Genomic DNA, 109,810 nt, shown 5'->3' on the forward strand with positions numbered 1-109,810 from the left:
TTGCGCTGACGTGGAACTACGTCTTCAACTGGCTCTTTGAGCGCTGGGAGTCGCGCCAAACCGTGCGTGGCCGCTCTTTTGTCAGACGGCTGGCCCACGGGGCCGGTTTTGAAGGCGGCTTGGTGATCATTCTTTTGCCCGTCATGTCGCTCTGGCTCGACATATCGCCCACCGCTGCCTTGGTGGCCAACCTGGGCCTGCTGGCCTTCTTTTTCTTCTATGCCATCGCGTTCACCTGGTGCTTTGACCGGGTCTTCGGCTTGCCCGCCTCAGCCCAGGCGGGCGATTGATACCGACAGCGGTTGAGTCCCTGTCCCCTCCCATTTCCATCTCTTTTGGCCGACCAAGACCCCACCTCCACTGTGCATCTTTCTGTTCAAGACGAGTTACGCCATGTGCGTGCACTCATGCAACTGGAGCAACAGGAAGACCATGCGCAATTCAAGCTCAAAAACGCCAGTGCCAGCATCAAAGAGCGCCGTCGGCGCGGCCTGACCTGGTACCCCGTCACCATCACCCAAGAAGACATTGGTTTTGGGGGCAAGGTGGTACTGGAGCTGGAGCGCCCGGCGCATCGGCAAGACCTGCATTTGTTTCAGGTGGGGGCGGCTGCGGCGCTGTTCAGCAGTGCGCCTGGCTATTCGGGCACAAATTCGGCATCAGATCGACCCGTGGTGAGTGGCGTGGTGACCCGCGTGCGGCGCAACAAGCTGCTGTTGGCCACCACCAAAGAAGCGCTGCCCGACTGGGTGCGGGACGGCAGCACCCTCAACGGCAGTACGTTGGGCATTGACCTGACGTTTGACGAGGTGAGCTACCGCGAGATGAACCAGGCCCTGAGCGCGGTCATGGCCGCTCACGGCAACCGCTTGGCCGAACTGCGCGACGTGTTGCTGGGCGCTCAGCCCGCCCGGTTTCGCGAGCCCCAAGCCGACGACCTGTTTTACCCCAGTGCGCTCAACGACTCGCAGCTGGCCGCTGTGCGCCATGTCGTCACGGCGCAAGACGTGGCCATCATCCACGGCCCGCCCGGCACGGGCAAAACCACCACGCTGGTGCAAGCCATTTTGGAAACCATCCGGCGCGAGCGACGCGTGCTGGTGTGCGCCCCCTCGAACACCGCCGTGGACCTGCTGACCGAAAAGCTGGCCGAGCGCGGTGTGAATGTGATCCGCTTGGGCAACCCCAGCCGCGTGTCGGAGCTGCTGCTCAAGCACACGCTGGATGCCGGGGTGATGGCCCACGCCAGCTACGCCAAGATGCACGCCATGCGCCAAACCGCCGAGCAGCACCGCCAGACGGCCAGCGAACGTGTGCGCAACTTTGGTTTTGTGGAGCGAGAGCGCCGCCAATGGTTGCGCGAAGAAGCCCGCACGCTGCGCCAAGCCGCCGACGATTTGGAGCGCTTCATGACCGAAGACGTGCTCGAATCGGTGCAGGTCATCACCTGCACGCTGGTGGGCGCCAGCCACCGCCACATTCGCCACCTGGACTTTGAGACCGTCTTCATCGACGAAGCCGCACAGGCCCTGGAGCCGGGTTGCTGGATTCCCATTGTCAAAGGCCAGCGCCTGGTGTTGGCGGGCGACCACCACCAGCTGCCGCCCACCGTGAAAAGCGAAAAAGCCGCCCGCGAAGGCCTGCGCGAAACCCTGTTTGAAAAGTGCATCCAGCGCCAACCGGGCACCGCCCGCATGCTGAAGGTGCAATACCGCATGCACGCGCACATCATGGGCTTCAGCTCACAGAAGTTTTATGGCGGCCAACTGGTGGCGCACCCCACCGTGCGCGACGCTGACCTGGCCGCTTACGACCCGCGCTTCAATGACCCGAGCTTTGCGCCCGACTTGCCCGTGGAATTCATCGACACGGCGGGCTGCGGTTTTCAAGAATTGGCCATCCCCGAAAGCCGTTCAACCGCCAACCCCGAAGAAGCCCACTTGCTGCTGGAGCGCCTGGCGCAGCTGCTGACGCTGGGCGAGCCCACCGCACCCGACCAACGCCCGCTGACCATTGGCGTGATTGCACCGTACCGCGCCCAAATCAACTATTTGAAAGACGCCATCGAAGACAGCGCCGTGCTGAACGACTTGCTGCTGCAACGCAGGCTCAGCGTGGGCACCGTCGATTCGTTTCAGGGCCAAGAGCGCGACATCATCGCCATCACCCTGACGCGCAGCAACCCCCAAGGCGAGATCGGCTTCCTGTCGGACATCCGCCGCATGAACGTGGGCATGACCCGCGCACGGCGCAAGCTGCTGTTGGTGGGCGACTCGTCCACGCTGTGCAGGCATCCGTTTTTTTGGGAGTTGTTGGCGTATGTGAAGGGCGTGGGGGGCTACCGGACGGCGCAAACAGCAGTTCGTTAGATGGCTGTATTGACTGTTTCACGTCATCCAGTCCTCAATTTTCAAGCCCGGCACCCGCTTGAAGTGCCGTGTGTTGTGGGTCACTAAGGGCAGGCCCAGCGCCAATGCGTGCGCGGCGATTTGGGTGTCCATCTCGCCAATGGGCTGCCCGGTTTGCTGCAGGTGGGCGGCAATTTCTCCATAGCGGTCTGCGGCCTCCAGCGTCCATGGCAAAACGGGCAACTCATTGAGCAGCAGATCAATGGTTCGGCGGCGTTTGTCTTCGGGTTGAAGCAGGGCCTGCCCAAAGCGAGTTTCGGCGCGGGTGATGGCGGAGATGGCGACCTCCTGCTTTTTGAGCGCCGCCAACATGCGCGTTTGCAGCGCGGCAGAACTGTTGCGTGCAAAGTAGCCCAAGATGTTGGTGTCCACCAAAAACTTGATCACTTGCGGACCTTGGTTTTGGCGGCGCGTTTAACGGAGGCTTTGGCCGTTGCTTTTACGGAGGCTTTTGGGGCTGTAGTCGCTCCCCAATCTGCAAACGGATTTTTGGGCGGATGGTTTTGCCGACTGGCATCCGACAAAAAGTCGTCGGGCAATGGGTTGTCCGCAATGGCGGCCACCAGCGCATCCAGTCGACGCTTGCGCAATGTTTCCGTGTCCTTGGGCTTGAGCGTGATCTCGCCCGTCACCTCGTTGCGGGCAATCCACATTTCATCCACATCCACACGAAATGCCTTGGGTAAGCGAATCGCTTGGCTGTGGCCGTTGGTAAAAACTTTGGCGGTAGCGAGCATGGCACCTTCCTTGAAATGTATGTATGGAAACGTACCTACTTTATCACCAGACGAGTCATTCAGTCAAAGTGAGCCGAGGTCGGCTTTCTGCCTGACACCCGCCGCATGAACGTGGGCATGACCCGCGCACGGCGCAAGCTGCTGCTGGTGGGCGATTCGTCCACGCTTTGCAGGCATCCGTTTTTTGGGGAGTTGCTGGCTTATGTGAAGGGGGTGGGGGGGCTACCGCACTGCGCATGTGATGGGCAAACAGGACTGAATCAGGGATTGCCATTGCGAAGGTTGTCACGCTAAGCTAACGCATAAAAAATGCCTACATGCTGACAAAGCATGGATAAAGCGAGACCTAGGGGAGCTGCATGAAAAAGCCAAAAGATAGCAAAAAGGCTATACTCAAACTCCATTGGAATGTGACCCTGCATCCACTGGCAGAGCGTGAATTGCAGACCATCCCCGCCGACATGCAAGCTCGGTTTTTGCACATCGGTGAAATGCTGGAAGAGCTAGGACCGCAGCGTGTGGGCTTGCCACACATCCGGCCGCTGGAAAGCAAGCTGTGGGAAATGCGCATGACGGGCCGCGATGGCATTGCCCGTGCCGTTTACGCCGCCGTTCAGGGGCGCACTTTGCTGGTGCTGCATGTGTTTGTGAAAAAGACGCAGACCACACCACGAAGCGCGATTGAAACCGCATTGAAACGCTTGGAGGAATCGACGTGAAAAGCCTGAAAGACGTAAAAGCCCAACTGCTGGCCAAACCCGCCGTTCGCCAAGCCTACGACGCACAAGCACCCGAGTTTGAGCTGGCCCGTGAACTGATTGCAGCGCGTATGAAAGCGGGCCTGACGCAAGGCGATGTGGCCGCACGCATGGGCACGACCCAAAGTGTGGTGGCACGCATCGAAAGTGGCAGGGGCACGCCATCCATGCGAACAGTCCAACGCTTTGCCAGCGCCGTGGGAGCGCGTGCCGTGGTGCGCATGGAGCCTTTGACGGCTGCATGACCCGCTGCTGCAACGCAGGCTCAGCGTGGGCACCGTCGATTCGTTTCAGGGCCAAGAGCGCGACATCATTGCCATCACCTTGACGCGCAGCAACCCCCAAGGCGAGATCGGCTTCCTGTCTGACATCCGCCGCATGAACGTGGGCATGACCCGCGCACAGCGCAAGCTGCTGCTGGTGGGCGATTCGTCCACGCTTTGCAGGCATCCGTTTTTTGGGGAGTTGTTGGCTGCGTATTCCACTCCTAATTGACCACCCGCGCCAATTCTTAGTGACCACCATTTCCAGTCGGAACTGACCACTCAGTCCAGCCACGTGACCAAAGTTTAAAAGTGTTGCGGTCTTGACCAGATAGACAGACTGACAAAGCCAGTCTGTCTATCCTTCAATTAACTAGATTGCATTTTTTTGCGAGCCATTGTTTTGCGCATGGACTCGCCCTTTGGAGACAGCCGATGGGATTGATGCACCACGCGGTCCAAGATGGCATCAGCCACAGTAGGGTCAGGGAAGAATCCGTGCCATTGGTCGGTTGGGTACTGCGTTGTGATGAGCAATGATCCAGTTCGCATTCGGCGATCAATCACATCTAACAAGAACTGCGACGCATGTTGGTTCATTTCTCCCAAACCCAGATCATCAAGTATCAGCAAACTTGGTTTGCTCAATGACAACTTCAGTGCAGGCAATGAACCATCTAACAGTGATTGGTTGATGGTTCCGTACAGATCGCTGGCTCGGTAAAACAGAACTGGCATTTTCAACCTGCATGCCTGTTGGCCAAAGGCACACGCAAGCCAAGTCTTGCCAACACCTGTTGCCCCTTGAATGATCAAGTTCTGTTGACGGCGTATCCAGTCACAGCTTGCTAGAGAAGCCAACTGTGCCTTGTCTAGGCCACGGTTGACTTTGTACTCAACATCCTCAAAAGACGCTGCTTCGGGCATACCTGCACCCCTAATTAGGCGTTTCAACTTTCGGGCCTCACGCTCGGACGCCTCATAGTCAACAAGCATGGCAAAGCGATCATCAAAACTGACATCATGCAATTTAGGTTGCTGAAGCTGCATGTCATAAGCATCGGCCATTGGAACGAGCTTGAGTTCACGAAGGCGGGTAATGGTTTGCTGTGTGCTGCTCATACTGATTCTCCAAAATAACTAGGACCGCGCAATTCACCGATGACTTTGACTTTTGGTGTTTGCGCGACATAAAAACGTTTGTCTGCATCCTCTTTGAGGATGGATGTGATGCTGCGGAGTGAGGTGATGTTCAAAGGCATGGCGTAGGCACAGACCTCTTCAAATCGAGCATCTCCGTAGTCCCTTGCAAGGTCGCGCATTCGCCGTGCGGCTTTGACGCCGTTCGTGATGTCGCTTCGGTTTTCAAGTTGATGCCGAATCATCAACTCCACGTTGTCGCCAACACTCATGGCCCACGCCAACAAAGCCCGAGGCTCGGCATCCAGTACGCGACTATGTATGACAGGGCGATGCTCGGGCATCGTGCTGGCGTCACCTTCAAGCGAAATCAATGGATGAAGCGCAATCCTTCGACCTCGATGGAATACCTCAATGACAGTAGCGGTGAACCTGAGGTCAACGCTTTCCCGTGCCAGCGTATGCGGGACTGAATAGAACCGCCGTTGGTGTTCGATGTGATAGTCGTCCTGCACTCTGACGCCATAGCGCCAATCACTCAATTCGAATGCCGTACCAGGCTGAATCGCCCCGGTTTTCGTGGAGGCCAGTTGGTTTAAGTTGAGACCTCGGTCTCGTTCTTGCCGGCTAGCTGCCGGTAGTAGTTCTCCTCAGCTTCAGCCGGTGGAATATACCCAATCGAGCTGAGCAGTCGGTGGTGGTTGAACCAAGCCACCCATTCCAGGGTCGCCAGTTCCAGTGCCTCCTTGGTTTTCCAGGGTGCACGGCGGTGGATCAATTCGGCCTTGTACAGCCCATTGATCGTCTCGGCCAGGGCGTTGTCGTAGCTGTCGCCACGGCTGCCCACCGAGGGCTCTATCCCAGCTTGGGCCAGGCGTTCGGTGTAGAGAATGGAAACGTATTGAGACCCCCTGTCCGAGTGATGTATCAAGGCATCCGAGCGCTCGGGTTGCCTGTCAAACAGCGCTTGCTCCAGCGCATCGAGCACAAAGTCCGTGCGCATGGAGCTGCTCACCCGCCAGCCCACGATGCGCCGGGCAAACACGTCAATCACAAAGGCCACATATTGCCAGCCCTGCCAGGTGCTGACGTAGGTGAAGTCTGACACCCACAGCTGGTTGGGCCGATCGGCTTTGAACTGGCGATTGACTCTGTCTAGGGGGCAAGGTGCTGCTTTGTCCGGGACCGTCGTGCGGATGACCTTGCCCCTGCGCACACCCTGCAATCCCATGCGTTTCATGAGCCGCTCGACCGTACAACGCGCCACCTCAGTTCCTTCACGATTCATCTGGTGCCAGACCTTGTCGGCCCCATAGACCTGCATATTGGCCTGCCAGACGGCTTGGATCTTTGGCATCAGGGCTTCATCGCGTTTGGCTCGGGCGCAAAGCAGTTCGGGTTTGCGTTGGCGGGCAGCATGGCATCTGTAACCAGAGGGGGCAATTTGCAGCACTTTGCAAATCGGCTCGACCCCGTAGGTGGCACGATGTTTATCTACAAAGGCTCTCAGGACTTGAGTCGGCGGTCGAGCTCCGCCTGGGCAAAAAAAGCGCTCGCCAGCTTGAGGATCTCGTTGGCTTTGCGCAGCTCTTTGACTTCACGCTCAAGGTCTTTGATGCGGGCTCGCTCGTCAGAGCTGAGGCCATCGCGCATGCCTGCATCAACTTCGTGCTGGCGAACCCAGTCGTTGAGGGTTTGCGGCACACACCCGATCTTGGGGGCAATTGATTCAATGGTGGCCCAAAGAGATGGGTACTCGCCGCGGTGTTCGAGCACCATGCGGACAGCGCGTTCGCGCATTTCGGGTGAAAAACGGTTTGATTTCTTGCTCATGGCTCCATCTTCTCAAAGTGTGGAGCCTCCTCAAAATCCGGGGCGATTCAGGAAACGATTCGGTATTACGAGCGAGAAGGGTTGCTACCTTCACCGCTGCGATCTGAAGGCAACTATCGAATTTATGGCCCCGAACATGCGGCTCGTCTGTCTTTTATCCGGAACTGCAGAAGTCTGGATATGACACTGAACGAAATTCGAACCTTACTGGCTTTCAAGGACGCACAGCAAGGTGACTGCGATGGTGTGAATGAACTGATCGATACACACATGGCGCACGTTGCGTCAAGGATAAAAGAGTTGCGAACACTTGAGCGCCAACTCAAAGAATTACGCGAAACTTGTATGGAAGCGCGGGCAACAAACCAATGCGGCATTCTTGCTGAGTTATCTGCACATCCACGCCAAGCAACTTTGAAATCAAAAAGCGTTTCAGGGCACATTGGTGGATTGCACTCAAAAAGCTTGTAATGTCTGAGATGGACATTAATTGGTCAATACAACTGGACGCGCTGGTCACGTTGCTGGACTGATTGGTCAACATCACTGGAATACGCATTGGCTTGTGTGAAGGGCGTGTGGGGCTACCGCACGGCGCATGAGATGGGCAAACAGACTTGATTCATTGACGAGCATCGCGGCGAAAAGGGCATGCACTGTTATTCAGGCAGCTTGTACATCGATGTGGACTTTCTTTTGACACCATATCTAAATGACAGGCGGCTTAAGGCTGGGTGCAGCCCGTCAGATTTGGGCGTTTAAAGTCAGTTGGAGCCAATACCTGACGTTGGGCATCATGAACCGCGGCAGGTCGTTGTGCTTCGGAAGCTAACAGTCACAGGCCGCCGAAGGATCGTCGGCGTAGGTCAAACTAGCCAGGGGCATCTGTTGGTCAAGTAACTGCGAAGGAACGCAGGTACGATAAAACGTAAGTTCCGTAAATTCCTGAAAATACAAAACCGTGTCATGCCATTACGCATCTACCTCGATAGCAGCGACTACTCCGTGCTCTCTGATCCTCACAAGGCGGCGAGGGAAGCTCCAGGGGTTCTCTCGACCACCCGGACATCGAAAGTCACTTTCAGCCAATTTCTGATGGCGTCGAAGATGGCGGCCAGGTTGTCCATGCTGGGGTTGCCTTTGGGTGAAAGCATGCGGTGCAGACTCTTGCTGGGTTTGTGGGTCAGTTCAGCCAAGCCTTCAAACCCGACGGTGGCGTTGACCAGATCGCGCAGGATCAATCGCGCCGAATCGGGCTCACCGCTCAGAAACAGCGTGGCCGCTTCGTCGAGCAACGCTTTGGCAAAAGCCGGATCACGCTGCACACGTTCAACCACGGTTTGCCTGAAATCACGCGTCAAGGTCATGTTGACTTTCCTTTTTTGTTGACTGCCAAGGCCTTCTTTCTGGCTTGGCTTGGGTCGCTGTTTCGTGATTTCATGGTAACACTTGTGTTACTTATTTTTGACATAGCGATCGGCCCGTATCAATGATTAGCCCATATCATGGGTTGCATAAATGGCGCGATTGTTTAAAATTGCGCCAATCATGTCAGATTTCAACGTCCAACTCTTGACCGCCATTGAGGCTCAGCCTGATGGCCTGTCGCTTGCGGAAGCTTCTGCAAAATGGCCCGGTATGCCGCGCCGCAGCTTGCAAAGAGCTTTGGCCAAGTGGGTTGCGCAAGGCAAAATCGCGCCAGTTGGCAAGGCGCGTGCTACCCGTTATATGGTCGATTCCGGAATCGCGCCAAAAGTGGCAGCTTACGCTTTGCCCACGTCAGTGGGTTTGTCAGAGTCGTCCACTTGGCGGGCCGAGGAAGAACTCTCCACCGGCCAGTGGCCCTTGTCGCCCGACAGCAAAGACATCCGCGCCTATCTGGCCCAGCCCTGGAGCACCCGCCAAGCCGTGGGTTACCAGTCCGAGTTTTTGCAGGCCTACCAGCCCAACGCTACGTTTTATCTGCCTCAGCCTGTGCGGGCGCAGTTGCACCGCATGGGCCGCACCGGGCCGGGGCCACAGCCTGCGGGCACTTATGGCCGCGCCGTGCTCGACCGTTTGTTGATCGACCTGTCTTGGGCGTCCAGCCACTTGGAAGGCAACACTTACACGCGCCTGGACACCCGCGCCCTGATCGCCCACGGCCAGCAGGCGCAAGGCCGTGGCGTGACCGAAACGCAGATGATCCTGAACCACAAGGCCGCCATCGAGTTGCTCATGGACAACGTGGACGCGCCGCAATTCAGCCGCTATCTGCTCATGAACCTGCACAGCGCCTTGTCCGAAAACCTGCTCGAAAGCCCCGAGGACGAAGGCCGCTTGCGGCTGCATCCAGTGCAAATCGGGCAAAGCAATTACCAGCCGCCGTCGGGCCAGTCGCTCATTGGCACTTTGCTGGATGAAGCGCTGGCCAAATTCAACGCCATCGAAGACCCGTTTGAGCAGTCGTTTTTTGCGATGGTGCACTTGCCGTATTTGCAGCCTTTTGCCGACTGCAACAAGCGCACGTCGCGCCTCCTGGCCAACTGGCCGCTGCTGCGGGCCAACCTGTGCCCGCTCACGTTTTTGGGTGTGTCGCAGGCTTGGTACACCGCTTCGGTGCTGGGCGTTTACGAGATGAGGCGCGTGGAGCTGCTGCGCGACTTGTTCATGTGGGCCTACGAGCGCTCGACCAAGGAATACCTGACGGCCAAGTCCAGCGTGATCGAGCCCGATGTGCTGCGCCTGACTTACCGCGACGCCATTCGCCACATCGTCAAGGCCGTGGTGCAAAACCCCGAGCAAGACCCGCTGGCGCTGGTGGCCACCCAAGTGGCCCTGGCCGCGCCTGGCCCAGATCGTGAAAATGTGCGGGCCTTGGTCATGCAAGAGCTGCGCCGTTTGCACGAAGGCGTGCTGGCCCGCTATGGCCTGCGCCCGATTGAGCTGGAGCGCTGGCGCAGCATTCAGGGTTGATCAGCCGCGCAGCCCTTCCAGCACATTCACCGTGTTCACCCCCACCTCGGCCACAGCATACCCGCCTTCAAAGGTCAGCACCGTCGGCAAGCCCAATTGCGCAATCGCTCGGCCGACCTGCAGGTAATCCGAACTGCGCAGCTTGAAGCCCGAGATCGGGTCGCCCTCGAACGTGTCCAGCCCCAGCGGCACGACCAGCGCCTGCGGTGCAAAGTCGCTCACTGCTTGCATGGCGGTTTGCAGCGTGGCCCACCAGACTTCAAACCCGGTGCTGCGTGGCAAAGGCAGATTGAGGTTAAAGCCCTCTCCAGCTCCCGCACCGCGCTCGTCCGCATGCCCCAGAAAGAACGGGTACTCGGTGCGCGGATCGCCATGGATCGACGCGGTGAACACATCGCTGCGCTCATAAAAGATGGTTTGCGTGCCGTTGCCATGGTGGTAATCCACATCCAGAACGGCCACGCGCTGCAGCCCGCCGTCTCGCAGGGCTTGCGCGGCCACGGCGGCGTTGTTGATGAAGCAATAACCGCCCATGTAATTGGGGCCTGCATGGTGCCCTGGCGGGCGGGTCAGTGCCATGGCAAAGCGTTCGCCACGAAGGACCGCTTGCGCGGCCGCCAGTGCGCAGGCCGCGCCCTCGCGGGCGGCAGCCCAGCTGCCCGCCGTCAAGGGCGTGCCCGAGTCAAACGCGTATTGCCCCAGCCGCGCCGCAAAGTTGAGCGGCGGCACATCGGTGCGAAAGCCGTGCTTTGACGCCAGCGGCCAGACCGAGGGCAGGGCGTCTACTGCCGCATTGGCCGGATCCATCGCCACCCAGTCGCTCCACGCGTGCGCCAAAAAGTCCAGGTAGTCGGCGCTGTGCACCCGGCGCAAAGCCGCGTCCAGCGGCAGGTCGGCTGCGGGCTGCACCAAGGTGCCGACAGGGCGCTTGTTCAGTTCATCGAGCACATGCTGCAGTCGCATGGGCACTTCGTGGCAATCGACCAAGCGGCCCCGGAACATTTCCTGGCGGCCTGCGTGCTCGGCGTGGTGGGTGTTGTGGAAGATTTTCATGGGGGATGTTCAACCAAATTCCCTAAACCCCTTAAGCACAGGCAGCGGCGCAAAGTTGGCCTCACGTTTTTGCTGAAACGCGCTGATGGCCTCGCGCACGTTGGCGTTGCTCCAGATCGCGCCTTGCAGCCAGCCCATGTGGCGCAGGCTGTCTTCGGTGCTGTGGTCACGGGCGTAGTGCAGCACTTGCTTGGTGCCCCAGATCGCCACGGGCGGTTTGCTGGCGATCTCTTTGGCCGCTTGCAGGGCGGCGGCCACAGCCGCTTCGTGGGTGGGCAGCACGTCGTTGACCAGGCCGTAGGCCAGCGCTTTGTCGGCACTCAGGCGGCGGCCTGTGTAGGCCAGTTCTTTGACCAAGGCCATGGGCAGCAGCTTGGGCAGGCGCTGCAGCGTGCCCACGTCGGCCACCATGCCGATGTTGATTTCCTGGATGCAGAAGAACGCATCGGCCGAGGCGTAGCGCATGCAGCAGGCGGTGACCATGTCCACCGCGCCGCCAATGCAGCCGCCGTGGATGGCCGCGATGACCGGGATGCGCAGGTCTTCGAGCAAGGTGAAGGTGTGCTGCATGTCGGTCAGCAGGTCGTACACGGCCGAGCGGCCTTCGGCGCTGCTGTCGTCCATCTGGATGGCGCTGCCAAAGGTTTGCAGGTCCATGCCCGCGCTGAAGTGTTTGCCCGTGCTCGAGATCACCAGCGCCCGGGCGGTGCCTGCTTTGTGGATGTCGGTCAGCACCTCGTGCAGCTCGCGCCAAAACGTCGGGTGCATGGTGTTCATCGCCTCGGGGCGATTCATCACCAGGTGAGCAATGTGGCCTTCAGTCGTCAAAGAAAAGCAGTTGAGTTTGTCCATGGTCATTTGCTTGGGGTGGTGGGTTGGTAATGGCTTCACTGTAAGAGGCGCCGGGGGTAGGCGCTGTCCCCGCCTTGACCAGCGAGCCCATCCGCACCCCCAGCAGGCGCAGGCGTCGTGACAGGTCTACGCGTTTGAGGCATTGGCCAGCCACCTGCCGGATGCGTTTGGCGTCGGCTGTGTATTCCGTCAGACTCTGGTCGCGTGTCACGGCCTGGAAGTTGTCGTAGCGCAGCTTGATGCCGATGGTTTTGCCTTCGTAACCCTTGCGCTGCAAATCGGCCGCTACCTGTTCGCAGAGCCGGGTGAAAACGGCCCCGAGTTCTTCGCGGTCGCGCACGGCGTGCAGGTCGCGCTCAAACGTGGTTTCGCGGCTCATGCTGACGGGTTCGCTCTCGGTCTCGACCGGGCGGTCATCGCGGCCCCAGGCGGCTTCGTGCAGCCAGGCGCCGTAGCTTTTACCAAAGTTGTCCACCAGCCAGGGCAGCTCGCGTGCGGCCAGGTCGCCGATGGTGTGGATGCCAAAGCCCTTGAGCTTTTCATCGGCCTTGGGGCCCACGCCGTTGATCTTGCGGCAGGCCAGCGGCCAGATCAGGGTTTGCAGGTCGGCCTCGTGCACGATGGAGATACCGTTGGGCTTGTTGAACTCGCTGGCCATCTTGGCGATCAGCTTGTTGGGCGCCACGCCGATCGAGCAGGTCAGGCCCGTGGCGTCAAAAATGCTTTTCTGGATCAACCGGGCCAGCACGCGCCCGCCTTCACGCTGACCGCCGGGTACCTCGGTGAAGTCGATGTAGACCTCGTCCACGCCCCGGTCCTGCATGACGGGCGCGATGTCGGTGATGATGCTTTTGAAGGTGCGCGAGTAATGCCGGTAACGGTCAAAGTCCACAGGCAGCAGGATGGCTTGCGGGCAGAGCTTGGCGGCTTTCATCAGCCCCATGGCCGAGCCGATGCCAAACTGCCTGGCCGCATAGGTGGCGGTGGTGATCACGCCGCGCCCGGTGTAGCCTTCGATGCGCGGGAAAAAGTCGACCGGGATGCGGTCCAGCCGCTCGGCAAAGGTGTCTTCGGTCCATTCGCCCTCGGGGTAGGCCGTCCGCAGCTTGCCCAACAGGTCATCTTCTTTTCGGCGGCCACCGCCAATGACGACCGGTAAGCCCTTGAGCTGCGGGTAGCGCAGCAACTCGCATGACGCGTAAAACGCGTCCATGTCGAGGTGGGCAATGCGGCGGGTGGGCTGGGTCAAGGCTGAGAGCTTGTGCGTTTTGGGCGGTGCCTCATGAGGCTGGGTGGTGCCTCATGCACATGGCCCCCAGATTTTGTCATCCCCGGACTTGCTCCGAGGATACAGCTTGACCAAGATGGATTCCCGATCAAGTCGGGAATGACGAAGGGGGCGTTTGGATTCCATCAAGTCGCGCATGACAACACTGCTGTCATACCCGAGAATGCGGGTATCCATGCCTTTAAAAACACAGATTCCCGATCGAGTCGGGAATGACAGAGTTGATGGCGGTGCGATGAAGTCGGGAATGACAACTCAGCTGTCATACCCGCGAATGCGGGTATCCATGCCTTTAAAACCATGGATTCCCGATCAAGTCGGGAATGACGCGGTAGGCGTTTGGATTTCCGATCAAATCGGAAATGACCGAGAAGGCGTCAGGCCCTGGGGAAAGTGCCCGGCAACAGGATGTTCTGGTCCACATTCTGGATGTTGGTGTGACCGCAAAAGGCCATGGTCACGTCCAGCTCCTTGTGGATGATTTGCAGGGCCTTGGTCACGCCCGCTTCGCCCATGGCGCCCAGGCCATAGACCATGGCGCGGCCGATCATGGTGCCCTTGGCGCCCAGCGCCCAAGCTTTCAAAACGTCCTGGCCTGAGCGGATGCCGCCGTCCATCCAGACTTCAATTTGGTCGCCCACAGCCGCCACGATGGCGGGCAGCGCCTCGATGCTGCTGGGCGCGCCATCCAGCTGGCGGCCGCCGTGGTTGCTGACCACAATGGCGTCGGCACCGCTGGCCACGGCCAGTTTGGCGTCTTCCTCGTCCATGATGCCCTTCAAGATCAGCTTGCCGCCCCATTGCTTCTTGACCCAGGCGATGTCGTCCCAGTTGAGCGTCGGGTCAAATTGCTCGTTGGTCCACGAGGCCAGCGAGTTCATGTCGGTCACGGCTTTCACATGGCCCACCAGGTTGCCAAAGGTGCGGCGTTTGGTCCCCGCCATGCCTAGGCACCAGCGCGGCTTGGTCATCAGGTTGATGATGTTGGCAATGGTGGGGCGGGGTGGCGCGGTCAGGCCGTTTTTGAGGTCTTTGTGACGCTGGCCAATCACCTGCAAATCGAGAGTGAGCACCATGGCGCTCACCTTGGCGGCTTTGCAGCGGTCGATCATACGGGCCATGGCATCGCGGTCGCGCATCATGTACAGCTGAAACCAGAAGGGTGCTTGCGTGTGGGCGGCGATGTCTTCGATCGAGCAGATGCTCATGGTCGACAGCGTGAAGGGGATGCCGAACTTCTTGGCGGCCATGGCGGCGTGCATTTCGCCGTCGGCGTGCTGCATCCCCGTGAGGCCCACGGGGGCGATGCACACGGGCATTTTGGTGTCGATGCCGACCATTTTGGTGGCCGTGGTGCGGTTTTCCATGTTCACCGCCACGCGCTGGCGCAGCTTGATCTTGTGGAAGTCGCTTTCGTTGGCGCGGTAAGTGCCCTCGGTCCAGGAGCCGCTGTCGGCGTAGTCATAAAACATGCGCGGCACGCGCTTTTCGGCCAGAACGCGCAGGTCTTCGATGTTGGTGATCACGGGCATGGGTTGTCTCCTGCTGGGGTAGAGCGATTTCAGTAAGTCGCCCATCGTAGCCGCAGGCCTTGCCTAGCGCTGTGAAACTTGGGACAGTCCGTTTGAAATTTCTTGGGGACCCGAGGCAGGCCCAAATTTTCAGCTGCTGCAGCTGACGCTGCCGCAGCCCGACATGGTCACGTTTTGAATGACCGAGGGGTCGGCCAGGGTTTCGGTCACGCTGTCAAAACCCACTGACTTGAGGTGTGCGGCCAGGCCTGCGTCCATGCTGTTGGCGTGGCCCGGGAACCATTCGGCCAGCGCTTCGGCCATGCGGGTGATGATGGTCTTGTCGCTGTCCAGGTAGTGGGCTTCCACCACCCGCATCGTTTCGAGGATCGTGGCGTGGTGCTCGGCGTGGCAGTTGTCGGCCGAAAACCCGGTGGCCAGCATCCAGCGCTCTTCCTGCGCAAAGTGCTCGACCGTGTGGTTCAAAAAGGCCTTGTAAACCGGCAACTGTTCGTCTTCGGGCGTGGCCAGAATCTGGTTGATCATGTCCACAAACTCCTGGTGCGTTTCGTCCATGCGGGCATCGCCTGTTTGGAGCGAGGCGGTCCAGGCCATGGTGGATGGGGCGGAGTGGGCTGTGTGGGCGGTGGCAGACATGGCAAAAAACAGTGAAACGTGAGAATGGCTCACATTATCGCGCCATCCCTTGGCCTCAAGGCCAGGGCGTTGCTGGTTTCAGGGCTCGGTGATTTGCAGGTGCGCGACCCCGTACAGCGGGCCGCCCGTCCAGGGTGTCATGCACATCTCGGCCCAACAAACCGCCCAACCGTAGAGCTCCGCCACGGTGTGTTGGGCGATCAGTTCCATGCGGGGGTGCAAGTGCGCCACTTCCATGGCGTTGTGCGCACCCCAGAGAAACTCCGCCCCGGTCCCTGACACGCTGGGTGCCATGTGGGCGCGACCAATGCCCAAAGGGGTCATGAAGTCGCAGACCAGCTCGGAGCCTTCGGGCGCGTTGTGACCGATTTCACGAAAGACGGCTCGGACTTGTGTGGGTGTCAAGTACATCAGCACGCCTTCACAAAGAAGCAGCAAAGGCTCACGCGATGCGCGTTCGCTCAGTCGCAACTGCTGCCACCAGCCGGGTTGCGTCAGGTCCACGCAGATGTCCTGGGCTGTCGGGGAATGCACAGGCAGCAGCAAGTGTCGCAGCGACACCACCCCCTCCAGGTCCACGTCCAGCCAGCCGTTGTGACCGTTGTTCAGCCATTGAAAATAATCCGACAAACCAGCCCCCAGGTTGATGCCTTGCGAGTCGGGGTGGCGTTCGAAGAAAGCTTCTCCCAGACGCTTGAGCAACTGGGTTCGCCACAGCACATGCAGCATGGCAGAACGGTCTTGCAGCAAAGCGTCCAGGTCATGGCCGATTTTTGCCATCACGTGCTGGGCCTGTGTGTCACCCGGATCGAGCCATGGGTAGATCGAACCAGCGCGTGCCCGTGCCATCAGCGGTACGAGCAAGGTGCTGGATACGGCATCCAACATCCCGATGTCTTGGGGGGCTGAGGCTGGCTGCATGGCTGTCTCCTTCTGAGGAACTTTCCTTTTTAGAAGGTGGGCGCTGTGCAAACGCTGATCCAGATCAAACTGCGCGGGATGAAGTGGCGGTGTACACCCTATGCGACGCTTGCAAGCGAAACGGCTGTCACGGGCCTGAAACGGCCCGGGATGCCACGGGACATGTCAAAGTCGCTAATCTGTTGATCCGTATCAAGGCCCGACCGCTTTGGGGTCTGCCGAGTCAAACCACTGTTCTCAATTACCAAGCCAAGGCCATGGATTCCGTCACGCAAGTACTTTTGGGCGCCTCGATCGGCGTAGCTGTCATGGGGCGGCGCACCGCGCTGTGGAAGTCGGCCCTGTGGGGCGGTGTGGCCGGTTTGCTGCCCGATCTGGATGTGTTGCTGGACCACGGTGATCCGATCCTGAACATGATCCGACACCGCGCCGAGACGCACGCCTTGCTGTTGCTGACCCTCTTTGCGTTTCCCATGGCCTGGGGGGTGAGCCGCATCCACCGTCAACCGCAGCTCTACGGCCGTTGGTGGTGGGCGCTCATGCTGGCCCTCGTCACGCACCCCTTGCTGGACCTGATGACGATTTACGGCACCCAGGTGTTTCAGCCCTTCACCGACGAAGCCTATGGCCTGGGCAGCATGTTCATCATCGACCCGGTGTATTCGCTGCCCTTGCTGGCGGGCGTGGTGGCGGCCTTGCGCGTCAAAACCGTGGGCCGGGCTTTGGCCATCAACGGCTGGGCCTTGGTCTTCAGCACCGCTTACCTGGCCTGGAGTGCGCTGGCGCAATGGGGTGTGACGCAACACGCCCGGCAGTCGCTGCAGGCGCAAGGCCTGCCCAGTCAACAGTTGCTGGTCACGCCCGCCCCCTTGAGCACTTTGGTGTGGCGTGTGGTGGCCCTCGATGGTGAGCGCTTGCACGAAGGTTTTTACGCGCTCATGGATGGCGGTCGGCCCGTTCGCTTTGTGGCGCATGCGCGTGGCGCTGACTTGGCCGCCCAACACGCGGACCACCCGCAGCTGCAGCGTTTGGCCCGCTTCACCGATGGGTTTTTCAAGGTGCAGCAAGACGGCGCGCGCTTGGTCGTGACCGACCTGCGCATGGGCCAGGAGCCGGACTATGTGTTTTCTTTTGACATCGGGCCACCCCTGCAAGCGGGCCAGACCCACCCGGTGGCCGAGCAGCGCAGCCGCCGCATGAACATGGGCGAGGGCTTGCAATGGCTGGGGCAGCGCATGTTGGGGCGGGATGTGCCGCCCCCGGGCTCGACAGGCGGCTGATGCACGCTGCTGTGCAGCGCTTGGCGGTTCAGACCAGGCGAGCGCGGTGCCGTGCGATTTGCAAACGCACTTGCGCGGGCGCTGTGCCGCCCAAGGTGTTGCGGGCGTTCAGCGAGCCTTGCAAGCTGAGCGGGCCGAACACATCGGCTTCGATGCGGTTGTCGAACTTTTGCAGGGTTTCCAGCGACAGTTCCGACAAGTCCACGCCCAGGCCTTGCGCGGTCTTGACGGCGTGGGCCACCACCTCGTGCGCGTCGCGGAAGGGCAGGCCTTTCTTGACCAAGTAGTCGGCGAGGTCCGTCGCGGTGGCATAGCCCTTTTTCACAGCGGCTTCCATGGCCTCGGCGTTGACGGTGATGCCACCTTCTTTGACGCCCGTGGCGGGGTTGACCTGGCCGCCCACCATCTCGCAGAAGATGCGCAGCGTGTCTTTGAGCGTGTCCACCGTGTCAAACAGCGGCTCCTTGTCTTCCTGGTTGTCCTTGTTGTAGGCCAGGGGCTGGCCCTTCATCAGGGTGATCAGGCCCATCAGGTGGCCGACCACACGCCCGGTTTTGCCGCGTGCGAGTTCGGGCACATCGGGGTTTTTCTTCTGCGGCATGATCGAAGAGCCGGTGGTGAAGCGGTCGGCGATGCGCACAAAACCAAAGTTCTGGCTCATCCACAAAATCAGCTCTTCCGAGAAGCGGCTGATGTGCACCATGCACAGCGAAGCGGCGGCGGTGAATTCGATCGCAAAGTCGCGGTCGCTCACGCCGTCCAAGCTGTTTTGGCAGACCTGTGGCTGGCCGTGTTCATCGACCATGCCCAGCGTGCGGGCCACGCGCTCGCGGTCCAGCGGGTAAGTGGTGCCGGCCAAGGCGGCGCTGCCCAGGGGCAGGCGGTTGGTGCGGCGGCGCACGTCGCTCATGCGTTCGGCGTCGCGGGCAAACATTTCCACATAGGCCAGCAGGTGGTGCGCAAAGCTCACGGGCTGGGCCACTTGCAGGTGGGTAAAGCCGGGCAGGATCACGTCCACATTCTTCTCGGCCACATCGACCAGCGACTTTTGCAGGTCCACCAGCAAATCGATGATCAGGTCCATCTCGCCGCGCAACCACAGGCGCACATCGGTGGCCACTTGGTCGTTGCGGCTGCGTCCGGTGTGCAGGCGTTTGCCCGCGTCGCCCACCAACTGGGTCAGGCGCGCTTCGATGTTCAGGTGCACGTCTTCGAGGTCGAGCTTCCATTCAAAAGCGCCGGATTCAATCTCTTGCGTGATCTGCGCCATGCCGCGCTGGATGTCGGCCAGGTCGCTGGCGCCAATGATGTTTTGCGCAGCCAGCATCTCGGCATGGGCCAACGAGCCCTGGATGTCGGCTTGCCACAGGCGCTTGTCGAAGAACACGCTGGCGGTGTAGCGCTTGACCAACTCGCTCATGGGTTCAGAAAAGAGCGCGGACCAGGCCTGGGATTTTTTGTCGAGTTGGTTTGTCATAGCCCCCGATTTTATCGGGTGACTTCTGAGGACTTGGCTCAACGCGCTGCAGCGGCCCGGTAGACCGCATTGCGGTCGCGTTTGCCCACGGCGATCACCAGCACCAGAACCTGCTGGTCGCGCACCTCATAGACCAAGCGGTAGCCCACGCTGCGCAGTTTGATTTTGTAGCGGTCGGGGTGGCCGCTGAGTTTGGATGCGGGGACACGCGGCGCTTGCAGGCGTTCAGCCAGTTTCTTTTTCAGTTGTGTTCGAATGGCACCGTCGAGCCGCAGCCATTCGGCCAGAGCCTCTTCCAGAAAGGCCAGTTCAAAGCTCATCGAGCTTGACCTTCACCACTTTTTGATCTTTGCGGGCGTCGGCGATGGCGTTGAGCTCCATGTCTTCCAGCTGCGCCATCATGCTCTCAAACCATGTGGCGGGCACGCAATAAAAGGCAGGCTCGTTGCGGTTGAGGATAGCCACCGGGAAACCATCCCCAGCGGCCACTGTGCCCATGGGGTTGCGCTTGAGCTCCGAAATGCTGGCGGCCGTTTCGGACAGAATTTGATGTGCCATGAGCTGATCCGAGTGCTAATAAAGGTGCTAATGGTAGCACTCGAGTCCAGTCTCATCAAGACGATGCAATGCTCAACCCGTATTCCGCAGCCCCGCTGCAATCCCGTTGATGCTGATGTGAATGCCGCGCTGCACCCGCTCATCGGCCAGGCCAGCGCGGTAGCGGCGGATCAGCTCGACTTGCAGGTGGTGCAGCGGATCGATGTAGGGGAAGCGGTGGCGGATCGAGCGGTCGAGCGCGGGGTTGCTGGCCAGGCGGTTTTTCTCGCCCGTGATTTGCGTGAGCGCGTCGGCCGTGCGGTGCCATTCGGCCTCGATGGCGGTGAAGATTTTTTTGCGCAGGCGGGCGTCGCCCACCAGTTCGGCGTAGCGTGAGGCCAGGGCCAGGTCGCTCTTGGCCAGCACCATGTCCATGTTGGACAGCAGGGTGCGGAAAAACGGCCACTGGCGGTACATCTTTTGCAGCAGGGCCAGCGCGGCTTTGCGCTCGGCGGCGTCGGGCTTGTCCAAAAAAGCGGCCACCGCCGAGCCAAAGCCCAACCAGCCGGGCAAAGTCAGGCGGCATTGGCCCCAGCTGAAGCCCCAGGGGATGGCGCGCAGGTCCTCAATCTTTTCCAGCGCCTTGCGCGAGGCGGGGCGCGAGCCGATGTTCAGCTGGGTCAGTTCCTTGAGCGGGGTGGCCCCAAAAAAGTAGTCGGTGAAGCCGGGGGTGTCGTAGACCAGCGCGCGGTAAGCACCCATGCTGGCCTTGGAGAGCTCGGCCGCCGCATCCAGAAACGCCCGGGTCGCGGGTTTGGTCGGTTGCAGCAGCGTGGCTTCCAACGTGGCGGCGACCAGGGTTTCGAGGTTGCGGCGGCCAATCTCGGGGTTGGCGTATTTGGAGCCAATCACTTCGCCTTGTTCGGTCAGGCGGATTTGCCCGCGCACGGTGCCCGGCGGTTGGGCCAGGATGGCCTGGTAGCTCGGGCCGCCGCCCCGGCCCACGGTGCCGCCCCGGCCGTGGAACATGCGCAAGGTGATGCCGTGGCTGCCTTGCAGCTTGTCAAACAGCTCGACCAGCGCGATCTCGGCGCGGTACAGCTCCCAATTGCTGGTGAAGATGCCGCCGTCCTTGTTGCTGTCGGAGTAGCCCAGCATGATGTCCTGCTCGCCGCCCGAGCGTGCGACCAGCGCGGCCACGCCGGGCAGGGCGTAGAAGTCGCGCATGATGGGCGCGGCGTTGCGCAGGTCTTCAATGGTCTCGAACAGGGGCACCACGATCAGGTCGTTGTGCGCTTGCGCGTCCAGCGTGCCGCGCAGCAGACCCACTTCTTTTTGCAGCAGCAGCACTTCCAGCAGGTCGCTCACGCTTTCGGTGTGGCTGATGATGTAGTGGCGAATGGCCTGCCGACCGAAGCTGCGCAGCATGCGTTGGGCGGTCTCGAAGATGGCCAGCTCGGACACGGTGTGGGCGCTGTAGTTGGCCCCCGGCACACGCAGCGGGCGGGCGTCGTTCAACAAGCCCAGCAGCAGCGCTTGTTTGGCGTGTTCGTCGAGCTGGCGGTAGTTTTTCTCGATGCGGGCAGCCGTCAACAGCTCGGCCACCACGGCTTCGTGCTGGTCCGAGCTTTGGCGCAGGTCCACCGTGGCCAGATGGAAGCCAAACACCTCGACGGCGCGGATCAGCGGGTGCAGACGCTGGGCGGCCAGGGCTTCGGCGTGGTGGCTGCACAAAGACGCTTCGATCACCCGCAGATCGGCCAGAAATGCTTCGGCGCTGGCATAAGGGTTTTGCGGTGCCACCGCGTGGCGGGCGGCGTCGCCACCAGTCAGGTTTTTAAGTGTGGCCGCCAGCCGGGCGTAGATGCCCGTGAGCGCCCGGCGGTAGGGCTCGTCCTGGCGGTGTTCGTTGGTGTCGGGCGAGCGCTCGGCCAGGGCCAGCATCTCGGGGCCAAAGGGCACCAGCATGGCCGACAGCGACAACTCGCTGCCCAGGTAATGCACCTCGGTCAGGTAGTGGCGCAGGGCCACGTCGCTTTGGCGGGTCAGGGCGTGTTCCAGCGTCTGGGCGGTCACGTTGGGGTTGCCATCACGGTCACCGCCAATCCACTGGCCCATGCGCAAAAAGCTGGCAATCGGCTGGCCGGGCAGGGCGTGTTCGAGTTCGGCATAGAGCTTGGGGATCTCGCGCAGGAAAGTGGCTTCGTAGTAGCTCAGCGCGTTTTCGATCTCGTCGGCCACGGTGAGTTTGGTGAAGCGCAGCAGGCGGGTTTGCCACAGCTGCATCACCCGGGCGCGGATTTGCAACTCGTTGGCGGCCAGCTCTTTGGGGCTGAGCGCGTCCTTGGCGGCGTTCACGGCGGCGGCACGGGCCTTGATGGCGTCGCGCTCGGTCAGCAGGTGGGCGATGTCGCGCTCGGCGTCCAGGATGCTTTGGCGCTGCACTTCGGTCGGGTGGGCGGTGAGCACGGGCGAGACATAGCTGGTGGCCAGCATGTCGGAGATGCTGCGCGGCGTGATGCCCGCCCAGCGCAGGCGCTGCAGCGCCACGTCGATGCTGCCTTCCTGCGTGTGGCCTGCGCGCTCGTGGATGGCGCGGCGGCGGATGTGGTGGCGGTCTTCGGCCAGGTTGGCCAGGTGACTGAAGTAGGTGAAGGCACGGATCACGCTCACGGCGCGGTCACCGGGCAGGCCCTTGAGCAGTTTTTTCAGGGCCTTGTCGGCTTCGTGGTCGGCGTCGCGCCGGAAGGCCACCGAGAGTTTGCGGATCTGCTCGACCAGCTCGAAGGCTTCTGGGCCTTCCTGGGTGCGGATCACGTCGCCCAGGATGCGGCCCAGCAGGCGGATGTCCTCGACCAGGGGGCGTTCGCTGTCGCGTTTTTCTCGAGGGGTGCTGCTTGGAGCGGCTTTGGGGGGCAAGGCGTTGTCTGGTGCGGCCTGTTTCATCGTGTGCTCGGGTATTTGGAGGGGGGTGTATGGGGGTGTCAATTTCTCTTGACATCATGCTAGCATCGCCCGGAGAGACAAAATTACCAATTGATTTCATTTTGATGGGATCAAAAAATTTTTCAGAAAGCCCGTTGTGACCGAGACCCACCAGCCCGCCATCGTCATCGCCACCCGAGAAAGCCGCCTGGCTCTTTGGCAGGCCGAACATGTCAAGTCCCTGCTCGAGGCCCGTGGTTGCCAGGTTCGGCTGCTGGGCATGACCACCCAGGGCGACCAGATTCTGGACCGCAGCCTGTCTAAAGTCGGCGGCAAAGGCCTGTTCGTCAAGGAGCTGGAGGTAGCCCTGCAGGAAGGCCATGCCGACATCGCGGTGCATTCGCTCAAGGATGTGCCCATGGACATGCCCGAGGGCTTTGAGTTGGCCTGTGTGATGGAGCGCGAAGACCCGCGTGACGCCTGGGTCTCGCCGCAATATGCCCGGCTGGAAGACTTGCCGCCAGGTGCGGTGGTCGGCACATCGAGCCTGCGCCGCACCGTGTTGCTGCGCGCCTTGCGCCCCGATTTGAAGATCGAGCCCTTGCGCGGCAACCTGGACACGCGCCTGCGCAAACTCGACGAAGGCCAGTACGCGGGCATTGTGCTGGCGGCGGCGGGCCTCAAGCGTCTGGGCTTGTCCGAGCGGATTCGCCACATTTTTGAAACCGACCAGATGCTGCCCGCCGCAGGGCAGGGTGCTTTGGGCATTGAAATTCGCAGCGACCGGGCCGATTTGCGTGCCCTGTTGGCCCCCTTGGCCGATGCGCCGTCCTGGCGTCGCGTGGCGGCCGAGCGGGCGGTGAGCCGTGCCATGGGCGGCAGCTGCTCCATGCCTTTGGCCGCGCACGCCACCATCGAAGCGGGTGTGCTCAAGCTGCAAGCGGCCTGGGGCGACCCGGAAGGCGCGACCACCCTGGTCACGGCCGATGCGCAGGCCAGCGCCGAGGGCTTGCAAGCCGCAGAAGCGCTGGGCCTGAGTGTGGCGCAGGCTTTGCGCGACGGCGGAGCGCATTGAGGTCTGGCGCTGACATGGCGCTGGCGTCTGCCACTTCTGCTGCCGCAGCCCCTTGCCGGGTGATCGTGACGCGTCCTGCGCGTGAGGCCCAGACTTGGGCCGACGCCTTGCAGGCGCGGGGTGTGCCTTGCGAGACGTTTCCCCTGATCGAGATCGCTGCCTTGCCCGAGCCTTCGGCACTGGAGTCGGCCTGGCAGGCGGTGCCTGGCCATTTGGCGCTGATGTTTGTCAGCGCCAATGCGGTGCGTTTTTTCATGGCGGCCCGGCCTGCGGGCCTGCCGATGCCCAGCTGCCGCGCCTGGTCGACCGGCCCGGGCACCCGGGCTGCATTGCTCGCGGCGGGCTGGCCTGAGGGCCTGATCGATTCACCCGATGAGGACTCGCCCCAGTTCGATTCGGAAGCTTTGTGGGCCTTGGTGGCGCAGCGGGTGCAAGTGGCAGTGGCGGCTTCCCCATCCACGCCTACGGTGCTGATCGTGCGCGGCGCCGATGCCCATGGGCAGCTCGCGGGGCGCGATTGGCTGGCGCTGCAGCTCGAAAGCGCGGGCCTGCAGGTGTTGCAAGCCGTGGCCTATGTGCGCCAGGCCCCAGAGTTGACGCCTGTAGAGCAAAGCCGTGCCCGCCAGGCTGTGCGCGACGGCAGCGCGTGGCTGTTCAGCAGTTCCGAGGCGGCGCAACACCTCGCGCAGGCCTGTCCTGACTTGCCTTTGGCGCAGGCGCGGGCCTTGGCCACGCACCCGCGCATTGCCCAACGCTTGCAACAGGCGGGCTGGGGGCGGGTGGATCTGGTGCCCGCGGCTGTGGATGCGCAGGCCGACTCTATAAAATCGCTGGCATGACATCCACACCTGAGACCGACGCCATTTCTGCCCCACCCAGGTCGGTGCGGCGCGCCTGGCTGCGTTGGCTGCCTGTTGCGCTGGCGGGTCTGGCTTTGCTGGTGTCTGTGTTGCTGTGGCAGAAGTTGGCGCGCATTCAGGAACAACTGGCGCGCCAAAGTGCCGATGCGGGCCAGCAATCCCTGGAAGCCAAAGCGTGGGCCAAGCAGGCCCAAGAAACGGTGAAGGACAGCGCCGCCCGCTTGGCCTTGGTCGAGGCCCGTCTGGGCGAGGTGGCTTTGCAGCGGGGGCAGCTGGAAGAATTGATGCAAAGCCTGTCGCGTTCGCGCGACGAAAACCTGGTGGTGGACATTGAAGCGGCGCTGCGCATGGCCCAGCAACAGGCCCAACTGACGGGCAGTGCCGAACCGCTGATCGCTGCGCTCAAATCGGCGCAGGCGCGCGTGCAGCGGGCCGCTCAGCCGCGCCTGGCCCCGGTGCTGCGGGCGCTTGAAAAAGATCTGGAGCGTCTGAGCACGGTGCAGACCTTCGATTTGCCGGGTTTGTTGATCAAGCTGGACGAAGGCGTGGCGTTGGTCGACGGTTTGACGCTGGCCAACCAGGAGTTGCCGGCAGCGGCCATAAACCGTTCTTTGACGCCGGGGCAGACCCCGGCCCCTTCCTGGTGGATGGCGGGTTTGAACCAGTTTGCGGACCAGCTCAAGGGCTTGGTGCGGGTCAGCCGCATCGAGTCACCCGAGGCCGCCTTGCTGACTCCCGAGCAGGGTTTTTTCCTGCGTGAAAACCTGAAGCTGAAACTGCTCAACGCCCGCCTGGGTTTGCTCGCTCGGCAAAAAGATGCGGCGCGTGCCGATCTGGCCTCTGCGGCGGTGATCGTGCGCCGCTATGCCGACGGGTCTTCTCGCAAGACCACCCAGATGCTGCAGTTGCTGGACCAATCCGCGGTCCAGTTGAAAGCCAGTGAATCGCCACGCCTGGAGGGTTCCTTGACGGCCCTGGCCACGGCGGCGGCCGGAAGGTAAGCCCGCATGCGTGCAGCACTTTGGCTCATCAGCTTGTTCGCTTTGGCTGCGGCTGCGGCATGGCTGGCGGGGAACAACCAGGGCACCGTGACCTTGTTCCTGACGCCGTACCGGATTGATTTGTCGCTCAATCTGGTTTTGCTGGTTTTGGGCTTGGTCGTGCTGGTGGTGGTGCTGGCCCAGCAGGCTTTGTCGGCTTTGTTGTCTTTGCCTCAGCAAGCCAGACGCTGGCGCATGCAGCAAAAAGAACGGGCTGCCCATGCCGCCTTGCTGGAATCCATCAGCCAGTTCATGGCCGGGCGTTTTTTGCGGGCCCGCAAGGCCGCGCAAATGGCGCTGGAAAAAGAAGCGTTGCTGCGCGATGCGGGACTGGAGCTGGACCATGCGGTTTCTTTGCGCACCGTGGCGCACATCATGGTGGCCGAGTCGGCCCACGCTTTGCAGGACCGCGATCTGCGACAACGCCATGGGCAGTCGGCGCTGGAAGCCGCGCGCAGCGGGCCATCGGCCGAGCGCCAGACCTTGACCGAAGGCGCCCAACTTCGCGCCGCGCGCTGGCTGCTGGATGACCGTGATGCTGCCGGCAGTCTGGAACTTTTACAGTCCTTGCCCCCTGCGACAGCCCGCCGCATGGTGGCCATGCGGCTGCAGCTCAAGGCCGCCCGCCTGGCCGGGCAACCTGCGCAGGCGCTGGACACGGCACTTTTGCTGGCCAAGCACCGGGCCTTCACGCCAGCCACCGCCAACAGTCTGGTGCGCAGCTTGATCCTGGAGTGGCTGTCGCACACGCACGATGCTGATGGCGTGCAGCGTTTGTGGCTGGGTTTGAGTGCAGTCCAACGTGAAATGCCCGATCTGGCCGCCGAGGCCGCCTTGCGACTGCTGGCTGTGGGTGGCTCAGCGGTCATGGCCAGGCAGTGGTTGCAGCCTGTTTGGGGGGCTTTGCAGTCTCTTTCATCCAGCTGGACACCCGATCAGCTGGCGCGCATGGTGCAAGCCCTGGACGCGGCGTTGGCTGATGCGCAATCCAGCGATGCGCGCCAATGGTTGGCCCGGGTGGAGGCGGCCCAGCTAGCCCAGCCGCAGGATGCGCGCTGGCAGTATCTGGCCGGCATGCTGTGCTTGCGTCACCAGCTGTGGGGTAAGGCGCAAGGCCTGTTGTCGCAAGCTGTCAAGGGTTTGCAGGCGCCTGTACTCCAACGCAGCGCTTGGTGCGCCTTGGCCGAATTGGCCGAGCAGCGGCAGGAGCCCGCAGCGGCCACGGCCGCCTGGAAACAGGCCGCCCTGGTGGCTTAGCCCTGAGAGCCCACGCCCAAGCGGCCTGGCACAGTCCACCGGGCTTCTTGCTTTTCATGCCCGGCTTCTCGCTTTTGATGCCCGGTTTTTTGCTTTGTCATGCATGGCTTATTGCTGTGTCACACACGGTTTTTTGCTTTGTCATACCCGGCTTGACCGGGTATCCACCTGCGTGTTGCTGCAGTGCGATTGCTGGGCTGTGCGGTCAAGCCAACATGGATACCCGCCTTCGCGGGTATGACAAGTCTGAGTGAGGGCCCGTGCCCCCTGGCCCCGTGTGCGATGGATGCCCGCGTTCGCGGGCATGACACCAGAAGCTCATCCAGCCCGACTCGGTCACACCCGGCTTGACCGGGTGTCCATGTCTGTGAATCCCAAGCCTGCTGGGTACGGACGAAAAAAAACCGGGCGACTCGCCCGGTTTTTTGAGCCGTGGAACGGCTGGTCGATCAGAAAGGCAAGTTCATGTCTTTCAGGTCTTTGCGTGTTTCCACCAACACCAGCGGGCCCTCGTCCAGCACCACAGCGGGCGGACGCTCGCGTGGCACGCGAACCGGTTGGGGTTCAGCGGCAATGGCAGCCTGGACAGCGGCCACTTTGGCGGCGTCAGAGTTCACCCAAATCAAGCCAGAGCTTTGCGCCACTTGATGCAAGCTGTCGATTTCCAGGGTGTAGTTCGCCACGGAAGGCAGACCCGTGCGTGCAGCCGCTTGGGGTGCCGCAGCGGGTGCTGCGGGCGGCGTGACCACCACAGGAGCGGCTGCGGGGGCTGCTGGGGCCTCAACCGGAGCTGACACAGCCGAAGCTGTGACCACAGGGGCTGGGGGCGCTTCGGTGCTGGCGGCCGGGGCTTCGGCTGCGGCAGCAACGGGCGCTGCAGCAGTTTGCTGTGCACGTTCAAAGTAAGAGCGTGGCGCTGGCCGGTCTTCAGCCGTGGCTTCTGCGCTGGGTGCGGCAGCCGAGTCGGCGTTCAGGGTGCTTTGAGCTTCTTCGCCCTGGTTGTCCTGGCGCGGTTCACCAGCACGTTCGCGGCGGTCACGGCCGTAGCGGTCACGCGAGCGGCGTTCACGGCGTTCGCCGTTGTTCTCAGACGGCGCACCGCCTTCTTGCGTCACGTTGGCTTCTTGTCCTTCGGCGGCGATCACCTCGGTCTCAGGTGCCTGGGCATCGCTGGCCGCAGTGTCTGCTGGGCGGCGTTCACCACCGCGTTCGCCGCGCTCACGACGGCCTTCACCGTTGCGCTCGCCACGCTCGCGGCGTCCCTCACCACGGCCTTCGCCACGGGGTGCACGCTCGTTGCGCACTTCGGTGCCATCGGCGTTCAGCTCAGGTGTTGCATCGCTGCGGCCTTCGTTTCTGCCTTCATTGCGGTTTTCGCCACGCCCATCGCGGCGGCCTTCGCGCGGTGCGCGCTCGCCTGCAGGGCGTTCTGCGCGCTCACCCCGCTCAGCGCGTTCGCCGCGTGCGGGGCGGGCCTCGCCTTCACGCAATTCGTTGCGACCTTCGGCACGTGCCTCGCCGCGGCCTTCACCACGACGTCCACCTTCGCGGGGTGCGCGGACTTCGCCTGTGGCGTTTTCGCTGCGCTCGCCACGGCGGCCATCGCGTCCACCACGGCGGCCGTCACGACCGCCTTCTCGGCGTTCGCCATCGCGGCCACCTTCGCGGCCTTCAGTGCGGCGCTCGCCGTTGCGGCCTTCGCGTGCTTTGTCGTCTTTCTTGCCCACAGTTGCTGGGGCTGCTTCAGGGGCGCTGCCACCGAACAGGTTTTTCAACCAGCCAAAGAAACCGCCGGAAGCTGCTGGAGCGACCACGGGGGCTGCTGCGGCTTTGCGTGCAGGCTTGGCCGCAGCCACCGGGGCTTCGGGCTTGACCGGGGCAATCGGCGCAGGTGCATCGGGCAACACGCCCTTGATGACAGGCGTTTGCTTGTTGGTGGGCTCTTGCGAACGGCGCGTCACGGTGGTCGCGTCTTCGATCTCTTCGGCCATCTTGTAGCTGGCTTCGATGCGGTCCAGGCGCGGGTCGTCGTGCTTCAGGCGCTCGAGTTTGTAGTGCGGGGTTTCCAGCGACTTGTTGGGCACCAGCAGCACGTTGATGCGTTGCTGCAGTTCGATCTTGGCGATCTCGGAACGCTTTTCGTTGAGCAGGAAAGACGCGACTTCGACGGGCACTTGCGCGTGCACGGCGGCGCTGTTGTCCTTCATGGACTCTTCCTGGATGATGCGCAGGATCTGCAGTGCCGAGCTTTCGGTGTCACGGATGTGGCCCGCGCCGCCGCAACGAGGGCAGGGGATGGACGCACCTTCGGACAGGGCAGGCTTCAAGCGCTGGCGGCTCATTTCCATGAGGCCGAATTTGCTGATGGTGCCGAACTGCACGCGGGCGCGGTCTTGGCGCAGCGCATCGCGCAGGCGGTTTTCCACCTCGCGGCGGTTTTTCGACTCTTCCATGTCGATGAAGTCGATCACGATCAGGCCACCGAGGTCGCGCAGGCGCATCTGGCGGGCCACTTCGTCGGCAGCTTCCAGGTTGGTGCGGGTGGCGGTTTCCTCGATGTCACCGCCCTTGATGGCGCGGGCGGAGTTGACGTCGACCGACACCAAAGCTTCGGTGTGGTCGATCACGATGGCGCCACCCGATGGCAGTTGCACGGTGCGGGCATAGGCCGATTCGATCTGGTGCTCGATCTGGAAACGGCTGAACAGCGGCGCGTCGTCGCGGTAGCGTTTCACACGCGGCGCGAACTCGGGCATCACGTGGCTCATGAACTGCTGAGCCTGGTCGTAGATGTCGTCGGTGTCGATCAGGATGTCGCCGATGTCGTTGTTGAAATAGTCACGAATCGCGCGGATGACCAGCGAGGATTCCTGGTAAATCAGGAAGGCACCCTTGCCGCCTTTGGAGGCGCCATCGATGGCGCTCCAGAGCTTGAGCAAATAGTTCAGGTCCCACTGCAACTCGGGCGCGGAGCGGCCAATGCCTGCGGTGCGCGCAATGATGGACATGCCTTTGGGGTACTCCAGCTGGTCCATGGCTTCTTTGAGCTCTGCGCGGTCATCGCCCTCGATGCGGCGGCTGACGCCACCGCCACGGGGGTTGTTGGGCATGAGCACCACATAACGGCCAGCCAGGCTGACGAAGGTGGTGAGCGCTGCGCCTTTGTTGCCGCGCTCTTCTTTCTCGACCTGCACCAAGAGGGACTGGCCCTCCTTGATGACGTCCTGGATGCGGGCCTGGCTAACAGACACGCCTTCGGCAAAGTATTGGCGCGAGATTTCCTTGAAGGGCAAAAAGCCGTGGCGGTCTTCGCCGTAGTCCACAAAGCAGGCTTCGAGTGAGGGCTCGACGCGGGTCACCACCGCTTGGTAGATGTTGCCCTTGCGCTGTTCGCGGCCTTCGATTTCGATTTCGTAGTCGAGGAGTTTTTGTCCATCGACGATGGCCAGGCGGCGCTCTTCAGCTTGCGTGGCGTTGATCAGCATCCGTTTCATGATGCGTTCCTTCTCTTGTCAGCGTTGGCCCCAGTGCAGAAAAATGCCTGCTGTCTGGAACCTGTTTACACAACTGGCTCTGGATTCCTGGGAATCTCAAAGCCTCCGTTGCCGGAGCTGACGCCTGAAACGAAGGGAATTGCCGAAGGTGATCGCCATTCAGCTGTGCGTGAGCACAGGAATGGGGATCGTGGCGCGTGGATGGGGCGAGGGGAAAGGCGTGCAAGGATTCGTCCACTGCCGGGGGCTTCCCCCGGTGTCCAGGACCAACTGTCGGGCACGAGGCGTGACTGTGGAGAATGGCTTCGTGAGCCACTCCAAGCACATCAGCAAAGTTCCGAACAACACAACCATCTCGCTTTGATCCGTCCAACAGCCATGTTGGGGCTGCTGGACTTGGGGTATTCCGTATCTGGGTTTTCAGGGCGTCGGCCCAACCTCCGGGGCGATTGGCCACTGTCGGCGTTGGCCTTCAGTCTGCAAATCGTGCCGGGGGTGGCATCGACCATCTGGTTTGGCGCGGTGGTGGTGGACTAAACTCCAGTTCTTCAGGAATCCATTTCCATTTGAATCAACCACTTACAGCCAATTGCCAGTGAATCACATTATAGGGTCCAAGTCCGCTGCTGCGACGCCCGCCGTCAAATGGTTGTTGGTGGACGAGGAGTCGGCCGGGCAGCGATTGGACAACTTTTTGATGCGTCACTTGAAGGGTGTGCCCAAAACCCACGTCTACCGCATCATCCGCAGCGGCGAAGTGCGCATCAACAAAGGCCGTGCTTCGGCCGAGACCCGGGTTGAAAACGGCGACGAGGTGCGTTTGCCGCCCGTGCGCATTTCTGAAAAAGTCGCCGAAAAAGCCGAGCGCCCAGCGCCTGGGCGTGAATTTCCGGTGCTTTTGGAAGACGACAGCCTGATGGCGATCGACAAACCGGCCGGGGTGGCGGTGCATGGCGGCTCGGGGGTGAGTTTTGGCGTGATTGAGCAGCTGCGCCAAGCCCGACCCCAGGCCAAGCTGCTGGAATTGGTGCATCGGCTGGACCGCGACACCAGCGGGATTTTGCTGGTGGCCAAAAAACGCAGCGCCCTGAAGCACCTGCAAGACCAGTTCCGTGAGCGTGAAACGGGCAAGACCTATTTGGCGCTGGTCAAGGGCGACTGGCCCGCCAAACTCAAGGTGATCGACCAGCCGCTGCACAAGTTTTTGCTGCCCGACGGTGAGCGCCGGGTCAGGGTCACCACCCCTGAAGACCCGGACGGCATGCGTTCGATCACCTTGGTCAAGGTGGCGCAGCGCCTGCCTGGCGCCACTTTGCTGGAGGTCACCATCAAGACCGGGCGCACCCACCAGATCCGGGTGCACCTGGCATCGCAAGGGCACCCGATCGCGGGCGATGACAAGTACGGCGATTTCGAGTGGAATCGCCAACTCCAGAAACCGTCCGCCAGCCCAGGCCTCAAACGCATGTTTTTGCATGCCTGGCGCCTGCAGTTCAACCACCCGGTGACCGCCGAGCGTGTCGCCCTGCAGGCCGATTTACCCCCCGAATTGAAAGCGTATGTCGACCATGCCCAACGCCCGACCCCGCCAGTTTGACCTGATCGCTTTCGATTGGGATGGCACTTTGTTCGATTCCACCGCCATCATCACCCGCTGCATCCAGCGGGCGGTGGTGGATGTGGGCGGGCAGGAACCCTCGCGCGAGGCGGCCTCTTATGTGATTGGCATGTCGCTGTTGCCCGCGCTGGCCCACGCCGCGCCCGATGTGCCGAAAGACAAATACCCGGCCCTGGGCGAGCGTTACCGCCACCATTACCTGCAGCACCAGAACGACATCAGCTTGTTTGAGGGCGTGCTGGATTTGCTCGACGCCCTCAAAGCCCGGCACCACTGGCTGACGGTGGCCACCGGAAAAAGCCGCCATGGTTTGAATGAAGCCTTGCAGGCGGTGGAGCTGCGCGGTGTGTTCGACGGCTCGCGCACGGCCGACGAGACAGCGGGCAAGCCCAACCCTTTGATGCTGCACGAGTTGATGCGTGAATTTGGCGCAGAGCCCGAGCGCACCTTGATGATTGGCGACACCACGCACGACCTCCAGATGGCCCTGAATGCAGGTTGCGCCAGCGTGGGGGTGAGTTACGGGGCCCACGAGCCTGAGGCTTTTCATGTGCTGAAGCCGCGCCATGTGGCGCACAGCGTGCGTGAATTGCACGACTGGTTGTTGCAGCACGCTTGAAACGAGGTGCCCCATGGAGCAGATGATTCCCTTGTGCAACAGCGCCGATCTGGTCAACGGCGGACGGGCGGTGCCCTTTGACATCGTGTACGCCGGACAGACCTGCCGGGCTTTTGCCATCCGTTACCAGGGCCAGGTGCACGCCTACCTGAACCGCTGCACCCATGTGGCCATGGAAATGGACTACCAGCCAGACCGTTTTTTTGACGACACCGGGCGGTGGCTCATGTGCGCCACGCACGGCGCGACTTACCAGCCCGATACGGGCGCTTGTGCCGGTGGCCCCTGTCGTGGCGGCCTGGTCAAAATAGACCTTTCAGAGCGGGACGGCGTGGTTCACTGGCATACTGCCTACAACTTGAAACCCCTCGAATTTTGACCATGCAAGACCCTCAGGACCCCGTGTCCGCTTCGGCCGCCAGTGAACCCGTCCATGCCGTCATGGCCCCGGATGAAGGCTGGGCACGCCAGACCTTGGAGCAGCTGGCGTTTGCCAATTTGAACGAGCAGAAAACAGCCCGCCGCTGGAAAGTGGGTTTGCGCGTGGCTTGGTTGGTGTTTTTGGCGGTGGTGTTTTGGCAGCTCTTCAGTTACAGCGCACCGACCAGCAACCCCACCATGCCGCACACGGCCATGGTGTCCATCGTGGGTGAGATCGGCTCAGAGACCGAGGCCAGCGCGGAAAACGTCATGTCGTCCATGCGCCTGGCTTTGGAGGATTCGGGCTCGCAGGCTCTGGTGTTGCTGATCAACTCCCCCGGCGGCAGCCCGGTGCAGGCGGGCCTCATCAACGACGAAATTGTTCGCTTGCGGGCTTTGCACAACAAGCCCATTTATGCCGTGGTGGAAGAGTCCTGCGCGTCAGCCGCTTACTACATTGCGGCTGCGGCAGACAAGATTTATGTCGACAAGGCCAGCATCGTGGGCAGCATTGGCGTGCTGATGGACGGTTTTGGGTTCACCGAATTGATGGACAAACTGGGCGTGGAGCGCCGCTTGATGACCGCCGGGGCCAACAAGGGTTTTCTGGACCCGTTCAGCCCACAAACCGAGGCGCAGCGCAAGCACGCCCAGGCGATGCTGGACCAAATCCACACCCAATTCATCGAGGTGGTGAAAAAAGGGCGCGGCGATCGCCTGAAGGAAACCCCCGAGATGTTCAGCGGCTTGTTCTGGAGTGGGCAGCAGGCGGTGGATCTGGGCTTGGCCGACAGCCTGGGCAGTCTGGACGGCGTCGCACGTGAAGTGGTCAAGGCCCCGGATGTGATCGATTACACCCAGCGCGAAAACGTGGCCGAGCGTCTGGTCAAGCGCTTTGGCGCTGCCGTGGGCGAGGGCACGGTGCGTGCCTTGCGCGCCAGCACAGGCCTGCGCTGAGTCGCGAGGCCTCACCCCACATCAAGGCCCGATGGCATAAACCGCGGGCGTGTGACCATCCGGGCCTTGTCTGCCCTTTTTCCATTGCGCCACGGTGTGGCTCTGGATGCTGGCCGACGGCAGCGTCAAGCCGCTGGCGATGGCCAGGCGCGTGTTGCCGTTCAGGCTTTGCAACAAGCTGCCGAGCATGGCGGCATTGCGGTAGGGAGTTTCGATCCACAGCTGGGTCTGGCCGGTTTTGAGGGCCAGTGATTCCAGCTGTTTCAGGCGGGCTGTTCGCTCCCCTGCGTCTTGCGGCAGGTAGCCCACAAAGGCAAAGTTCTGGCCATTGAGGCCACTGGCGGCCAAGGCCAGCAGCAAAGACACCGGGCCGACCAGCGGCACCACGGCGATGCCCAGATCGTGCGCAGCCCGCACGACCGAACTGCCGGGGTCGGCCACAGCGGGCATGCCCGCTTCGCTGATCAGGCCCACATCGTGCCCCTGCAAAGCGGCTGCCAGCAGCGGTTTGCCATCAAAACCCGATTGGTGGTCGCCTTTTTTGTGCACATGGCGGGGCAATTCGGTGATGCTTTGCTCGGCCAGCGGGGCGATCAAGGGGTGGGTTTCGCCCACGCGCTTCAAAAAAGCGCGGGTGCTTTTGGCGTTTTCGCAGACCCAGTGCTGGATGCCGACAGCCGTGGCCAAGGTCTTGGTGGGCAAGACATCGGCGATGGGGGCTTGTTCGGTGCAAGCAAAGTCGAGTGGCGTGGGCACCAAAAACAGGCAGCCTTGGCGTGGTTGGGGGGCGTTCACAGCAGTTTCACTCCAGCCTGACGCAACAGGCGTGCGGTGCGGATGAGGGGCAGACCGACCAAGGCCGTGGGGTCATCGTTGTCAATCGACTCGAGTAAGGCAATGCCCAAGCCTTCGCTTTTGGCGCTGCCGGCACAGTCGTAAGGCTTTTCCGCCTGCAAATACGCCTCGATTTCAGCATCGCTCAGGTCACGAAAGACCACCCGGACTTCGGCCAGATCGACCGCTTCAAAGCCTGTGGCCCGGCACACCACCGCCAGCGCGGTCTGAAAAATCACCGTCTGTCCACGCATCTGGCGCAGTTGTTGCACCGCGCGCGCGTGCTCGCCCGGCTTGCCCAAGGGCTGCCCCGCCAAATCGGCCACCTGGTCCGAGCCAATCACCACCGCTTCCGGGTGCAAGGCGGCCACGGCCTGTGCTTTGGCCAAAGCCAGGCGCAAGGCCAGATTCCTGGGGCTTTCACCCGTCATGGGGGTTTCGTCTACTTCAGGCGCGGTCACGCTGAAAGGGATGCGCAAGCGCTCCAGCAATTCGCGCCGGTAGCGCGAGGTCGAGCCCAGCACCACAGGGCGGCTGAGGGCGGGTGTGGCAGCAGATGTCGGTGTCAAGGCGCAAATCCCCGTTGAAATTCGGATGGGTGATTCTCTTACACTGCAGCCATGGAAAAAAAATTGGACCCCCAACACTTGGACTTGCTGTCTTTTGCCCGTGACGCCATGCACCTGGAGGGCGAAGGGGCCTTGGCCGATTGGCCACGTTTGGCCGAGGAGCAATGGGGCCAAGCGCAGCTGGCCGCTGGCCGGGTGGTTTGGCGCTTGCAAGGCCACACGGTGCCTCAATCGGGCGGGGCAGACCAGATTTGGCTGGATTTGCATGCGACCGTGGATTTGCCCATGCAGTGCCAGCGGTGCCTGACCCCGGTGCTGGAAACGGTGGAGGCCGAGCGCTCATTTCGCTTTGTGGCCGACGAAGCCACCGCCGCGGCATTGGACGATGAGGCCGAAGAGGATATTTTGGTCATCAGCCGCGACTTCGATGCCCTGGCCTTGGTCGAAGATGAGCTGATTTTGTCCTTGCCACTGGTGCCTTTGCACGAAGTTTGCCCGCAGGCCGTGCCCATGTCGGCGGTGGATCCGGAGTTCGAAGTGGCCGCCGAGCGGCCGAACCCGTTTGGTGTTCTGGCGGGCTTGAAAACCGGCAAGCCCCAATGAGCCTGTCACAGCCCCCTTCCCGTGGGGCTTGTCTTAGGCTATAATCAATGGCTTCGCTCAGCAATCCTGGGTGACATTCTCATTAACCAGACGCTGCGTCTTCATTTGCGCGGCCTCCCAGCTTCCAAGGAGCCATCATGGCTGTTCAGCAAAACAAAAAGTCGCCTTCCAAGCGCGGTATGCACCGTTCGCACAACGCCCTGAACGTGCCCGGCATCGCAGTCGAGCCCACCACAGGCGAAACCCACCTGCGTCACCACATCAGCCCCAACGGTTTTTACCGTGGCCGCCAGGTGTTGAAAAACAAATCTGAAGCCTGATCGGCGTCAGCCCCAAGCCTCAAGAGGCCCGGCGCTACTTTGCAAGTAGCCTCGGGCTTTTGTTTTTATGGCTTGGGATTTTTAAAACGGTTTTGAGCTCTAGGAATCCATGACCTCGCCCATCCCGATCACCCTGGCTGTCGATTGCATGGGTGGCGACCACGGCCCTCGCGTCACGCTGGCAGCTTGCCGCCATTTTCTGGCCACCCACCCTGATGCACGTTTGTTGCTGGTGGGGCGTGCGGAGGCTCTGGCGTCCTTTGCCGATCCCCGCGCAGAGGTGGTGGCGGCCACCGAAGTGGTCGAAATGGACGATCCACTGGAGGTGGCGCTGCGCAAGAAGAAAGACTCTTCCATGCGTGTGGCCATCGAGCAGGTGCGTGACGGCAGGGCCGCTGCCGCGGTGTCGGCGGGCAACACCGGAGCCTTGATGGCCATCGCCCGTTATGTGCTCAAAACCATGGACGGCATTGACCGGCCGGCCATCGCGGGTCAGATGCCCAACTTCAAGGGTGGTGGTACCACCATGCTTGATCTGGGGGCCAATGTGGACTGCACGCCCGAGCATTTGTTGCAGTTTGCCGTCATGGGTTCGGCGCTGGTGTCGGTCCTGCAAGACAAGGATCAGCCTTCGGTAGGCTTGCTCAACATCGGTGAAGAAGCCATTAAAGGCAATGAAATCATCAAAAAAACCGGTGAATTGTTGCGATCTGCAGCCAACTCCGGAGATTTGAACTTCCATGGCAACGTCGAAGGCAACGATATTTTCAAAGGCACGGTGGACATCGTGGTCTGTGACGGCTTTGTCGGCAATGTGGCCTTGAAGGCCAGCGAAGGCCTGGCGACCATGGTCGGCGGCTTTTTGAAGGCTGAGTTTTCTCGCAACATTTTCACGAAAACAGTCGCTTTGTTGGCTTATCCGGTCTTAACTGCATTTAAAAACCGTGTAGACCACCGCCGTTACAACGGCGCTGCTTTGCTGGGCTTGCGTGGGCTGGTCTTCAAAAGCCACGGCTCAGCCGACGAGTTGGCTTTTGAGAATGCCCTGATCCGGGCTTATGATGCAGCCCGAAACCAATTGCTGGACCGCGTTCGAGACCGCATCGCCCATGCTGCACCTTTGCTGATGGGTGCGCAGGCCGAGCGATCTGAACCCGCGGTCACATCTGTATGAGAATTTATTCACGTATTTTGGGCACCGGCAGCTACCTGCCCGCCAGACGCCTGAGCAACGCCGACTTGGCCGCCGAATTGGCGCAGCAGGGGGTAGAAACCTCCGACGACTGGATTGTGGAGAGGACCGGCATCCGCGCCCGCCACTTTGCGGCCGACGATCAAGGCTGCAGCGATCTGGCCACCGAAGCCGCCCGCCATGCGCTGGTCGCATCGGGCCTGGCCGCGACAGACATCGATCTGATCATTGTGGCCACCTCGACCCCCGACATGGTGTTCCCGTCGGTGGCCACCATGGTGCAGCACAAACTGGGCGCAGCAGGCTGCCCGGCATTCGACGTCCAGGCCGTGTGCAGTGGTTTTGTTTATGCCCTGACCGTTGCCGATTCGATGATCCAGGCCGGCTCGGCCAAGCGTGCCTTAGTCATTGGTTCAGAGATTTTCAGCCGCATCCTCGACTTCAAGGACCGCACGACCTGCGTGTTGTTTGGCGATGGCGCAGGCGCGGTGGTGCTCGAAGCCTCGGACCAGCCCGGCATTTTGGCCACCGATTTGCACGCCGACGGCAAGTACAAGGACATCTTGTGCGTGCCCGGCCACGTCAACCGGGGCGGTATTCTGGGCGACCCCGTCCTGAAAATGGATGGCCAGGCCGTCTTCAAGCTGGCGGTGGGTGTGCTCGAAGACACCGCCCGCGCCAGCCTGACCAAGGCCAACCTGACCGATGCCGACATCGACTGGTTGATTCCGCACCAGGCCAACATCCGCATCATGCAAAGCACCGCCAAAAAGCTCAAGCTGGGCGCTGACAAGGTGGTGGTGACCGTCGACCAGCACGGCAACACTTCGGCCGCCTCGATCCCGCTGGCGCTGGACACCGCCGTGCGCGACGGGCGCATCCAGCGTGGCCAGACCCTGATGCTCGAAGGCGTGGGCGGGGGCTTCACTTGGGGCTCTGTGCTGTTGCGTTATTGACCCACTCTTGATTTGACAGGCCCGGGTCAGTGATGAGCGGCACGCCCCTCACGCTGCCTCGGATTCTTCCCAGACTCAGAATTTGCACATGACCACATTTGCTTTTGTTTTTCCCGGCCAAGGCTCCCAATCGGTGGGCATGCTGGACGCGTGGGGCGACCACCCCGCCGTGCTTGAAACCTTGAAGGAAGCCTCGGACGCTCTGGGCGAAGACGTGGCCCAACTGATCCACGAAGGCCCCAAGGAAGCGCTGGCCATGACCACCAACACCCAGCCCGTGATGCTGGTGTCGGCCGTGGCCGCCTACCGCGCCTGGCTGGCCGAAGGTGGTGCCAAGCCTTCGGTGGTGGCTGGTCACTCGCTGGGCGAGTACAGCGCTTTGGTGGCCTCGGGCGTTTTGACGCTCACACAAGCCGCGCCGCTGGTGCGCCTGCGCGCCGCCGCCATGCAAGAAGCTGTGCCTGTGGGCGTGGGGGCCATGGCCGCCATTTTGGGCTTGGCCTCGGACAAAGTCATCGAAGGCTGCAAAGCGGCGCAAGCCACTTTTGCAGCGGGCAGCGCCGAAGTGGTCGAAGCCGTGAACTTCAACGACGCCGCGCAAACCGTGATCGCGGGCAGCAAGGCGGCCGTGGACAAGGCCTGTGAAGTGCTCAAGGGCATGGGCGCCAAGCGCGCGCTGCTTTTGCCCGTGTCGGCCCCGTTCCATTCGAGCCTGATGAAGCCCGCCGCCGAAAAGCTGCGCGAAAAGCTGGCCACTCTGAATTTGGGCGCGCCGCAGATCCCGGTGCTGAACAACATCGACGTGGCCATCGAAACCGACGCAGACCGCATCCGCGATGCGTTGTACCGCCAGGCCTTTGGCCCGGTGCGCTGGGTCGAGTGCGTGCAGGCCATCAAGGCCCGTGGCGTCACCACCCTGGTCGAGTGCGGCCCCGGCAAAGTGCTGGCGGGCATGACCAAGCGCATTGACGCTGAATTGAACGGCGTGGCGCTGTACGACCCCGCCACCCTGGCTGAAGTGAAAGGACTCCTCGCATGAGCGAAGCACAAAAACAAGTGGCGCTGGTGACGGGCGCATCGCGGGGCATTGGTGCCGCCATTGCCTTGCATCTGGCCAAGTCCGGATTTGTTGTGATTGGCACCGCCACCAGCGACGACGGTGCCGCCAAGATCAGCCAGGCCTTGTCGGCCTTTCCCGGCAGCCGGGGTGCGAACCTGAACGTGAACGATGCCGCAGCAGGCGAAGCCCTGATCGACGCCATCGTCAAGGAACACGGTGGCCTGCAGGTGCTGGTCAACAACGCGGGCATCACCCGTGACACGCTGGCCATGCGCATGAAGGACGACGACTGGGACGCGGTGCTCGACACCAACCTCAAGGCAGTCTTCCGCATGAGCCGTGCCGTGATCCGCCCCATGATGAAGCAGCGCTATGGCCGGATCATCAGCATCACCAGCGTGGTGGGGGCCTCCGGCAACCCTGGCCAGGCCAACTACGCCGCCGCCAAGGCGGGTGTGGCGGGCATGACCCGTGCGCTGGCCCGTGAGTTGGGCAGCCGCGGCATCACGGTCAACTGCGTGGCCCCCGGTTTCATTGAGACCGACATGACCGCCAGCCTGCCTGAAGAGCAACAAAAAGCCCTGCTGGGCCAGATTCCTCTGGGCCATCTGGGCAAACCCGATGACATCGCCCATGCGGTGGCCTATCTGGCCGGGCCGCATGCCGGTTATGTCACCGGACAGGAATTGCATGTCAATGGTGGCATGTTCATGGCCTGATTTCCGGAAACCCCTTCCGGACAGGTAAAATCTTCATTTTTCACAACCCTCAGAGGGACCCCATGAGCGATATCGAAGCACGTGTCAAAAAAATCATTGCCGAACAACTCGGCGTTGAAGAGTCACAAGTCACCAACGAAAAAGCCTTCGTGGCCGATCTGGGTGCCGACTCCCTGGACACGGTGGAATTGGTGATGGCACTCGAAGACGAGTTCGGCATCGAGATTCCTGACGAAGACGCAGAAAAAATCACCACGGTGCAAGCTGCGATCGACTACGCCCAAAGCAAGAAGGCCTGATCGACGATGACCCGGCGCCGCGTTGTTGTCACGGGTTTGGGATGCGTCAGCCCCGTGGGCAACACGGTCGCCGACGCTTGGTCAAACCTTTTAGCCGGCCAGTCCGGCATTGGTCCCATCACCCGTTTCGACGCTTCGGCGATGTCGTGCCGCATCGCGGGTGAAATCAAGAATTTTGACCTCGAGTCCTACATCAGCGCCAAAGAGGCGCGGACCATGGACCGCTTCATCCACTACGGCATTGCTGCGGCTGCCCAAGCCATTCAGGATTCCGGGCTGGCCACAGGCGAAGCGCTGGGTGAAGAGGAAGCTTGCCGCATCGGTGTGGTGATTGGCTCGGGCATTGGCGGCTTGCCGCTGATCGAAGAAACCCATATCGAGTACACGGCGCGCGGCGCGCGTCGCATTTCCCCATTTTTTGTGCCGGCCTCGATCATCAACATGATCTCGGGCCATGTGTCGATGCGCAGCGGTTTCAAAGGCCCCAATCTGGCCGTTGTGACCGCGTGCACCACCGGTTTGCACAGCATTGGCGAGGCCGGTCGTTTGATCGAATACGGCGATGCCGACGTGATGATTGCCGGTGGCTCCGAAGGCACCGTGTCGCCACTGGGCGTGGGTGGCTTCGCCGCCATGCGCGCCTTGTCGACCCGCAACGACGACCCGACAGCGGCATCGCGCCCCTGGGACAAGGACCGCGACGGTTTTGTGCTGGGCGAGGGCGCAGGTGTGATGGTGCTCGAAGAGTACGAACACGCCAAGGCGCGTGGCGCCAAAATTTATGCGGAGCTCGGTGGTTATGGCATGAGCGCGGACGCGGGTCACATGACCGCGCCCAGCATGGACGGCCCCCGCCGCGCCATGCTCAACGCCATGCGCAATGCCGGTGTCAACGCCGACCAGATCGACTACCTCAACGCCCACGGTACCTCCACACCGCTGGGTGACATCAACGAAACCAATGCCATCAAGGCGGCCTTGGGCGACCACGCTTACAAAACCGTGGTCAGCTCCACCAAGTCCATGACCGGTCACCTCTTGGGTGGCGCGGGCGGCATTGAGAGCGTGTTCACCGTGCTGGCGCTGCACCACCAAAAAGTGCCGCCCACGATCAATCTGGTCAACCCCGACCCCGAGTGTGATCTGGACTACTGTGCCAACACGGCCCGCGATATGAAAATCGATGTGGCCCTGAAGAACAACTTCGGCTTTGGCGGCACCAACGGCTCGCTGGTGTTCAAACGCATCTGATTCGGGTTACCACCATGCACAACGCCCCACCTGTGGCTTTCCCGGTGGGGCGTTTTGTTTGGGGGCGTGCGTTCGGCGTGCTGATGGCCTTGTTGTCTGCCATCGGTTTGCTGGCTTGGCCCATGCAGGCGCAGACATCGACCGCAGAGGTGCTTGCCGCTTGGGCGTTCTGGTGCCTGTGTGTCGGCGGCGCTGCGGTGTGGGCGCCGCGGCAAACGCTGACAGCTGGGCGTTTGTTCTGGAGCGGACAGACCTGGTTTTGGCAGCCCGTGGATGGTGAACACCAAAGCCTGGACGTGTCGGTGGGTTGGGATGCGGGGGATGCACTGCTGCTTTTTGTCCATTTTCAGGACGCTCAAGGCGCGAGCCATGGCTCCTGGGCCTGCGCCTGGCTGAGCGCGGCCGCGATGCCCTCAAAGTGGCACGGATTTAGATGCGCTGTATATTCGCGCACCAAGACAGACACCCTGCCGTTACACCTTTGACGGGGCATGATGGGCACGGCTTGAATTGGTCACTTTTGGCCACATCTTCCAGACGGTCCATGGTCGTGATGGAACACCACAAGGAGATTTTTGTGCTGACGCAACATTGGATAAAAACGGCTGCATCGTTTGCCCTGGCCAGTGGCTTGGCGCTGGGGCTGGTCGGGGTGCCCACGGGCGCTGTGATGGCCCAGACCACCAGCGCAGGCGCACGTGGCTTGCCTGACTTCACCGACCTGGTGGAGCAGGTGGGCCCTTCCGTGGTCAATATTCGCACGCTCGAAAAAGTCCGCCAGAGCGCGCAGGGCGGTGCAACACCCGACGAGGAAATGCAGGAGCTCTTCAGGCGCTTTTTCGGGGTGCCTATGCCCAATGCACCCAGACAGGCACCGCGCCAACCAAGGTCCCAGGAAGAAGCGCAACCTCGGGGTGTGGGCTCAGGCTTCATCCTCAGCTCGGACGGCTTCATCATGACCAACGCCCATGTGGTGGAGGGTGCGGATGAAGTGATGGTCACGCTGACCGACAAGCGCGAATTCAAGGCCCGCATCGTGGGTGCCGACAAGCGCACCGATGTGGCGGTTGTCAAAATCCAGGCCACAGGCCTGCCTGCCGTGAAGGTGGGGGATGTCAGCCGCTTGCGCGTCGGGGAATGGGTCATGGCGATTGGTTCGCCTTTTGGCCTGGAGAACACCGTCACGGCAGGCATTGTCAGTGCCAAGCAGCGTGACACGGGCGATTATTTGTCCTTCATCCAGACCGATGTGGCGATCAACCCCGGCAACTCCGGCGGCCCCCTCATCAACATGCGCGGCGAAGTGGTGGGCATCAACAGCCAGATCTATTCCCGTTCGGGGGGCTTCATGGGCATTTCATTCGCGATCCCCATGGACGAGGCCATGCGGGTCAGTGAACAGCTGCGCACCAGTGGCCGTGTCAGCCGGGGGCGCATTGGGGTTCAGATTGCGCCTGTGACCAAGGACGTTGCCGAGTCGATTGGCTTGGGCAAGGCACAGGGTGTGCTGGTGCGCGGTGTTGAAGAAGGATCGCCTGCGGAAAAAGCGGGCCTTGAGGCGGGCGACATCATCACGCGCTTTGATGGGAAAGCCATCGACAAGCCTGCCGACTTGCCTCGGGCCGTGGGCAACACCAAGCCTGGCAGCAAAGTCGGCATCACGGTGTTCCGCCGCGGCGGTCACAAAGACCTGAGCATCACGGTGGCCGAGGTGGAAGCCGAAAAAGTGGCTGCAGCAAGCCCGGAAAAGAAAGCGCCAGCAGCCAGCGCACAGCATTGGGGATTGACGGTCAGTGACCTGACCGAAGCCCAGAAGCGGGAATTCCGGGTGCGTGGGGGTGTTCGGGTGGATGCGGTCGCCGATACAGCCGCACGGGCAGGCATCCGTGAAGGGGATTTGATTGTGGCGATTGCCAACACCGAGGTCACTTCGCTGCGGGAGTTTGAGCTGATCATGTCGCGTGTGGACAAAAATCGCCCCACCAGCGTTTTGATCCGACGCGGTGATGGCGCGCAATATGTGCTGATCCGCCCTGTCCAGTGAGGCTGGGGACTTGTCAAGAGTCCTCAGTGTCCTGCGGGGCTTTGGGGTCTCTGGCAAGGCTGTGAAGGGGTTTTTTTGAAAAATTCGAATCCAATGAAAAAGATTTTTAAAGTTTGTGCCAACTAACTTTATTCATCTCTCATAACGAATTTGGCTAAAATCAGCGGTCTTGACCCATGATTGATGGCATAAAGCGCAGGGCTGAGTTCACGATGCGAGATTCCTTGCAGGAGTCCACCGGTGATCCACAGATGGCCCACAAGTTGTTCAGCAAGATGTTCGTGATCTTGTGCATAAGTTGTGGATAAATTCCATGTTGCATAGCAGCAACGACCTGTCAAACGTGTTTTTGGGGCTGTGCGCGTGGGCCAATTTGCCTACAATGAAGTCCCAACTATCGCAGTTGCCAATGATTGTTGGTTCAGGGCGCGTCAACACCAGACGCGCCCTTTTTTCTTTTACGGATCCTTGATCCACAAATACTTGCAGACGTTGTTTGATGAATCACATCAGAAATTTTTCGATCATTGCCCACATTGACCATGGCAAATCCACGCTGGCCGATCGCTTGATTCAACGCTGTGGCGGTCTGGAAGCGCGAGACATGGAAGCCCAGGTGCTGGACTCGATGGACATCGAGAAAGAGCGCGGCATCACCATCAAGGCGCAGACCGCTGCGCTGCAATACAAAGCCCAGGACGGGCAGGTCTACAACCTCAACCTGATCGACACGCCCGGCCATGTGGACTTCTCTTACGAAGTCTCGCGTTCGCTGTCGGCTTGCGAGGGTGCGTTGCTGGTGGTCGATGCCAGCCAGGGTGTGGAAGCACAAACCGTGGCCAACTGCTACACCGCGCTCGACTTGGGTGTGGAAGTGGTGCCCGTGCTCAACAAGATGGATTTGCCCAACGCCGATCCGGACAACGCCCGCACCGAAATCGAAGACGTGATCGGCATTGACGCCACCGATGCGATTCCCTGTTCGGCCAAGACCGGTATGGGCATCGAAGAAATCCTCGAAGCCGTGGTGGCCCGCATTCCGCCGCCCAAAGGCAACCCCGATGCGCCACTGCGCGCCATGATCATCGACAGCTGGTTCGACACCTACGTGGGCGTGGTCATGTTGGTGCGCGTGGTCGATGGCCAGCTGATCAAAGGCGAGCGCATCCGCATGATGGCCAGCAACGCGGTGTACGAAGCAGGCAGCCTCGGGGTGTTCACGCCCGCCAACCAGCCGCGTGAGTCGCTCAAGGCGGGCGAGGTGGGTTACATCATCGCGGGCATCAAGGAATTGCAGGCGGCCAAGGTGGGCGACACCGTCACCCTGGAAAAAAAGCTGCCCAACAACCTGGGCCCCGCCACCGAGGCGCTGCCCGGCTTCAAGGAAATCCAGCCGCAGGTGTTTGCCGGTTTGTACCCGACCGAAGCGAATCAGTACGACGCGCTGCGCGACGCGCTGGAAAAGCTCAAGCTCAACGACGCGTCCCTGCACTACGAGCCCGAAGTCTCGCAGGCGCTGGGCTTTGGTTTCCGTTGCGGATTCCTGGGCTTGCTGCACATGGAAATAGTGCAGGAACGCCTGGAGCGCGAATTCGACCAGGACCTGATCACCACGGCGCCGAGCGTGGTCTACGAAGTGGTCAAGGGCGACGGTGAAGTCATCATGGTCGAGAACCCCTCCAAAATGCCCGACCAGGGCAAGCTGCAGGAGATCCGCGAGCCCATCGTCACGGTGCACCTGTACATGCCGCAGGACTATGTCGGCCCCGTGATGACGCTGGCCAACCAAAAGCGCGGTGTGCAGATCAACATGGCCTACCACGGCCGCCAGGTCATGCTGACCTACGAGATGCCGCTGGGCGAGATCGTGCTGGACTTCTTTGACAAGCTCAAATCCGTCAGCCGGGGCTATGCCTCGATGGACTACGAGTTCAAGGAATACCGCGCGTCCGACGTGGTCAAGGTTGACATCATGCTCAACGGCGAGAAGGTCGATGCGCTGTCCATCATCGTGCACCGCACCCAAGCCCAGTACCGCGGCCGCGCCGTCGCCGCCAAAATGCGCGAGATCATTTCCCGCCAGATGTTCGACGTGGCCATTCAAGCCGCCATCGGTGCCAACATCATTGCCCGTGAAACCATCAAGGCCTTGCGCAAGAACGTGCTGGCCAAGTGCTACGGTGGCGACATCACGCGCAAACGCAAGCTGCTGGAAAAGCAGAAAGCGGGTAAAAAGCGCATGAAACAGATTGGCTCGGTCGAGGTGCCCCAAGAGGCGTTCTTGGCCATTTTGCAGGTGGAAGATTGATGCAGTTCCTGACTTCTTTGGTGTTGGCCGCTTTTGTCGGCTATGCCGGTGCCTGGTATTTGGGGGGCATCGAGGGCAACTTTGCGCTGCTCTTGCTGCTGGCCACGGTGGTCACCGGCATTTACTGGCTGGCCGAACGCTTGGTGTTCTTGCCCCAGCGCCAAAATGCGGTGGCCCAGCTGGAAGCAGAAACCGCACAACGCCGGGCGGAACTCGCCAAAATGGGCATCGACAAAGTGGACACCGACATCGGTGAAGCCCGCGACAAGTTGCTGATGCAGCCCTGGTGGCTGGATTGGACGGCGGGGCTCTTCCCGGTCATTGTGGTGGTGTTTGTCCTGCGCTCGTTCTTGTTCGAGCCCTTCAAGATCCCCTCGGGCTCCATGATCCCGACGCTGCACATCGGCGACCTGATTCTGGTGAACAAATTCCACTACGGCATTCGCCTGCCCGTGGCCAACACCAAACTGACCGAGGGCACGCCCGTGCAACGCGGCGATGTGATGGTGTTCCGCTACCCGCCCAAACCCAGCGTGGACTACATCAAGCGGGTGGTCGGGGTGCCCGGCGACGAAGTGGCTTACCTGAACAAGAAACTCACCGTCAATGGTCAGCCTGTGCCGACGCAGTCCTTGCCCGACTTTTTTGACGAGTCGACCATGCGCTACTTCAAGCACCACCGCGAGAGCTTGGGCGCCAAGCCCCACCAGACCATCCAGGACGACGAGCGTCCGGCGTTCATCCCTGGTGCCGATCAGTTCACTGGGCGGGAAAACTGCAACTACACCGTCGAAGGCGTGACCTGCAAAGTGCCTGCGGGCCACTACTTCATGATGGGTGACAACCGCGACAATTCGCTGGACTCGCGTTACTGGGGTTTTGTGCCCGACGCCAACATCGTGGGCAAAGCCTTTTTTGTCTGGATGAACTTTGGCAACCTCCAGCGCATTGGCGCTTTTGACTGAGGTGAACGTGGCCACATCGCCTGCACTGTCTGAATTGCAAATTCGCTTGGGCTATGCCTTTCGCCAAGCGGGCTTGCTGCAGCAAGCCGTCACGCACCGCAGCTTCAGCGCCGACCACAACGAGCGCCTGGAGTTTCTGGGTGACTCTGTGCTCAACCTGTCGGTGGCCCACCTGCTGTATGCGCAGCTGACCAGTTTGCCCGAAGGCGACTTGTCGCGGGTGCGGGCCAACCTGGTCAAACAAGACACGCTGCACCAACTGGCCAAAAAACTGGATTTGCCCGCCGTGATGCGCTTGGGCGAGGGCGAGATGCGCTCGGGCGGGCAAAACCGTCCGTCGATCCTCGCCGATGCGCTCGAAGCCATCATTGGCGCGGTGTACCTGGACGGTGGCTACCAGAACGCACAAGCCTTGGTCGAGCGCTTGTTTGCCCAGGTCGACATCAAACCCGACATGCAGGCCGTGGGCAAAGATCCCAAGACCGAATTGCAAGAGTGGTTGCAAGGGCGCAAGCTCGCGCTGCCCAAATACACCGTGGTCGGCACCTCCGGCGCGGCGCACCGCCAGCAGTTCGAGGTCTCTTGCGAAGTGACCGAATTGCGCCAAACCCAACTGGGCTCGGGCGCATCGCGTCGCGCCGCCGAACAAGCAGCGGCCGCCGCCATGCTGCAGACCCTGAAATCCGAAAGCGCCGCATGAGCACCGACAAGAAAACGCCTGAAACTGAACGCACGCCGCAAGAGTCAACCCTGCGCCGCCCCGTGCAAATCGCGGGTGTGACCATCCAGCCACGCGATGCATCGGAAGATGCGGCCTTGCCCCCGGTCGCTGCCACCCCCGCGACTGTGCCTGTTGAAGGCCAGCGCTGCGGCCTGGTGGCCATTGTGGGCAAGCCCAACGTGGGCAAGTCCACCTTGCTCAACGCCTTGGTGGGTCAAAAAATCAGCATCACCTCGCGCAAAGCGCAAACCACGCGCCATCGCATCACCGGCATCCGCACCCAGGGTGCGGCGCAGTATGTGTTTGTGGACACGCCCGGTTTCCAGACCATCCACGGCACAGCCCTGAACAAGTCGCTGAACAAAACCGTGGTCGGTGCCGTGAGCGATGTGGACCTGGTGCTGTTTGTGGTTGAGGCGGGCAGCTTCACCACGGCCGACGCCAAGGTGCTGGCGCTGCTCAAGCCCGGCATTCCGGTCTTGTTGGTGGCCAACAAACTCGACAACGTGCACCGCCGTGGCGACATCGCGCCCTGGCTGCAAAGCATGCAAGAGCGCCACGCCTTTGCCGAGTTCGTGCCCATGTCGGCCAAGCAGTCCAAGGACATCGAGCGTTTGCTGGGCATTTGCGAAAAATACCTGCCCGAGCAGCCCTGGTGGCACGCCGAAGACGAACTCACCGACCGCAGCGAGAAGTTCCTGGCCAGCGAAATGGTGCGCGAAAAACTCTTCCGCCTGACGGGCGACGAACTGCCTTACACCTCCACCGTGGTGATCGACAAGTTCGAAGAAGAAGCCGGGCGCACTGCCAAGCGCATGCTGCGCATCGCGGCCACCATCGTGGTCGAGCGCGAGGGGCACAAGGCCATGGTGATCGGCGACAAGGGCGAAAAGCTCAAACGCATCGGCACCGAAACCCGCATGGAGCTGGAAAAGCTGCTGGACGCCAAGGTGTTCATCGAGCTGTGGGTGAAGGTGCGTTCGGGCTGGGCCGACGACGAAGCCCGTGTGCGCAGCTTCGGCTACGAGTAATCTCACCTTCAATGGCCACCAAGCGGATCGCAGACGAGCCAGCCTATGTGCTGCACCGCTACGACTGGAGCGAGACCAGCCTGATTCTGGAGGTCTTCACCCGCCACCATGGCCGGGTGGCTTTGGTGGCCAAAGGGGCCAAACGGCCGACATCGAGCTTTCGCCCGGTGCTCTTGCCGCTGCAGCCTCTGTCGCTGGCGTTTGGGGGCGACGGCGACATCCGCACCCTCAAATCGGCCGAATGGGTGGGCGGGCACGTCATGCCCACGGGTGAGGCGCTGTTGTCGGGCTATTACCTCAATGAATTGCTGATGCGCCTGACCGCGCGTGACGACCCGCATCCTGAGCTGTTCGAGGTCTATGCCGCCGCTGTGCGCCTGCTGGCCAGCGGCGACCCGGACGCCCTGCAATGGGCCTTGCGCGGCTTTGAGCTGCTGCTGCTCAAGGAAATGGGCCTGTTGCCCGCCCTGAACCTGCAAACCCTGACCCTCAAACCTTTGTTGCCCGACGACAGTTATGCCTTGGTGCCCGAGGCGGGGCTGCAGTGGGTGAACGATGACCCACGCCACGCCTTGCGCGGCGAACAGTGGCTGGCGCTGCACGCGGCGCTGGCTTCGCCCAGCCCCTTGGCGGCTTTGCTGCGCGAATGCGCCGACCTGCTGGTGCAGCTGCAGCGCCCCTTGCGCCTTTTGCTCAACTACCATTGCGGTGTGGGCGCTTTGCGCACCCGCCAAATGATGCTGGACTTGCAAACCTTATGAATACCTCTTCCGAACGCGTGGCCCTGTCGGTCAACGTCAACAAAGTGGCCTTGTTGCGCAATTCGCGCCACCTGGGTATTCCCAGCGTGACCCGCGCTGCCGAGCTGTGCCTGCAGGCGGGCGCGAACGGCATCACCATCCACCCCCGCCCGGACGAGCGCCACATCCGCGCCAGCGACGTGTCCGAGCTGCACGCCCTCATGCAAGCCTGGCCCGAGCGCGAGTTCAACATCGAAGGCAACCCTTTTCACAACCTCATGGACCATGTGCGCGCCGTGCGACCCCACCAGGTGACCTTTGTGCCCGACAGCGAAGGCCAGTTCACCAGCGACCACGGCTGGACGTTTCCGCAAGATGCCGAGCGTCTGAAACCCCTGATCGACGAGTGCAAGGCCCTGGGCGTGCGCGTGAGCCTGTTCATGGACCCGATCCCCGAACAAATGGCCGCCGCCTATGCAGTGGGTGCCGACCGCGTCGAGCTGTACACCGAGCCTTATGCTGCCGCTTTTGGCACGCCTGAGCAGGCCAGGCAGCTGCAGCGCTACGCCGAAGCCGCCGCAGCCGCCACGCAGGCGGGCCTGGGCCTGAACGCAGGCCACGACCTGAACCGTGACAACTTGCCTGCTTTTGTGGCGGCGGTGAAAGGCTTGCAGGAAGTCTCGATTGGCCACGCTTTCATGGCCGATGCGCTGGAGATGGGGTACGCCGCCACCGTGCAGGCGTATCTGGATTGCCTGAAGAAATGATTTACGGCATCGGTACCGACATCTGCGACATCCGCCGCATCCAAGCCAGCTTGGCGCGGCACGGCGAGCGCTTTGCCGCCAAGGTGTTGAGCGATGCCGAAATGGCCACCTGGAGGGCCCGCAGCGCCCGCTGGCCCGAGCGCGGGGTGCGTTATTTGGCCACGCGCTTTTCGGCCAAAGAGGCCTTCAGCAAAGCCATTGGCCTAGGCATGCGCATGCCCATGACCTGGCGGCTGTGCGAGATCGGCAAGCTGCCCAGCGGCCAGCCGGTCATCGTGTTGCACGGGGGGCTGAAAGCGTGGTTTGAGGCCAAGGGCCTGAGTGCCCACATCACCGTGACCGACGAGTCCGAGTACGCCGCCAGTTTTTGCGTGGTCGAGACCAAAACGCTGCAAGGCATGCCAGATCAGCCGCCAATCCAAGCCAGCCAAGTTGCCATGCCCGCACACGCAGGCATCCACTCGCCCATGACCCCCAAAGGATGACCATGCACGCCCCCCTGATCATTGACATTGCAGGCACGACGCTGACCGCCGTGGACCGCCGCCGCCTGGCGCATCCACTGGTGGGTGGGATGATCCTGTTTGGCCGCAATTGGCAAAGCCGTTCGCAGCTGAGCGCGCTGTGCGCTGACATCAAAAGCCTCCGCCCCGACCTCTTGATCGCCGTCGACCACGAAGGCGGTCGTGTGCAGCGCTTTCGAACCGACGGTTTCACCCATTTGCCACCCATGCGCGCCCTGGGCGCGCTGTGGGGGCAGGACGACAAAGGCCAGCCCGGCTCGGGCGTGCTCAAGGCCTGCGAGGCGGCCACCTCGGCGGGCTTTGTGCTGGCCAGCGAGCTGCGCGCTTGCGGCGTGGACTTCAGCTTCACGCCCGTGCTCGATTTGGACCATGGCGAGAGCGGCGTCATCGGCGACCGCGCTTTTGCCCGCGACCCGCGTGTGGTGAGTCTGCTGGCCCGCAGCCTGATGCAGGGCCTGCTGCAGGCGGGCATGGGCAACTGCGGCAAGCATTTTCCCGGGCACGGTGCCGTCAAGGCCGACTCGCATGTGGCGCTGCCCGTGGACAAGCGCAGCCTCAAAACCATCCTGGCCGACGATGCGCAGCCTTACCGTTGGTTGGGCAGCGTGCTCACCGCCGTCATGCCCGCCCATGTCATCTACAGCAAGGTGGACAGCCGCCCGGCCGGCTTTTCGTCGCGCTGGTTGCAGGACATCCTGCGCGCCCAGCTGGGCTTTCAAGGCGTGGTCTGCACCGACGACCTGTCGATGGCCGCAGCCCGCCAGTTGGACGGCCGCACGCTCAGCTATACCGAAGCCGTGATCACGGCGCTGCACGCAGGGTGTGATTTGGCCCTGCTGTGCAACCGTTCGGCGGTGAACGACGGCGCCGAGCTGGATGAAGTGCTTGACCAACTGGCCGAAGCCCAGCTCAAAGGCCGCTGGACACCCAGCGAGATCAGCGAAGAGCGGCGCTTGAGCCTTTTGCCCCGGTCTCCTGCACGCCCCTGGGATGAGTTGGTGCGCTCAAGTGACTACATGCAGGCGCTTGACCGCTTGGTCTGAGGCAGATTGAAGCCTTTTCCGATTCTGCGTCTTGTTATCCGGGGATTGGCCCCAAGGTTCCATGGATGGCCGATCCAGTCGGGCATGACCCGCACGAGGTGCCTTTCGTGCATTCAAAAGAAGGAAATCAACACAAGATGAACTGGATCGTCAAAATCTTCATGGCCTTGCTGGGGCTTGCATTTCTGGTGGTATTGCTCTTTGGTGTGGCTTGCTACACCGTTTATGCAACGGTCCGATGGCTCTTGACGGGCCGCAAGCCTCAGGTGGTGATGGTGTGGCAACAGTTCAGCGCCATGCGCCAGAGCTTCAGGCAAGGTGGTTTTCGCACGGGGCCAGGCTTTGAGGGGGCAGATGGACGAGGCGCGCCGTTCGCTCACGATGAGCAAGTGGTCGATGTCGAGGCCCGCGAAGTGGTGGAAGACGCCCCCCGCTTGCCGCGCCGCTAGGTTCATGCCCAATCAGGGCAGTTCACAACGCAGCCTGATGGGGGGTAGGACATCGTCGGTAAGTGAATTCTCGAGCGCTTCTTTTTTGTTTTCAATGTCTCTCAAAAGACTCTATTTGTCTTTTAATTAACTATTTAAGATACATTTAAGCTTTCTCATATTGCCGGAGCCTGTGTGAGTAAGCTTGAATCTGAACGAACTTGGTATAAATTTTCGCTAAAAACGATAAATACTTGTTTTCTGCTTGCGTGTTGTGTCTTCCAGGTTGCCGCGCAAGACACGCCCAGCCGTGAGCCGGCTGAGGCCCAGATGGCCCAGCCTCCAACGATCGAGCCCTTTGGTGCACGCTACGCCGCAGTGGCGGCAGCGCCCAGCCAGCAGGCCCGAATCGTTCTTTACCGGCCCGGTCCACGGGCCCAAGTTGAGCCGGTCAACATCTATCTGAACGGGCGCTACCACGCGTCTTTGCTGCAAGGCGGCTACTCCGAATTTTGTGCGTTGGCCGGGCCGGTTGTTCTGCATGCGGTGTTGGCAGATGCCCAGAAGCTGCACACGGGCAAGCAAGGCGCGGGGCAGAGTTGGACTTTCCAGTCCGGCAAGACCTTGTTCCTCAAGGTCCAGGAGGCAGGACGTTTGGCCGAAATGGCCGCTGAACAGGCGCAGCGCGAACTGGCTGACACCGCGCAACAAATCCACACCATCTCGCGCTCGCCTGTGGTGCAGGATTGTCAGGCGCCCGCACCCGTGCTGGCCCAAGCCCCTGCACCCGTTCCCGCCGCCAGACCTGTCGCAGCAAAGCCGCCAACGCCCAGGCCGCCCGTGCCGCGCCTGTATGCGCTCGAAACCGATGCCTTGTTCGAGTTCGGCAAGTCCGAGCTCCGGGCCAGCAGCTACAACGCCATCGAGATCATGGCGCAAAGACTCAAGCGCGACTTCAGCGGTGTGGAGCGCATCCGGGTGGTTGGTCACACCGATGCGATTGGCCAGCCCAAGGCAAATGCCAAGTTGTCGCTGGAACGCGCCAAAGTGGTGGCGCAGCAATTGCAGGAGCGGGGTCTGAAACCCAGCAAGGGTTTCAAGATCGAAGGCGAAGGGTCCACGCACCTGGTGAAACTGCGCTGCGGCAACAAGCCGACCCCTGAAAACAAGCTGTGCCATGCGCCCAATCGCCGTGTGGACATTGTGGTCACAGGCGCCAGCCGCTGATGGCCATTCAAGCAACACCACAGCCCAGACATTTGCCATGAAAAATTCCTACAAAGTCGTCGTCAAAACCAACCAAGGCAACGCCAAAACTGTTACCCACGATGTGCCAGCGCCCGGCTCATGGTGGGGGGCGCTGAAGATCAAGGCGGTGCCCGGCGCACGCTACCAACTCATCGACAACACCACCGGGCAAGGCCCTGACAACATCCGCGTCAAGCGCGTGGGCAACGACTTGCGCATCAGCTTTGACGGCAGAGAAGACGCGGATCTGGTGATCTCCGATTACTACGAATACACCGAGCCCGGCTTTGCCGCGCTGATCGGTGAAGCCGATCCCGGCGTCTTCCATGCCTATTTGCCCGAATCAGGCCAAACATCGGCCTTGGTGGGCAACTTGCCTGATGGCGCTTCTCACATCGGGATGGCCTTGGGCGGGGAACAAGTGGTTGCATCGGGGGCGGCGGTCGGAGCCTTGGTGGCTGTGGCAGGCTTCAACCCGCTGCTGGCTGCGCCGTTGGCTTTGTTGGGGGCTGGAGGTGGTGGGGGTGGGGGTGCTGATGGGGCAAGTGGCACAGGCGGTGGCGGTGTAACGGATACAACGCCGCCCGTTATCAGCGCAGCCCGATTGGCACCCGAAGACGATACCGGGGTTAGCAACAGCGATGGCATCACGTCTGACAACACACCGCGCTTGTTGATCACGGCCGACGCCGATGCCGTCAGTGCTACGGTGACGCTCATGAACGGAAAAAGCTACACCTCGACCACCAAAAATGCGCAAGGTCAATTTGTGGTTCAAATTCCCGACGCCGATGCATTGGGCAATGGACCGGTGACGTATTCCGTGGTGGTCAAAGATGCTGCGGGCAATGTATCTGAACCATTGTCTGGCACCTCCTTTTTGGTGGATACGTCATCGAGTAACAACTACACCCCCTCGGAAGAAACTGATGCAAACAAGGGTGTTGGCGTAGAAATTGTTTCGATCTCGGCGGATACCGGTGTGCTTGTGAACGATTTCAATACGGCTGATAACACCTTGACTTTCAACGGTACAGTTGCCAACGCATTTGTGAAAAATGGTGACTTTGTTGAACTCAATTTGTTGAATTCAGAAGGGACAGTGGTGGCTTCCCAATATGTCGAACCTGAATTCAAGGATGGACATTGGGCGTGGTCATGGGATAACTCGGCGCAGAAATTGGCTGATGGCACTTACACGCTAACAGCGCAAGTGGCGGACAAGGCGGGTAATGCAGTTGGCGCTGGACCAGTGGAACAGCTCGTGGTGATTGATACCAATGCCAATCCGGATGCAAATGCACAGTTTTCGATTTCAGTGAAGAGCCTTGAGCAAGATTCAGGCACATCTCATTCAGATTTTTTAACTAATCAAAGAGCGCTCACTTTCCATGGAAATATTGACTACAACGCAAGTTTCATGGGTAAAGTTTTGGTGCAGATTGTGGGTACCGATGGCTTGGTCAAATCTCAGTCCTATGTGAACGCGATCGATGGCAACTGGTCTTATTCTTATGACAATCCTGGCCAACCTTTGGGTGTTTCAGGTGCCAATATGCAGTATGTTCTGAAAGCCTCGATTGTCGATTTGGCGGGCAATATTTTGAAATCGACGGATCAGTCGTTTACAGTTGACTTGAAACTTCCTGCTTTTTCTGTTGATGGTGGTTCAATTACGGAAAATAAAATGATTTTCGCTGTCATGCAGTTGAAGCCAGGAAACACAGAAGTTCCTGCCGAAGCAGGCACATTTGTTCATACGACTTTATCTAATACCGGGGCAATCTCTGCATTCAATGCAGATGAATTTTCGATAACTTTTACCGATTTGGCGGGAAATTCTTCAACAATTTCAAATCCTCAAAGGTGGGAGTTCCTGCCTGGAGCTTCAATCAGTCAGACTACGACGACTCTCTCCCCTTCTACATTTGGCAACGGTGAGTTGGCAGGCTCAATAGGTACTTATATTCTTGGCCCCAACGAAGTGGCCCTTGATCTTTCAACGTTGCATTCGACCAGCCCTAAGGTTGGAGACCATGCAGCAATCAACCACATCAGTTTGTTGGGTGGAGGGGTTAACAATCTGGCCAATGCAGACCATGTATTGAGCTTGACAACCAGTGACGTGCTGGCTTTGGGTGTTAAAAATAGCTTTGTTTCCACAAATAGTTTCAAGAACCATCAGCAAATGCGCATCGATGGTGATGCTAGTGACAAGGTCTTTTTGGATGACCTGCTTGGTGGTTCAACGTTTGAGTGGGTGAAAGCGAAGGATATGGTTGAATTGAACACGACGGGATTGAATACGACACAAAACTACGTTGTTTACAGTAACGCTTCTTTGGGTCTGGATTTGTTCATTCAGCAGGGCATCCAGACTCCCCCCGTTCTCTGAGTGCACACCAACTCGAAAAAATGGCCCGCATCAGCGGGCCATTTTTATTGGAGCGCTAGCGCCGCTCATTCCTGCACGTGGCGCAGCGCCGGGAACAGGATCACGTCGCGGATGCTGGCGCTGTCGGTCAGCAGCATCATCAGGCGGTCGATGCCGATGCCGCAGCCGCCTGCAGGCGGCATGCCGTATTCGAGGGCGCGCACGAAGTCGTGGTCGTAGTACATGGCTTCGTCGTCACCGTCGTCTTTGGCGGCCACTTGGGCATGGAAGCGGGCGGCCTGGTCTTCGGCGTCGTTCAGTTCACTGAAGCCGTTGCCGAACTCGCGGCCCGTGATGTAGAGCTCAAAGCGCTCGGTCACTTCGGGGCGGCTGTCGTTGGCGCGGGCCAGTGGGCTGATCTCGGTCGGGTGCTCCATGATGAAGGTCGGCTCCCAGAGCTTGTCTTCCACGGTTTCCTCGAAATAGAACACCTGCAGGCTGGCCAGGCTGCGGGTGGACAGCTTGTCCTTGGCTTCGCTCATGCCCAGCTTTTTCAGGGCGTTGATCAGCCACTCGGCGTTGTCCACGTTGTCACCCGCTTCGGTGTACTTCACGATCGCTTCGCGGATGGTCATGCGGGCAAAGGGCTTGCTCAGGTCCACGGGCTTGCCGTTGTAGCTGAGGGCCAGCGTTCCCGCAGCCGTCATGGCCGCGTCGCGGATCAGGCTTTCGGTGAAACCCATCAGGTCCTGGTAGTTCCAGTAGGCCGCGTAGAACTCCATCATGGTGAACTCGGGGTTGTGGCGCACCGAGATGCCTTCGTTGCGGAAGTTGCGGTTGATCTCGAACACGCGCTCAAAGCCACCCACCAGCAGGCGCTTGAGGTACAGCTCGGGTGCGATGCGCAAGAACATTTCTTGCTCCAGCGCGTTGTGGTGCGTGATGAAGGGCTTGGCGTTGGCACCACCGGGGATGGGGTGCAGCATGGGCGTTTCGACCTCCAAAAAGCCGTGCTTGACCATGAACTCGCGGATGCCGCTGACGGCCTTGCTGCGGGCCACAAAGCGCTTGCGGGCGGCTTCGTCGGTCATCAGGTCCACATAGCGCTGGCGGTATTTGACTTCCTGGTCGGCCACCCCGTGGAATTTGTCGGGCATGGGACGCAGGCTCTTGGTGAGCATGCGGATGCGGGTCGCGTGGATTGACAACTCGCCCGTGCGGGTCTTGAACAAATGGCCTTCCACGCCGACGATGTCGCCCAGGTCCCAGTGTTTGAACAGGGCGTACAGGTCTTCGCCCACGTCGTCGCGGGTCACATACACCTGGATGCGGCCGGTGGCGTCTTGCAGCGTGGCAAAGCTGGCCTTGCCCATCACGCGCTTGAGCATCATGCGGCCCGCGACTTTGGCTGTGGTTTTGGCCACGCCTTCGCCGTTCAGTTCTTCGGCAGCTTTCTCGCCATGGGCCTGGTGCAGGTTGGCCGCGTGGTGCTCGGGCTTGAAGTCGTTGGGGAAGGCCACGCCCTTGCCATCGGCTTGCGCCTGGCGCATCGCTTTGAGCTTCTCGCGGCGCTCGGCGATCAGTTGGTTTTCATCTTGTGCGGGAGCGGCGGGGGCGGTCGTGTCAGACATGGCAAGGTGCGGTGGGGACCGTGGCGCATGGACGCCGCCCGATCCGGGGTTGTGGGGTGCGCGAGGGCGCAAAGCCCTCTATTTTAAGAGTTTGCGGGCGGCTTCTGGACAGGTTGTTGTTCCGTCGCTCCGGCAGGGGCCACCATGTCACCTACTAGCTCCAGCCGCATCAAGGGCTCTTGCAGGGCAAACAGCCGGTATTTCATCTGCAGGGGCAAGGGCAGCAGCTCACCCCAGCGGTTGGACAGCCAGCTGCAGTCCTGCAGCCGCCAGGCTTCGTTCCAGGGTGGCACCATGCTGGGCTGTTCGCTCAGCTGGGTCAGGGCCTTGTGCATCTGCGCCGACAGGTGCTGCAGGTCTTCAGGTACTTGCACGGCGGGCTCGGGCGGCAGCAGCTCCACCCGACCCAACCACAGGCCATCGCTGCGTTGTTGGGTGGCTTCGATGCGAAACTTCTCCACTCCCCGGCACCAGACCATCACCAGGCCCGGCTGGGGCCGTTCGATGCGCTCGATCTGCACCCGCGTGCCCATGGCCTCAAACTGTTCGGTCGCTGCGCCGGGTCGGTGCACTTCGCGGCCTTGGGTGAGCGTCACCACCCCAAAGCCCGTGCCTTGGCGCTCGCATTCGCCAATCATCTGCAGGTAGCGCAGCTCAAACAGCTGTAAGGGCAGCAAAGCGCCCGGAAACAGCACCGTGCCCAGAGGGAACAGGGGCAATTCGGTCGGGGCTTGCGGGGCGGGGGTGTCGCGATCGGGCATCTGGGTATCATCGCACGAGCAGGAGAAAAAACGATGTGGTTCCAGATGGTCAGTATGGTCTTGGACGTGGTGGCGGGCTTGGTCGCAGGCACTTGTTTGCTGCGGTTTTTGATGCAATGGCAGCGCATTTCCTTTCACCAGCCACTGGGCCGCTTCGTGTTTGCCATGACCGATTGGCTGGTTTTGCCCTTGCGCAAGATCATCCCCGCCTGGACCCAGTGGGATTTGTCGAGTTGGGTGGCCGCCTGGTTGGTCAAGTTGCTGCAGTTTTTGCTGCTTTGGCTGCTGGCGGGTGGGCAGGGGTCTTTGGGCTTGTTGCCCTTGGTCAGTCTGGTGGGCTTGGCACAGTTGGTGGTCTCGGCCCTGAGCGCCTTGGTGTTAGTTCTCGCCATCATGTCCTGGGTCAACCCGGGCTCACCCATGTACGCGCTGACCGTGCGTTTGTGTGACCCTTTCCTGCGCCCATTTCAGCGCGTGGTGCCCTTGATTGGTGGCATCGACCTCTCGCCCTTGGCCTTGTTGGTGCTGTTGCAGATCGTGGGCATGTTGTTGTCGGGCTTGCAGATGAGCTGGATGCACTGATCAGCCCTCTGTCATGCCCGCGCACGCGGGCATTCATGACTGCCGGAAGCCTAGACCCCCGATCTGGTCGGGGGTGACGAGGCGGGTAAGTCGAATGTGACCAGACAGGCAAGTCGGGGATGATGCCGCTTCTGTCATACCCGCGAATGCGGGTATCCATGCCGATCAGCTCACTGCGTCTGCCGGCTGGCGTTGCAGCATGGCCAGGGTGCTGGCGATGGTTTTGCGCAGTTCGCGGCGGTCGCAGATGAAGTCCACCGCGCCCTTGCTTTGCAAAAACTCTGCCCGCTGGAAGCCTTCGGGCAAGGTCACGCGCACGGTGCTTTCGATCACGCGGGGGCCAGCAAAGCCAATCAGGGCCTTGGGCTCGGCGATCACCACGTCACCCAAAAAGGCGAAACCGGCCGACACGCCACCCATGGTCGGGTCGGTCAGCACGCTGATGTAGGGCAGGCCTTTTTTCGCCAGTCGGGTCAGGGCGGCATTGGTTTTGGCCATTTGCATCAGCGAGAGCAGGCCTTCTTGCATGCGGGCACCGCCTGTGGCCGTGAAGCAAACAAAAGGTACTTTTTGCGCAATGGCGGTCTCCACGCCGCGTACAAATCGCTCACCCACGACCGAGCCCATCGAGCCGCCCATGAAATCGAACTCGAAGCAAGCAGCCACGACCTCGATGTTGTGCACGGCGCCGCCCATGACCACCAGGGCGTCTGTTTCGCCCGTGTTGTTCATGGCTTCTTTCAGGCGCTCGGGGTATTTGCGGCTGTCCTTGAACTTCAAGGCATCGACAGGGACCACTTCCTGGCCGATTTCGTAGCGGCCTTCGCCGTCCAGGAAGGCATTCAGACGGGCACGTGCGCCGATGCGCAGGTGGTGCGAGCAGCCGGGGCAGACGTTCTGGTTTTCTTCCAGGTCGGATTTGTACAGCACCGTCTCGCAGCTGGGGCACTTGACCCACAAGCCTTCAGGCACCTGGCGGCGATCTGCCGGGTCGGTGTGCTGAATCTTGGGGGGGAGCAGTTTTTCGAGCCAACTCATGAGGGGTTCTCCTTGTGCGGCGAATTATCGTTGAAACGTCGGCAGGCCTGTTCAGGCGTCCAGGGCCTGGCGGATGCCACGCAAAAAGTCCGATGCCACGGTGTTGATTTGGGCTTCCGGGGCCGCGTCGATCAGCTGGATCAGGCGTGAGCCGATCACCACCGCGTCGGCCACGCGGCTGATGGCTTTGGCGGTCGCTGCGTCGCGGATGCCAAAGCCCACGCCCACCGGCACGCTGACGTGCTGGCGGATGCGCGGCAGCATGGCCTCGACCGCGTCAGTGTCAAGCGCACCCGAGCCGGTCACACCTTTGAGGGACACGTAATACACATAGCCGCTGGCCACTTGGGCCACCTGCTGCATGCGCTCGTCGGTGCTGGTGGGGGCCAGCAAAAAGATCAGGTCCATGCTGTGGGCGCGCAACTTGGCGGCAAATTCCACGCATTCTTCGGGCGGGTAGTCCACGATCAGCACGCCGTCCACACCCGCGTTTGATGCGTCGCGGATGAAGCTGTCGGTGCCGTGTTTTTGGTCGTAGCGCTCCACCGGGTTGGCGTAACCCATCAGCACCACTGGGGTGGTGGTGTTGGTTTGGCGGAATTCGCGCACCATGGCCAGCACCTGCACGGTGCCGATGCCCAAGGCCAGGGCTTTGTCACCGGCCTTTTGGATGACCGGGCCGTCGGCCGAGGGGTCGGAAAACGGCACCCCCAGCTCGATGATGTCGGCCCCGGCCTCGGCCATGGCGTGCATCAGGGGCACGGTGGTGGTTTTTTGGGGAAAGCCTGCCGTGACATACGGGATCAGGGCTTTGCGGCCCTGGGATTTCAGGGCGGAGAGGGTGGCGTCGATGCGGCTCATGATCTGGCCTTCACTTCACAAAGTTCACAGGCTGCTCGCCACCTTTGACCGATTGGCCTTGGCAGCTGGGGCGGCAGTAGAAGTCGGCGTTCGACAAATCGGCCACGGTGCCGATGTCCTTGTCGCCACGGCCTGACAGGTTGACCAGAATGCTTTGGTCCGGGCGCATGGTTTTGGCCAGTTTCATGGCGTAGGCCACGGCGTGGCTCGATTCGAGGGCGGGGATGATGCCTTCGGTGCGGCACAGGTAGTGGAAGGCGTCGAGCGCTTCCTTGTCGGTGATGCCCACATACTCGGCGCGGCCGATGTCCTTCAAGAAGGCGTGCTCGGGGCCCACGCCAGGGTAGTCCAGACCAGCGCTCACGCTGTGCGTCTCGGTGATCTGGCCGTTTTCGTCTTGCAGGATGTAGGTGCGGTTGCCGTGCAGCACGCCGGGCGAGCCCAGTTGCAGCGAAGCGGAGTGTTTGTTCGTGTCCATGCCTTCGCCCGCGGCTTCTACGCCGATCAGGCGGGTTTTCTCGTAAGGAATGTAGGGGTAGAAGATGCCCATGGCGTTGCTGCCACCGCCCACGCAAGCGATCACGGCGTCGGGCTGCTCTTCGGCCATCTTGAGCGACTTGAACATCTCGGGCATTTGCGTGAGGCATTCTTCGCCGATCACGCTCTGGAAGTCGCGCACCATCATGGGGTAGGGGTGGGGTCCTGCCACGGTGCCGATGATGTAGAAGGTGTTGTCCACATTGGCCACCCAGTCGCGCATGGCTTCGTTCAGGGCGTCCTTGAGCGTCTTGCTGCCCGACTCGACGGGCACCACGGTCGCGCCCAGGAGCTTCATGCGGTAGACGTTGGGGCTTTGGCGTTTGACGTCTTCGGCGCCCATGTAAACCACGCATTCCAGGCCATAACGGGCGCAGATGGTGGCGGTGGCCACGCCGTGCTGGCCCGCGCCGGTCTCGGCAATGATGCGCGGCTTGCCCATGCGCTTGGCCAGCATGGCCTGGCCGATGGTGTTGTTGATCTTGTGGGCACCCGTGTGGTTCAGGTCTTCGCGCTTCAGGAAGATTTGTGCACCACCCATCTCGCGGCTCATGCGGGCCGCGTGGTAGACGGGCGAGGGGCGGCCCACAAAGTGGGCCAGCTCGGACTTGAATTCGGCGATGAAGGCCGGGTCGTGCTGGTACTGGGCGTAGGCGGCTTTGAGCTCGTTGATGGCGTGGGTCAGGGTTTCGCTGACGAAACTGCCGCCATACACGCCGAAATGGCCTTTGGCATCGGGTTGTTGGTACTCGTACATGGTGCTCAATCGGTTGGGGTCGTTTGGTGTTGGCCACGCAGGGGGTGTTGCGTGTGCGGCTCGAACAGACCCGGGGTTGAATTCAAAGGGGAGCGGCGTTGTCTGCAGTGCGCACAGCCTGGACAAACTGCCGCATCTTGTCGGCATCTTTGAGGCCTTTGCCTGCTTCGATGCCCGAGCTCACGTCAACGGCCAGAGACAGGCCATGCGTGCGCAGCGCACGAATGCCATCGCCCACGTTTGCAGGTGTGAGTCCACCAGACAAAACGAGGTGAGCATTGACGTTTGGTGGCAGGCGTGACCAATGGAATGTTTTGCCGCCGCCGCCGTATCCGTCGACATGGGCGTCGAGCAAGAGGGCTTGGGCTGCGTGATGAAGGTGTGCAAATTTTAGCAAGTCGAAGTCATGGACCTCGGACAGGGGGATTCGGGCGGCTTTGAGGTGGGGGCGGCCTGTGCGCTGGGTCATGGCCGCGCAAAATTCGGCCGATTCGTCGCCATGAAACTGCAGCAATGCGCCGGGCACGGCCGCGCAAGCCGACGCGATGCGTTCGGGCGTCTCGTTGACGAAGAGCAAAACGGGCTGGACAAAAGCGGGCAGCAGGCGGGCCAGCTCGGCTGCACGCTCGAGGCTCACGCTGCGCGGGCTCGGCGGATACAGCACAAAACCAATGGCGTCGGCCCCCACGGCGCAGGCGGCCAAGACATCGGCCTCGCGGGTGAAGCCGCACATCTTGATGCGCGTGCGTTGTTGCGGGGCGGGGCGTGTCGGCGCGTGGGTGGCTGTGTGGCTGGGGCTCATGGCAACCAATCAAAAGCGGGCGTGGTGTCGGGCAGGCCCCACTCGGGACTGTAGATGGGCCCGGCAAAGTACAAACCGTCGGGCGAAAACGTGGGCGCTGCGGCGTCGCGGCTTTTGGCCAGCAGCACCTCACGCATCCAGTCGGGCGACTGGTTACCCTGGCCGATCGTCACCAGGCAACCCATGATGTTGCGGATCATGTGGTGCAAAAAGGCGTTGCCCTCGAACTCGAAGCGCCAATAAGCGCCATGCCGGGTGATGCGGATGTGTCGCAGTGTTTTGACAGGCGACAGCGCCTGGCAGCTGCTGGCCCGAAACGATGAAAAATCGTGCTCGCCCAGCAGGTGCTGGCTGGCTTCGCGCATGGGTGCTTCGGCCAGAGGGCGGTACACCCAGCCCACGCGGCCCGCTTCCAGACTGGGGCGCACGATGGAGTCGAGCAGCACATAGATGTAGCGCCTGCCCGTGGCGCTGCCACGGCAATGGAAGGTCTCAGGCACCACCTGCGCCCATTGCACCGCGATGTCGGGGGGCAAATAGCGGTTGGTGCCACGCACCCAGGAGTGCGTGTCGCGCTCGATCTCGGTGTCAAAGTGCACCACTTGCATGAGGCCATGCACGCCCGCATCGGTGCGGCCTGCGCACAAGGTGCTGACGCGGGGCACATCGGCAAATTGCGCCAGGGCTTTTTCGAGCTTGTCCTGGATCGTCAGGCCCGTGGCCTGGCTTTGCCAGCCTTGGTAACGGGTGCCCGAATAGCAAATGCCCAGCGCGAGTCTCACGGCTTGGGGCCCTGTGGGGACGGCGCAGGTGGCGCGGCTTGGGCGTGCGGTGCGGGCGTCAGGTTCAAGTCCAGGTTGGCAAATTGCGGGGGCAAGCCGGAGGGCAGCGGCGGCAAGGTCGTGACCTTGTCCTGCGACTGCGTGGGTGTCCACGCAGCGCTCGGCGTTGGGTGCGTGCCAAACAAATCTTCTTCTTGGTTGGGGCGGCGTCTGGCCCACCACACCCAAGCCGCCATGCCCGCCAAAAGTGCCGCCGCCCACACGCCCATAGAGGGGCTGTGGCGGATCCGGTCCAGCCAGGAGGTGGCGGGTAATTCGGCAACTGCAGCGGGCAAGCTGGGCTTCAGGGGCGAGGTCTCCGTGGGCGAGGCCACTGCGGCATCGGTCGCGGCCGTCAAGGATTTGAGGGATTCCAGGTTCTTTTTCAGCGCAGCCAGTTGCTCGGTTTTGTCCTGGATTTCTCGCTCTATGGCCAGTTGTGCCTCTGCGCTGCGCACAGTGACATCGCGTTGGCTCAGGATCAGTTGATCGCGCTCAGGCGGCGAGGGCGCTGTGGCGGGCAGCGCTGGGCCGAGTTTGCCGGTCATCTCACGGCTGGGGCTGTCCTGGGCTTTCAGCGCGGATTGGGCCAAGCGGCGTGCATAGGCCGCAAAGTCCACCGTCTGCGCGATCACGGTTTGCCGGGCTTCTTCGGCCGAAATTTCAGCGGCCTCTTGCGCAAGGGGCAGGCGCACTTGCGCGCCTTCGCGCAACAGGTTCACATTGCCCTCGATGAAAGCCTCCGGGTTGGCCCGCACCATGGCCAACAGCATCTGCTCCAGCGAGACACCTTGGGACAGGCGAGGCAAGGCCAACTTCGAAGCCGTGTCGCCTGCTTGCACCGTGATGAAGTTTTTTGCTGCGCCGTTGTCGACCGCGGGCGGCACGCCGGAGGCCAAGGCTTGCGGAGAGACCACCGGGGCAGTGATGGGCGCATCACCCGGGGCTTTTTCGGGGGGGGTCTTGGCAGCGCCGACGGGTGAAACCAAGAGTGTGTAATTCATGGCCAGACGCCCAGAGGGCCACTGGGCCTCCACGATGACATCGATGAAATGCTCGTTGACGGGCGTTTGGCCGGACAAGGCGATGTAAGGCTTGCCGTCGCCGCGAAACTCCAGGCGAACCTGCAGACCGTTCAGGGCCGGATGAAACGCCATGCCCGCTTGTTCAAAGCGGGCGGGCTCGGCCAGTTGCACTTGAAGCCTGCGCAGGTCTTCGACCTTGTATTGCGTGATTTCAACGGCCGCCCGAAGGGGCTGGCCCAAGCCTGATTCCACGGCAAGCTGGCCCAGGCTCAGGGCTTGGGCAGACAAGCTGGCGCAGGCCAGCACCGAGGCCACTGCCCAAGACCTGAGCAGTGCAGGGGGGCGGGGCTTGGCGCGGCGCGTGCTGGACATGGCGTCAGGGGGCCGTGGGTCGGGCAAGCATCAAGCGTCGAGCAGGATGCGCAGCATGCGGCGCAGCGGCTCGGCCGCGCCCCACAGCAGCTGGTCACCGATGGTGAACGCGCCCACGTACTCGGGGCCCATGGCCAGCTTGCGCACACGGCCCACCGGGATGGTCATGGTGCCGGTCACGGCCACGGGGGTCAGGTCGCGGATGGTGGCTTCGCGGGTGTTGGGCACCACTTTGACCCATTCGTTGTCGGCGGCGATCATGGCTTCGATGTCGGCCACGGGCACGTCTTTTTTCAGCTTGAAAGTCAGGGCCTGGCTGTGGCAGCGCATGGCGCCCACGCGAACGCAGAAACCGTCCACGGGAACAGCGGAAGTGCCAAAAGCCTCGCCCATGCCCAGAATCTTGTTGGTCTCGGCCATGCCTTTCCACTCTTCTTTGGACATGCCGTTGCCGAGATCTTTGTCGATCCAGGGGATCAGCGAGCCGCCCAGCGGCACGCCAAAGTTGGCGGTCTCAGCACCGGTCAAGGCGCGCTGCTTGGCGATCACCTTGCGGTCGATTTCGAGGATGGCGCTCTTGGGGTCGTCCAGCAGGGCTTTGACTTCGGCATTCAATGTGCCGTATTGGGTCAGCAGCTCGCGCATGTGTTGTGCGCCGCCACCGGAGGCCGCTTGGTAGGTCTGGGTGCTCATCCACTCGACCAGACCCGCCTTGTACAGGGCACCCACACCCATCAGCATGCAAGACACGGTGCAGTTGCCGCCCACCCAGTTCTTGCCACCGTGGGCCAGGGCGTTTTGGATCACGGGCATGTTCACCGGGTCCAGGATGATGACCGCGTCTTTTTCCATGCGCAGGGTCGAAGCCGCGTCGATCCAGTGGCCAGTCCAGCCAGCCGCGCGCAGCTTGGGGAAGACTTCGGAGGTGTAGTCGCCGCCTTGGGCGGTGATGATGATTTCGCAGCGCTTGAGGGCGTCGATGTTGTGGGCGTCTTGCAGCGTGGTTTCGTTCTTGGCCATCGCGGGGGCTTTGCCGCCTGCGTTGGATGTGGAAAAGAAGACCGGTTCGATCAGGTCGAAGTCTTTTTCCTGAACCATGCGGTCCATCAATACCGAGCCGACCATGCCGCGCCAGCCGACCAAACCTACTAACTTGCTCATTTCAACGCCCTTTCAGTTTTTAAAACAGTGTTTGACCTGACTGTTTGCCCGGCTCGTCTGGCCGGGAGGGGCGCACGACGAACCAGGCCGGATCAGCCCTTAATGGTCGTGGTTTTGGTGGTGATTGCACGCGCACCGGCCGTCGCTGCAGCGGCAGTGATCGGGTTCAGGGAGAACAGGCAGGCGTGGAACATGGGGTGGCATTGTACCGGATTGCCTTGTGCGGGCCTGACGGGTGAGGTGGGCACCGGGTTGTCGCCGCGCAGGCACGCCTGCGCGTAAACCCTTTGTGGTCAGAGGTCTGGCGTTGTCTATACTTTTTGAAAGGACATACGAATGACTTCACAACAACTGGTTTTGAGCCTGGTGCTGGCCACCATGGTGTTTTCGGTGTCACTGGAGCTGCGGATCGAGGATTTCCGCCGCGTGGCCCAAACCCCCCGTGCGGTGGTGTGTGGGTTGATCCCCCAGTTCATCTTGTTGCCCGTGGGCACCTGGCTGGCCACGCTGGCGCTGGATTTGCCCGCCAACATCGAGGCGGCCATGATTTTGGTGGCCGCTTGTCCGGGCGGGAGCCTGAGCAATGTGGTGACCCACATGGGGCGGGGCAACACCGCGCTGTCGGTGAGCATCTCGGCTGTGGCCAGCGTGATCGCGCTCTTTGCCACGCCCTTCAACTTCAGCTGGATGATCGCGGCCAACCCTGAAACCGCGTCCTGGTTGCGCCAGTTGTCGATCGACCCGTCCGGCATCTGGCTGAGTCTGGTGGCGCTTTTGGGCATCCCCTTGGCGCTGGGTTTGGTTTTCTCACACCGACTGCCAGCTTTGACCGAACGTATCCGCAAGCCGCTGGGCCACTTTGCGGTGGGCGCTTTGATTTTGTTCATCGTGGCGGGGCTCATCAAGGAGCGGCAATTGCTGACCTTGGGCCTCTTGCCCACTTTGCTGCTGGTGGTGATGCACAACGCCAGCGGCCTGTTCTTGGGTTGGGCCACCAGCCTGGCCATGCGCGTGAGCGAGCGGGACCGCCGGGCCATCATGATCGAAGGCGGCATGCAGAACTCGGGCCTGGCGCTGGGCATCATCGCGGTGCAGTTTGGCAGCGATCTGGGCATGGTCACGCTGGCCAGCCTGTGGGGCATTTGGCACATCGTGAGCGGCATGGGCCTGGCCCTGTATTGGAGAAAAAAAGATGCTCGATTGGTTGATTAAAAACGGCACCGTGGTCGACGGCACGGGCGCGCCTGCGCGCGTGGCCGATGTGGGGGTGCGCGGCGGCCGCATTGTGGCGGTGGGCCAGGTGGAAGAGCCCGCCCGGCAAACCCTGGATGCGACGGGCTTGTGGATCACCCCGGGTTTTGTGGACATCCACACCCACTACGACGGGCAAGTGACCTGGGACGAATGCTTCACCCCCAGCATTTACCACGGTGTGACCACCCTGGTCATGGGCAACTGCGGCGTGGGTTTTGCCCCCAAACGCCCCGGCCATGAGGATGATTTGATCAAGCTGATGGAAGGTGTGGAGGACATCCCGGGCGCGGCTTTGCACGAAGGCATCCGCTGGAACTGGGAGACCTTTCCGCAGTACATGGACGCGCTGGCAGCCACGCCGCGCAGCCTGGACTACCTGGTGCAGGTGCCGCACGACCCCTTGCGCATGTATGTGATGGGCGAGCGGGCGCAGGCCCATGAGCAGGCCAATGCCGACGACATCCGGGCCATGCAGGCCCTGCTGCGCGAGGCCCTGCAGGCGGGCGCTGCAGGCTTCAGCACCGGGCGCAGCGACAACCACCGCACCTCCGAGGGCAAGGACACGCCTGCGGCCAATGCGGGCCACGACGAGTTGACCGGGCTGGCGCAGGCTTTTGACGGGCTGAACCACGGGGTGATCCAGGTGGTGAGCGATTACAACTTGCTCAGCGGTCCGGAGCAGTTTGATGCCGAGTTCGATTGTGTGGAGGCGCTCGCGCGTGCGAGCGGCAAGCATGTGTCGCTGACCTGGTTGCAGCGCGATCCGGGCGGCGAGCAGTACCTGAAGATCCAGCAGCGGGTCGAGGCGGCCGTGAAGGCGGGGCTGCCTTTGTTCCTGCAAACCGCTGTCCGCGGCATCGGCGTGATCAATGGGCTGGACGCGAGCTTTCACCCTTTCATGGGGTTCCCATCCTACAAAGAGGTGGCCCATCTGCCGCTGGCACAACGGGCCGAAGCCTTGCGCGATCCGGCCCGCAAGGCGCGCATCCTGTCTGAAAAGTCCGAGCGCCTGGCCGGGGATGGCAGTGCCATTCCGCCGCTGGTGGACATCCTGCTGGCCAAGATCGACCTCATCAGCGGGCGCATGTTTGCACTGGAGGACACGCTCAATTACGAGCCCTCGGTGATGCAGAGCTTCTTGGTGCGTGCCAAGCAGGCGGGCGTCTCGCCGCTGGCCGTGATTTACGACCACCTGTGCGCGGGCACTGGTGAGGGGCTGATTTATTTCCCGATCTTCAACTACAACGAAGGCTCGCTCGACACGGTACGCCGCATGCTGGACCATCCCCGGGCGCTCAGCAGCTTGAGCGATGCGGGCGCGCACGTGGGCACGGTGTGCGATGCCAGCTTTCCCACCTTCATGCTCACCCATTGGGTCCGGGACCGGGGGGGGGACGCGATCCCGCTCGAAACCGCGGTGGAAATGCTGACCCGCCGCAATGCGCGATACCTCGGCTTGACGGACCGGGGCGTGATTGCCGAAGGCATGCGGGCCGATCTGAATGCCATCGACCCGGCCCGCCTGAGCGTGGGCTTGCCCCGATTGGTGCGCGACTTGCCCGCAGGCGGCAAACGCTTTGTGCAAAAGGCCGAAGGCTATGTGGCCACCTGGGTCGCGGGTGAGGCGGTTCAGCAGGGCGGCGCGATCACCGAAGCCCGCCCCGGGCGGTTGGTGCGCATGGGGCAGCACTGACCCGCTGCACGGTGTTTTGAGCGAAAAAAAGCCCGGCCACCCTCGCAGGTGCCGGGTCTTTTTTGGAGTGGTCGGATCAGCCGAGGGCCTTGACAACCGCATCGCCCATTTGCGCGGTGCCCACCTTGGTGGTGCCTTCGCTCCAGATGTCGCCCGTGCGCAGGCCCTGGGCCAGTACTTTTTGCACAGCCGCTTCGATGCGCTGGGCGGCTTCGGGCTGGTTCAAGCTGAAGCGCAGCATCATGGCCGCGCTCAGGATGGTGGCCAGTGGGTTGGCCACGCCTTTGCCTGCGATGTCGGGGGCGCTGCCGTGGCTGGGCTCGTACAGGCCCTGATTTTTCGTGTTCAGACTGGCCGAGGGCAGCATGCCGATCGAGCCCGTGAGCATGGAGGCTTCGTCGCTCAGGATGTCGCCGAACATATTGCCCGTGACCACCACGTCAAAGCGCTTGGGTTCCTTGACCAGCTGCATGGCCGCGTTGTCCACATACATGTGGTCCAGCGCCACGTCGGGGTACTGCTGGCCGACTTCGGTGACCACGTCTTTCCAAAGCTGGAAGGTTTCGAGCACGTTGGCCTTGTCGACGCTGGTCAGGCGCTTGTTGCGCTTGCGGGCGGCCTGGAAGGCGACATGCGCGATGCGCTCGATCTCGGGCTTGGAGTAGCGCATGGTGTCAAACGCTTCTTCGGCGCCGGGGAAGTGACCGTCGGTGGCCACGCGGCGACCGCGTGGCTGGCCAAAATAGATGTCGCCGGTCAGCTCGCGGATGATCAGGATGTCCAGGCCCGCGATCAGCTCGGGCTTGAGGCTGGAGGCGCCCACCAGCTGCTCGTAGCAAATGGCGGGGCGGAAGTTGGCGAACAAGCCCATGTTCTTGCGCAGGCCCAGGATGGCTTGCTCGGGGCGCAGGGGGCGGTCGAGCTTGTCGTATTTCCAGTCGCCCACCGCGCCGAACAGCACGGCATCACTGTCCATGGCCAGCTTGAGCGTGGCCTCGGGCAGGGGGTGGCCATAGGCGTCGTAGGCGGCGCCGCCGACCAGGGCGGTTTCCATCTCGAACTTCAGGTCGAGTGTGTTCAGGACTTTGACGGCTTCGGCGACGATTTCGGTGCCGATGCCATCACCGGGGAGGACTGCGATTTTCATGATGTCGGGTCTGCAGGTAGGAGGCCGCCCCTGCGGCCGAAATGTGTGCGTGCATTCGGCTGCAGGGGCAGCCTCCCACAAGGGGTGCTTCGGTGTGGATATTCAGTGGGCGGTGTGGGCCAGCCAGGGTTTGGTGGCCAGGCGTTCGGCTTCAAACGCCTTGATCTTGTCGGCATGGCGCAGGGTCAGGCCGATGTCGTCCAGACCGTTGAGCAGGCAGTACTTGCGGAAGGCCTGCACCTCGAACGGGATTTCTTCGCCTTGCGGGCGCACGATGACCTGGCGCTCCAGGTCCACCGTCAGTTCGTAGCCGGGAAAGGCGGCCACTTCGTCAAACAGTTGGGCCACCACGGCTTCGGGCAACACGATGGGCAGCAGGCCGTTTTTGAAGCAGTTGTTGAAGAAGATGTCGGCAAAGCTGGGTGCGATCACGCAGCGAAAGCCGAACTGGTCGATGGCCCAGGGGGCGTGTTCACGCGATGAACCGCAGCCGAAGTTCTTGCGGGCCAGCAGGATGCTGGCGCCCTGGTAGCGCGGCTGGTTCAGCACGAAGTCCGGGTTGGGCTTGCGGCTGGCCGGGTCCTGGCCGGGGTAGCCCACGTCCAGGTAGCGCCATTCGTCGAACAGGTTGGGGCCAAAGCCGGTTTTGCGGATCGACTTGAGGAATTGCTTGGGGATGATGGCGTCGGTGTCCACGTTCGCGCGGTCCATCGGGGCCACCAGGCCTTTGAGTAAAGTGAATTTTTGCATGGCTTTATTTCTTGGCAGCGCCTTCGATGGTGGAGCCCAGTTTTTCGATGTCCTGGCCAATGCCGCGCACGGTGTTGCACGCGGCCAGGCTCAGCAGGCTGGCGATCAGGGTCAGGCGAATCAGTGTTTTCATGACCAGGCTCCTTGGATTCAGGCGAATTTGCGGATGTCGACAAAGTGGCCGTGCACAGCAGCGGCAGCGGCCATGGCGGGGCTGACGAGGTGGGTGCGGCCACCCGCGCCCTGACGGCCTTCGAAGTTGCGGTTGCTGGTCGAGGCGCAGCGCTCACCGGGCTCGAGGCGGTCGGCGTTCATGGCCAGGCACATGGAGCAGCCGGGCTCGCGCCATTCAAAGCCTGCGGCCTTGAAGATCTCGTGCAGGCCTTCGCGCTCGGCTTGTTCCTTGACCAGACCCGAACCGGGCACGACCATGGCCAGCTTGACGTTCTTGGCGACTTTCTGGCCGAGCTTTTTGACGATGGCCGCGGCTTCGCGCATGTCTTCGATGCGGCTGTTGGTGCACGAACCGATGAAGACCTTGTCGATGGTGATGTCAGACAGCGCCTTGCCGGGCTGCAGGCCCATGTAGGTCAGGGCGCGTTCGATGGCATCGCGCTTGACGTCGTCTTTTTCCTTGTCCGGGTCGGGCGTGTGGCCGTCGATGCCCAGCACCATCTCGGGCGAGGTGCCCCAGGTGACTTGGGGCACGATGGCGCTGGCGTCCAGCTCGACCACCGCGTCAAAGTGCGCACCGGGGTCGGACTGCAGGGTCTTCCAGTAGGCCACGGCCTGGTCCCACTCGACGCCCGTGGGCGAGAGCAAACGGCCTTTGACGTACTCGATGGTTTTCTCGTCGACCGCCACCAGACCTGCGCGTGCGCCTGCTTCGATGGCCATGTTGCAGACCGTCATGCGGCCTTCCATGCTGAGCGCGCGGATGGCTGAGCCTGCGAATTCGATGGTGTAACCGGTGCCGCCTGCGGTGCCGATCTTGCCGATGATGGCCAGCACGATGTCTTTGCCCGTGAGGCCTTTGGCCAGCGTGCCCTCGACCTTGACCAGCATGTTCTTGGCTTTTTTGGCCAGCAGGGTTTGGGTGGCCATGACGTGTTCGACTTCGGAGGTGCCGATGCCGTGGGCCAGTGCGCCAAACGCGCCGTGGGTGGAGGTGTGCGAGTCGCCGCAGACCACGGTCATGCCGGGCAGGGTGGCGCCGTTTTCTGGGCCAATGACGTGCACGATGCCCTGGCGCTTGGACAAGAACGGAAAGAAGGCGGCCGAGCCGTATTCCTTCATGTTGGCGTCGAGGGTGGTGATTTGTTCTTTGCTGATCGGGTCGGTGATGCCGTCGTAGCCCAGTTCCCAGCCGGTGGTGGGGGTGTTGTGGTCGGCAGTCGCCACGATGGAGCTGACGCGCCAGACTTTGCGGCCGGCTTGGCGCAGGCCTTCAAAGGCCTGGGGGCTGGTGACTTCGTGCACCAGATGGCGGTCGATGTAGAGGACGGAGGTGCCGTCTTCTTCGGTGTGGACGACGTGTTCGTCCCAGATCTTGTCGTAGAGCGTGCGTGCCATGGAGCTTCCTTGCTGTGCAGCCTGCCATTTTATGCGGTTAGAGCGCTGTATCCCTGCCATTCATTGAGGGTCTGAGGTCTCTGTGGGGACTTGCGTGACCGTGATGCTGCCGTCGCAGGGACTTGCGCGGTTGTGGCCCGGGGCTGCCAGGCCTCATCAGTCGCTTCGCGCCAGCAAATCGGCCTGACAGCTCCGGGCCACAGCCACTCAAGTTGTGCTGACTTGACGCATCAGTGGTGTTAACTCGGTTGACCAGCACGGGCTTGGTTGTGACCATGAAAAAAGCCCGCACAAGGCGGGCTTTCGGAGTTCGGTTGTAGAACCGATCAACGCTGCACGTCGCGGCGTGGGGAGCCGGTGAACAGCTGACGTGGGCGGCCGATTTTGTACTCGGGGTCGCTGATCATTTCGTTCAACTGGGCAATCCAGCCGACAGTACGGGCCAGGGCGAAAATGCCTGTGAACAGGTTCACGGGGATGCCGATGGCGCGTTGCACGATGCCGGAGTAGAAGTCCACGTTGGGGTAGAGCTTGCGGCTGACGAAGTATTCGTCTTCCAGAGCGATCTTTTCCAGCTCTTTGGCCAGTTTGAACAGGGGGTCGTTTTCCAGGCCCAGTTCGGCCAGCACCTCGTTGCAGGTTTCCTGCATCAGCTTGGCGCGGGGGTCGTAGTTTTTGTACACGCGGTGACCGAAGCCCATCAGCTTGACGCCGGAGTTCTTGTCTTTCACCTGGTTCATGAACTCGCCAACCTTGGAGACGCCACCCATTTTCTGGATGTCTTCCAGCATGTTCAGGCAAGCTTCGTTGGCACCGCCGTGGGCAGGGCCCCAGAGGCAAGCCACACCCGCTGCGATGGCGGCGAACGGGTTGGTGCCGGACGAACCACACAGACGCACGGTGGAAGTCGAGGCGTTTTGTTCGTGGTCGGCATGCAAAATGAAGATGCGGTCCATGGCGCGCTCGAGCACGGGGTTGACCTTGTACTCTTCGCAAGGTGTGCCGAACATCATGCGCAGGAAGTTACCTGCATAGGACAGGTCGTTGCGGGGGTACATGAAGGGCTGACCCACGCCGTATTTGTAAGCCATGGCTACCAAAGTGGGCATCTTGGCGATCAGGCGGATCGCGGCGATGTGGCGGTGCTCAGGGTTGTTGATGTCGGTGCTGTCATGGTAGAAGGCCGACAAAGCGCCGACCAGGCCAGTCAACACGGCCATGGGGTGTGCGTCACGGCGGAAGCCGCGCAGGAAGAACTGCATCTGCTCGTTGACCATGGTGTGCTGGTTCACGAGTTTGTGGAAGTCCTTGCTTTGCTGGCCCACGGGCAGTTCGCCGTTCAGCAGCAGGTAGCAGGTGTCCAGGTAGTCGGCTTTGTTGGCCAGTTGTTCGATGGGGTAGCCGCGGTACAGCAGCTCGCCCTTGTCGCCGTCGATGTAGGTGATGGCCGACTGGCAAGAAGCCGTGGACAGGAAACCCGGGTCGTAGGTGAACATGCCGCTTTGTGCGTACAGCTTGCGGATGTCGATCACGTCAGGACCGATGTTGCCGGAGTAGACGGGCATCTCGATGCTGGGGCTGCCGTTGGAGAACGACAGGGTGGCTTTGTTATCGGCGAGTTTCATGGTGGGTTTCCTCAATAAATCCGTGCTCGACCCGTGATGGGTCAACTTCTTAGCAGGTCCAGGACTTCACGCACCTCTTCGGTGCTGATCTCGGGCTGCAGCTCCTTGCGGCGCAACAACAAGTCCATGAGATCGTTGTCTGACAGGTCCATCAGCACGTACATGCCCCGAGCCTGGCCAACCGTCAGCGCAGTGGCGTAGCGGTTGAAGAAACGCTCGATGAACAGATCGTTTTCGAGCAGACCGCGTCGGCTGCGCCAGCGCAGCTTGCTCAGCGACCGCTCGCTCAAAGGAGCGAGGCGGTCGGCGCCGACCAGTGACGCGTCTTCCAGGATGGGGGTGACGGGCATCAGACAGCGCGGCGAACCATCATCTCTTTGATCTTGCCGATGGCCTTGGTGGGGTTCAGACCCTTGGGGCAGACATCGACGCAGTTCATGATGGTGTGGCAGCGGAACAAACGGTAAGGGTCTTCCAGGTTGTCCAGACGCTCGGTCGTTGCTTCGTCGCGGCTGTCGGCCAGAAAGCGGTAGGCCTGCAGCAAACCGGCAGGACCCACGAACTTGTCGGGGTTCCACCAGAAGCTGGGGCAGCTGGTCGAGCAGCTGGCGCACAGGATGCATTCGTACAAACCGTTCAGCTCTTCACGCTCTTCCGGGCTTTGCAGGCGCTCGGTTTCGGGCGGGATGGTGCTGTTGATCAAGTAGGGTTTGATCGAGTGGTACTGCTTGAAGAACTGGGTCATGTCCACGATCACGTCGCGGATCACGGGCAGGCCAGGCAGGGGCTTCAAAACGATGGTGCCGGGCAGGGTGTTCATGTTGGTCAGACACGCCAGGCCGTTTTTGCCGTTGATGTTCATCGCGTCAGAGCCACACACGCCTTCGCGGCAGGAGCGGCGGAAGGAAATGCTGGGGTCCACAGCCTTGAGCTTCATCAGGGCGTCGAGCAACATGCGTTCATTGCCGTCCAGTTCGACCTGGATGGTTTGCATGTAGGGCTTGGCGTCCTTGTCAGGGTCGTAGCGGTAGATCTGGAAAGTGCGTAGGGTCATGAATGAACTCCTGGTGTATTCGGGTGGTGGACCGCCACTTGGAGTGCGCGGTCCAGACAATCTTTAGAACGTGCGAACCTTGGGTGGCACCGAGTCCACAGTCAGGGGCTTGAGCTTCACAGGCTTGTAGGTCAGGCTGTTGGACGCGCTGTGCCACAGGGTGTGCTTCATCCAGTTGGCATCGTCGCGACCCAATGGGGCCACGGCGTCGTCCACTGGGCGCTCGTAGTCGCTCACGGTGTGGGCACCACGGCACTCGCGGCGGGCAGCGGCAGACACCATGGTGGCTTGCGCGGCTTCGATCAGGTTGTCCACTTCCAGGGCTTCAATGCGGGCGGTGTTGAACACTTTGGAGGTGTCCTTCAGACCGATCGCGTTGACGCGCTCGCGGATGGCGGCGATTTTCTGCACGCCTTCGTCCATGGAGGCTTGGGTGCGGAACACACCTGCGTGTTGCTGCATGGTGGCGCGCATGTCGTTGGCCACGTCCTGGGCGTATTCACCGCCACGGCCTTCGAGCTTGTTCAGGCGGCTCAGGGTGTAGTCTGCAGCGTCGGCGGGCAGAGGCTTGTGCGACTTGGTCTTGGAGGCGAAGTCGACGATGTGGTTGCCGGCAGCACGACCGAACACCAGCAAGTCGAGCAGCGAGTTGGTGCCCAGGCGGTTGGCTCCGTGCACCGACACGCAAGAGCATTCGCCCACGGCATACAAACCGTTGACCACGGCGTTGTGGTCGGTGGCGTTTTGCGTCACGACCTGGCCGTTGATGTTGGTGGGGATACCGCCCATCTGGTAGTGGATGGTGGGCACGACGGGAATCGGCTCTTTGGTGATGTCGACGTTGGCGAAGTTGACGCCGATTTCGTACACCGAGGGCAGGCGCTTGTGGATGGTGTCAGCACCCAGGTGGTCCAGCTTGAGCAGCACGTAGTCTTTGTTCGGGCCACAGCCACGGCCTTCCTTGATTTCCTGGTCCATGCAGCGGGACACAAAGTCGCGCGGGGCCAGGTCTTTCAGGGTGGGCGCATAGCGCTCCATGAAGCGCTCCCCATTGCTGTTGAGCAAGATCGCGCCTTCACCACGGCAGCCTTCGGTCAAGAGCACGCCAGCACCGGCCACGCCGGTGGGGTGGAATTGCCAGAACTCCATGTCTTCCAGGGGGATGCCAGCGCGTGCTGCCATGCCCAGGCCGTCGCCTGTGTTGATGAAGGCGTTGGTGGAAGCCGCATAAATGCGGCCAGCGCCACCGGTGGCCATCAGCACGGTCTTGGCGTGCAGGACGTGCAGGTCGCCAGTTTCCATTTCAAGGGCAGTCACGCCCACCACGTCGCCTTCGGCGTCGCGGATCAGGTCCAGCGCCATCCACTCCACAAAGAAGCTGGTTTTGGCTGCCACGTTTTGCTGGTACAGGGTGTGCAGCATGGCGTGGCCAGTACGGTCGGCCGCCGCGCAAGCGCGTTGCACCGGCTTTTCGCCGTAGTTGGCGGTATGGCCGCCAAATGGACGCTGGTAAATCGTGCCGTCGGGGTTGCGGTCAAAAGGCATGCCCATGTGCTCCAGGTCGTACACAACCTTGGGCGCTTCGCGGCACATGAACTCGATCGCATCCTGGTCGCCGAGCCAGTCGGAGCCTTTGATGGTGTCGTAGAAGTGGTAGTGCCAGTTGTCGTCGGACATGTTGCCCAGGCTGGCACCGATGCCGCCTTGGGCCGCCACGGTGTGCGAGCGGGTGGGGAACACTTTGGACAGCACGGCCACGTTCAGGCCGGCGCGGGCCAGCTGCAGCGAGGCACGCATGCCCGAACCACCGGCGCCGACGATCACGACGTCAAACTTGCGGGTGGTGATTTTGTCTTTGGTATAGCTCATGGTTTAACTTGGTTGGTGTGGTTTCAGCGCAATGACAGGCGAAGGGCTGACGCGTTACAGGCGCCACAGGGCCTGAACAGCCCAGCCGGCACAGCCGACCAGCCAGACGAGGGTGAAGACGTGCAAGACCAGACGCACGGCCAGTGGCTTGACGTAATCCATCCAGATGTCACGCATGCCCACCCAGACATGGTAAAGCAGGGAAAGGATGACGGAGAAGGTCAGGACCTTCATCCACTGGGAAGCAAAAATGCCAGCCCATTCTTCGTAGCCGATGGGGCCAGCGGTGAAGATCACCTGGGCCAGCAAGATCACGGTGAAAAGGGCCATCAGGGTGCCGGTCACGCGTTGCGCGAGCCAGTCACGGAAGCCATAGCCAGCACCGGTCACGATGCGTTTGGAGCCGTAGTTCACGGACATAGGTCAGTTTCCTTTGTGGTTATGGGGCAGGTCAGTACAAACCAAACATCTTGGCGCCGAGCACGGCGGTCAGGCCGATGCTGAGCACCAGGGTGACGATGGCAGAGGATTTGCCAAACTCTTTGGTGACCGCATGGCAGATGTCCATGTACAGGTGACGCAGACCGGCAATGAAGTGGTGCAGGTAGGCCCAGATCAGCGCCAGCGCCACCAGTTTCATGAACCAGCCGGGCACGAAACCGAGGCCGGCATTGAAGGCGGCCGACAGCTTGGCGAAGGAAATCTCCGAAGTGATCGAACTGTCAAACATCCAGATGATGAGTGGCATCAGCAAGAACATCAGGAAACCGCTGATGCGGTGCAAGATGGAGACAATACCGGCCGCTGGGAGGCGGTAAGTGGGCAAGTCTTTCAAAGCGTTGATGTTGCGGAATTCAGGCCGCTTTCGGGCGAGTTCAGTCATGTGGGTACTTTCTGGGTGTAACGCGTTCGTAATTTGGATGACAAACCGGTGGATTCTATTGCAACGCAACAAACTGACATGAGCATTGCACACGGGCTGCGCTGGGAGATCTTCTGCACATTTCGGGTGGCTCAGCTCAAGGCGTTGTGGTAGTGATGACTTTCGGTGCGGTAAAAGCCCCGGCGCAGCTCCATGGGGGTGTCGTTGTAGGTGAATGCCACCCTTTCCACGCTCAGCAAGGGGGTGCCGTGAGTCACTTTGAGCAGCTCGCTTTGGGTGGCATCGGGCAGGACGGCGCGAATTTTCTCGTCAGCGCGGACCATGCGCACGCCAAACTCGGTTTCGAACAGGGCGTACATCGGGCCGTGGTAGTCGGCCAGTCTTTCCGCGGTCAGGCCTTTGAAGGGCGCGGCAGGCAGCCACAAGTCTTCCAAAATGGTGGGAGTTCCTGCAAATGAAAGTACGCGGCGGACCTGCAAAACCGTGTCGCCGGTTCTCAAGGCCAGCGCCCGGGCAATGTCGGCTGTGGCCCGCAGCCGTTTGCAATCCACGATTTCGCGCTGGGCGGGGCCCTCGGTGTCCAGGTCGCCGCGGTCAGGGACCAGTTTCAGGAACCGGTATTGCACATGGTGTTCGGCATGGGTGGCCACAAAAGTGCCCTTGCCCTGGCGGCGGACCAGCAGGTTGTCGCTGGCCAGTTCGTCGATGGCTTTTCTTACAGTGCCCTGGCTGACCCGGTAACGGGCGGCGAGCTCCATTTCGCTGGGGATGGATTCGCCAGGCTTCCACTCGCCAGACTGCAGGTTCTGCAGAATCAGGCCTTTGATCTGCTGGTACAGCGGGCTGAATGCCGGCGTCGGCACAGACGTCTCGGTCGCGGTAGAGCTGTTGTCGGCCAATGGGGAAGTGTTGTTCATGGGTTGAATTCTGGCGTGCGGGTCAGTTGCGCGTCAGGTGGCACATCATATCTTATATAAGACATAAGACAAATTGACGATTCAGGGTTTTCGCGGGTACACTCCAAAGCTGTTTGCTTGCGTTTCGCGCTCATGAATCTGGGTGCGGCGCGCGGGTCCGGCGTGCCGGGCAGACCCCCTGGCCGATGGTTGGTCAGCGCCTGCAACCCTTGTTTTCAACCTTCTGGAGTTTTCCATCATGAGCAAAAAGCCCGTCCGCGTTGCCGTCACCGGTGCAGCAGGTCAAATTGGTTACGCATTGTTGTTCCGCATCGCCTCCGGCGAAATGCTGGGCAAAGACCAGCCCGTCATCTTGCAGCTGCTGGAGATCCCTGACGAGAAGGCCCAAAAAGCCCTCAAGGGCGTGATGATGGAGCTGGAAGACTGCGCGTTCCCGCTGTTGGTCGGCATGGAAGCCCACTCCGACCCCATGACCGCTTTCAAGGACACCGACTACGCCCTGCTGGTCGGCTCGCGTCCTCGTGGCCCAGGCATGGAGCGTGCCGAGCTGCTGGCCATCAACGGTGCCATCTTCACTGCCCAGGGCAAGGCCCTGAACGCCGTGGCTTCGCGCAACGTCAAGGTGCTGGTCGTGGGCAACCCCGCCAACACCAACGCCTACATCGCGATGAAGTCTGCGCCTGACCTCAAGCCCGGCAACTTCACCGCCATGTTGCGTCTGGACCACAACCGCGCTGCTTCGCAAATCGCCGCCAAGACCGGCAAGGCCGTGGCCGACATCGAAAAACTGTGCGTCTGGGGCAACCACTCGCCCACCATGTATGCCGACTACCGTTTCGCCACCATCAAGGGCGAATCCGTCAAGGCCATGATCAACGACCAGGTCTGGAACGAAACCGTGTTCCTGCCCACCGTGGGCAAGCGCGGCGCGGCCATCATCGAAGCCCGTGGCCTGTCCTCGGCCGCTTCGGCTGCCAACGCCGCCATCGACCACATGCGCGACTGGGCCCTGGGCACCAACGGCAAGTGGGTCACCATGGGTATCCCTTCGCAAGGCTGGTACGGTATCCCCAAGGATGTCATGTTTGGCTTCCCCGTCACCTGCGAAAACGGCGAGTACAAGGTCGTTGAAGGTCTGGAGATCGACGCCTTCAGCCAGGCTTGCATCGACAAGACCCTGAAAGAGCTGACCGACGAGCAAGCTGGCGTCGCTCACCTGATCTGATTGCCTCCCAGAGACATTCAGTGAGCCATCCTCGCGACGTCCTGTTGGGTGCGCAAGCCGGAAGCGTTCAGCTGCCGGTTTGTGACCATTACAGCGGTGTCGACGCGAGGATGCGCAAAAGCTTGCAGCTGCAAGCCGAAATGACGCAGGAGTTTGGAACTTGCGTCTTTGATGTGACCCTCGATTGCGAAGACGGCGCCCCTGTGGGCGGCGAGGCAGAGCATGCCGCGCTGGTCACCGAGCTGGCGCTGGGCGCGGCGCCCGGTGCCCGTGTGGGCGTGCGTGTGCACCCCGTGGACCACCCCAGTTTCCAAGCCGACATGGCCACCATTGCAGCCCAGGCGGCGAAGCGCTTGACGCACATCATGGTGCCCAAGGTCGAGTCGGTGGCCGATGTGCAGCTGGCCGAGCAGGCCTTGAATCAGGCCGGCGCCAACGATTTGCCTTTGCATGTGCTCATCGAGTCCCCCGCTGCTGTGCACCGCGCCTTTGACATTGCGGCGCACCCGCGTGTGCAATCGATCAGTTTTGGCCTGATGGACTTTGTTTCGGCCCATGGCGGGGCGATTCCCGCCGATGGCATGGGCATTCATGGGCAGTTCACCCACCCGCTGGTGCTGCGCGCCAAACTCGAGATTGCCAGCGCGTGCCACGCCCACGGGAAAGTGCCCTCGCATTGTGTGGTCACCGAGTTCAAAAACACCGAAGCGATCCGCATGGCCGCCCAAAAAGCGGCCCGTGAGCTGGGGTACACCCGAATGTGGAGCATCCACCCTGACCAGATCCGGCCGATCCTGCAGGCCATGGCGCCCAGCGAGGCGCAAATTGAACAAGCCAGTGAGATCATTCTGGCCGCGCAGGCGGCCCAGTGGGCGCCCATCAGCCACGCAGGTCAACTGCACGACCGGGCCAGCTACCGGTTTTTCTGGCAGTTGATCGAGCGAGCGCACCACACCGGTTGTCGTTTGCCTTCCGGGATTCAGTTTTTCTTTTCGGGTGACGGCAAGCCAGCCCGATCTGTTTCATGATGAAGAACATTCGTGCGAAGGAGATCGAGATGCGAAACATGATGGCGACACTGGTGTTCTCCCTGCTGGCGATGCCGGCATGGTCCCAAGCCCCGGCAGCTTCCTCCAAAGCAACGCCAAACAAACCCAAGACGTCCGCCGCCAAAGCGGCGCCCAAATCCAAACTGGCCGAGGCCCCCAAGCCCGAACCCGACACCCCGATGGGCCCCGAAGAGCTGGCCATTGCCGAGCGCGTGCACAAAGGCCAATTGCCTTGCGAGCTGGGTGCCACGGTGCGTCTGGAGGCTGACGCCTCGCAGCCTGGCTACTTCTATTTGCACGGCAAAGGCTTTCGCTACCGCATGCACCCCGTGGCCACGAGCACAGGCGCGATCCGTCTGGAAGACCGCAAAGCGGGCGCTGTCTGGTTGCAACTGGCCAACAAATCCATGTTGATGGATCAAAACAAAGGCCGCCGCTTGGCCGATGAATGCGCCAACGCCGAACAGGTGGCCTTTGCCGAGAACATGAAAACCAATCCCCCGCCTAGCCTGATCGATACGACAGGCATGGGTCGATAAAACTTGAAACTTTGACTGACAGGAGAAAAAACCATGTTGAAAGCTTACCGTGAACATGCAGCAGAACGCGCTGCCCTGGGCATCCCGCCATTGCCGCTGGATGCCAAGCAAGTGGCCGAGTTGATCGAACTGATCAAGAACCCACCCGCTGGTGAAGATGCCTTCCTGATGGATTTGTTGACCCACCGCGTGCCACCTGGCGTGGACGACGCCGCCAAGGTCAAGGCGTCTTTCCTGGCCGCTGTGGCCCATGGTGAAGTCCAAGTTGGCTTGATTTCCAAAGCCAAAGCCACGGAACTGCTGGGCACCATGGTGGGGGGCTACAACGTGCACCCCCTGATCGAGTTGCTCGACAGCGCCGAAGTCGCCGGGGTGGCCGCTGAAGCCCTGAAGAAAACCCTGTTGATGTTCGACTTCTTCAACGACGTCGCTGAAAAAGCCAAGGCCGGCAACGCCAAGGCCAAAGAGGTCATGCAAAGCTGGGCCGACGCCGAGTGGTTCACCAGCCGCCCCGAAGTCGAGAAAAAAATCACCGTCACCGTGTTCAAGGTGCCTGGCGAGACCAACACCGACGACCTGTCGCCCGCGCCCGACGCCTGGAGCCGCCCCGACATTCCGCTGCACTACCTGGCCATGCTCAAGAACACCCGCCCCGGCGCGGCGTTCAAGCCTGAAGAAGATGGCAAGCGCGGCCCCATGCAGTTCATTGAAGACCTGAAGAAAAAAGGCCATCTGGTGGCCTACGTGGGCGACGTGGTCGGCACCGGCTCCAGCCGCAAATCGGCCACCAACAGCGTGATCTGGGCCACCGGCCAGGACATCCCGTTTGTGCCCAACAAGCGTTTTGGTGGCGTGACCTTGGGCGGCAAGATCGCGCCCATCTTCTTCAACACCCAAGAAGACTCCGGCGCCTTGCCGATTGAAGTCGACGTGTCCAAGCTCGAAATGGGTGATGTCATCGACATCCTGCCCTACGACGGCAAGATCGTGAAGAACGGCGCTACCGTCACCGAGTTCAAACTCAAGAGCGATGTGCTGTTCGACGAAGTGCGCGCTGGTGGCCGCATCAACTTGATCATTGGCCGCAGCCTGACGGCCAAGGCCCGCGAGTTCCTGGGCTTGCCCGCTTCCACTGTGTTCCGTCTGCCCACGCCGCCAGCCGCCACCAAGGCCGGTTTCACATTGGCCCAGAAGATGGTTGGCCGCGCTGTGGGCCTGCCAGAAGGCCAGGGCGTGCGCCCCGGCACTTATTGCGAACCCAAGATGACCACCGTGGGCTCACAAGACACCACCGGCCCGATGACCCGTGACGAGCTGAAAGACCTGGCTTGCCTGGGTTTCAGCGCCGACATGGTGATGCAGTCGTTCTGCCACACCGCCGCTTACCCCAAGCCTGTGGATGTCAAAACCCACCGCGAACTGCCCGCCTTCATCAGCAACCGCGGTGGCGTGTCGCTGCGCCCCGGTGACGGCGTGATCCACAGCTGGCTCAACCGCCTGTTGTTGCCTGACACCGTCGGTACCGGTGGCGACTCGCACACCCGTTTCCCCATTGGTATCAGCTTCCCAGCGGGCTCCGGTTTGGTGGCCTTCGGCGCTGCCACTGGCGTGATGCCTCTGGACATGCCTGAATCGATCCTGGTCCGCTTCAAAGGCGAAATGCAGCCCGGCGTGACCCTGCGCGACTTGGTGCATGCCATTCCCTTGTTCGCCATCAAGAAGGGCCTGCTCACGGTGGCCAAGTCCGGCAAGATCAACGAGTTCTCGGGCCGTATCCTGGAAATCGAAGGCCTGCCCAACCTGAAGGTCGAGCAGGCGTTTGAGTTGTCCGACGCGTCTGCCGAGCGTTCGGCTGCGGGTTGCACGATCAAGCTCAACAAAGAGCCGGTCGAGGAGTACCTGAAGTCCAACGTCGTGCTCATGAAGAACATGATCGCCGACGGTTACGCCGACGCCCGCACCCTGGCCCGCCGCATCGAGAAGGTCGAAGCCTGGTTGGCCAATCCCCAGCTGCTCGAAGCCGACAAGGACGCCGAATACGCGCATGTCATCGAGATCGACATGAACGAGATCAAAGAGCCGATCCTGTGCTGCCCCAACGATCCGGACGATGCCAAGTTCCTGTCCGAAGTCGCTGGCACCAAGATCGACGAAGCGTTCATCGGTTCGTGCATGACCAACATCGGCCACTTCCGCGCCGCGGCCAAGCTGCTCGGCGGCAGCCGCGACATCCCCGTCAAGCTGTGGGTTGCCCCACCGACCAAGATGGACGAGAGCGAGCTGATCAAGGAAGGCCACTACGCCAACTTTGGCGCAGCCGGTGCCCGCACCGAGATGCCCGGCTGCTCGCTGTGCATGGGCAACCAGGCCCAGGTGCGCGAAGGCGCGACCGTGGTGTCCACTTCCACCCGCAACTTCCCCAACCGCTTGGGCAAAAACACCAACGTGTTCTTGGCCTCGGCCGAATTGGCAGCGATCGCGTCCAAGCTGGGGCACATCCCCACTGTCGCCGAATACCACGAGGCCATGGGCATTGTGAACAAGGACGGTGCCGCGATCTACAAGTACATGAACTTCAACCAGATTGAAGAGTACGTGGAGAACGCCAAGGGCGTGACCGCCTGATCGCCTTCGAAAGCGAGTCTTCAAGCCCCCGCGCTGAAAAGCCCGGGGGCTTTTTTGTCGTCTACACAGGTGACAGACGGGCTGACCCCTTGGCTTTAGGCTTTGCACTTCTACTTGTCACGCCAAGGACCCCGCCATGAAAACCACCACCCTGGGCAAAAGCCCTCTGAAAGTGTCCCGCCTGTGTCTGGGCACCATGATGTTCGGCGACCAGACGCCGCTGGAAGATGCCCGGCGCATTGTGGCCGATGCACAGGAAAAAGGCTGCAACTTCATCGACACCGCCGACATTTACAGCCTCGGCAAGTCTGAAGACATGGTGGGCCAGGTCCTTCAGGGGCATCGCCACCGTTGGGTGCTGGCCAGCAAGGTCGGCAATCCGATGTCGGACCAACTCAACTGCCAAGGCTACTCGCGCAGCTGGATGATGCGTGCCTGCGAGGACAGTTTGCGCCGCCTGGGCACCGACCACTTGGACATTTATTACCTGCACCGCGACTACAACGGCATGGACTTGGAGGAGCCCTTGCGGGCCATCGAGGCTTTGCTGCGCGACGGCAAGATCCGTTACTGGGGTGTGTCCAATTTCAGGGGCTGGCGCATTGCCGAGATGGTGAACATGGCCCGCCAGATGAACATGCCCGGCCCGGTGGTGTGCCAGCCTTATTACAACCTGCTCAACCGCTTGCCCGAGGTGGAAATTCTGGAAGCCTGCGGCCATTACGGTTTGGGTGTGGTGCCTTACAGCCCGATTGCGCGTGGCGTGTTGACGGGCAAATATGCACCCGGTCAGGCCCCCGCCCAGGGCAGCCGCGCAGCGCGTGGTGACAAGCGCATCATGGAAACCGAATTTCGCGAAGAGTCGCTGCAGATTGCCCAAACGCTGCGACAGCATTGCGAGGCCAAGGGCGTGTCGCTGGCGCACTTTGCCACCGCCTGGGTGCTGGCCAACCCCCATGTGAGCGCAGTCATCGCCGGGCCGCGCACGCTGGCGCAGTGGCAAGACTATGCGGGCGCTTTGGAGGTGACGATTACTGCCGAAGACGAAGCCTTGGTCAACAGCCTCGTGGCGCCCGGGCATCCGTCGACGCCCGGTTACAACGACCCTTCTTACCCTTTGAACGGGCGCTGAAATCCGCGTGTGTGTTGGCCTCTGACGGTTGCAGTGGGCATCGATGCGCCAAAGGGGTGATTGACAAACACCTCTTGATTTCTGTACAGTCTGTACGGAAATCAAGGAGTTCGCCATGTCAGACACCCCGCAATACGGCCTCGAACAAGCCCGGGCGCAGCTGCCGCTCATCGCCTCCGAGGCGGTGGCGGGCTACAGCAGTGTGATCACGCGCCACGGCAAGCCGGTGGCGGTGGTGGTGCCAGTGGCGCAGTGGCGTGAGGAGCAGATCCGCTCCAGGCAAGGGGGTGTTCTGGCTTTGCGTGGCTCGGGTCGAGGCCTGTGGCCCGAGGGCGCAGCCCCCGCAGTGGCCCAGCTGCGCGATGAGTGGGCTTGAGCGGTGGGAACCCGTGGCCGAGTCCGTGCTTCGGCATCGCTGTGGTGCGGCCTGAGCGAGGGCGCCACCGTGCTGGTGGACACCGCGCCCTGGATTTACCTGCTCGAAGACCATGCCGAATTCGCGCCCCGTTTTGTGGGTCTTTTCGAAGCCGCAGATCGCGGCCAGATTCAGCTGGCCTTGAGCACCGTGACCTTGGCCGAAGTGCTGACCGGTCCTTTCAAGGCGGGCCAAACGGCCTTGGCCAAACGCTACGAGACGGCGCTGGGCGCTTACCAGGTGGTGCCCTTGTCCGCAGCGGTGGCCAGCCTGGCGGCGCAGTTGCGGGTGCAGTACCGCCTCAAGCTGCCCGATGCGGTGCAGCTGGCTTCGGCGCTGCAGATCGGCGCGGCGGCCCTGGTCACACATGACCGCGACTTTTCTGCGGTGCAGGGCTTGCCGGTGTTGATGGGCGCATGACAGATGCGCCTGCGCCTCCATCCGCGCAGGGGCTCAGAACATCCGCGCGATCAAAGCACCCTCGGCCGGGCCGTCCAGCGGAATCCACACCTTGAGCGGATTGCCCGCAGCCACCTCGATGGCTTCGCCGGATTCGCTTTTCATGTGCGTCAGCGGCAGTTTGCGGTTGCCGCTGGGGTGAATGACCTCGATCGTGTCGCCCACCGCGAAACGGTTTTTGGTCTCGACCAGCGCCCAGCCATCACCCACCTCACGCACTTCGCCCACAAACTGGCTGCGGTGTCCCACCGAGTGGCCGGTTTCGTAGTTCTGGTAGTCCTGCGCGGGGCGGCGCTCCAGAAAGCCCGAGGTGTAGCCGCGTGAGGCCAGACCGTCGAGTTCACTGATGAGTTCGGGGTTGAAGGGGCGACCGGCCACGGCGTCGTCGATGGCGCGGCGGTACACCTGCGCGGTGCGGCTCACGTAATACAAACTCTTGGTGCGGCCTTCGATCTTGAGCGAGTCCACCCCGATCTTGACCAGGCGCTCGATCAGCTCCACCGCACGCAGGTCCTTGCTGTTCATGATGTAGGTGCCGTGCTCGTCTTCCATGATCGGCATGAGCTGACCAGGACGTCCAGCTTCTTCGATCAGGTACACCTTGTCGGCGGCGGGGTGGCGCTGGCCGTCGCCGCAGGCCGAGAAAGCTTTGTCGGCGTTTTCCTGTTCCTGCTCGAAGTTGAAGTCACCCGCCATGCGCACGGGCTGGACCTCGCCGGAGTCGGTCTCGTCGGTGGCTTCTTGGGTGCCGTAACTCCAGCGACAAGCGTTGGTGCAGGTGCCCTGGTTGGGGTCGCGCCGGTTGAAGTAGCCCGACAACAGGCAGCGGCCCGAATACGCGATGCACAACGCGCCGTGCACAAAGACTTCGAGCTCCATGTCGGGGCATTCCTGGCGGATTTTTTCGATCTCGTCCAGACTCAGTTCGCGGCTCAGGATGATGCGGGCCACGCCCACCTTCTGCCAGAACCTCACCGCCGCCCAGTTGACGGTGTTGGCCTGCACCGACAGGTGGATGGGCATTTCGGGCCATTTCTCGCGCACCATCATGATCAGGCCCGGGTCGGCCATGATCAGGGCGTCTGGCTTCATGGCGATCACCGGCTCGATGTCGCGCAAATAGGTGCGCACCTTGTCGTTGTGCGGCAGCAGGTTGCTGGTGACAAAAAACTTTTTCCCCCGGGCGTGCGCTTCGGCAATGCCGATGCCGATCTGCTCCAGCTTGAATTCGTTGTTGCGTGCCCGCAGGCTGTAGCGCGGCTGGCCCGCATAGATGGCGTCGGCACCAAAGTCGTAAGCGGCGCGCATTTTGTCGAGCGAGCCCGCTGGCAATAAAAGTTCGGGGGATTTGATCGTGGTCATGGTTTTCAATTTTCCAATTTTTTGAGTCCTTCAAGCCCGGGCACAATTGACCTATGACAAGAAATGAGCGCAATCCGGTGGTGATCGCAGGCGGCGGTATCGGCGGGCTGGCGGCGGCCCTGGCCTGTGCGAGGCAAAGGGTGCCAGTGCAATTGCTGGAGCGAGCCACCCAGCTCAGCGAGGTGGGCGCGGGCATCCAACTTGGGCCGAATGTGACGCGCATCTTGCAGGCCTGGGGTCTGGGTGCGGCGCTGGCGCAGGTGGCGGCTTTCCCCAAGCAGCTGCAAGCGCGCGACGCCCAAACCGGGCAAGTGCTGGGCACGCTGCGCCTAGGGGAAAGGGCGCAAGCGCTGTATGGCGCGCCTTACGCCACCATCCACCGGGCGGATTTGCAGGGCCTGCTGCAGCGGGCGGTGCAGGATGCAGGCGTGGCATTGCATTTGGGACAGACCGTGCAAGGCTGGTACGAAACCGAAGCGGCTTTGCAAGTGAACACGGCAGAAGGCCTGAGCCTGCAGGCCAGCGCCCTGATCGGGGCCGACGGTATGTGGAGCGCGGTGCGCCAGCAACTGCTGGGCGATGCCCCGGCGCGCTTTACCGGGCACCTGGCTTACCGGGCGCTGGTGGCGCAGGCCGATTGGCCTGCGCACTTGCGCAGCGACCAGGTCACCGTGTGGATGGGGCCGCGCCTGCATGTGGTGCATTACCCGGTGCGCAGCGGGCAGTGGCTCAATCTGGTGGCCATCGTGCACGGCGTCAAACCCGACCAAGCTCAAGACTGGGACCAGGCCGGGCACACCCAGGCGCTGATGCAGGCCATGGGCGCGGTGGGCCGTGATTTGCACGAGCGGTTGGCATCGGTGCCCGCTTGGCGGCAATGGGCGCTGCACGACCGCTCGCCAGTGAGTGCTGCCAGCCAGATGGCCCAAGGCCGCGTGGCCTTGCTGGGTGATGCGGCGCACCCCATGCGGCCTTATTTGGCACAGGGCGCGGGCATGGCCATTGAAGACGCGCAGGCTTTGGCGCAGTGCCTGAGTGTGGGCAACGCGATGGTGCCCGAGCAACTGCAGGCTTATGCCGAGCAACGCTGGGCGCGCAATGCTCGCGTGCAGGCCCGGGCGATTCGCAACGGCCGCATCTTCCACGCCCAGGGCGCTGTCGCGCTGGGGCGCAACCTGTCGATGCGGCTCATGGGTGAGCGGGTGATGGATGTGCCTTGGCTTTACGCAGGCGGATCAGAGGTTCATGGCTTCAACGGCAATGCCCTTTGACGCTTGCCAGTGAGGGCAAACAGCGCATTGCCCACCGCTGGGGCCAGCGGCGGCACGGCCGGTTCGCCCACGCCCGCCGGGTGGCGGGTGCTGGGCACGATGTGGGTTTCCACCGTTGGTGCCTGGCTGAGCGTGACCATGGGGTAGCTCGGAAAATTGCCTTGCTGCACCACGCCGCCCACGATGTCGATTTGCCCGTACAGTGCGGCGCTCAGCGCATAGACCACGCTGCTTTGCATTTGCTGGGCCACGGTGTCCGGGTTGACCACGGTGCCGCAGTCGATGGCGCACACCACGCGGTGCACGCGGATCTGGCCTTGCTCGACCGAGACCTCCGCCACTTGCGCCACGATAGAGCCAAAAGACTTGTGCAGCGCGATGCCTTGCGCGCGGCCTGCGGGCAAAGGCTTGCCCCAGCCTGCTTGGGTGGCTGCCAGCTGCAGCACCGCCGCATAACGCGGCGCGTCTTTCAACAGCTTCAGGCGAAAGGCCAGCGGGTCTTGTTTCGTGGCCACGGCCAGTTCGTCGATGAAGCTTTCCGAGAAGAAGGCGTTGTGCGAATGGCCCACCGAGCGCCAAAAACCCACGGGCACGCCCGACTTCGTGGCCACATGGCTCATGTGCTGGTTCAAAAAGCCGTAGGGCAGATCGAACAGACCCTCTGATGTGGTTTTGTCGGGCATGTCGATGGGGCCCGACAGGTGCGGTGCGGCGCGTGCCATCCAGCGCGGGGTGATGGCGTCGCCCGCCGACTTGATGCGCAAACTGCTGACTTCGCCTTGCGCGTCGATGGACGCCTGGAATTTGGCCAGGTGCATGGGGCGGTAAAAGTCGTGGGTCATGTCTTCTTCGCGCGACCAGACCAGTTGCACGGGCGCGCCCTTGCAGGCCATGGCCACTTGCACGGCTTGCCCGACAAAGTCGACCTCCAGCCTGCGGCCAAAACCGCCGCCCAACAGCGTCACATGCACGGTGACCTGGTCTTCTTTGACCCCGGCCACTTTGGCGGCCATGGCCCGCGCCATTTGTGGCACCTGCGTGGGCACCCAAACTTCGACTTTGCCGTCTTTCACCCGCGCGGTACAGTTCATCGGCTCCATGGTGGCGTGGGCCAGGTAGGGCGCTTGGTACAGCGCGTCGATGCGGCTGGCCGCCGTTTGCTCGGCCTTGAGTGGCAGGCCTTGCTCGTGGAAGGTGAAGCCGCTTTCGGTGTTCAGGGCCTTGAGCAGGTCAGCCTGGATGCGGGTGGTGTCCAAGGCTTGATGGCCCGATGAAGCCCCCGGTGTAGGCCACTGCACCTTCACCGCTTGTGCGCCTTGGCGCGCTTGCCAGGTGTTTGTAGCGACCACCGCAAAGCCACCCGTTCCGCCACCCCAGGCGTCCAGCGCCACCACCTGGCTCACACCCGGCAAGGCCAGCGCGGCTTGGGTGTCCATGGGGGCGGCTGCGCCACCCAGCACGGGGTTCATGCGCACGGCCGCAAACAGCAGGCCGGGCAAGCGCACGTCCATGCCGAACTGCGCTTGGCCTGTGACTTTGGCGGGGATGTCGCTGCGCGCGGCACTTTGGCCGATCAACTTCCAGTCCTCGCGGGTTTTGGGGGCGATGTTCGGCGGTGTGCTGCCCGCAGCGGCTGCACCCATTTGGCCGTAATGTGCCTTTTGGCCCGAGGTATGTTGCATCACGCCATCGCGCACGGTGATCTCGCTGGCGGGCACCTTCCACGCGGCAGCAGCGGCCTGCACCAGGCTGGCGCGTGCGGTGGCGGCGGCCATGCGCAGCGGCTCCCACAGGTCGGCCACCGAAGACGAGCCGCCCGTGGCGTTGATGCCCAGCTCGCGGGCGATCTTGCCCACCATCCACTCGGCCAGTTTGATCTTGGTGGGCTTGTGCTCGCCTTCGCTGTCCAGCGGGTGAAAGGGCAGGCTGGCCACCAGCATCGCCACGTTGCCGTAAATGCTGTCGGCTCCGGCTTGTTCCAGGCGCACGCGGTTCAGGGGCACATCGAGTTCTTCGGCCACCAGCATGGCCAGCGCGGTGTGCACGCCTTGGCCCATCTCGCTGCGCGGCATGGCCAGCACCACGGCACCATCGGCGGCGATCTTGATCCAGCCGTTCAGGGCCACATCGCCTTGTGTGGGCAGCATCAATTCGGGCGAGCCCAGGCGCGAGCGGGCGGGCATCGCGCCCCAACCCACCACCAGTGCGCCGGTAGCGCCCAGGGCGCTCAAAATCCAGGTGCGGCGTTTCATGCGGCACCACCTTTCTTCAGTTCAGCCGCAGCCCGGTGGATGGCCGCCCGCACACGCTGGTAAGTGCCGCAGCGGCACAGGTTGGTCATGGCCGCGTCAATGTCGGCATCGCTGGGCTGTGGGTTTTTGTCGAGCAAGGCGGTTGCAGCCATCAGCATGCCGCTTTGGCAGTAACCGCATTGCGGCACCTGCTCGGCGATCCACGCGCTTTGCAAGGGGTGGGGCTTTTCTGCCGAGCCCAAGGATTCGATGGTTTTGATGGGTTGATTGGCCACAGCAGACACAGGCATGACGCAAGAGCGCACGGGCTGGCCGTCCACATGCACCGTGCAGGCTCCGCAAGCGGCGATGCCGCAACCGAATTTGGTGCCCGTGAGATTCAGTTCATCGCGCAGCACCCACAGCAGGGGCGTGCTGGGGTCGGTGGTGACGGTTTGGCTTTGGCCGTTGATGTTCAGTTGCATGTGCTCTCCCCGTTGGTGCAAGCGGGCATGTTAGTGCAAATGAATGCACCTGTTGACCGCAGCTTGATCGTGAGGGGGCTGGGTCACAGCTGCGTGCGCAGCGTCCAGATTTCCGGAAAGAGCACAGTGTCCAGCATCTTGCGCAAATAGCTCACGCCGCCCGTGCCGCCCGTGCCGCGCTTGAAGCCGATCACGCGCTCCACGGTGGTCACATGGCGGAAGCGCCACAGGCGGAAGGCGTCTTCCAGATCGGTCAACTCTTCGCCCAGCTGGTACAGGTCCCAGTGCTGCTGCGGGTTGCGGTAGACCACCAGCCAGGCGTTCTCGATCGCCTCGCTGGCCGGGTAGGGCTGTCGCCAGTCTCGCTGGGTGTGGGTGTCCGGCACATCCAGACCTCGGCGCTGCAAAAGCCGCAGGCATTCGTCGTACAGCGAGGGTGCTTCGTAGGCGGCCTGTACGGTGGCCGACAGGTCGGGCCGGTGCGCGTGGGGCTGCAGCATGACCGCGTTCTTGTTGCCCATCGCAAACTCGATGCATCGGTACTGCCAGCTCTGGAAACCACTCGACTGTGCAAGATACGGGCGGATGGCGCTGTACTCGGGCGGGGTCATGGTGGCCAGCACGTCCCAAGCGTGTACCAGCTGCTCCATGATGCGGCTGACGCGGGCGAGTTTTTTGAAGGCGTCGGGCAACTGGTCTTGCGCGATGTCCGCCATGGCGGACTGAAGCTCGTGCAGCATCAGCTTCATCCACAACTCGCTCGTTTGGTGCTGCACGATGAACAGCATCTCGTTGTGGTCGGGCGAGAGCGGCTTTTGTGCGTTCAGGATGGCGTCGAGCTGCAGGTAGTCGCCGTAGCTCATGCGGCCATCAAAGTCGAGCTGGGCGTGTTCTTCTTGCACGATGCGCTCGCCTTGCGCTGTGTTGGCGCTGGCTGTGTGGGCGGTGGATGAGAAAGGGCAGGAACTCATGACAGGCCTTTCAGGTGACGGCGTTCTTTTGCGCAAAGCGGGCGTCTTGCCATTCGCCACTCTGCATGACCTGGTGCAGGTGTTCTGCGGCGTGCCACACGTCGGCATAGCCGACATAGAGCGGGGTAAAGCCAAAGCGCAGGATGTCCGGGTGCTGGCCACCATCGCCCGCCCTGAAGTCGCCGATCACGCCGCGCGCGATCAGGGCTTGCACAATGGCGTAAGCGCCTTCGGCCCGGGTCAGGCTCACTTGCGAGCCGCGCAGGGCTTCTTGTGCTGGGGTGGCGATGCCAAAGCCGTGGCCGTGCAGGCGCGTGCGCACCAGTTGCATGAACAAGCCCGTGAGCGCCAGCGACTTTTGGCGCAACGCGGTCATGCCGCCCAGCGCCTCGGCGGCCAAAAAGGCGTCCAGGCCGCAGTCGAGTGCTGTGAGGCTCAAGATGGGTTGGGTGCCGCATTGGTAGCGGGTGATGCCTGCGGCAGGTTGGTAATCCGGCGTGAAGGCAAAGGGCGCGGCATGACCCCACCAGCCGGCCAGTGGCTGCCAAAAGCGATCGGTGTGCTGGGGGTGCACCCACACAAATGCAGGCGCACCGGGGCCGCCGTTCAAGTATTTGTAGCCGCAGCCCACGGCAAAGTCGGCACCTGAGCCGTTCAGGTCAACGGGCACCGCGCCCGCGCTGTGCGCCAGGTCCCACACGGTGAGGATGCCTTTAGCGTGGGCTTGTGCGGTTACGGCCTGCATGTTGTGCATGGCGCCCGTGCGGTAGTTCACATGGGTGAGCATGAGCACGGCCACATCGGCTTGCAGCGCAGCCGCGATCTCATCGGCTTCGACCCGTTGCAGGGTGTAACCGCGCTCTTTGCACAAGGCTTCTGCAATGTACAGGTCAGTCGGGAAGTTGCTGCGCTCGCTGACGATTTTGGTTTTGTGGGGGTGGTCGGCTTTGGCGATGTGCAGCGCGGCGGCCAGCACTTTGAAGAGGTTGATCGAGGTGCTGTCCGCCGCGATCACTTCACCCGGCTGGGCACCGATAACCCGGGCAATCTTGTCGCCCACGCGCTGGGGTAGGGTGAACCAGCCCGCAGTGTTCCAGCTTTTGATCAGGTCGGTGCCCCATTCGTGCGTCACGGCATGGGCCACGCGGGCTGGGGCGGTTTTGGGTAGCACGCCCAGCGAGTTGCCGTCCAGGTAAATCACGCCGGGGGGCAAGTCGAATTGCTCGCGCAGGCTGCGCAAGGGGTCTTGTTGGTCCAGCAGTTCGCAGTCTTGCAGGGTGGGGGTGAGGTTCATCATGTTTGGGTCTTTCAAGCATTGTTCAAAGTTCGCGCAAGACCGCCCGCACGGGGCTGGCGTCGGCGCTTATGAGTTTCAGGGGCAGGGCGATCAGCTCGTAATCGCCTTCGGGCACGTCGTCGAGCAGCAGGTTTTCCAGCACGCGCAGGCCGCGCTGGCGGATGGCTTGGTGGCTGGGCAGCTGTTTGCTGTCGGCCGGGTCGATGCTGGCGCTGTCGGTGCCGATCAGCCGCACGCCCAGGTCGGCCAGGTGCTGCACGCAGGCGGGGTCAAAGGCGGTGAGCTGGGTGTCGAAGTGTTGGTGCGGAAACTGGCGGTAGGTACGCACCAGCAGCCGCTCGGGCACGTCGTTCAGGGCGTGCTGCAGGTGGTCCATGGTGATCAAACGGCCAGCGTCCAGCGCGTGGATGACGCGGCAGCGGCCCAGAAAGGGCAGCAGGTCCAAAGAGCCTACGGCCACGCCTTGCGGGTCGTAATGCAGCGGGGCATCGGCATGTGCGCCCACATGCGGCGACAGCGTGATGGCGCTCACGTTGACGGGACAGCACTCAGAGAGCGTGGCAGCCCATTGCTGGGTGTAGGGCGTGTCGCCCGGAAAGACCGGGCTTTGCGCATCCACAGGTGGAGAAATGTCCCAAAGTTTTTTCATGGTGTGCGAAGGTAGCACCCCACAAAAAACCGTGGTGTCGGTTATTTCCAACACCCGTGAAAAAGACTTCAGACGTTCAGCGCAGGCAGGCCATGGCGGCGGCGCGCTTGTTCGCAGGCCGGGCTGCCTTCTTCAAATTCACGGCAGGGCGATGGCCGCCATTCGTAAATGCCGCAAATGGCTTTTTCGCCGGTTTTGCCATAGAGCGCCGCGCAGCGCGGCGGGCTGTGGTCGGTGCCGCGCATGCGGCAGGTGTGCTCGGTGATGGGCGAGGCCAAGCCTGCAGGCACATGGCCGCCACCTTCTTCGTATTCGTACACGGAAAAGTCCACCCGAAAACTCACACAGCAAGCGCCGCAGGTGGTGCAGTGGGACATAGGGTGAAAAGCGGGGGATGGACCCCGGATCAAGTCCGGGGTGACAGATCAGGCGTTCACGCGACCCAACAGCAAAAACTCCATGAGTGCTTTTTGCACATGCATGCGGTTTTCGGCTTCGTCCCAGACCACCGATTGCGGGCCATCGATGACTTCGGCGCTGACTTCTTCGCCACGGTGGGCGGGCAGGCAGTGCATGAACAGGGCGTCGGGCTTGGCGACTTGCATCATGGCTTCGTCCACGCACCACTCGGCAAAGGCTTTCTTGCGGGCCTCGTTTTCAGCCTCAAAGCCCATGCTGGTCCACACGTCGGTGGTGACCAGGTCAGCGCCCCGGCAGGCATCTTCGGGGTCTTTGAAGATTTTGTAGCTGTCGGCACTGCGCAAACCGGCCACAGCCTGGTCCACTTCGTAACCGCTGGGTGTGCTCAGGTGCACCGTGAAACCCAGCAATTCGGCTGCTTGCAGCCAGGTGTTGGCCATGTTGTTGCCGTCGCCCACCCAGGCCACCACTTTGCCTTGAATCGAGCCGCGGTGCTCGATGTAGGTGAAGATGTCGGCCAGGATCTGGCAGGGGTGGAACTCGTTGGTCAGGCCGTTAATGACAGGCACGCGCGAGTGCGAGGCAAAGCGCTCGATCTTGTCCTGCCCGAAGGTGCGGATCATCACCAGATCGGTCATGCGGCTGATCACGCGGGCGCTGTCTTCGATGGGCTCGGAGCGGCCCAGCTGGCTGTCGCCCGTGGTCAGGTGCACCACCGAGCCGCCCAGCTGGTACATGCCCGCTTCAAAGCTCACACGCGTGCGGGTGCTGGCTTTTTCAAAAATCATGGCCAGCGTGCGGTCAGCCAGCGGGTGGTACTTTTCGTAGGCCTTGAACTTGCGCTTGATCTCGGCGGCGCGTGCAAACAGGTGTGCGTACTCGTCGGCCGTGAGGTCGGTGAACTGCAGGTAGTGCCGCACAGGCACGGGTGGGGTCTGGCTCATACTGGCTCCGCCAAAAAGGTCTTGATCAGGGGCGCCAGAATCGCCACCACTTCGTCGGCTTCGGCCTCGGTCATGATGAGCGGCGGCACCAGGCGGATCACGCTGTCGGCCGTCACGCTCAGCAGCAGGCCGGCTTCTGCCGCGCGGCTCCAGATCGGGCCGCAGGGGCGATCGAGTTCAATGCCCAGCATCAGGCCTTGGCCACGCACTTCTTTCACGCCTTGCACGCCAGCCAGAGCCTTCTCCAGCCCACCGCGCAAATGCGCACCGACTTTGGCCGCGTTGGCCATCAGGCCGTCTTTTTCCATGATGCGGATGGTTTCGACCCCCGCACGCATGGCCAGCGGGTTGCCGCCAAAAGTGGTGCCGTGGTTGCCGGGCTGGAAGATGTGGGCGGCCTTGGGGCCGGCCACCACCGCGCCAATCGGCACACCCGAGCCCAGGCCCTTGGCCAGCGGCATCACGTCGGGCACGATGCCTGCCCACTGGTGGGCGAACCATTTGCCGGTACGGCCCATGCCGCACTGCACCTCGTCGATCATCATCAGCCAGTCTTTTTGGTCGCACAGGGCGCGTACTTGCTTCAGGTACTCGATACGCATCGGGTTGACGCCGCCTTCGCCCTGAATGGTTTCCATGAACACCGCCACCACATTCGGGTTGCCTTCGGTGGCTTTTTTCAGGGCCTCGATGTCGTTGACCGGCACGCGCACAAAGCCCTCCAACATGGGACCAAAGCCTTTTTTCAGTTTTTCGTTGGCGGTGGCGCTCAGGGTGGCGATGCTGCGACCGTGAAAGGCTTTTTCGTAAACCACGATTTCGGGTTTGTCGATGCCCTTGTCGTGGCCGTATTTGCGCGCCAGCTTGATGGCGGCTTCGTTGGCTTCCAGACCTGTGCAGCAGAAGAACACGTTCGTCATGCCTGACAGTTCGACCAGCTTGGCCGCCAGCACTTCCGAGTTGGGTACATGGAAGTAGTTGCAGCTGTGGATCATTTTGCTGACCTGGTCTTGCAAGGCAGGCACCAGATCGGGGTGGTTGTGACCCAGGGTGTTCACGGCGATACCGGCCAAAGCATCCAGGTACTGCTTGCCATTGACGTCCCAGACTCGGCAACCCTGACCATGGCTGAGTGCGATTGGCAGTCGGCCATAGGTGTTCATGGTGTGCGGTGAGGCGGCTTCAATGTGAGCGGTCATGCGTGAACTCCTGAAATAAAAATCGGCCCAATGGTGGAGGGCCGTTGAGCGAATATTTTAGAGGCTTTGCGTGACGGTTCAACGGCTTTTGTCACAAGGCTAAAGTCTTATATAAGATACAATACTTGTCTAACGAAAGCACTGGCGATCCCGGTGCTTTTGGTGTCCACTTCACCCCCTCTATCCGATGGTCTCCAACACTGCCAAAGAAGTCTTCATCCAGGGAATCACCGAGGACGGAAAGACCTTCAGACCCAGCGACTGGGCTGAGCGCTTGGCAGGCGTGATGAGCCAGTTCCGTCCGGGCGGCGCTGTTCCGGGCAGCCACTTGAGTTATTCGCCTTGGTGCATTCCGACCACCATGGGCCATGTCAAGTGTGTCGTCGTACACCGCGACCTGCGCGACCACGACGTGATGGCCTGGGACTTTGTGATGAACTTCGCCCGAGACAATGGCTTGCAGGTGGTCGAAGCTTGCTTGCTGCCCGACCCACCCCCGAAAAAATAAAACCACACGACCAACCGCCTTCGGGCGGTTTTTTCATGTGTCCTGATTTGTTGATGGTGTGGATGCCCAGATGAAACCCGCTGAGTTGGGGCTGTCGTCGGATGACGATTTTTACGAGCGAAGCGAGTCATGAGGAGTCCGGCGACAGCTCCAACTCAGCTTCCGTCATGCCGGGAAAAGCATGAAAAAACCGCCAAGGTTTGCACCTGGGCGGTTCAGTTTTCGCGGACAGCGCACCCGTTTCAAACGGCAGCGAGGACAAAGCCTCGCCGGGCTGTTGATCTGGTGGAGCGGATCAGGCTGCGGCGAGAGCCAAAGACTTGACTTTGGCGCTCAGGCGGCTCTTGTCACGAGCAGCCTTGTTCTTGTGGAAGATGCCCTTGTCGGCAATGGTGTCCACCACGGTTTGCATTTTGGCAAACAACTCGGTGGCTTTGGTCTTGTCGCCTGCTGCAACGGCTTTCTCGACGTTCTTCACAGCAGTGCGGTATTTGGAACGCAGCGAAGAGTTCGCGGCGTTGATTTTGATGTCCTGGCGGACGCGTTTGCGGCCGGAGGCAAGACGGGGGTTCTTCTTTTTGGGTTTAGCGGATGCCATATATAAGTTCTTTCAGTGTCTGAGGATGATGTCCAGCGAACCCAACATTCTAGCAGAGCCGTTGACGGGCTCAGCCGGGGACAACAGGCGGACATCACTGGGGCGGGGTATGACTCCTCCTTGGGCCATCCAGCGGACCGCTACACTCGCCCACTGTGAGCCTTCTCAGATCTGCCTCTGTCGTGTCGATTTTTACCCTCGCCTCCCGGGTCACGGGTTTGGTGCGCGAGTTGCTCATCGCCTCCATGTTCGGGGCCAGTGCCTTGACCGACGCTTTCAATGTGGCCTTTCGCATTCCCAATTTGTTTCGGCGGTTGTTTGCCGAGGGGGCCTTCAGCCAGGCTTTTGTACCGGTGCTGGCGGCCAGCCGTGCCCAGCATGGGGAAGAAGCCACCCAGGAAGTGATCGACAGCGTGGCCACGGCCTTGGCCTGGTCGGTGCTGGCTTTGTCGGTGTTGGGGGTCTTGGCATCACCCTGGCTGGTCTGGGCGCTGGCCAGTGGCTTGCAGCAAGACGCCCGGGGTTACGGCGCGGCTGTGAACATGACGCGCTGGATGTTCCCCTACATCGCCTTCATGTCCATGGTGGCCTTGTCAGCCGGTATCTTGAACACCTGGAAGCGTTTTGCCTTGCCTGCGGCCACACCCGTGCTGCTCAATGTGAGCGTGATCGCAGCGGCCTGGCTGTTGTCGCCTTGGCTCGCCAAGCAAGGCGTGGAGGCCATTTACGCTTTGCCCGTGGGGGTGATGCTGGGGGGCTTTTTACAGCTGGTGGTGCAGATTCCAGCATTGCATCGTCTGGGCTTGCTGCCCCGCTTGGGCTTGAGGCCTACCGCCGTCAAAAAGGCCTGGACCAACCCGGCCACGCTGAACATTTTGCGTCTCATGGGGCCGGCCTTGCTGGGCGTGGGTGTGGCGCAGATTTCCTTGTTGATCAACACGCAAATTGCCTCGCACCTGGCCCCGGGCAGCGTCAGCTGGCTGACCTATGCCGACCGTTTGATGGAGTTCCCGACGGCCATTTTGGGCGTGGCACTGGGCGTGGTGCTGATGCCGCAGTTGGCAGCGGCCAAAGCCACAGGCGACAGCGAGCGTTACGCCGCCATGCTTGACTGGGGTTTGCGCCTGGTGTTGTTGCTGGCGTTGCCTTGTGCAGCGGCTTTGTTGGTGTTTTCGCAGCCCCTGGTGTCGGTGCTCTACCACTACGGGGCCTTCACCGACCGCGACGTGCAGCAAACCACTTTGGCCCTGACCGGCTACGGTGTGGGCTTGCTGGGTTTGGTCGCGATCAAGGTGCTGGCCCCGGGTTACTACGCCAGCCAGGACATCCGCACCCCGGTGCGCATCGCGGTGGCGGTGCTGGTGCTCACCCAAATTTTCAACCTGCTGCTGGTGCCTCATTTGGCCCACGCCGGGCTGGCCCTGTCCATCGGTTTGGGCGCTCTCGTTAATGCCTTGTGGTTGCTGCTGGGCTTGTTGCGCCGGGGCAGTTACAAGCCGCAGCCCGGCTGGTGGCGCTTTGCTGCGCAGGTGCTGCTGGCCACGGCCTTGTTGACAGGTTTGCTGTGGTTCGCCGCGAACCATTTGCCCTGGGTGGCCATGCGTCAAGAGGCCTGGTGGCGTATCGGCTGGATGCTCGCGACCTTGCTGTGCTCGGCCCTCCTTTATTTTGGCGTCTTGTGGGCCACAGGTTTGCGTCTCAAGGCCTTCCTCAAACGCTGATGCTTGACGGATGAACATGTCTTTGAATTTTTCAGTCCCAACGCCGCTGAGCTATTTCGCCAGTCTGGTGCAAAGTGACACGGATTTTCCTGTACTCGAGGCAGCGGCCAGCCTTGCGCAGGACGAAGAGCCCACGCTGGATGTGCAGCAGGTGCTGGACGATGTGGCGCGCTTGCTCAAACGGATCAAGGGCCGCTTGCCGGCAGATGCGGACGACCTGACGCGCCTGGCCATCTTGACCCAGGTTTTCTACAAGGAAATGGGTTTTGGCGTGAACGCCAACGATTACTACGCGCCCGAAAACAGCTATTTGCACGAGGTGCTGCGCACCCGGCGTGGCTTGCCGATTTCGCTGGCCGTGCTGTGGCTGGAGTTGGCCCAGGGGCTGGGCTTGCAGGCACAGGGCGTCTCCTTTCCAGGCCATTTTCTGGTCAAAATCACGCTGCAGGGCGGTTTGGTGGTGCTGGACCCTTTGACCGGCGACTCGTTGGGCATCGACAACTTGTCGGAAAGGCTGGGGCCTTACCGCGAAGACATGGGGCCCACAACCGGCGCGGATCTGGACGAGGGCGAAACGCCTCTGGGACTTTATTTACAACCCTGCCCGCCGCGCGATTTGTTGGCCCGCATGTTGCGCAACCTGAAAGAGGTTTTCCGGTCGCAAGAAGATTGGCCTCGCATGCTGAGCGTGCTGGACCGGCTCATCGTGCTCTTGCCTGAAGCCTGGGCCGAGAGGCGAGACCGGGGACTGGTCTTGGCCGAGTTGGGGCGCAACACAGAGGCTTTGCAGGACCTGCAGGTTTATTTGCAGGCCGAACCCCAAGCGCCCGATCAGGCGGCGCTGAGGCACCGCATCGACGAGCTCTCGGGCACTTGATGACGTGGCTTCAGGCCACGACCACCTGAGCCCCTTGGCCTTGCGCAGCGATGCGGCCAATCGTGTAGACCTGTTCACCCGCAGCGCGCAAAGTGGCAGCGCAGCTTTCGGCGGTGTCAGCACCCACGACCACCACCATGCCAATGCCGTTATTGAAGGTGCGGTTCATCTCGATGTCGTCGATGCCCGCTGTTTTTTGCAGCCAGGCGAAGAGTTCGGTCTGGGGCCAGCTGCCTTTTTGCAGATGGGCGGCCAGGCCTTCGGGCAGCACGCGGGGGATGTTTTCGAGCAGGCCGCCGCCTGTGATGTGGGCCAAGGCTTTGATCGGGTGGGCGGCCAGTGCGGCCAGCACGTTCTTCACATACAGGCGGGTGGGCTCCATCAGGGCTTGCTTGAAGGGCTTGCCGTCCAGCGTGGCCGGGGCGTTGCTCCCAGCGCGCTCAATGCACTTGCGCACCAGACTGAAGCCGTTGGAGTGCACGCCGCTGGACGCCAGGCCCAGCACCACGTCACCCGCTTGAACGTTTTGGCCCGTGAGGATTTTGGATTTTTCGACCGCGCCGACGGCAAAACCGGCCAGGTCGTATTCGCCTGCCGGGTACATGCCGGGCATCTCGGCGGTTTCGCCGCCGATCAGAGCGCAGCCCGACAATTCGCAGCCCTTGGCAATGCCGCCCACCACGGCGGCGGCGGTGTCCACATCCAGCTTGCCGCAGGCAAAGTAATCCAGGAAGAACAGGGGCTCGGCGCCTTGCACCAGCACGTCGTTCACGCTCATGGCCACCAGGTCGATGCCCACGGTGTCGTGCATGTTCCACTCAAAAGCCAGCTTGAGCTTGGTGCCCACGCCGTCGGTGCCGCTCACCAGCACGGGCTCCTTGTAGCGCTTGGGCACTTCAAACAGGGCGCCAAAACCGCCGATGCCGGCCAGCACGCCTTCGCGCATGGTTTTCTTGGCCAGGGGCTTGATGCGCTCGACCAGCGCGTCACCGGCAACGATGTCCACGCCGGCGTCTTTGTAGGAGAGGGGTGTTTGGCTCATGGTTTTGGCCCGAATGGGGCATGTAAATGGGGAACGGGGGGCCAATAAACGGGCTGGCAGACTAAAATCAAGGCTTATTTTAAGGGTTAGCCCTGATCGCTTGGGACTGTCCCCCGCAAAACACGAGACCGAATGCACGCACCCCTTCCATTTTTGATGACCCGCTTGGCTGCCTGGTTGGGTGTGGCCTTGGTCGCGGTGCTGGTGTTCTGGCTGCTGGCACCCGTGTTGGCCCCCTTTGTGATCGCTGCGGTCATGGCCTATGTGCTGCACCCTCTGGTGCTTCGTTTGGAGGGCTTGGCTGCAGGGCGATTGCCACGGGCCTTGGCCGTGGTGTTCGTTGAGTTCTTGGCCATCCTGGCTTTGTTGGGCATTTTGTTGTTGTTGGTGCCAATTCTGGTGCGAGAGTGGCCACTGCTCCAGCAGCAATTGCCTGTCTTGCTGGACAAATTGGGGGATGCCATCAACCCCCTGTTGGCCCAGCTGGGCCTGAACGTGTCGCTGGACCTGCGCGACCTGAAAACCCAACTGGTGTCGTACCTGAGTGCCAACCGAGAGGATTGGTGGGCGCCGCTGATGTCTTCGATCAAGCTGGGCGGCAGTGTGGCCCTGGCCGTGCTGGGTTACGCGGTGCTGGTGCCGGTGGCCTTGTTTTACATGCTCTACGACTGGACGCGGCTGGTCAACAGTGTGGTCGAGTTGGTCCCCCCGGCCTGGCGTGAGCGTTTTGACGGTTTCATGCAGGACTGCGACCAGGTGCTGGGCGAATATTTGAGAGGTCAGTTGCTGGTGATGCTGGCATTGGCGGTGTTTTATGCCGCAGGGCTGAAGCTGTTTGGCCTCGATCTGGCTTTGCCGATCGGCGTGTTCACCGGCCTGGCCGTGTTTGTCCCTTATCTGGGTTTTGGTTTGGGGCTGGTGCTGGCGCTGTTGGCGGGCTTGTTGCAGTTTGCTTCGGCGCAGGCCGTGGTCATGGTGGCGGTGGTGTATGGCCTGGGACAACTGCTCGAGAGTTTTGTGCTCACCCCCCGACTGGTGGGCGAGCGCATCGGTTTGCACCCGCTGGCCGTCATTTTGGCCTTGATGGCGTTTGGTCAGGTGTTGGGTTTTGTGGGGGTGTTGATGGCCTTGCCCGCCAGCGCGGTTTTGTTGGTGGGCCTGCGCCGTTTGCGCCACCAATACCTTCAAAGCGATCTGTACCAAAAAAGCGGTTCGGGTGCTGCCGAGCAAGGACCCGAGCAGGCATGAAGCAGCTGGCACTGGACATCGGGCTGGCATCAAGCCCCACGCTGGACAACTTCTTTGCAGGCCCCAACGACGCGGCGGTGAGCCATTTGCGACTGTGGACCGCTTCGGTCAGCCGCTCGCCTGTGCCCACTTACCTGTGGGGTGAGAGCGGCTCGGGCAAGACGCATTTGTTGCATGCGGTGCACCACGCTTTGAGGGAGCAGGGTGCTCAGGTGGGCTGGCTGGATGCCCACACCATGCACCCGCCCGAGTTCAACGACGCCTGGGCGGCTGTCTTGATGGACGATGTACACCAGTTCAACGCCGAGCAACAGCACACCGCTTTCAACTGGTTTGTGAATGCCCTGACACCCCGCAGCGGCACGCCCCGCTGGGTGTTGGCCGCAGGCGCATTGCCACCCGCCGATTTGAAGCTGCGCGACGACCTGCGCACGCGCCTGGGTTGGGGCCATGTCCATGCCTTGCAGGTGCTGCATGAACCCGAGCGCCGCGCCGTTTTGCGCCAAGAGGCCGATGCCCGTGGTCTGTTCCTGAGCGATGAAGTCATGTCCTACATGCTCAAGCGGTTTTCGCGCGATTTGGGCAGCTTGATGCAGCTGCTGGACCACCTGGACCACTACGCTTTGCAAACGCAACGCGCCCTGACCATTCCGCTGGTCCGTGCGATGCTGGAGAATGAATGAAACTCGCGCTGTTTGACCTGGACCACACCTTGCTGCCGCTGGACTCCGACCACACCTGGGGCGTGTTCACCACCGAACTGGGCTGGACCGACCCGGCGGTGTTCAGCCAACGCAATGACGAGTTTTATGCCCACTACCAGGCGGGCACGCTCGACATCCACGATTACGTGCGGTTTGCCACCCGCGCCGCCCGCGAGCGCGGTGCGACCGAGGCTGCGCACGCTCATGCCCGCTACATGGACGAAGTGATCCGCCCGCGCATCACGCCCGAGGCGCTGGCGCTGGTACGATCGCACCAGCATGCGGGCGACACGGTGATGATCGTGACCGCCACCAACGAATTTGTGACCCGCCCGATTGCCCAGGCTTTCGGGGTCAGCGAGCTGATCGCGGTGGAGCTGGAACGCGATGCCAGTGGCTGGATCACGGGCGAGATCCGGGGCACACCGTCCTTTCGCGAGGGCAAAGTCACACGCGTCGCGCAGTGGCTGGGCCAAAAAGGCCTGGACTGGGGGGATGTGGAGATGACTTTCTACTCCGACTCCATGAACGACCTGCCGCTTCTGGAAAAAGCCCACCATCCGGTGGCAACGAACCCTGACGCTCGGTTGCGTCAGCTGGCCACAGAGCGTGGCTGGCGCATCCTCGAACTCTTTCAAGAATGATCAAACAATTCATCGACAAGCTGATGGGCAAGACGCCCAAAGGCAACAAACCCCATTTTGGCCGCCGCACCGAAGTGCCTGCATCGGTGCACGGCATCGACCCGAATCTGGTGGACGAACGCGCCATCCATGTGACGCGCACCTTGCAACAAGCCGGTTTTGAGGCCTACATCGTGGGCGGTGCGGTGCGTGACCTGCTGCTGGGCCTGCGTCCCAAAGACTTCGACGTGGCTACCGACGCCACGCCCGAGCAGGTCAAAGGCCTGTTTCGGCGCGCCTTCATCATCGGTCGGCGCTTTCGCATTGTGCATGTGGTCTACGGCCGGGGGCGTGACAACGAGGTGATCGAGGTGTCCACCTTCCGTGCACACCTGGACAACGCGGCAGCCGAGCAGGTCAAGGGCAACGAGCGCACCAGCAAGAGCGAACTGGCTGGCATGAAGCATGCGGTGGATTCGTCGGGCCGTGTGCTGCGCGACAACGTCTGGGGCCCGCAGGACGAAGACGCCACGCGCCGCGATTTCACCGTGAATGCCATGTATTACGACCCCGAGTCGCAAATCGTGGTGGACTACCACGGCGGCATCCAGGACGCGAAAAAGCGGGTGCTGCGCATGATCGGCGACCCGGTGGCCCGTTACCGCGAAGACCCGGTGCGCATCATCCGTGCCGTCCGATTTGCGGCCAAGCTCAGCCCCTTGGGCTTTAAGTTGGAAGCCAAAACCGCCAAACCCCTCACCCCGTCGGCCGCCTTGTTGGCCGATGTGCCGCAAAGCCGTTTGTTTGACGAGATGCTCAAACTGCTGCAAACCGGGCATGCGCTGGCGTCGATCGCGCAGCTGAAACATTTGGGCTTGGCCACCGGCATTTACCCCTTGCTGGATGTGGTGGTGGAGCGTGCAGACAGCCCCTTTGTGCAGGTGGCCTTGGCCGATACCGACCGCCGCGTGGGCGAAGGCAAGCCGGTCGCCCCGAGCTTCTTGCTGGCCTGTGTGTTGTGGGCCGATGTCCGCGAGGGCTGGGCCAAACGCCTGGCGCGCAGGGAGCACCCGCATCCCGCTTTGCAGGATGCGATCGACGAGGTGTTTGATGCCCGCATTGGCGATGTGTCCGGCCGAGGCAAGCTGGCCGCTGACATGCGCGAGATCTGGATGATGCAGCCGCGCTTTGAAAAGCGGGTGGGCAGCACGCCGTTCGGCCTGGTCGAGCAACCGCGCTTTCGTGCCGGTTTCGACTTTCTGCGTTTGCGTGCCGACATCGAAGAGGTGGATGTGCGCCTGGCCGACTGGTGGCAAGAGTTCAGCATGGCCAGCGATTCGGAGCGCGAAGACCTGGTGCAAGCGGCCAAGGCCGAGCAACAGGCTTTGCAATCGGCCAAGCCCCGTGTGCGCCGGGCCCCTCGTCCTGAAGGCGCTGAGGTGTCTGCGCAGGCCCCAAGCCGTCCAGCCACACACGCAGCCACAGAGGCCGATGGCGCAGACGAGGGTGCCCCCAAAAAGCGCCGCCGTCGCCGCCGCAAGCCCGGCGCTGGGGGTGACTCGGCGGGCGATGTTGCCAGCGCCGAGTGAGGCCGTGGAGTGACGGTGGCTTGATGTTGCGCGACCCCGTGACCGCCTACGTGGCGCTGGGCGCCAATTTGGGTCAGGCGCGGGCCGCCGTCCTGCAAGCCCTGCAGGCGCTGGCTTCGATCTCCGGCACGCAAGTCACAGGCCGCTCTGCGCTGTACCGCACGGCACCCCATGAAGCCCAAGGGCCGGACTTCATCAACGCGGTGGCCCGCATCGACACCCGCCTGACTGCGCCCGATTTGCTCGACGCTTTGCAGGCCATCGAAAACCAGGCGGGCCGCTTGCGCCCCTATGTGAATGCGCCGCGAAGCCTGGACCTGGACCTCCTGTTTTATGGCGACGCCCAGATGCACAGCCCCCGCCTGAACTTGCCGCACCCGCGCTGGCGCGAGCGGGCTTTTGTGCTCTACCCCTTGGCCGATGTGTGGCCGCAGCGCGTCAGTCCGCAAGACTTGGTGCGCGTGGCAGATCAAGCCATTGAGCGCTTGCCACCAATGGACCAGGAGTTGCCATGACGTTTTTCACCCAGTGGCCTGTGTCCTTGCAGACCATCGTACTTTTGCTGGCCAGCAATGTGTTCATGACTTTTGCTTGGTACGGCCACCTGCGCCACATGGCCACGGCCCCTTGGTATGCCGCGGCCTTGGCGAGCTGGGGGATTGCCTTGTTGGAATACATGTTCCAGGTGCCGGCCAACCGCATTGGTTACACGCAGTTCAGCGTGGGGCAGTTGAAGATCATGCAAGAAGTCATCACTTTGAGTGTTTTTGTGCCTTTTGCGATCTTCTACCTCAAGGAACCCTTCAAGCTGGACTACCTGTGGGCCGCCTTGTGCATGGTGGGTGCGGTTTATTTCATTTTCCGAAGCCACTGAGCGGTTCGCAAGGAGTCGGCTCAGATCGAGCGGTTAAACTCGCCGCTGTCACAAAATTGTCACCTTAGACCCTTTTCCGTTATCAGGAGCTCACCCATGCTGTTTGGCAAATTGCTGCCCAAAGAAGGCAACTTCTTCGAACTGTTCAACCAACACGCAGAGCGCATCGTCGAGGCGGCGCGGGCCTTTTCCAACCTGGTGGCCAATTACAGCGACACGCACCTGCGGGAAAAATACAACCGCGATGTGGACAATGCCGAGCACGCGGCCGACCGCGTGACCCAGGAAGTCAACCGCCTGATCCACACCACCTTCATCACACCGATCGACCGTGAGCAGATCCATGCCCTCATCAACCTCATGGACGATGTGGCCGACTTGATCCAGGACTCGGCAGAGACCATGGCGCTGTACGACGTGCGCCACATGACCGATGAAATCACCCGCTTGACCGATTTGTCGGTCAAGTGCTGCGAGCGTGTGCAGGATGCGGTCAAGTTGCTGGCCAAGATTGGCGAGCCTTCGGTGGCCGAAGCCGCTTTGAAGACCTGCGAGGAAATCGACCGCCTGGAGTCCGATGCGGACCGCGTGATGCGCAGTGCCATGAGCAAACTGTTCCGTGACGAACCCGATGTGCGCGAGATCATCAAGCTCAAGGCCATTTACGAATTGCTGGAGACGATCACCGACAAGTGTGAAGACGTGGCCAACCAGATCGAGGGCATCGTCCTCGAAAACTCCTGATCCGAACCGGGAATCCTGAACATGGAAACCGTACAAGCCGCCTTGTGGGTGGTGATCTTGCTGGTCGCCCTGGCGCTCATTTTTGACTTCATGAACGGCTTTCATGATGCCGCCAACTCGATCGCTACCGTGGTCTCGACGGGGGTGCTCAAGCCGGGGCAAGCGGTCATCTTTGCCGCCTTTTTCAACTTCATTGCCATTTTTGTCTTCCACTTGAGCGTGGCGGCCACCGTGGGCAAAGGGATTGTCCAGCCGGGCATTGTGGACACGCATGTGGTCTTCGGTGCGCTGGTGGGCGCCATCACCTGGAACGTCATCACCTGGTACTACGGCATTCCCAGCAGCTCCTCGCACGCATTGATTGGCGGCATTGTGGGGGCGGTGATTGCGAAAGCTGGCGCAGGTGCCCTGATTTCGGCCGGTATCCTGAAAACCGTGGCCTTCATTTTTGTGTCGCCTTTGCTGGGCTTCCTGCTCGGCTCCCTGATGATGGTTGTTGTGGCCCATGTCTTCAGGCGAGCTCGGCCCTCCAAGGTGGACAAATGGTTCCGTCGTCTGCAACTGGTGTCGGCCGGGGCTTACAGCCTGGGCCACGGCGGTAACGATGCGCAAAAGACGATCGGCATCATCTGGCTGCTGTTGATCGCCACAGGCTACGCCACCACGGCCGATGCCGCGCCCCCGGGCTGGGTCATCGTCAGTTGCTACCTGGCGATTGGCCTGGGCACCATGTTTGGTGGCTGGCGCATCGTCAAGACCATGGGTCAGAAAATCACCAAGCTCAAACCGGTGGGCGGCTTTTGCGCCGAAACCGGGGGGGCGATGACCTTGTTCCTGGCCACCACATTGGGCATTCCAGTGTCTACGACCCATACCATCACCGGGGCCATTGTGGGCGTTGGCTCCACCCAGCGGGCCAGCGCCGTGCGCTGGGGCGTGGCGGGTAACATCATTTGGGCTTGGATTCTGACCATTCCCGCCAGTGCGTTCGTGGCGGCCATGGCTTATTGGGTCAGCTTTCAGATTTTTGACTGAAGGCCTGCCTGCTTCAGGCGTCCGGTCCAATCACTTGGCTCAACGCATGCCGCCCGACTGTTCAAGTCGGGCGGCATTTTTCATTGGCTGATCAGCCGAGCCGCTTCGATTTGGTATTCAAAATAGCGCTGAAAACTGAAAACCAGACTGGCCATCAAAACGGTGGTGCCCAACAGCAGGGCGGTGGCGATGCCAATGATCGTGCCCCAATTTGTCCGGCCTGATGGTGTCAGTGCATCGGCCAGGGGGTTGAACTTGGCGTTCCATTTTTCGATCGGTGTCAAACCGTAAATGATGGCGTTCAAGGCGCAGCCGGCCAGGGTGAAGCCGAGCAGGGGGATCAGCATCCAGCTCAGGGTGTCGTCTTGCCCGAATTGCTGAACACGCTCGAGGCCGTAAAAGCCGAGAGCCGTTGGAATCGGCAGCAGCCAGCCCAACATGTCCGTCCATCCATACAAATAAAAGCGGTGCAGGCCCAAGGGGCCGGTCCAGAAAGCCAGCCAGGTCGCGAGTGTTTTGTTTTTCATGGGGCGATTATTGCGGAGGGCTGCTGTCGCCCGCGCCCAAAGGCTTTTCCATCATCACGACATCGAGCCAGCGGTCAAACTTCCAGCCGCAGGACTTGAGCACGCCGACGTGGCTGAAGCCCAAGGCGGTGTGAACGCCGATGGACCCCGCATTGGCCGAGTCGCCAATGACGGCCAGAAATTTGCGCACGCCTGCGCGTTCGGCCTGCGTGCACAACTCGGCCAGCAGGGCCCGCCCCATCCCTTTGCGGTGGGCGTCTGAGGCCATGTAAATCGAGTCTTCGGCAGAAAAGCGGTAAGCTGGGCGGGGCTTGAACCAATTGCAATAGGCAAACCCCATCACGCGGCCCCCATCCTCGACCACCAGATAAGGCAAGCCCTTGGACAGCACATCGGCGCGGCGA

At 61.7% G+C, this 109,810-nt stretch carries 113 protein-coding genes and 1 other annotated feature (2 of these 114 cut by a window edge); of the genes, 61 read left to right on the forward strand and 52 right to left on the reverse strand.

The features are described from left to right. Together ACZ5RT_RS02790 and ACZ5RT_RS02795 are read left to right on the forward strand one after the other, a co-directional pair. Positions 1 to 290 carry the 3' portion of a PACE efflux transporter gene (locus ACZ5RT_RS02790; RefSeq protein WP_464453434.1) on the forward strand. Its footprint begins 139 nt before the window's first position, so only the last 290 of its 429 coding nucleotides appear in the window; the start codon falls outside the window, past its left edge; it ends in the stop codon at positions 288 to 290. Between the two features lie 72 nt (positions 291 to 362). After that, a complete protein-coding gene (locus ACZ5RT_RS02795; RefSeq protein WP_464453435.1) occupies positions 363 to 2,369 on the forward strand; it encodes an AAA domain-containing protein in 2,007 nt (668 codons plus the stop codon). 18 nt (positions 2,370 to 2,387) lie between these two features. On the opposite strand, the gene ACZ5RT_RS02800 is transcribed toward ACZ5RT_RS02795, so the two are convergent. Together ACZ5RT_RS02800 and ACZ5RT_RS02805 are read right to left on the reverse strand one after the other, a co-directional pair. Then, on the reverse strand, positions 2,388 to 2,795 hold the full coding sequence (locus ACZ5RT_RS02800; RefSeq protein WP_464453436.1) for a type II toxin-antitoxin system VapC family toxin: 408 nt from the start codon (positions 2,793 to 2,795) through the stop codon (positions 2,388 to 2,390). Beyond that, positions 2,792 to 3,145 carry an antitoxin gene (locus ACZ5RT_RS02805; RefSeq protein ID WP_464453437.1) on the reverse strand — a complete coding sequence of 118 codons (354 nt, stop codon included), beginning with the start codon at positions 3,143 to 3,145 and terminating at the stop codon, positions 2,792 to 2,794. The genes ACZ5RT_RS02800 and ACZ5RT_RS02805 overlap by 4 nt, the downstream gene beginning before the upstream one ends. Before the next feature lie 87 nt (positions 3,146 to 3,232). Between ACZ5RT_RS02805 and ACZ5RT_RS02810 the strand changes: the two genes are divergently transcribed. The 4 genes from ACZ5RT_RS02810 to ACZ5RT_RS02825 all read left to right on the forward strand — a co-directional run bounded on the left by ACZ5RT_RS02810 (position 3,233) and on the right by ACZ5RT_RS02825 (position 4,398). Further along, positions 3,233 to 3,439: a hypothetical protein gene (locus ACZ5RT_RS02810; RefSeq protein WP_464454182.1), complete on the forward strand. Its 207-nt coding sequence runs from the start codon at positions 3,233 to 3,235 to the stop codon at positions 3,437 to 3,439. 116 nt (positions 3,440 to 3,555) lie between these two features. Then, entirely contained in the window at positions 3,556 to 3,864 is a 309-nt protein-coding gene (locus tag ACZ5RT_RS02815) for a type II toxin-antitoxin system RelE/ParE family toxin (protein WP_464453438.1), read from the forward strand. Further along, positions 3,861 to 4,148 (forward strand): helix-turn-helix domain-containing protein, encoded by a 288-nt coding sequence (locus tag ACZ5RT_RS02820; protein ID WP_464453439.1) that lies wholly within the window; start codon positions 3,861 to 3,863, stop codon positions 4,146 to 4,148. The genes ACZ5RT_RS02815 and ACZ5RT_RS02820 overlap by 4 nt, the downstream gene beginning before the upstream one ends. Before the next feature lie 25 nt (positions 4,149 to 4,173). Then, the gene (locus ACZ5RT_RS02825) at positions 4,174 to 4,398 is read left to right on the forward strand and encodes a C-terminal helicase domain-containing protein (RefSeq protein ID WP_464453440.1); all 225 of its coding nucleotides are present in this window, start codon (positions 4,174 to 4,176) and stop codon (positions 4,396 to 4,398) included. Positions 4,399 to 4,535: 137 nt separating this feature from the next. Here the strand turns inward: ACZ5RT_RS02825 and istB are convergent, their stop codons facing one another. The 3 genes from istB to ACZ5RT_RS02840 form a co-directional block, all read right to left on the reverse strand. After that, the gene (gene istB / locus ACZ5RT_RS02830; RefSeq protein WP_464453003.1) at positions 4,536 to 5,288 is read right to left on the reverse strand and encodes an IS21-like element helper ATPase IstB; all 753 of its coding nucleotides are present in this window, start codon (positions 5,286 to 5,288) and stop codon (positions 4,536 to 4,538) included. Continuing rightward, on the reverse strand, positions 5,285 to 5,896 hold the full coding sequence (locus tag ACZ5RT_RS02835) for a Mu transposase domain-containing protein (protein WP_464454183.1): 612 nt from the start codon (positions 5,894 to 5,896) through the stop codon (positions 5,285 to 5,287). Before ACZ5RT_RS02835 ends, istB begins: the two co-directional genes overlap by 4 nt. Positions 5,897 to 5,901: 5 nt before the next feature. Further along, positions 5,902 to 7,139, reverse strand: a protein-coding gene (locus ACZ5RT_RS02840; RefSeq protein ID WP_464452786.1) for an IS3 family transposase whose coding sequence is annotated in 2 segments (ribosomal slippage) — positions 5,902 to 6,848 and positions 6,848 to 7,139 — 1,239 coding nt in all. Because the reading frame shifts where the segments join, the coding sequence is not laid out codon by codon here. Then, positions 6,742 to 6,858 (reverse strand) — a sequence feature (AL1L pseudoknot). (Overlaps the previous gene by 117 nt.) A gap of 6 nt (positions 7,140 to 7,145) precedes the next feature. On the opposite strand from ACZ5RT_RS02840, the gene cadR reads away from it, so the two are divergent. After that, positions 7,146 to 7,610, forward strand: a complete 465-nt coding sequence (gene cadR, locus ACZ5RT_RS02845) for a Cd(II)/Pb(II)-responsive transcriptional regulator (RefSeq protein WP_464454169.1) — start codon at positions 7,146 to 7,148, stop codon at positions 7,608 to 7,610. Positions 7,611 to 8,158: 548 nt separating this feature from the next. Here cadR and ACZ5RT_RS02850 read toward each other — a convergent pair. Further along, positions 8,159 to 8,506, reverse strand: coding sequence for a helix-turn-helix domain-containing transcriptional regulator (locus tag ACZ5RT_RS02850; RefSeq protein WP_464453441.1), 348 nt, complete (start codon positions 8,504 to 8,506; stop codon positions 8,159 to 8,161). Between the two features lie 181 nt (positions 8,507 to 8,687). On the opposite strand from ACZ5RT_RS02850, the gene ACZ5RT_RS02855 reads away from it, so the two are divergent. Continuing rightward, positions 8,688 to 10,094, forward strand: a complete 1,407-nt coding sequence (locus ACZ5RT_RS02855) for a Fic family protein (RefSeq protein WP_464453442.1) — start codon at positions 8,688 to 8,690, stop codon at positions 10,092 to 10,094. Here ACZ5RT_RS02855 and ACZ5RT_RS02860 read toward each other — a convergent pair whose 3' ends face one another. From ACZ5RT_RS02860 to ACZ5RT_RS02885, 6 genes are all read right to left on the reverse strand, one after another. After that, the gene (locus ACZ5RT_RS02860; RefSeq protein WP_464453443.1) at positions 10,095 to 11,147 is read right to left on the reverse strand and encodes a histone deacetylase family protein; all 1,053 of its coding nucleotides are present in this window, start codon (positions 11,145 to 11,147) and stop codon (positions 10,095 to 10,097) included. It abuts the gene before it with no gap. A 9-nt stretch (positions 11,148 to 11,156) separates the two neighbouring features. Further along, on the reverse strand, positions 11,157 to 11,999 hold the full coding sequence (locus ACZ5RT_RS02865; RefSeq protein WP_464453444.1) for an enoyl-CoA hydratase-related protein: 843 nt from the start codon (positions 11,997 to 11,999) through the stop codon (positions 11,157 to 11,159). Then, a complete protein-coding gene (gene dinB, locus ACZ5RT_RS02870) occupies positions 11,965 to 13,212 on the reverse strand; it encodes a DNA polymerase IV (RefSeq protein ID WP_464454184.1) in 1,248 nt (415 codons plus the stop codon). The genes ACZ5RT_RS02865 and dinB overlap by 35 nt, the downstream gene beginning before the upstream one ends. A 452-nt stretch (positions 13,213 to 13,664) precedes the next feature. Next, positions 13,665 to 14,819 (reverse strand): alpha-hydroxy acid oxidase, encoded by a 1,155-nt coding sequence (locus ACZ5RT_RS02875; protein ID WP_464453445.1) that lies wholly within the window; start codon positions 14,817 to 14,819, stop codon positions 13,665 to 13,667. 129 nt (positions 14,820 to 14,948) lie between these two features. Next, entirely contained in the window at positions 14,949 to 15,455 is a 507-nt protein-coding gene (locus ACZ5RT_RS02880; RefSeq protein ID WP_464453446.1) for a bacteriohemerythrin, read from the reverse strand. Between the two features lie 78 nt (positions 15,456 to 15,533). Next, positions 15,534 to 16,376, reverse strand: coding sequence for a class I SAM-dependent methyltransferase (locus tag ACZ5RT_RS02885; protein WP_291930073.1), 843 nt, complete (start codon positions 16,374 to 16,376; stop codon positions 15,534 to 15,536). A gap of 257 nt (positions 16,377 to 16,633) precedes the next feature. On the opposite strand from ACZ5RT_RS02885, the gene ACZ5RT_RS02890 reads away from it, so the two are divergent. Beyond that, positions 16,634 to 17,656 carry a metal-dependent hydrolase gene (locus ACZ5RT_RS02890; RefSeq protein ID WP_464453447.1) on the forward strand — a complete coding sequence of 341 codons (1,023 nt, stop codon included), beginning with the start codon at positions 16,634 to 16,636 and terminating at the stop codon, positions 17,654 to 17,656. A 28-nt stretch (positions 17,657 to 17,684) separates the two neighbouring features. Here ACZ5RT_RS02890 and argH read toward each other — a convergent pair whose 3' ends face one another. The 4 genes from argH to ppc form a co-directional block, all read right to left on the reverse strand. Continuing rightward, positions 17,685 to 19,133, reverse strand: coding sequence for an argininosuccinate lyase (gene argH, locus ACZ5RT_RS02895; RefSeq protein ID WP_291930070.1), 1,449 nt, complete (start codon positions 19,131 to 19,133; stop codon positions 17,685 to 17,687). A gap of 38 nt (positions 19,134 to 19,171) precedes the next feature. Beyond that, complete coding sequence (locus tag ACZ5RT_RS02900) at positions 19,172 to 19,453, reverse strand: type II toxin-antitoxin system RelE family toxin (RefSeq protein WP_291930068.1); 282 nt, start codon at positions 19,451 to 19,453, stop codon at positions 19,172 to 19,174. Next, positions 19,443 to 19,691, reverse strand: a complete 249-nt coding sequence (locus ACZ5RT_RS02905) for a type II toxin-antitoxin system Phd/YefM family antitoxin (RefSeq protein ID WP_291930066.1) — start codon at positions 19,689 to 19,691, stop codon at positions 19,443 to 19,445. The genes ACZ5RT_RS02900 and ACZ5RT_RS02905 overlap by 11 nt, the downstream gene beginning before the upstream one ends. Before the next feature lie 72 nt (positions 19,692 to 19,763). After that, complete coding sequence (gene ppc / locus ACZ5RT_RS02910; RefSeq protein ID WP_464453448.1) at positions 19,764 to 22,616, reverse strand: phosphoenolpyruvate carboxylase; 2,853 nt, start codon at positions 22,614 to 22,616, stop codon at positions 19,764 to 19,766. Positions 22,617 to 22,752: 136 nt separating this feature from the next. On the opposite strand from ppc, the gene hemC reads away from it, so the two are divergent. Genes hemC through ACZ5RT_RS02930 form a run of 4 tightly spaced genes read left to right on the forward strand, consistent with a single transcriptional unit; the run spans position 22,753 to position 26,827 of the window. After that, complete coding sequence (gene hemC, locus ACZ5RT_RS02915; protein ID WP_422172073.1) at positions 22,753 to 23,670, forward strand: hydroxymethylbilane synthase; 918 nt, start codon at positions 22,753 to 22,755, stop codon at positions 23,668 to 23,670. A 14-nt stretch (positions 23,671 to 23,684) separates the two neighbouring features. Continuing rightward, positions 23,685 to 24,509: a uroporphyrinogen-III synthase gene (locus ACZ5RT_RS02920; RefSeq protein WP_464453449.1), complete on the forward strand. Its 825-nt coding sequence runs from the start codon at positions 23,685 to 23,687 to the stop codon at positions 24,507 to 24,509. Continuing rightward, positions 24,506 to 25,531 carry a uroporphyrinogen-III C-methyltransferase gene (locus ACZ5RT_RS02925; RefSeq protein WP_464453450.1) on the forward strand — a complete coding sequence of 342 codons (1,026 nt, stop codon included), beginning with the start codon at positions 24,506 to 24,508 and terminating at the stop codon, positions 25,529 to 25,531. Before ACZ5RT_RS02920 ends, ACZ5RT_RS02925 begins: the two co-directional genes overlap by 4 nt. Positions 25,532 to 25,537: 6 nt before the next feature. Further along, on the forward strand, positions 25,538 to 26,827 hold the full coding sequence (locus tag ACZ5RT_RS02930) for a heme biosynthesis HemY N-terminal domain-containing protein (RefSeq protein WP_464453451.1): 1,290 nt from the start codon (positions 25,538 to 25,540) through the stop codon (positions 26,825 to 26,827). A gap of 449 nt (positions 26,828 to 27,276) precedes the next feature. Here ACZ5RT_RS02930 and ACZ5RT_RS02935 read toward each other — a convergent pair whose 3' ends face one another. After that, on the reverse strand, positions 27,277 to 30,321 hold the full coding sequence (locus tag ACZ5RT_RS02935; RefSeq protein WP_422172357.1) for an Rne/Rng family ribonuclease: 3,045 nt from the start codon (positions 30,319 to 30,321) through the stop codon (positions 27,277 to 27,279). 378 nt (positions 30,322 to 30,699) lie between these two features. On the opposite strand from ACZ5RT_RS02935, the gene ACZ5RT_RS02940 reads away from it, so the two are divergent. From ACZ5RT_RS02940 to ACZ5RT_RS02960, 5 genes are all read left to right on the forward strand, one after another. After that, positions 30,700 to 30,858, forward strand: coding sequence for a hypothetical protein (locus tag ACZ5RT_RS02940; RefSeq protein WP_291930052.1), 159 nt, complete (start codon positions 30,700 to 30,702; stop codon positions 30,856 to 30,858). Between the two features lie 58 nt (positions 30,859 to 30,916). Further along, positions 30,917 to 31,918 carry an RluA family pseudouridine synthase gene (locus ACZ5RT_RS02945; protein WP_464453452.1) on the forward strand — a complete coding sequence of 334 codons (1,002 nt, stop codon included), beginning with the start codon at positions 30,917 to 30,919 and terminating at the stop codon, positions 31,916 to 31,918. Further along, positions 31,890 to 32,558, forward strand: a complete 669-nt coding sequence (locus ACZ5RT_RS02950; RefSeq protein WP_464454185.1) for an HAD family hydrolase — start codon at positions 31,890 to 31,892, stop codon at positions 32,556 to 32,558. Before ACZ5RT_RS02945 ends, ACZ5RT_RS02950 begins: the two co-directional genes overlap by 29 nt. A gap of 13 nt (positions 32,559 to 32,571) precedes the next feature. Beyond that, positions 32,572 to 32,937, forward strand: coding sequence for a Rieske (2Fe-2S) protein (locus ACZ5RT_RS02955; protein WP_291930047.1), 366 nt, complete (start codon positions 32,572 to 32,574; stop codon positions 32,935 to 32,937). A gap of 62 nt (positions 32,938 to 32,999) precedes the next feature. Then, positions 33,000 to 33,935: a S49 family peptidase gene (locus ACZ5RT_RS02960; protein WP_291930079.1), complete on the forward strand. Its 936-nt coding sequence runs from the start codon at positions 33,000 to 33,002 to the stop codon at positions 33,933 to 33,935. A 21-nt stretch (positions 33,936 to 33,956) separates the two neighbouring features. Here ACZ5RT_RS02960 and ACZ5RT_RS02965 read toward each other — a convergent pair whose 3' ends face one another. Continuing rightward, a complete protein-coding gene (locus tag ACZ5RT_RS02965) occupies positions 33,957 to 34,730 on the reverse strand; it encodes an SAM-dependent methyltransferase (protein WP_464453453.1) in 774 nt (257 codons plus the stop codon). Further along, positions 34,727 to 35,338: a Maf family nucleotide pyrophosphatase gene (locus ACZ5RT_RS02970; protein WP_291930043.1), complete on the reverse strand. Its 612-nt coding sequence runs from the start codon at positions 35,336 to 35,338 to the stop codon at positions 34,727 to 34,729. Before ACZ5RT_RS02970 ends, ACZ5RT_RS02965 begins: the two co-directional genes overlap by 4 nt. Positions 35,339 to 35,389: 51 nt before the next feature. Between ACZ5RT_RS02970 and ACZ5RT_RS02975 the strand changes: the two genes are divergently transcribed. The 21 genes from ACZ5RT_RS02975 to ACZ5RT_RS03075 all read left to right on the forward strand — a co-directional run bounded on the left by ACZ5RT_RS02975 (position 35,390) and on the right by ACZ5RT_RS03075 (position 55,952). After that, positions 35,390 to 35,941 carry a YceD family protein gene (locus ACZ5RT_RS02975; RefSeq protein ID WP_291930041.1) on the forward strand — a complete coding sequence of 184 codons (552 nt, stop codon included), beginning with the start codon at positions 35,390 to 35,392 and terminating at the stop codon, positions 35,939 to 35,941. Positions 35,942 to 36,078: 137 nt separating this feature from the next. Beyond that, entirely contained in the window at positions 36,079 to 36,261 is a 183-nt protein-coding gene (gene rpmF / locus ACZ5RT_RS02980) for a 50S ribosomal protein L32 (RefSeq protein ID WP_005794249.1), read from the forward strand. A 109-nt stretch (positions 36,262 to 36,370) separates the two neighbouring features. Continuing rightward, positions 36,371 to 37,435 (forward strand): phosphate acyltransferase PlsX, encoded by a 1,065-nt coding sequence (gene plsX / locus ACZ5RT_RS02985; RefSeq protein ID WP_464453454.1) that lies wholly within the window; start codon positions 36,371 to 36,373, stop codon positions 37,433 to 37,435. After that, on the forward strand, positions 37,432 to 38,409 hold the full coding sequence (locus ACZ5RT_RS02990) for a beta-ketoacyl-ACP synthase III (RefSeq protein WP_464453456.1): 978 nt from the start codon (positions 37,432 to 37,434) through the stop codon (positions 38,407 to 38,409). Before plsX ends, ACZ5RT_RS02990 begins: the two co-directional genes overlap by 4 nt. Before the next feature lie 88 nt (positions 38,410 to 38,497). Further along, a complete protein-coding gene (gene fabD / locus ACZ5RT_RS02995) occupies positions 38,498 to 39,448 on the forward strand; it encodes an ACP S-malonyltransferase (RefSeq protein ID WP_108427468.1) in 951 nt (316 codons plus the stop codon). Further along, entirely contained in the window at positions 39,445 to 40,188 is a 744-nt protein-coding gene (fabG, locus tag ACZ5RT_RS03000) for a 3-oxoacyl-ACP reductase FabG (RefSeq protein ID WP_464453457.1), read from the forward strand. The genes fabD and fabG overlap by 4 nt, the downstream gene beginning before the upstream one ends. A 62-nt stretch (positions 40,189 to 40,250) precedes the next feature. After that, on the forward strand, positions 40,251 to 40,487 hold the full coding sequence (gene acpP / locus ACZ5RT_RS03005) for an acyl carrier protein (RefSeq protein WP_019427049.1): 237 nt from the start codon (positions 40,251 to 40,253) through the stop codon (positions 40,485 to 40,487). Positions 40,488 to 40,493: 6 nt separating this feature from the next. After that, the gene (gene fabF, locus ACZ5RT_RS03010; protein WP_464453458.1) at positions 40,494 to 41,738 is read left to right on the forward strand and encodes a beta-ketoacyl-ACP synthase II; all 1,245 of its coding nucleotides are present in this window, start codon (positions 40,494 to 40,496) and stop codon (positions 41,736 to 41,738) included. Between the two features lie 14 nt (positions 41,739 to 41,752). Then, on the forward strand, positions 41,753 to 42,223 hold the full coding sequence (locus tag ACZ5RT_RS03015; protein ID WP_464453459.1) for a hypothetical protein: 471 nt from the start codon (positions 41,753 to 41,755) through the stop codon (positions 42,221 to 42,223). A gap of 68 nt (positions 42,224 to 42,291) precedes the next feature. Next, positions 42,292 to 43,782: a DegQ family serine endoprotease gene (locus ACZ5RT_RS03020; protein WP_291930027.1), complete on the forward strand. Its 1,491-nt coding sequence runs from the start codon at positions 42,292 to 42,294 to the stop codon at positions 43,780 to 43,782. A 499-nt stretch (positions 43,783 to 44,281) separates the two neighbouring features. Beyond that, positions 44,282 to 46,090: a translation elongation factor 4 gene (lepA, locus tag ACZ5RT_RS03025; protein WP_291930025.1), complete on the forward strand. Its 1,809-nt coding sequence runs from the start codon at positions 44,282 to 44,284 to the stop codon at positions 46,088 to 46,090. Next, a complete protein-coding gene (gene lepB, locus ACZ5RT_RS03030) occupies positions 46,090 to 47,055 on the forward strand; it encodes a signal peptidase I (protein ID WP_464453460.1) in 966 nt (321 codons plus the stop codon). The genes lepA and lepB overlap by 1 nt, the downstream gene beginning before the upstream one ends. 7 nt (positions 47,056 to 47,062) lie before the next feature. Next, positions 47,063 to 47,755: a ribonuclease III gene (gene rnc, locus ACZ5RT_RS03035; RefSeq protein ID WP_464453461.1), complete on the forward strand. Its 693-nt coding sequence runs from the start codon at positions 47,063 to 47,065 to the stop codon at positions 47,753 to 47,755. Further along, entirely contained in the window at positions 47,752 to 48,807 is a 1,056-nt protein-coding gene (gene era / locus ACZ5RT_RS03040; RefSeq protein ID WP_464453462.1) for a GTPase Era, read from the forward strand. The genes rnc and era overlap by 4 nt, the downstream gene beginning before the upstream one ends. An 11-nt stretch (positions 48,808 to 48,818) precedes the next feature. Then, entirely contained in the window at positions 48,819 to 49,568 is a 750-nt protein-coding gene (recO, locus tag ACZ5RT_RS03045; RefSeq protein ID WP_291930020.1) for a DNA repair protein RecO, read from the forward strand. Further along, on the forward strand, positions 49,565 to 50,314 hold the full coding sequence (locus ACZ5RT_RS03050; RefSeq protein ID WP_464453463.1) for a pyridoxine 5'-phosphate synthase: 750 nt from the start codon (positions 49,565 to 49,567) through the stop codon (positions 50,312 to 50,314). Before recO ends, ACZ5RT_RS03050 begins: the two co-directional genes overlap by 4 nt. Beyond that, on the forward strand, positions 50,311 to 50,799 hold the full coding sequence (acpS, locus tag ACZ5RT_RS03055) for a holo-ACP synthase (protein WP_464453464.1): 489 nt from the start codon (positions 50,311 to 50,313) through the stop codon (positions 50,797 to 50,799). The genes ACZ5RT_RS03050 and acpS overlap by 4 nt, the downstream gene beginning before the upstream one ends. Continuing rightward, positions 50,796 to 51,881: a beta-N-acetylhexosaminidase gene (gene nagZ / locus ACZ5RT_RS03060; protein ID WP_464453465.1), complete on the forward strand. Its 1,086-nt coding sequence runs from the start codon at positions 50,796 to 50,798 to the stop codon at positions 51,879 to 51,881. The genes acpS and nagZ overlap by 4 nt, the downstream gene beginning before the upstream one ends. Before the next feature lie 137 nt (positions 51,882 to 52,018). Continuing rightward, complete coding sequence (locus ACZ5RT_RS03065) at positions 52,019 to 52,330, forward strand: hypothetical protein (protein WP_291930010.1); 312 nt, start codon at positions 52,019 to 52,021, stop codon at positions 52,328 to 52,330. A 309-nt stretch (positions 52,331 to 52,639) separates the two neighbouring features. Further along, positions 52,640 to 53,536: an OmpA family protein gene (locus ACZ5RT_RS03070; RefSeq protein ID WP_464453466.1), complete on the forward strand. Its 897-nt coding sequence runs from the start codon at positions 52,640 to 52,642 to the stop codon at positions 53,534 to 53,536. Positions 53,537 to 53,573: 37 nt separating this feature from the next. After that, on the forward strand, positions 53,574 to 55,952 hold the full coding sequence (locus ACZ5RT_RS03075; RefSeq protein WP_464453467.1) for an Ig-like domain-containing protein: 2,379 nt from the start codon (positions 53,574 to 53,576) through the stop codon (positions 55,950 to 55,952). Between the two features lie 65 nt (positions 55,953 to 56,017). On the opposite strand, the gene lysS is transcribed toward ACZ5RT_RS03075, so the two are convergent. Both lysS and ACZ5RT_RS03085 read right to left on the reverse strand, forming a co-directional pair. Further along, a complete protein-coding gene (gene lysS / locus ACZ5RT_RS03080) occupies positions 56,018 to 57,562 on the reverse strand; it encodes a lysine--tRNA ligase (protein ID WP_464453468.1) in 1,545 nt (514 codons plus the stop codon). Positions 57,563 to 57,645: 83 nt separating this feature from the next. Then, positions 57,646 to 58,323 (reverse strand): LON peptidase substrate-binding domain-containing protein, encoded by a 678-nt coding sequence (locus tag ACZ5RT_RS03085; RefSeq protein ID WP_464453469.1) that lies wholly within the window; start codon positions 58,321 to 58,323, stop codon positions 57,646 to 57,648. 33 nt (positions 58,324 to 58,356) lie between these two features. On the opposite strand from ACZ5RT_RS03085, the gene ACZ5RT_RS03090 reads away from it, so the two are divergent. Then, entirely contained in the window at positions 58,357 to 58,905 is a 549-nt protein-coding gene (locus ACZ5RT_RS03090; protein WP_291926076.1) for a YggT family protein, read from the forward strand. A 165-nt stretch (positions 58,906 to 59,070) separates the two neighbouring features. Here ACZ5RT_RS03090 and accD read toward each other — a convergent pair whose 3' ends face one another. The 7 genes from accD to asd all read right to left on the reverse strand — a co-directional run bounded on the left by accD (position 59,071) and on the right by asd (position 66,279). After that, positions 59,071 to 59,943 carry an acetyl-CoA carboxylase, carboxyltransferase subunit beta gene (accD, locus tag ACZ5RT_RS03095; protein WP_464453470.1) on the reverse strand — a complete coding sequence of 291 codons (873 nt, stop codon included), beginning with the start codon at positions 59,941 to 59,943 and terminating at the stop codon, positions 59,071 to 59,073. A gap of 51 nt (positions 59,944 to 59,994) precedes the next feature. Then, positions 59,995 to 60,804, reverse strand: a complete 810-nt coding sequence (gene trpA, locus ACZ5RT_RS03100; RefSeq protein WP_464453471.1) for a tryptophan synthase subunit alpha — start codon at positions 60,802 to 60,804, stop codon at positions 59,995 to 59,997. A gap of 10 nt (positions 60,805 to 60,814) precedes the next feature. After that, on the reverse strand, positions 60,815 to 62,098 hold the full coding sequence (trpB, locus tag ACZ5RT_RS03105; protein ID WP_464453472.1) for a tryptophan synthase subunit beta: 1,284 nt from the start codon (positions 62,096 to 62,098) through the stop codon (positions 60,815 to 60,817). Positions 62,099 to 62,180: 82 nt separating this feature from the next. Further along, positions 62,181 to 62,900: a phosphoribosylanthranilate isomerase gene (locus ACZ5RT_RS03110; RefSeq protein WP_464453473.1), complete on the reverse strand. Its 720-nt coding sequence runs from the start codon at positions 62,898 to 62,900 to the stop codon at positions 62,181 to 62,183. Beyond that, positions 62,897 to 63,682 carry a tRNA pseudouridine(38-40) synthase TruA gene (gene truA, locus ACZ5RT_RS03115; protein WP_422169296.1) on the reverse strand — a complete coding sequence of 262 codons (786 nt, stop codon included), beginning with the start codon at positions 63,680 to 63,682 and terminating at the stop codon, positions 62,897 to 62,899. The genes ACZ5RT_RS03110 and truA overlap by 4 nt, the downstream gene beginning before the upstream one ends. Then, positions 63,679 to 65,118, reverse strand: a complete 1,440-nt coding sequence (locus ACZ5RT_RS03120; protein WP_464453474.1) for a type IV pilus assembly protein FimV — start codon at positions 65,116 to 65,118, stop codon at positions 63,679 to 63,681. The genes truA and ACZ5RT_RS03120 overlap by 4 nt, the downstream gene beginning before the upstream one ends. Before the next feature lie 30 nt (positions 65,119 to 65,148). Further along, positions 65,149 to 66,279 (reverse strand): aspartate-semialdehyde dehydrogenase, encoded by a 1,131-nt coding sequence (asd, locus tag ACZ5RT_RS03125; RefSeq protein WP_464453475.1) that lies wholly within the window; start codon positions 66,277 to 66,279, stop codon positions 65,149 to 65,151. Between the two features lie 336 nt (positions 66,280 to 66,615). On the opposite strand from asd, the gene ACZ5RT_RS03130 reads away from it, so the two are divergent. Both ACZ5RT_RS03130 and ACZ5RT_RS03135 read left to right on the forward strand, forming a co-directional pair. Further along, positions 66,616 to 67,491 carry a bile acid:sodium symporter family protein gene (locus ACZ5RT_RS03130; protein WP_464453476.1) on the forward strand — a complete coding sequence of 292 codons (876 nt, stop codon included), beginning with the start codon at positions 66,616 to 66,618 and terminating at the stop codon, positions 67,489 to 67,491. Further along, positions 67,472 to 69,226, forward strand: a complete 1,755-nt coding sequence (locus ACZ5RT_RS03135) for an N-acyl-D-amino-acid deacylase family protein (protein WP_464453477.1) — start codon at positions 67,472 to 67,474, stop codon at positions 69,224 to 69,226. The genes ACZ5RT_RS03130 and ACZ5RT_RS03135 overlap by 20 nt, the downstream gene beginning before the upstream one ends. A gap of 76 nt (positions 69,227 to 69,302) precedes the next feature. Here ACZ5RT_RS03135 and leuB read toward each other — a convergent pair whose 3' ends face one another. The 11 genes from leuB to ACZ5RT_RS03190 all read right to left on the reverse strand — a co-directional run bounded on the left by leuB (position 69,303) and on the right by ACZ5RT_RS03190 (position 79,043). Then, complete coding sequence (gene leuB, locus ACZ5RT_RS03140; RefSeq protein ID WP_422169630.1) at positions 69,303 to 70,373, reverse strand: 3-isopropylmalate dehydrogenase; 1,071 nt, start codon at positions 70,371 to 70,373, stop codon at positions 69,303 to 69,305. A 102-nt stretch (positions 70,374 to 70,475) separates the two neighbouring features. Then, entirely contained in the window at positions 70,476 to 71,123 is a 648-nt protein-coding gene (gene leuD, locus ACZ5RT_RS03145; protein ID WP_291926103.1) for a 3-isopropylmalate dehydratase small subunit, read from the reverse strand. Between the two features lie 4 nt (positions 71,124 to 71,127). Then, positions 71,128 to 71,256 (reverse strand): entericidin A/B family lipoprotein, encoded by a 129-nt coding sequence (locus tag ACZ5RT_RS03150; RefSeq protein WP_108332105.1) that lies wholly within the window; start codon positions 71,254 to 71,256, stop codon positions 71,128 to 71,130. Positions 71,257 to 71,273: 17 nt separating this feature from the next. Next, positions 71,274 to 72,695, reverse strand: coding sequence for a 3-isopropylmalate dehydratase large subunit (leuC, locus tag ACZ5RT_RS03155; protein WP_422169631.1), 1,422 nt, complete (start codon positions 72,693 to 72,695; stop codon positions 71,274 to 71,276). A gap of 326 nt (positions 72,696 to 73,021) precedes the next feature. Beyond that, on the reverse strand, positions 73,022 to 74,320 hold the full coding sequence (gltA, locus tag ACZ5RT_RS03160; protein WP_108427443.1) for a citrate synthase: 1,299 nt from the start codon (positions 74,318 to 74,320) through the stop codon (positions 73,022 to 73,024). Positions 74,321 to 74,361: 41 nt separating this feature from the next. Further along, positions 74,362 to 74,670: an FAD assembly factor SdhE gene (locus tag ACZ5RT_RS03165; RefSeq protein ID WP_464453478.1), complete on the reverse strand. Its 309-nt coding sequence runs from the start codon at positions 74,668 to 74,670 to the stop codon at positions 74,362 to 74,364. Then, a complete protein-coding gene (locus ACZ5RT_RS03170) occupies positions 74,670 to 75,374 on the reverse strand; it encodes a succinate dehydrogenase iron-sulfur subunit (RefSeq protein WP_108427441.1) in 705 nt (234 codons plus the stop codon). Before ACZ5RT_RS03170 ends, ACZ5RT_RS03165 begins: the two co-directional genes overlap by 1 nt. Before the next feature lie 63 nt (positions 75,375 to 75,437). Next, positions 75,438 to 77,243: a succinate dehydrogenase flavoprotein subunit gene (gene sdhA / locus ACZ5RT_RS03175; protein ID WP_108427440.1), complete on the reverse strand. Its 1,806-nt coding sequence runs from the start codon at positions 77,241 to 77,243 to the stop codon at positions 75,438 to 75,440. A gap of 54 nt (positions 77,244 to 77,297) precedes the next feature. Further along, complete coding sequence (gene sdhD / locus ACZ5RT_RS03180) at positions 77,298 to 77,663, reverse strand: succinate dehydrogenase, hydrophobic membrane anchor protein (RefSeq protein WP_108427439.1); 366 nt, start codon at positions 77,661 to 77,663, stop codon at positions 77,298 to 77,300. A gap of 31 nt (positions 77,664 to 77,694) precedes the next feature. Continuing rightward, positions 77,695 to 78,126 (reverse strand): succinate dehydrogenase, cytochrome b556 subunit, encoded by a 432-nt coding sequence (gene sdhC, locus ACZ5RT_RS03185; RefSeq protein WP_108427438.1) that lies wholly within the window; start codon positions 78,124 to 78,126, stop codon positions 77,695 to 77,697. 131 nt (positions 78,127 to 78,257) lie between these two features. Beyond that, positions 78,258 to 79,043 (reverse strand): GntR family transcriptional regulator, encoded by a 786-nt coding sequence (locus ACZ5RT_RS03190; protein ID WP_464453479.1) that lies wholly within the window; start codon positions 79,041 to 79,043, stop codon positions 78,258 to 78,260. A gap of 238 nt (positions 79,044 to 79,281) precedes the next feature. Here ACZ5RT_RS03190 and ACZ5RT_RS03195 point away from each other — a divergent pair, with 238 nt between their 5' ends. From ACZ5RT_RS03195 to ACZ5RT_RS03225, 7 genes are all read left to right on the forward strand, one after another. After that, on the forward strand, positions 79,282 to 80,268 hold the full coding sequence (locus ACZ5RT_RS03195) for a malate dehydrogenase (protein ID WP_108427436.1): 987 nt from the start codon (positions 79,282 to 79,284) through the stop codon (positions 80,266 to 80,268). A gap of 20 nt (positions 80,269 to 80,288) precedes the next feature. Next, on the forward strand, positions 80,289 to 81,296 hold the full coding sequence (locus ACZ5RT_RS03200; protein ID WP_464453480.1) for an HpcH/HpaI aldolase/citrate lyase family protein: 1,008 nt from the start codon (positions 80,289 to 80,291) through the stop codon (positions 81,294 to 81,296). A 29-nt stretch (positions 81,297 to 81,325) separates the two neighbouring features. Further along, positions 81,326 to 81,856 (forward strand): hypothetical protein, encoded by a 531-nt coding sequence (locus tag ACZ5RT_RS03205; protein ID WP_291926127.1) that lies wholly within the window; start codon positions 81,326 to 81,328, stop codon positions 81,854 to 81,856. Positions 81,857 to 81,889: 33 nt separating this feature from the next. Then, complete coding sequence (gene acnB / locus ACZ5RT_RS03210) at positions 81,890 to 84,481, forward strand: bifunctional aconitate hydratase 2/2-methylisocitrate dehydratase (RefSeq protein WP_291926130.1); 2,592 nt, start codon at positions 81,890 to 81,892, stop codon at positions 84,479 to 84,481. A 136-nt stretch (positions 84,482 to 84,617) separates the two neighbouring features. Further along, positions 84,618 to 85,613, forward strand: a complete 996-nt coding sequence (locus ACZ5RT_RS03215) for an aldo/keto reductase (protein ID WP_291926133.1) — start codon at positions 84,618 to 84,620, stop codon at positions 85,611 to 85,613. A gap of 115 nt (positions 85,614 to 85,728) precedes the next feature. After that, on the forward strand, positions 85,729 to 85,989 hold the full coding sequence (locus tag ACZ5RT_RS03220; protein WP_291926136.1) for a type II toxin-antitoxin system prevent-host-death family antitoxin: 261 nt from the start codon (positions 85,729 to 85,731) through the stop codon (positions 85,987 to 85,989). Positions 85,990 to 85,992: 3 nt separating this feature from the next. After that, complete coding sequence (locus ACZ5RT_RS03225; protein WP_464453481.1) at positions 85,993 to 86,448, forward strand: type II toxin-antitoxin system VapC family toxin; 456 nt, start codon at positions 85,993 to 85,995, stop codon at positions 86,446 to 86,448. Between the two features lie 33 nt (positions 86,449 to 86,481). Here the strand turns inward: ACZ5RT_RS03225 and trhP are convergent, their stop codons facing one another. After that, positions 86,482 to 87,849, reverse strand: coding sequence for a prephenate-dependent tRNA uridine(34) hydroxylase TrhP (trhP, locus tag ACZ5RT_RS03230; protein ID WP_464453482.1), 1,368 nt, complete (start codon positions 87,847 to 87,849; stop codon positions 86,482 to 86,484). A 53-nt stretch (positions 87,850 to 87,902) separates the two neighbouring features. Here trhP and ACZ5RT_RS03235 point away from each other — a divergent pair, with 53 nt between their 5' ends. Further along, a complete protein-coding gene (locus ACZ5RT_RS03235; protein WP_464453483.1) occupies positions 87,903 to 89,120 on the forward strand; it encodes an FAD-dependent monooxygenase in 1,218 nt (405 codons plus the stop codon). On the opposite strand, the gene ACZ5RT_RS03240 is transcribed toward ACZ5RT_RS03235, so the two are convergent. The 8 genes from ACZ5RT_RS03240 to ACZ5RT_RS03275 all read right to left on the reverse strand — a co-directional run bounded on the left by ACZ5RT_RS03240 (position 89,093) and on the right by ACZ5RT_RS03275 (position 97,316). Further along, positions 89,093 to 91,372: a xanthine dehydrogenase family protein molybdopterin-binding subunit gene (locus tag ACZ5RT_RS03240; protein ID WP_464453484.1), complete on the reverse strand. Its 2,280-nt coding sequence runs from the start codon at positions 91,370 to 91,372 to the stop codon at positions 89,093 to 89,095. The genes ACZ5RT_RS03235 and ACZ5RT_RS03240 overlap by 28 nt on opposite strands. Next, entirely contained in the window at positions 91,369 to 91,836 is a 468-nt protein-coding gene (locus ACZ5RT_RS03245) for a (2Fe-2S)-binding protein (RefSeq protein ID WP_464453485.1), read from the reverse strand. Before ACZ5RT_RS03245 ends, ACZ5RT_RS03240 begins: the two co-directional genes overlap by 4 nt. An 83-nt stretch (positions 91,837 to 91,919) precedes the next feature. Continuing rightward, positions 91,920 to 92,807 (reverse strand): tryptophan 2,3-dioxygenase, encoded by an 888-nt coding sequence (gene kynA, locus ACZ5RT_RS03250; protein ID WP_464453486.1) that lies wholly within the window; start codon positions 92,805 to 92,807, stop codon positions 91,920 to 91,922. 10 nt (positions 92,808 to 92,817) lie between these two features. After that, positions 92,818 to 94,101: a kynureninase gene (kynU, locus tag ACZ5RT_RS03255; protein ID WP_464453487.1), complete on the reverse strand. Its 1,284-nt coding sequence runs from the start codon at positions 94,099 to 94,101 to the stop codon at positions 92,818 to 92,820. Between the two features lie 25 nt (positions 94,102 to 94,126). After that, positions 94,127 to 94,753: an arylformamidase gene (gene kynB / locus ACZ5RT_RS03260; RefSeq protein ID WP_464453488.1), complete on the reverse strand. Its 627-nt coding sequence runs from the start codon at positions 94,751 to 94,753 to the stop codon at positions 94,127 to 94,129. A 68-nt stretch (positions 94,754 to 94,821) separates the two neighbouring features. Then, the gene (locus ACZ5RT_RS03265) at positions 94,822 to 95,130 is read right to left on the reverse strand and encodes a YkgJ family cysteine cluster protein (protein ID WP_291926162.1); all 309 of its coding nucleotides are present in this window, start codon (positions 95,128 to 95,130) and stop codon (positions 94,822 to 94,824) included. A gap of 48 nt (positions 95,131 to 95,178) precedes the next feature. Then, complete coding sequence (gene argF / locus ACZ5RT_RS03270) at positions 95,179 to 96,117, reverse strand: ornithine carbamoyltransferase (RefSeq protein ID WP_464453489.1); 939 nt, start codon at positions 96,115 to 96,117, stop codon at positions 95,179 to 95,181. After that, on the reverse strand, positions 96,114 to 97,316 hold the full coding sequence (locus ACZ5RT_RS03275) for an acetylornithine/succinylornithine family transaminase (RefSeq protein WP_464453490.1): 1,203 nt from the start codon (positions 97,314 to 97,316) through the stop codon (positions 96,114 to 96,116). The genes argF and ACZ5RT_RS03275 overlap by 4 nt, the downstream gene beginning before the upstream one ends. 187 nt (positions 97,317 to 97,503) lie before the next feature. Between ACZ5RT_RS03275 and ACZ5RT_RS03280 the strand changes: the two genes are divergently transcribed. After that, positions 97,504 to 97,824 (forward strand): DUF3579 domain-containing protein, encoded by a 321-nt coding sequence (locus tag ACZ5RT_RS03280; RefSeq protein ID WP_108427422.1) that lies wholly within the window; start codon positions 97,504 to 97,506, stop codon positions 97,822 to 97,824. Positions 97,825 to 98,119: 295 nt separating this feature from the next. On the opposite strand, the gene rpsT is transcribed toward ACZ5RT_RS03280, so the two are convergent. Continuing rightward, on the reverse strand, positions 98,120 to 98,422 hold the full coding sequence (gene rpsT, locus ACZ5RT_RS03285) for a 30S ribosomal protein S20 (RefSeq protein WP_108427421.1): 303 nt from the start codon (positions 98,420 to 98,422) through the stop codon (positions 98,120 to 98,122). Positions 98,423 to 98,577: 155 nt separating this feature from the next. On the opposite strand from rpsT, the gene murJ reads away from it, so the two are divergent. After that, positions 98,578 to 100,143 (forward strand): murein biosynthesis integral membrane protein MurJ, encoded by a 1,566-nt coding sequence (gene murJ / locus ACZ5RT_RS03290; RefSeq protein WP_464453491.1) that lies wholly within the window; start codon positions 98,578 to 98,580, stop codon positions 100,141 to 100,143. A 16-nt stretch (positions 100,144 to 100,159) separates the two neighbouring features. Next, on the forward strand, positions 100,160 to 101,020 hold the full coding sequence (locus tag ACZ5RT_RS03295) for a SirB1 family protein (protein ID WP_291926196.1): 861 nt from the start codon (positions 100,160 to 100,162) through the stop codon (positions 101,018 to 101,020). A 10-nt stretch (positions 101,021 to 101,030) separates the two neighbouring features. Here the strand turns inward: ACZ5RT_RS03295 and purM are convergent, their stop codons facing one another. Next, positions 101,031 to 102,062, reverse strand: a complete 1,032-nt coding sequence (purM, locus tag ACZ5RT_RS03300) for a phosphoribosylformylglycinamidine cyclo-ligase (protein WP_422171913.1) — start codon at positions 102,060 to 102,062, stop codon at positions 101,031 to 101,033. 156 nt (positions 102,063 to 102,218) lie between these two features. On the opposite strand from purM, the gene ACZ5RT_RS03305 reads away from it, so the two are divergent. The 8 genes from ACZ5RT_RS03305 (at position 102,219) to ACZ5RT_RS03340 (ending at position 108,879) form a co-directional block, all read left to right on the forward strand. After that, positions 102,219 to 103,310 (forward strand): AI-2E family transporter, encoded by a 1,092-nt coding sequence (locus ACZ5RT_RS03305; protein WP_422171915.1) that lies wholly within the window; start codon positions 102,219 to 102,221, stop codon positions 103,308 to 103,310. Then, positions 103,307 to 103,993: a DnaA regulatory inactivator Hda gene (gene hda, locus ACZ5RT_RS03310; RefSeq protein ID WP_291926185.1), complete on the forward strand. Its 687-nt coding sequence runs from the start codon at positions 103,307 to 103,309 to the stop codon at positions 103,991 to 103,993. The genes ACZ5RT_RS03305 and hda overlap by 4 nt, the downstream gene beginning before the upstream one ends. After that, entirely contained in the window at positions 103,990 to 104,658 is a 669-nt protein-coding gene (locus ACZ5RT_RS03315; RefSeq protein WP_422171918.1) for a histidinol-phosphatase, read from the forward strand. Before hda ends, ACZ5RT_RS03315 begins: the two co-directional genes overlap by 4 nt. Next, entirely contained in the window at positions 104,655 to 106,226 is a 1,572-nt protein-coding gene (gene pcnB / locus ACZ5RT_RS03320) for a polynucleotide adenylyltransferase PcnB (RefSeq protein ID WP_291924253.1), read from the forward strand. The genes ACZ5RT_RS03315 and pcnB overlap by 4 nt, the downstream gene beginning before the upstream one ends. Before the next feature lie 23 nt (positions 106,227 to 106,249). Further along, positions 106,250 to 106,741: a 2-amino-4-hydroxy-6-hydroxymethyldihydropteridine diphosphokinase gene (folK, locus tag ACZ5RT_RS03325; protein WP_464453492.1), complete on the forward strand. Its 492-nt coding sequence runs from the start codon at positions 106,250 to 106,252 to the stop codon at positions 106,739 to 106,741. Beyond that, positions 106,738 to 107,100 carry a DMT family protein gene (locus ACZ5RT_RS03330; protein ID WP_291924257.1) on the forward strand — a complete coding sequence of 121 codons (363 nt, stop codon included), beginning with the start codon at positions 106,738 to 106,740 and terminating at the stop codon, positions 107,098 to 107,100. The genes folK and ACZ5RT_RS03330 overlap by 4 nt, the downstream gene beginning before the upstream one ends. A gap of 96 nt (positions 107,101 to 107,196) precedes the next feature. Further along, the gene (locus ACZ5RT_RS03335; RefSeq protein ID WP_464453493.1) at positions 107,197 to 107,844 is read left to right on the forward strand and encodes a DUF47 domain-containing protein; all 648 of its coding nucleotides are present in this window, start codon (positions 107,197 to 107,199) and stop codon (positions 107,842 to 107,844) included. 21 nt (positions 107,845 to 107,865) lie between these two features. Continuing rightward, positions 107,866 to 108,879 (forward strand): anion permease, encoded by a 1,014-nt coding sequence (locus ACZ5RT_RS03340; RefSeq protein WP_464453494.1) that lies wholly within the window; start codon positions 107,866 to 107,868, stop codon positions 108,877 to 108,879. 80 nt (positions 108,880 to 108,959) lie between these two features. Here ACZ5RT_RS03340 and ACZ5RT_RS03345 read toward each other — a convergent pair whose 3' ends face one another. Together ACZ5RT_RS03345 and ACZ5RT_RS03350 are read right to left on the reverse strand one after the other, a co-directional pair. After that, entirely contained in the window at positions 108,960 to 109,406 is a 447-nt protein-coding gene (locus ACZ5RT_RS03345; protein WP_464453495.1) for a hypothetical protein, read from the reverse strand. Positions 109,407 to 109,413: 7 nt separating this feature from the next. After that, a protein-coding gene (locus ACZ5RT_RS03350) for a GNAT family N-acetyltransferase (protein ID WP_291924263.1) crosses the window boundary here: on the reverse strand, positions 109,414 to 109,810 show its 3' portion. It continues 125 nt past the right edge of the window; the window shows 397 of its 522 coding nt (coding positions 126-522); its start codon lies off the right edge, out of view; the stop codon is at positions 109,414 to 109,416.

The organism is Limnohabitans sp. TEGF003, from assembly GCF_055395455.1.

What these genes read in the sequence shown, in the direction of transcription:
- gltA (WP_108427443.1), bottom strand. Translation starts at nt 74,320, where the DNA reads ATGAAACTCGCCGATAACAAAGCCACCCTGTCGTTCTCCAACGGCAGC.
- acpP (WP_019427049.1), top strand. Translation starts at nt 40,251, where the DNA reads ATGAGCGATATCGAAGCACGTGTCAAAAAAATCATTGCCGAACAACTC.
- acpS (WP_464453464.1), top strand. Translation starts at nt 50,311, where the DNA reads ATGATTTACGGCATCGGTACCGACATCTGCGACATCCGCCGCATCCAA.
- hda (WP_291926185.1), top strand. Translation starts at nt 103,307, where the DNA reads ATGAAGCAGCTGGCACTGGACATCGGGCTGGCATCAAGCCCCACGCTG.
- lepA (WP_291930025.1), top strand. Translation starts at nt 44,282, where the DNA reads ATGAATCACATCAGAAATTTTTCGATCATTGCCCACATTGACCATGGC.
- sdhD (WP_108427439.1), bottom strand. Translation starts at nt 77,663, where the DNA reads ATGTCCGTGAACTACGGCTCCAAACGCATCGTGACCGGTGCTGGCTAT.
- ACZ5RT_RS03090 (WP_291926076.1), top strand. Translation starts at nt 58,357, where the DNA reads ATGTGGTTCCAGATGGTCAGTATGGTCTTGGACGTGGTGGCGGGCTTG.
- ACZ5RT_RS03315 (WP_422171918.1), top strand. Translation starts at nt 103,990, where the DNA reads ATGAAACTCGCGCTGTTTGACCTGGACCACACCTTGCTGCCGCTGGAC.
- leuC (WP_422169631.1), bottom strand. Translation starts at nt 72,695, where the DNA reads ATGGCACGCACGCTCTACGACAAGATCTGGGACGAACACGTCGTCCAC.
- lysS (WP_464453468.1), bottom strand. Translation starts at nt 57,562, where the DNA reads ATGTCTGACACGACCGCCCCCGCCGCTCCCGCACAAGATGAAAACCAA.
- ACZ5RT_RS03235 (WP_464453483.1), top strand. Translation starts at nt 87,903, where the DNA reads ATGACAAGAAATGAGCGCAATCCGGTGGTGATCGCAGGCGGCGGTATC.
- ACZ5RT_RS03020 (WP_291930027.1), top strand. Translation starts at nt 42,292, where the DNA reads ATGGAACACCACAAGGAGATTTTTGTGCTGACGCAACATTGGATAAAA.
- ACZ5RT_RS02875 (WP_464453445.1), bottom strand. Translation starts at nt 14,819, where the DNA reads ATGCCCGTGATCACCAACATCGAAGACCTGCGCGTTCTGGCCGAAAAG.
- acnB (WP_291926130.1), top strand. Translation starts at nt 81,890, where the DNA reads ATGTTGAAAGCTTACCGTGAACATGCAGCAGAACGCGCTGCCCTGGGC.
- ACZ5RT_RS02960 (WP_291930079.1), top strand. Translation starts at nt 33,000, where the DNA reads ATGGCCCCGGATGAAGGCTGGGCACGCCAGACCTTGGAGCAGCTGGCG.
- trhP (WP_464453482.1), bottom strand. Translation starts at nt 87,849, where the DNA reads ATGACCACGATCAAATCCCCCGAACTTTTATTGCCAGCGGGCTCGCTC.
- ACZ5RT_RS03295 (WP_291926196.1), top strand. Translation starts at nt 100,160, where the DNA reads ATGTCTTTGAATTTTTCAGTCCCAACGCCGCTGAGCTATTTCGCCAGT.
- ACZ5RT_RS02925 (WP_464453450.1), top strand. Translation starts at nt 24,506, where the DNA reads ATGACATCCACACCTGAGACCGACGCCATTTCTGCCCCACCCAGGTCG.
- rpmF (WP_005794249.1), top strand. Translation starts at nt 36,079, where the DNA reads ATGGCTGTTCAGCAAAACAAAAAGTCGCCTTCCAAGCGCGGTATGCAC.
- ACZ5RT_RS03275 (WP_464453490.1), bottom strand. Translation starts at nt 97,316, where the DNA reads ATGACCGCTCACATTGAAGCCGCCTCACCGCACACCATGAACACCTAT.
- ACZ5RT_RS02855 (WP_464453442.1), top strand. Translation starts at nt 8,688, where the DNA reads ATGTCAGATTTCAACGTCCAACTCTTGACCGCCATTGAGGCTCAGCCT.
- trpA (WP_464453471.1), bottom strand. Translation starts at nt 60,804, where the DNA reads ATGAGCCGCATCGACGCCACCCTCTCCGCCCTGAAATCCCAGGGCCGC.
- kynA (WP_464453486.1), bottom strand. Translation starts at nt 92,807, where the DNA reads ATGAGTTCCTGCCCTTTCTCATCCACCGCCCACACAGCCAGCGCCAAC.
- ACZ5RT_RS03280 (WP_108427422.1), top strand. Translation starts at nt 97,504, where the DNA reads ATGGTCTCCAACACTGCCAAAGAAGTCTTCATCCAGGGAATCACCGAG.
- ppc (WP_464453448.1), bottom strand. Translation starts at nt 22,616, where the DNA reads ATGAAACAGGCCGCACCAGACAACGCCTTGCCCCCCAAAGCCGCTCCA.
- ACZ5RT_RS02920 (WP_464453449.1), top strand. Translation starts at nt 23,685, where the DNA reads ATGGCGCTGGCGTCTGCCACTTCTGCTGCCGCAGCCCCTTGCCGGGTG.
- folK (WP_464453492.1), top strand. Translation starts at nt 106,250, where the DNA reads ATGTTGCGCGACCCCGTGACCGCCTACGTGGCGCTGGGCGCCAATTTG.
- sdhC (WP_108427438.1), bottom strand. Translation starts at nt 78,126, where the DNA reads ATGACTGAACTCGCCCGAAAGCGGCCTGAATTCCGCAACATCAACGCT.
- argH (WP_291930070.1), bottom strand. Translation starts at nt 19,133, where the DNA reads ATGACAAACCAACTCGACAAAAAATCCCAGGCCTGGTCCGCGCTCTTT.
- ACZ5RT_RS03330 (WP_291924257.1), top strand. Translation starts at nt 106,738, where the DNA reads ATGACGTTTTTCACCCAGTGGCCTGTGTCCTTGCAGACCATCGTACTT.
- ACZ5RT_RS02890 (WP_464453447.1), top strand. Translation starts at nt 16,634, where the DNA reads ATGGATTCCGTCACGCAAGTACTTTTGGGCGCCTCGATCGGCGTAGCT.
- ACZ5RT_RS02955 (WP_291930047.1), top strand. Translation starts at nt 32,572, where the DNA reads ATGGAGCAGATGATTCCCTTGTGCAACAGCGCCGATCTGGTCAACGGC.
- kynB (WP_464453488.1), bottom strand. Translation starts at nt 94,753, where the DNA reads ATGAAAAAACTTTGGGACATTTCTCCACCTGTGGATGCGCAAAGCCCG.
- accD (WP_464453470.1), bottom strand. Translation starts at nt 59,943, where the DNA reads ATGAGTTGGCTCGAAAAACTGCTCCCCCCCAAGATTCAGCACACCGAC.
- ACZ5RT_RS03205 (WP_291926127.1), top strand. Translation starts at nt 81,326, where the DNA reads ATGCGAAACATGATGGCGACACTGGTGTTCTCCCTGCTGGCGATGCCG.
- rpsT (WP_108427421.1), bottom strand. Translation starts at nt 98,422, where the DNA reads ATGGCATCCGCTAAACCCAAAAAGAAGAACCCCCGTCTTGCCTCCGGC.
- sdhA (WP_108427440.1), bottom strand. Translation starts at nt 77,243, where the DNA reads ATGAGCTATACCAAAGACAAAATCACCACCCGCAAGTTTGACGTCGTG.
- ACZ5RT_RS02805 (WP_464453437.1), bottom strand. Translation starts at nt 3,145, where the DNA reads ATGCTCGCTACCGCCAAAGTTTTTACCAACGGCCACAGCCAAGCGATT.
- lepB (WP_464453460.1), top strand. Translation starts at nt 46,090, where the DNA reads ATGCAGTTCCTGACTTCTTTGGTGTTGGCCGCTTTTGTCGGCTATGCC.
- fabF (WP_464453458.1), top strand. Translation starts at nt 40,494, where the DNA reads ATGACCCGGCGCCGCGTTGTTGTCACGGGTTTGGGATGCGTCAGCCCC.
- leuB (WP_422169630.1), bottom strand. Translation starts at nt 70,373, where the DNA reads ATGAAAATCGCAGTCCTCCCCGGTGATGGCATCGGCACCGAAATCGTC.
- ACZ5RT_RS03335 (WP_464453493.1), top strand. Translation starts at nt 107,197, where the DNA reads ATGCTGTTTGGCAAATTGCTGCCCAAAGAAGGCAACTTCTTCGAACTG.
- ACZ5RT_RS03120 (WP_464453474.1), bottom strand. Translation starts at nt 65,118, where the DNA reads ATGTCCAGCACGCGCCGCGCCAAGCCCCGCCCCCCTGCACTGCTCAGG.
- purM (WP_422171913.1), bottom strand. Translation starts at nt 102,062, where the DNA reads ATGAGCCAAACACCCCTCTCCTACAAAGACGCCGGCGTGGACATCGTT.
- ACZ5RT_RS03245 (WP_464453485.1), bottom strand. Translation starts at nt 91,836, where the DNA reads ATGCAACTGAACATCAACGGCCAAAGCCAAACCGTCACCACCGACCCC.
- ACZ5RT_RS02935 (WP_422172357.1), bottom strand. Translation starts at nt 30,321, where the DNA reads ATGAAACGGATGCTGATCAACGCCACGCAAGCTGAAGAGCGCCGCCTG.
- ACZ5RT_RS03215 (WP_291926133.1), top strand. Translation starts at nt 84,618, where the DNA reads ATGAAAACCACCACCCTGGGCAAAAGCCCTCTGAAAGTGTCCCGCCTG.
- ACZ5RT_RS02950 (WP_464454185.1), top strand. Translation starts at nt 31,890, where the DNA reads ATGCCCAACGCCCGACCCCGCCAGTTTGACCTGATCGCTTTCGATTGG.
- ACZ5RT_RS03135 (WP_464453477.1), top strand. Translation starts at nt 67,472, where the DNA reads ATGCTCGATTGGTTGATTAAAAACGGCACCGTGGTCGACGGCACGGGC.
- plsX (WP_464453454.1), top strand. Translation starts at nt 36,371, where the DNA reads ATGACCTCGCCCATCCCGATCACCCTGGCTGTCGATTGCATGGGTGGC.
- ACZ5RT_RS03190 (WP_464453479.1), bottom strand. Translation starts at nt 79,043, where the DNA reads ATGAACAACACTTCCCCATTGGCCGACAACAGCTCTACCGCGACCGAG.
- ACZ5RT_RS02930 (WP_464453451.1), top strand. Translation starts at nt 25,538, where the DNA reads ATGCGTGCAGCACTTTGGCTCATCAGCTTGTTCGCTTTGGCTGCGGCT.
- fabG (WP_464453457.1), top strand. Translation starts at nt 39,445, where the DNA reads ATGAGCGAAGCACAAAAACAAGTGGCGCTGGTGACGGGCGCATCGCGG.
- ACZ5RT_RS03070 (WP_464453466.1), top strand. Translation starts at nt 52,640, where the DNA reads ATGGCCCAGCCTCCAACGATCGAGCCCTTTGGTGCACGCTACGCCGCA.
- ACZ5RT_RS03265 (WP_291926162.1), bottom strand. Translation starts at nt 95,130, where the DNA reads ATGTCCCACTGCACCACCTGCGGCGCTTGCTGTGTGAGTTTTCGGGTG.
- ACZ5RT_RS03075 (WP_464453467.1), top strand. Translation starts at nt 53,574, where the DNA reads ATGAAAAATTCCTACAAAGTCGTCGTCAAAACCAACCAAGGCAACGCC.
- ACZ5RT_RS03085 (WP_464453469.1), bottom strand. Translation starts at nt 58,323, where the DNA reads ATGCCCGATCGCGACACCCCCGCCCCGCAAGCCCCGACCGAATTGCCC.
- ACZ5RT_RS02865 (WP_464453444.1), bottom strand. Translation starts at nt 11,999, where the DNA reads ATGGACAAACTCAACTGCTTTTCTTTGACGACTGAAGGCCACATTGCT.
- asd (WP_464453475.1), bottom strand. Translation starts at nt 66,279, where the DNA reads ATGAGCAAGTTAGTAGGTTTGGTCGGCTGGCGCGGCATGGTCGGCTCG.
- ACZ5RT_RS03345 (WP_464453495.1), bottom strand. Translation starts at nt 109,406, where the DNA reads ATGAAAAACAAAACACTCGCGACCTGGCTGGCTTTCTGGACCGGCCCC.
- ACZ5RT_RS03015 (WP_464453459.1), top strand. Translation starts at nt 41,753, where the DNA reads ATGCACAACGCCCCACCTGTGGCTTTCCCGGTGGGGCGTTTTGTTTGG.
- ACZ5RT_RS03110 (WP_464453473.1), bottom strand. Translation starts at nt 62,900, where the DNA reads ATGAGCCCCAGCCACACAGCCACCCACGCGCCGACACGCCCCGCCCCG.
- ACZ5RT_RS02975 (WP_291930041.1), top strand. Translation starts at nt 35,390, where the DNA reads ATGGAAAAAAAATTGGACCCCCAACACTTGGACTTGCTGTCTTTTGCC.
- dinB (WP_464454184.1), bottom strand. Translation starts at nt 13,212, where the DNA reads ATGGACGCGTTTTACGCGTCATGCGAGTTGCTGCGCTACCCGCAGCTC.
- ACZ5RT_RS03170 (WP_108427441.1), bottom strand. Translation starts at nt 75,374, where the DNA reads ATGACCCTACGCACTTTCCAGATCTACCGCTACGACCCTGACAAGGAC.
- argF (WP_464453489.1), bottom strand. Translation starts at nt 96,117, where the DNA reads ATGAGCCAGACCCCACCCGTGCCTGTGCGGCACTACCTGCAGTTCACC.
- ACZ5RT_RS03195 (WP_108427436.1), top strand. Translation starts at nt 79,282, where the DNA reads ATGAGCAAAAAGCCCGTCCGCGTTGCCGTCACCGGTGCAGCAGGTCAA.
- ACZ5RT_RS03305 (WP_422171915.1), top strand. Translation starts at nt 102,219, where the DNA reads ATGACCCGCTTGGCTGCCTGGTTGGGTGTGGCCTTGGTCGCGGTGCTG.
- ACZ5RT_RS02900 (WP_291930068.1), bottom strand. Translation starts at nt 19,453, where the DNA reads ATGAGCTTTGAACTGGCCTTTCTGGAAGAGGCTCTGGCCGAATGGCTG.
- ACZ5RT_RS02990 (WP_464453456.1), top strand. Translation starts at nt 37,432, where the DNA reads ATGAGAATTTATTCACGTATTTTGGGCACCGGCAGCTACCTGCCCGCC.
- trpB (WP_464453472.1), bottom strand. Translation starts at nt 62,098, where the DNA reads ATGTACGAGTACCAACAACCCGATGCCAAAGGCCATTTCGGCGTGTAT.
- ACZ5RT_RS02940 (WP_291930052.1), top strand. Translation starts at nt 30,700, where the DNA reads ATGTTGGGGCTGCTGGACTTGGGGTATTCCGTATCTGGGTTTTCAGGG.
- ACZ5RT_RS03340 (WP_464453494.1), top strand. Translation starts at nt 107,866, where the DNA reads ATGGAAACCGTACAAGCCGCCTTGTGGGTGGTGATCTTGCTGGTCGCC.
- ACZ5RT_RS03220 (WP_291926136.1), top strand. Translation starts at nt 85,729, where the DNA reads ATGTCAGACACCCCGCAATACGGCCTCGAACAAGCCCGGGCGCAGCTG.
- ACZ5RT_RS02860 (WP_464453443.1), bottom strand. Translation starts at nt 11,147, where the DNA reads ATGAAAATCTTCCACAACACCCACCACGCCGAGCACGCAGGCCGCCAG.
- ACZ5RT_RS03240 (WP_464453484.1), bottom strand. Translation starts at nt 91,372, where the DNA reads ATGAAACGCCGCACCTGGATTTTGAGCGCCCTGGGCGCTACCGGCGCA.
- era (WP_464453462.1), top strand. Translation starts at nt 47,752, where the DNA reads ATGAGCACCGACAAGAAAACGCCTGAAACTGAACGCACGCCGCAAGAG.
- nagZ (WP_464453465.1), top strand. Translation starts at nt 50,796, where the DNA reads ATGACCATGCACGCCCCCCTGATCATTGACATTGCAGGCACGACGCTG.
- ACZ5RT_RS02880 (WP_464453446.1), bottom strand. Translation starts at nt 15,455, where the DNA reads ATGTCTGCCACCGCCCACACAGCCCACTCCGCCCCATCCACCATGGCC.
- ACZ5RT_RS03150 (WP_108332105.1), bottom strand. Translation starts at nt 71,256, where the DNA reads ATGAAAACACTGATTCGCCTGACCCTGATCGCCAGCCTGCTGAGCCTG.
- fabD (WP_108427468.1), top strand. Translation starts at nt 38,498, where the DNA reads ATGACCACATTTGCTTTTGTTTTTCCCGGCCAAGGCTCCCAATCGGTG.
- ACZ5RT_RS02850 (WP_464453441.1), bottom strand. Translation starts at nt 8,506, where the DNA reads ATGACCTTGACGCGTGATTTCAGGCAAACCGTGGTTGAACGTGTGCAG.
- ACZ5RT_RS02905 (WP_291930066.1), bottom strand. Translation starts at nt 19,691, where the DNA reads ATGGCACATCAAATTCTGTCCGAAACGGCCGCCAGCATTTCGGAGCTC.
- ACZ5RT_RS03065 (WP_291930010.1), top strand. Translation starts at nt 52,019, where the DNA reads ATGAACTGGATCGTCAAAATCTTCATGGCCTTGCTGGGGCTTGCATTT.
- recO (WP_291930020.1), top strand. Translation starts at nt 48,819, where the DNA reads ATGGCCACCAAGCGGATCGCAGACGAGCCAGCCTATGTGCTGCACCGC.
- ACZ5RT_RS03165 (WP_464453478.1), bottom strand. Translation starts at nt 74,670, where the DNA reads ATGCCCGTCACCCCCATCCTGGAAGACGCGTCACTGGTCGGCGCCGAC.
- kynU (WP_464453487.1), bottom strand. Translation starts at nt 94,101, where the DNA reads ATGAACCTCACCCCCACCCTGCAAGACTGCGAACTGCTGGACCAACAA.
- istB (WP_464453003.1), bottom strand. Translation starts at nt 5,288, where the DNA reads ATGAGCAGCACACAGCAAACCATTACCCGCCTTCGTGAACTCAAGCTC.
- leuD (WP_291926103.1), bottom strand. Translation starts at nt 71,123, where the DNA reads ATGCAAAAATTCACTTTACTCAAAGGCCTGGTGGCCCCGATGGACCGC.
- ACZ5RT_RS03050 (WP_464453463.1), top strand. Translation starts at nt 49,565, where the DNA reads ATGAATACCTCTTCCGAACGCGTGGCCCTGTCGGTCAACGTCAACAAA.
- pcnB (WP_291924253.1), top strand. Translation starts at nt 104,655, where the DNA reads ATGATCAAACAATTCATCGACAAGCTGATGGGCAAGACGCCCAAAGGC.
- ACZ5RT_RS03130 (WP_464453476.1), top strand. Translation starts at nt 66,616, where the DNA reads ATGACTTCACAACAACTGGTTTTGAGCCTGGTGCTGGCCACCATGGTG.
- ACZ5RT_RS02885 (WP_291930073.1), bottom strand. Translation starts at nt 16,376, where the DNA reads ATGCAGCCAGCCTCAGCCCCCCAAGACATCGGGATGTTGGATGCCGTA.